Here is a 108,434-nt window from a genome sequence, read left to right on the forward strand (position 1 = left end):
TATTTGGCATTGACTTAAAGCACACTGTTGAGTTCTCAAGTTTCGGGTGCGACCCGCACATCCACCACTCCATTCAGAGCGATTTCCGCTTGGGGCAACTCGATCAACCTTACTCGCTTGCTGCCGGCCGGTCAAATCCGGGCCGCGTTCAGCTCGTGCGGTTGATGTTTGGTTTTGCCGCTGAGCGGCTCGTCCAACTTTACTTACTGGCGCTCGGCCTGTCAAATCATCTCGATGTTGACCAGGAGCCTCAGTAGCTTGAGCAAATCCCATGTGACTGGGGGTTTTGCTCGGAGGGAGCCGCTTTCGCGGTTCCCTAGGCTACTCGACTTCCCTCTCGGCTGTCAAACTGACCGCCTGGAGGCCGACCGCTGTTGAGTGCTGGTGTCCCACCGGAGTGGGCCTGCTGTACACTACCCGATCACCCGTGACCCGGCAAATCACCGTGTCGTGGGCCCGCGCTCATCTCCCAGACCTTGAGCGGGTTCTTCTGAACGCACACTCGTCCGTGGTGGTGAGTTGGTGGGTGGTGGCCTCGGGTCCGTCCTGATCCCAGTGCGGTGCACCTCGAAGCTCAAGGAACCTTACACGGCTGGCGCTGGGCGGGCAAATCGTCGAGGAGGACCCGCCTCCCGGGTACTCGACGGCACTTCCTACAGTGGGGGCATGCGAGTCACTTCGTCGCTGGCGGCCGTGGTCGCCGTGTTGCTCACCGCCTGTGGCGGTGCTTCGGGCGGGGCCAACCCCGTCACCGCCCCGGCGCCCGCCACGACCGCAACCGTCCCCGCACCCCCGACGCGTACGGCGACGCCCCTACCCCCCTCGCCCCCGACACCGACTCCGCTGCGGAGCGTCACCATCAACGTGAGCGGCGACCTCCTGTGGCACAACAGCTTGTGGCACAGCGCCGAGCTCGACGCCCGGGCAGCCGGGGACGCGGGGATGGACTTCGCGCCGCAGCTCTCCTCCGTCGCTGCCTACGTCTCGGCGGCGGACCTGGCGATCTGCCATTCCGAGGTTCCGTTCGCCCCACCGGGCGGCCCCTACCGCAACTACCCCCTGTTCGCCGTCCCCCAGGAGATCGCCCCCGCCATCAAGGCGACCGGGTGGGATCTGTGCACGACGGCCTCGAACCACGCCTTGGACGCCGGCTGGGACGGACTCGTCCGCACGATCGAGGTCCACAGGACCGCAGGCATCCTCACGGCAGGGACCCACGCGAGCGCCGAGGAGGCATCGCATCCCGTGCTCTTCACCACTGCAGCCGGCGTCAGGGTCGCGGTGATCAGCCAGACCTACGGACTCAACGGCCTCCCGAAGCCCGAGGGCAAGCCCTGGTCCGTCGACCTCCTCGACGCAGGGGCGGCCGTCGCCCAGGCGGCCGCAGCCAGGGCGGCGGGCGCCGACATCGTCGTGGTGCACATGCACGCAGGAGGGGAGTACTCCTCGGACGTGACGCCGGAGCAGGCGGCCTTCGCCGACGCCGTGACGGCGGCGGGTGAGGTCGACCTCGTCTTCGGCCAGCACGCGCACGTCGTGCAACCGATCACCCGGGTCAACGGCACGTGGGTGGTGTTCGGGGCCGGCAACCTCATCGCGGCCAGCGGCCCGGGCCAGCCGTACACCTACGACGGGCTGCTGGCCCAGTTCACGTTCACCGAGCAGGCCGACGGACGCTTCGAGGCCACTGCGGCCGAGTACGCGCCGACCATGATCACCAGGAAGTCTGGCAGCAGGCCCGCGCGGGTCCACCTCATCCCTGACGAACTCGCCAAGGGCACGCCGTTGGCCGCGGAGCTGCGCCGCTCTGCAGAGCGGACGCGCGCGGTGGTGTACGCCCTCGGCGCCGACGGCCTGTCCGAGCGCTGACGGGGCAGCGCCCGGATGGCGGCTCAGGATCCGAGCCGGGCGATGCCCACCGTCTTGCGGCCGCGCCGGACGACGGCGAACCGGCCGTGCAGCAGGCGTTCGCCGTCGAGCACCAGGTCGGGGTCCTCGACCTTCTCGTTGTTCACGTAGGCCCCGCCCTCGCCGATGGTGCGGCGCGCCTCACCCTTGGACCTCGAGACACCCGCCGCGACCATCGCATCGACGATCGTCGACCCCGGCGCCAGCTCACCGCCCCCGACCTCCGCCGCGACGCTGGAGAGCGTCTCGGGCGACAACTCCCCCAGTTCGCCCCGGCCGAAGAGCGCGGCACCTGCCGCGACCGCGGCCTGACGCTCCGCCACGCCGTGCACGATGTCCGTGACGTCGTCTGCCAGCGCGCGCTGCGCCTCACGCTTGAACGGCGCGTCGACGACGCCCTGCGCCAGGGCCTCGATCTCCTCCCTGGAGCGGAACGAGAACACCTTGAGGTAGTCGACCACCTTCGAGTCCTCCGCGTTCAGGAAGAACTGGTGGAAGGCGTACGGGCTGGTGAGTTCGGCGTCGAGCCAGACGGTGCCGGACTCGGTCTTGCCGAACTTGGTGCCGTCGGCCTTGGTCAGCAGGGGCGTGGCCATGGCATGGGCCTTGCCCTGGTCCGACCGGCGGATGAGTTCGACGCCGGCGGTGAGGTTGCCCCACTGGTCCGAGCCGCCGGTCTGCATCGTGACGCCGTGGCGCCGATACAGCTCGCGGAAGTCCATCGACTGCAGCAACACGTAGGAGAACTCGGTGTAGGAGATGCCCGACTCGAGGCGCCGGGCCACCACGTCTCGGGCCAGCATCCGGTTGACCGGGAAGTGCTTGCCGACGTCGCGGAGGAAGTCCAGCACCGACATGGTGCTGGTCCAGTCGTAGTTGTTGACCATCGTGGCCGCGTTGGGGCCCTCGAAGCTGACGTAGCGTCCCACCTGCGCACGGATCTTCTCGACCCACTCGTGCACGAGCTCCACGGAGTTCATCACGCGCTCCCCGGACTCCTTCGGGTCACCGATGAGGCCCGTGGCACCACCGACCAGCATGAACGGCTGGTGGCCGGCGTCCTGTAGGCGGCGGGCCAGCAGCGCCTGCACCAGGTTGCCGGTGTGCACGCTCTGCGCCGTGGGGTCGAAGCCGATATAGAACTTGACCGGCCCCGCGTCCAGGTGCGCCGCGAGCGCCTCCGGATCTGTCGAGTGGGCGATCAGCCCACGCCAACGCAGGTCGTCAAGTAGTGCATTCACGTGGGCCATCGTAGCGTCAGGCCCCGGGGTTGCCGAGCCTCCGGTACCGGCGACGGCGGATCGCGCGGCGGTCACGGCCGGGCATGGTCACGGCCCGGGCGACCTCGTCGTGCAGTGCGCGGCCCAGCCGGCGGCAGAACTCCTCGCGGTCGGCCGCCGGGTCGTCCGGCTCCTCGATGACGAGGTCGACGATGCCGGCAGCCACGAGGTCGGCCGCGCGCACGCCCTGCGCCCTGGCCATCTCCGCAGCATGCTCGACGTCACGATGGACGATCGCGGAGGCACCCTCCGGCGGCAACGGGGCGAGCCACGCGTGCTGCGCGGCCACCACTCGGTCTGCTGGAGTCAATGCAAGCGCGATGCCGCCCGTCCCCTGCCCCATCAGCAGGCTCACCGTGGGACTGGGCAGGGTGAGCAGTTCGCTCAGGGTGCGGGCGATCTCGGACGCCAGGCCCCGTTCCTCCGCTTCCTTCGACAGCGCGGCCCCCGGGGTGTCGATGACCGAGATCAGGGGCAGCTTGAGTTCGCGGGCGAGCCTGATGCCCCGTCGGACCTCGCGGAGCGCGGCCGGGTCCAGTGGCCGGCCCTGGTCGTGGCGGTCCTGGCCCACGATGACGCAGGGCGCGTCGTCCCACCGCGCCAGCGCCAGCACGGAGCCGGGGTGGGATTCGCCGTCGCCCGTGCCGTTGAGCATGGTGACGTCGGAGGCGGCGACCTCGAGCAGGTCCCGCAGGCCGGGCCTGTCGTCGCGGCGCGTGCGGGCCACCGACTCCCAGGCGGGGACGTCGGGCAGGTCGAACGTGCCGGGTGGGGCCGCCGGGATGGACGCGACCCGCTGGCCGACGACGGTCAGCAGCCGGTCGAACGCCCCGGCCACCTCGGAGACGTCGCACACCGCGTCGATCACCCCGCGCTCCGCGAGGTTGTCCGAGAGCTGCACCCCCGCCGGGAACGGCGCGCCGTACAGCGCCTCGTAGACCCGCGGCCCGAGGAAGCCGACGAGGGCGCCCGGTTCGGCGAGCGTCACGTGGCCGAGCGAACCCCAGGACGCGAAGACGCCGCCCATCGTCGGGTTGCGAAGGTAGACGAGGTATGGGAGGTGCTCGTCCTTGTGCGCCATGACGGCGCCGGTGATCTTGACCATCTGGAGGAACGCGACGGTGCCCTCCTGCATCCGAGTGCCGCCACCCACGGGGAGGGCGACGATGGGAAGCCGTTCCGCGGTCGCACGCTCGATCGCGCGGGTGAGGATCTCGCCGGCCGCGACTCCGATGGACCCGCCCAGGAACGCGGGGTCGCCGGCCACGAGCGCGACCCGCCGTCCGTTGATGGTCCCCTCGCAGGCGACGACCGACTCGTCCCGGCCGGTCCTGGCCCGCGCCGCCTCCAGCTCGGGGCGGTACTGCTCGACGACCGGTGGGTCAGGGACACGCTCGTGCCACGGCCGGACGGAGCCGTCGTCGAGGAGGGTGGTGATGACCTGGTCCACACTGAGACGCGCCATTGCTGCTCCTCCGACGGCGTTGGGCTCAGGTTAGTGGAGGTTCAACGGCCCCGTGGGCGTGGCAGGCTCAACCTGCGACCCCTGCGCGGACGACCGTCAGCTCACAGGAGTGGCCGGTGGCGGGGGATGCAAGTGCGTGAGGCGGACCCGACCCGCACCCAGGTAGCCGTTGCCCGGACCCGGCGAGCAACAGATCGGTACCCCGTCGCCGGACGCTCCGGCAACCCACGGCGAGCACGGGATCGGCCCGGACCCCAGACGGGGCCGGGCCTTGAGCAGGGGCTGATGGGGGCCCGACAGGGTTAGGCGGGCGTTGTCGAAGACCGGCGCAACAGCAGCAACCCAGGAAGCCCAGGGCCCTTCGACCGGGCGCTGCGCCCGGCTCAGGGACCGGTCTTCGGCATGGGCGGGGAGGGCCCCCATCAGACCCTGCGGAACCAGCCGCTTTCGACGTGGCACGGGCCGGGCCGAGGGCCAGGTGTCTGGTCAGAAGCCGGCGAGCGACGCCTGGGCGGCGCGGAGCTCCGCGAGCTGTTCGGTCACGCGCACGGGGGCGGTGCCGCCCCGGCCATCGCGGGAGGCGACAGACCCCTCGACGGTCAGCACGTCGAGCACTCCACCGTCGAGGTGCTCGGAGATCTCCGGCAGGTCCGCCGCCTCGAGGTCCTGCAGCGTGATGCCCTTCGCCTCGCAGTAGCGCACGGTCTCGCCGGCGACTTCGTGCGCCACGGCGAACGGCACGCCGCTGCGCACCAGGTGGTCTGCCACGTCGGTGGCCAGCGAGAATCCCTTCGGGGCGACTTCGGCCATGCGTTCCGGGTGGAACGTCAGCGTGCCGACCATGCCGGCGACGGCGGGGATCAGCACGTGCAACTGGTCGATGCCGTCGAAGATCGGCTCCTTGTCCTCCTGGAGGTCACGGTTGTAGGCCAGCGGCAGGCCCTTGAGCGTGGCCATGAGGCCCGTGAGGTTGCCGATGAGGCGGCCGGCCTTGCCGCGGGCCAGTTCGGCGACGTCGGGGTTCTTCTTCTGCGGCATGATCGAGCTGCCGGTGGACCACGCGTCGTCGAGCGTCGCGAAGCCGAACTCGGCGGTGCACCACAAGATGACGTCCTCGGACAGGCGCGACAGGTCCACGCCGATCTGGGCCAGCACGAACGCAGCCTCGGCGATGAGGTCGCGGGACGCGGTGCCGTCGATCGAGTTGGGCACCGACGAGGCGAAGCCCAGATCCGCCGCCACGAGCTCGGGGCTCAGCCCCAGCGAAGTGCCCGCCAGTGCGGCGGAGCCGTAGGGGCTGACCGCGAGCCGCTCGTCGAGGTCGTGGAGGCGCTGCACGTCACGCACCAGCGGCCAGGCGTGCGCCAGGAGGTGGTGGCTGAGCAGGATGGGCTGCGCCGACTGCAGGTGGGTGCGGCCGGGCATGACGGCGCCCAGGTACTTCTCCGCCTGGCTGGCCAGCGCGGTGAGCACGCCGTCGACGTCCTGCGCGATGAGGCGGATCTCCTCGCGCAGGTAGGACCGGATCAGGGTGGCGATCTGGTCGTTGCGCGAGCGTCCGGCGCGGATGCGGCCACCCAGGTCCGGCCCGACGATGTCCTTGAGGCCGCGTTCGAGCGCACCGTGGACGTCCTCGTCGCTGTCGGCCGGCAGCAACTCCCCCGCCTCGACGCGACGCGCCAACTCCGCAAGGCCCTCGTCCATGGCCGCAGCCTGGCCGTCGGTCAGGAGCCCCGCCGCCCGCAGCGCCTTCGCGTGGGCGCGGGAGCCGGCGATGTCGTGCAGCGCGAGCCGCCAGTCGAACTGGGTCGACTTGCTCAGCGCGAACATCGCGTCGGCGGGCCCACCCTCGAATCGGCCGCCCCAGAGTCGTCCCTGATCAGTGCTCACGAATCTTCCTTTGCTGGTTTGCCGGTACGGGTCATGTCTTCGATGGTCCCGACCGTTCGGTTGGCGGCCTCCGGGTCGGTGGCGATCACCAGCACGGTGTCGTCGCCGGCGATCGTACCCAACACGCCGGGGAGGCCGGCGAGGTCGAGGTAGGAGGCGAAGTACTGCGCCGCACCGGGCGGCGTCTTCACGAGGATCTGGGTGCCCGCATGGCGGATCGACTGCAGCAGTTCGGCGCACAGCCGCGCCAGCTTCTCGAGCACGGCATCCTCACCCTCCTCGGCCGCCGCCGCGTACACGAGGGCACCGCCGACGGCGCGCTGGCGCACGGCGCCCAGCTCGAGGAGGTCCTTGCTCAGCGTGGGCTGGCTCACCACGATGTCCTGCTCAGCCAGCGCGTCGATCAGCTCGCCCTGCGACGTGTAGCGCGCCTCGGCGAGCAACTGGCGCAGCGTGGCGAGCCGGCCGGCACGCGTCAACTTAGGCACGCGAGGAGGTCTCCGCGGCTTCGACCAGCGACGGGAACGCGTCGAGGAAGGGCTGCAGGTCTGCCGGCGTCGCGATCAGCGGCGGCGCGAGGCGCAGCACGTTGGGCCGCGGGGCGTTGATGACGAAGCCCGACTCCAGTGCGGCGTCGGCGATCCCAGCCGCGGCGTCGTGCGTGAGGACGACGCCCAGCAGCATGCCCCGGCCCCGCACCTCGCTGACGACGGGGTGGTCGAGCGCCCGGACGGCGTCGGCCAGCCAGGCGCCGGTGCGTCGCGCGTCGTCGAGCACGCCGCCCTCGAGTGCGTCGAGGACCGCGTTGCCGGCGGCCGCCGCCACCGGGTTGCCGCCGAACGTGGTGCCGTGCTGGCCCGGGTGCAGGAGGTCGGCCGCAGCGCCGGTGGCGACGCAGGCGCCGATCGGGAACCCGTTGCCGAGGCCCTTGGCGAAGGTGATGAGGTCGGCGACCTGGGACTCCGTCAGGTGCGCGAGGTACTCCCCGCACCGCCCGAGCCCGGTCTGCACCTCGTCGACCCACATCAGCGCGCCGTGCGCCCGCGTGACCTCGCGCACCTCGGCGAGGTATCCCTCCGGCGCCGGCACCACGCCGTTCTCGCCCTGCACCGCCTCGACGACGACGGCGGCCACCGTGTCGTCGACCGCGGAGCGGAGCGCGTCGACGTCGCCGTACGGCACGAACGTGACCTCGCCCGGCAACGGGGCGAACGGCTCGCGGTACTTGGCGTTGGCGGTGATGGCCAGCGCCCCCATGGTGCGGCCGTGGAAGGCGCCCTCCATGGCGACGATCCGCGTGCGCCCGGTGAGGCGCGTCAGCTTGAACGCGGCCTCGTTGGCCTCGGTGCCCGAGTTGGTGAAGAACACCTTGGCCGCGGGGTCGCCGACCAGGGCGGCCAACCGCTCGGCGAGCCGGACCTGCGGCTCGCTGGCGAAGAAGTTCGACACGTGGCCCAGGCGGCCCAGCTGCGCCGTGATCGCCTCGGTCACTCCGGGGTGGGCGTGGCCGAGTGCGTTGACGGCCAGCCCCGAGAGCAGGTCGAGGTACTGCTTGCCGTCGGCGTCCCACAGGTGCACGCCCTCGCCGCGCTCGAAGACACGCTTGGGGGCGCCGAAGGCGTTCATCATGACCGCGCCGTACCGCGCCTGGAGCTCTTGTTGCGTCATCAGTTGCGTCCCTCCGGGAGTGGGTTGGTGACCATGGTGCCGACGCCCTCGTCGGTGAAGATCTCGAGCAGCAGGCAGTGCGGGACGCGGCCGTCGAGCACGGTCGCGGAGGTGACCCCACCGTCGACGGCCCGCACGCAGGCCTCCATCTTCGGGATCATGCCCGCGTCGAGGCTGGGCAGCATGCCGCGCACCTCGTCTGTGGTGATCTGGGTGATGATCGAGGACTCGTCGGGGTAGTTGGCGTAGACGCCCGCGACGTTGGTGAGCATCACGAGGCGCTTGGCGCCCAGCGCGACGGCCAGCGCGGCGGCGGCGGTGTCGCCGTTGACGTTGTGGACCTGGCCGTCGGCATCGGGTGCCACGGTCGCCACGACGGGGATCCGGCCGGCGTCGATGAGGTCGTTGATGGCGGCAGGGTCCACCGCCTCGACGTCGCCCACCAGCCCCAGGTCGATCTCCTCGTCGTCGACGACCAGCCCGCGGCGCTTCGCGGTGAAGAGGCCACCGTCCTCGCCGGACATGCCGACGGCGAACGGGCCGTGCTGGTTGATCAGGTTCACCAGCTCCCGGCCCACCTGCCCGACGAGCACCATCCGGACGACGTCCATCGCCTCCGGCGTGGTGACGCGCAGGCCCCCGCGGAACTCCGAGGCGATGTCGAGCTTGTCGAGCATCGACGAGATCTGCGGGCCGCCGCCGTGCACGACGACGGGCTTCACGCCGACGCGGCGCAGGAACACGATGTCCTCGGCGAACGCACGCTTCAGGTTCTCGTCGGTCATGGCGTTGCCGCCGTACTTGATCACGACGGTCTTGCCGGCGTACTCGGCCAGCCACGGCAGGGCCTCGATGAGGGTGGCCGCCTTGGCGATGAGTTCCGGCTGCTGGTGGGTCTGGGTCCTGGTCATCATCTAGGTCGAGTACTCCGCGTTCTCCTTCACGTAGTCGTACGTGAGGTCGTTGGTGAGGATGGTGGCCGACGCGCGGCCCGCGTGCAGGTCCACGGTGACGCGCACGTGACGGCCGGAGAGGTCGACGAGCGCCCTGTCCTCTCCGATCTGCCCGCCGCGGCACACCATCACGCCGTTGAACGAGACGTCGAGGTCGTCGGCATCGAACGCGGCGTCGGTGACGCCGATGGCCGACAGCACGCGGCCCCAGTTGGGGTCACCGCCGAAGATGGCGCACTTGAACAGGTTGGACCGCGCGATCTCGCGGCCCACGGTCTCGGCGTCGCGCTCGGAGGCCGCGCCGGTCACCTCGATGGCGATCTCGTGGTGCGCGCCCTCCGCGTCGGCGATGAGCTGGCGGGCCAGGTCCTGGCAGACGTCGACGAGGGCCGCGGTGAAGGCCCCCGCCTCCGGCCGCACACCGGACGCGCCGGAGGCCATGAGCGTCACGGTGTCGTTGGTGGACATGCAGCCGTCGGAATCCGCCCGGTCGAACGTCAGCCGGGTGGCCTCGCGCAGCGCCGCGTCCAGTTCCTGGGCCGTGAGGTCGGCGTCGGTGGTGAGCACCACCAGCATGGTGGCCAGGCCGGGCGCGAGCATGCCCGCACCCTTGGCCATGCCACCGATCGACCACTCGCCGACGGTGGTGCCGGCCTGCTTGGGGACGGTGTCGGTGGTCATGATCGCGGCCGCGGCGTCCGCTCCCCCGTCGGGGCTGAGGCCCGCGCAGGCGGCGTCGACACCCGGCAGGAGCTTGTCCATGGGCAGACGGACGCCGATGAGGCCGGTGGAGCACACGGCGACGTTGTCGATGATGAGGCCGAGCCTGTCGGCGACCCGGGCAGCGGTGGCGGCGGAGTCCTTGTAGCCGGCCGCGCCGGTGCAGGCGTTGGCCCCGCCCGAGTTCAGCACGATGGCCTGCAGTTGGCCGTCGGCCACCGCCTGCCGCGACCACTTGACCGGTGCCGCGAACACGCGGTTGGTGGTGAAGACGGCGCCAGCGGCCACGGACGGGCCGGTGTTGTGCACCACGGCGACATCCGGCTTTCCGGACGGCTTCAGGCCGGCGGTGGTGCCGGCGGCGGTGAAGCCCTTGGGGAGGGTGACGCTCACGGCGCCACCCCCACCGCGCTGAGGCCGGTGGTCTCGGGCAGGCCGAGCGCCAGGTTCATGGACTGGACGGCGCCGCCGGCGGTGCCCTTGGTGAGGTTGTCGATGGCGGAGATGGCGATCAGGCGCCCGGCCGTCTCGTCGACCACGACCTGCACGGTGACGCGGTTGGACCCGACGACGGCGGCGGTCTGCGGCCACACGCCCTCGGGCAGCAGGTCGACGAAGGGCTCGCCCTCGTAGTGGGACGCGTAGGCCTCCCGTGCCGCTGCAGTGGTCACTCCCTCCGCGACGGGCGCCGAGCAGGTGGCCAGGATGCCGCGCGGCATGGGCGCCAGCAGCGGCGTGAAGCTCACGTTGACGGGGGCGTCGGTCACGCCCGAGAGGTTCTGCACGATCTCCGGGGTGTGCCGGTGCATCCCGCCGACGCCATAGGGGCTCATGTTGCCCATGGCCTCCGAACCGAGCAGGTTCGGCTTGAGCGACTTCCCGGCGCCGGAGAGGCCCGAGGCCGCCACGACGCTGATCTGGGACGCGTCGACCAGGCCTGCGGCGACGGCTGGCAGCAGCGCGAGCGTGGTGGCCGTCGGGTAGCAGCCGGGGACCGCGACGCGCTTGCTGCCGGCGATGGCAGCACGCGCCCCGGGGAGTTCGGGCAATCCGTACGGCCAGGTGCCGGCGTGGGGCGAGCCGTAGAACTTCTCCCACTGCCCGGCCTCCTTCAGCCGGAAGTCCGCACCCGCGTCCACGATCAGCACGTCGTCACCGAGCTGTTCGGCGATCGCGGCGGACGTGCCGTGCGGCAGCGCAAGGAAGACGACGTCGTGGCCGGCCAGTTCCTCGGCGGTGGTGGGCACCACGATGCGGTCGGCCAGGGGCGCGAGATGGGGCTGGTGCAGGCCCAGGCTGTCCCCCACACTGGAGTTGCCCGTGAGCGCGCCGATCGTCACGTCCGGATGTTGCAGGAGGAGCCTCAGCAGTTCCCCGCCCGCGTAGCCGGTGCACCCGGCCACCGCCACTGAATACGTCATGGCGGAAACTATTCCATACATCGAATAGATATGCGAACCGGTCTCATCCGCGCGGGAACGGTCCGGGGCGCGGTCTACGCTTGCCCGCATGGGTTTCATGCGCTCGTTCATCGCGTTCACGCTGCTGCTGGTCGCCGTGGCGCTGGGGTTCGGCGGCATGGGCGCCCACTTCCTGGACCGGTTGGCCCGCACGCCGGCACCGCTGCAGCGCATCGTCGGCCCACTCGCAGGCGACGACCGCGTCGGCACCGAACTGTCCAGCACCTTGAGCGCCGAGGCGTTGCAGGCGATGCCCGCAGACCTGCGCGAGCTGCCGCTGGTGGGCGAGCAGATCGCACAGGTGGTCACGACGGCGGTGGACGCCGCCCTGGCGGACCCCGGCGTCCAGCGGGCCTGGAACGAGTCCATCAACCGCTCGCGGGTGGCCTACGTCGCCGCGTTGGACGAGGTGCGCGACGACGAGACCCTCGAGGCGCCCACGATCTGGTTCGACCTCACGCCGTTCGTCGACCTGGGCAAGGCCAAGCTCCAGGAGGCCTCGTCGGAGGGCCTGCACCCCTACGTGCAGCAACTGCAGTTCGGGGAGGTGCGCCTGCCGCTGGGCCAGCCGTCCGAATCCGTCACGCAGTCGGTGGCCGACGGCGTGGGCGCGGCCCGGAACTGGCCGTTCCTGTACGTGGGGGCGGCGGCCCTGTCGGTGATCGCGCTGCTCATCGGCTCCCGCCACGGCCGCTGGGTGGCGCTGCTGTTGGCGGGGATCGTGGCGGCGGTGGGCCTGTGGTTCGGGCGCACCTCCGTCGAGGCCGTGTCCCTCCCGGGCGGCGACTCCCTGGCCGCCGCCATCCGCACGCGCATCGTGGAGGGTGGCACGCGGGAGTTCCTGGACTTCACGCAGCCCGCCCTGTACGTGGCATACGGGGCCATCGGGGTGGCCATCGTCGCGCTCCTGATCGCAGGGGCGACCCGGCGGGCTAGCTGAAGACCAGCGGCTTGCTGGACCACCCACCGAGCGGGCGCTCGGCGCGCACCCCCGGCTGGTCAGCGGGCAGCGCCAGGTCCTGCGTGGCGTCGAGGACCTCCTCGAGCAGGATCCGTAGTTCGAGCGTCGCCAGCGGGCGGCCCGGGCACACGTGGGGGCCGGCGCCGTACACCAGGTTCCCGCCGGCGTTGGCCTCCGGTTCATAGCGGTCCGGGTTCGGGAAGCGCGCCGGGTCCCGGTTGGCCTCCGTCCAGTCGACGACGAGGCGCTGGCCGTGCGCGACGGGGCAGCCGCCCACGTTGCCGTCCCGGGTGGCGACGCGCCGGTTGCTGACGAACGGGTCGTCGATGCGCAGGAGTTCGTCGATGGCCGCCCCGAGCGCGGCAGGGTCCGCGCGGCGCGCCCGGACGTCGGACTCGACGGCGGGGCTGGCTGCGATCTGGTGGAGCACGACACCGGCGCACAGGGCCAGCGACCCGAGGTCACCACCGGTCCAGTTGCGCAGGATCGAGATGATCTCGGGGCGGGTCAACTGGCGGCCGTCCACCTCCTGGCGGATCAGTTCGTCGGTGACGTCCCGGGCGGGGTCGCTGAAGTGCGCGGCCCGGGGGTCGACGACGCGGCCGATGATGTCGTCGAACCACTGCGCCACCTCCGTGGTGCGCTCGAGGTCCCCCGAACGGGTGGCGTTGGCGTTCTCCCCCACCCAGTCGATGAGCTCCTGCCGGAGGTCCTGGGACCAGCCGAGCCAGACCAGCATCGCGTCGACGGCGAACTGGACGCCCAGTCCCTCGACGACCTCGAACGGCTCACCCATCGGCACCTGCGCCACGGCCCGTCGTGCCACCTGGCGCACGGGCCCCTCGAGCGCGGCCATGCGCTCGTCGCTGAAGTAGGGGTCGAGCGCCCGCCTGAAGGCGGCGTGCTCCTCGCCGTCGAGGCCGTTGGGCACTTGCAGGAACCTCGACACCTTGCTGGAGAAGGTCTCGGGGTCCTGCACCACGGCGAGGGCCTCGGCGTGACCGGTGACCCGGATGGTGTCGCCGTCGGGGTAAGCACTCATGGGTTTGACACTAGCGGATTGGAAGAACCGCGCGGAGGTGGGGGTGACTCAGGCCTGCGGGATGGCGCGGCCCTCGGTGTCGACGACCTCGCGCGTGCCGAGCACCCGGTCCAACGCCACCGTGGCCTCCAGCGTGGCCGGGTCGTCGCTCTCGCGCTCGCTCTCGTCGAGCAGGACCTCGATCACGACGCGCTCGTCGTCCTCCTCGGCGACCTTCGCCTCGGCGATGGTGTCACCGGCCGAGGCGTCGACGTGCAGCGTCAGGGCCTGCGAATCCGGCTTGCCGGAATACGTGGAGGGGCTCACGGTGACCGTGTCGGTGCAGGCGGCGAGGGCACACACGAGCCCGACCACCGCGATCCAGAGCGCTGGCCGGGAACGACGTCGCTGTCCGTTCATGGCCCTTACCCTACTGCCGCGACGCCCCGGACGAACGTCGCCACCCCGACCCGGAAATGGCGCTCCGCCAGGGCCGGGTCGAAGTGTTCGACGACTCCGAGCGCGTGCATCTGCGCCCTCGTCTGCTCCTCGACGACGTGTCCCAGCACCAGGTGGAGCAGCGCGGCGACGGTGGCTTCTGGCTCGGGGTGCCCGGTGCGGGCGAGGAGGTCACGGCCCTCGGCGGTGGGGTCGACGGAGCCGAGGCCCAGCGCGTGGGAGGACGCGACGAGCTCCGCCGCGTCGCGGTGCGTCAGGAGGGCCGCGCGCAGGTCGTGGGCCCAACTGGTCAGGTGGCGCTGCGTGCCCTCGACGCGCCCCGGGCCTCCGTCGTCGGAGGTGACACGCTCTGGCAGCGTGGGCAGCGACGAGAGGATCTGGTCGGCGATGGCCGCGAGCAGCGACTGCTTGTTGGGCACGTGGTAGTAGAGCGCACCGGCCTGCACGCCGAGCGCATCGGCGACCCGGCGCATGCTGAGGTCGCCCAGCCCGTACTCGTCGAGGATGGTCAACCCCGCGTCGACGATGGCTGCCCTGCTCAGCGCCACGAGTCCCCTTTCCCGTCCGGCCCGGCCGGAGATGTCACCCGCCCACCCTACTGGGCGGCATACGCTGGGGGCATGCGTGAGTACCACAAGCCAGTGAGACGCCCCGGCGATGTCCTCGAGGCACTGCAGGGGTCGGGCGACCCCGCGGAACTCGGCGGCCTCGCCCACGACACCGCGGCTGCCCTGCTGCACAGGGTCCGCACGGCGCCGGACCCGCACATCGTCGATCGCCTGATCACGTACGCCGACGAGCACGGGATCGACGACGTGGCCGAGCTGTGGGCCGACGCCTCGCCGGAGTCGCTGCCGGGCGCGCTGTGGCGGCTCTACCTCGTGCGGCACACGGTGGCCGGCAATCCCGACGACGCGGGCCGCATCTTCAAGCGCGGCGCGGAGGTCGACGGCGTGAACCAGGCGATCGCCGGCTCGCCGCACGCGCCCACGCCCCACGAGGTGGTCGAGCTCGCAAACCAGATCCTGCGGGGCGCCTTCACCGGCGACTTCGCCGTCGCGCTGGAGCGGGCGTCGGCGTTCAGTCGCGTCATGTCCGCCGGCGCCTCTGAGCTCGCGACCCCCTCGGACGACCACCCCCGCCGTGCGGTCGGGTACGCCACCCTGGCCGAGGAGTTCACCGTGGAGGCGAAGTTGTGGCGGGCGGGTCAACTGACTTGAGCCCCGGGCTCAGTCCGTTACACTCGGTAGATGCCGGGCCGCGGTAACCCCGGGCTCCACTTTAAGCCGCTACGAGCGGCCACGCGCCGAGAGGCGTTCTGCGGTTCGGCCCTCAACTTCACACGGGAACGGGCCCCACGGCGAGCATTCGCCGCAGGGCCCGTTTCGCTGTGCCGGGTGCCGGGTCAGGCGCGCTGGATCGCGCCGAAGCGCTCCACGGCCACCTTCACCGCCGCCTGCCGGGCCTCGGCGGCCTCGGCGTCGGTCAGCGTGCGGTCACCGCGGAAGCGCAGCGCGAACGCCAGCGACTTCTTGCCCTCGCCCACCTGGTCACCGGTGTAGACGTCGAACAGCGCGATCGACTCGAGCAGGTCACCGGCGCCCTCCACGAGCGCCTCCTCCACCTCGACCGACGCCACGTCGGCGTCGACGATCAGCGCCACGTCCTCCTTGGCCATGGGGAAGGCCGAGAGCGTGGCGATCTCGCCACCCTGCACGGCGTGCCCCAGCAGCAGGTCGGCGTTGAACTCGACGGCGCAGGTGCGCTCCGGCAGGCGGAACGCCGCGATGACCTTCGGGTGCAGCTCACCGGCGTGGCCGATGACGATGCCGTTGACCGACAGCTCGGCGCATCGGCCGGGGTGCCACGGCGCCACCTCGGCGTTGCGACGGTCCAGCTCGACGCCGACCGCAGCAGCGGCCGTCTCCGCGAACGCGACGACGTGGGTCCAGTCGGCCGCGACGGCGGGGCCGTCCCAGCCGGCGGCCTTCCAGTTGCCGGTCACGACGGCGGCCATGGTCTCCGGCTGCGCGGGCAGGGCCGCGTCGAGGGCGGCGAGCTCCTCCTCGGTGGGCCGGCTGGCGACGCCCAGGCGCGGCGCGGCGGGCTCGCCGCCGTCGAAGAAGACCTTGCCCTTCTCGAACAGCGCGAGGTCCGACAGGCTGCGCGAGGTGTTGCGCGCGACCGCCGCGAACAGGCCCGGCAGCAGCGAGGTGCGCAGATGGCCGTGCGTCTCGGACAACGGGTTGGCCAGCTTCACCAGGCGACGGCGGGGGTCCTCCTCCGCAATGCCCAGCTGGTCGAGCTCCTCGCCGGAGACGAACGGCAGCGAGAGCACCTCGGTGAAGCCCAGCGCGGCGACCGCACGCATGGCGGCGCGGCGGTCGCGGATGGCCGGGTCGAGGCTGCGGGTCACGGGCGGGACGGGCAGCGTCATGCCGATCCGGTCGTAGCCGACGTGGCGACCCACCTCCTCGACGACGTCGTACGGGTCCACCAAGTCCCCCCGCCAGCTGGGGGCGGTGACGGTGAGGGAGTCTCCCAGCGCGGTGACGTCGATCGCCGCCGCCTTCAGCAGGCGCAGGGTCTCGTCCTGCTCCACGCGGGTGCCCAGCACGTCGGAGATGAGGCCGCAGCGCAGCGACACGGTGTGCGGCGCGGGAGCGGAGCCGACGACCGTCTCGGCCGTGACCTGCCCACCGCCGTGCTGCGTCAGCAGCTTCGCGGCACGCCTGGCGGCCGCGTAGGGCAGCTGGGGGTCGACGCCGCGTTCGAAGCGCTTCGACGCCTCGGACGGCAGGCCGTGGCGGCGGAACGTGCGCGACACCGAGGTGGGCTCGAAGTGCGCCGCCTCCAGGACGATCCGGGTGGTGGTCTCCGACACCTCGGTGTCCTCGCCGCCCATGACGCCGGCCATGCCGATGGGGCCGGAGTCGTCGGTGATGAGCAGGTCGTCGGCGCTCAGCGTGCGCTGCTGGCCGTCCAGGGTGGTGAGGCGCTCACCCTCCTGCGCGAGGCGCACTCGGATGGGGCCCTGCAGCTTGTCGGCGTCGTAGGCGTGCAGCGGCTGGCCGGATTCGAGCATGACGTAGTTGGTCACGTCGACGGCCAGCGAGATGGAGCGCACGCCCGAAGCGCGCAGCCGGTCGGCCATCCACTCGGGCGACGGCGCCGTGGGGTCGATGCCCTCGATGGTCAGCGCCACGAACGCGCTGCAGCGGTCTGACTCCAGCACCAGCGGGTGGCCGCCCTCGACGGGCTCCGGGAGCTGCTGGCGGTACTTGTCCTCGAACGAGACGCCGTTGGCGATCGCCGCCTCGCGCGCCAGCCCGCGCAGTGACAGGCAGTAGCTGAGGTCCGGCGTCACGTCGATGTCGAGCACCTCGTCGGCGCTCCACAGGATGTCCTGCGCCGGGGTGCCCGGCCCGGCGGTGTCCGGGGGCAGCACGATGATGCCGTCGTGGTCCTCCCCCAGCCCGAGCTCGAGCTCCGAGACGATCATGCCGTCGGAGACGTGGCCGTAGGTCTTGCGGGCGGTGATCTCGAAGTTGCCCGGCAGCACGGTGCCCGGCAGCGACACGACGACGAGGTCGCCCTCGGCGAAGTTGTGGGCGCCGCACACGATGCCGCGCGAGGCCGGGTATTCGTCGGTGGCGGGGTCGTTGTGGTCACCGACGTCGACGCGGCAGTACCGGATGGTCTTGCCGTTCTTCTGGGGTTCGTCGACGTAGCTCAGCACGCGCCCGACCACGAGCGGGCCCGTCACCGGCGAGGCCATCGACTCGATGCGCTCGACGGTCAGGCCGGTGGCGGTGAACTGCTCGGCCAGCTTGGCGGTGGTGACGTCGGAGGGCAGCGTGACGAGGTCGCGCAGCCAGGAGACGGGGGCCTTCATCGGGCACCTCCCAGGATGGATCGGCTGAATCGGATGTCACCCTCCACGAAGTCGCGGAGGTCGGGGGCGCCCGTGCGGAACATCACCGTGCGGTCGATGCCCATGCCGAACGCGAAGCCCGAGTAGACGTCGGGGTCGATGCCGCAGGCCCTGAGCACCCGCGGGTTCACGACGCCGCAGCCGCCCCACTCGATCCAGCCCTCGGAGCGACAGGTGCGGCAGGGCGCGTCCGGGTTGCCGACGGACTCGCCGTGGCACACGAAGCACTGCACGTCGACCTCGGCGGACGGCTCGGTGAATGGGAAGTAGTGCGGGCGCATGCGGGTGGCGGTGTCGCTGCCGAACATGGCCTTGGCCAAGTGGTCCAGCGTGCCGCGCAGGTCTGCCATGGAGATGCCCTTGTCCACGACGAGGCCCTCGAGCTGGTGGAAGACGGGCAGGTGGGTGGCGTCGTACTCGTCGGCGCGGAACACCTTGCCGGGCACTACGACGTACAGCGGGACCCCGCGGGTCAGCAGCGCCCGCGCCTGGACCGGCGAGGTCTGCGTGCGCAGCAGCTTGCCCGCCGACGGCGGGTCAATCCACAGCGTGTCCTGCAGGGCACGCGCGGGGTGGTCCTCGGGCACGTTGAGCGCGTCGAAGTTGTACCACTCGGCCTCGAGCTGCGGGCCGTCGGCGATCTCCCAGCCCATGTCGGCGAAGACGTCGATCATCTCGTCGATCAGGTTGGTGATGGGGTGCAGCGCACCGCGCGGGCCGGTGGTGACGGGGAGGGTCATGTCGACGCGCTCGGCCAGCAGGGCAGCCTCGAGCTCTGCTGCGGCAACCTCGTCCTGGCGGGCGCCGAGGGCCTGGTTGACCTGTGCGCGCGCCTTGCCGATCCGCTGCCCGGCCTCCTTGCGCGCCTGCGGCGGCAGCGCACCGATCTCGCGGTTGGCCAGCGCCAGGGGCGAGGTGTCGCCGGCGTGGTCGTGACGCGCCTGCTTGAGCTCGGCCGTCGTGGTGGCGGCGCCGATGGCGGCCAGCGCGTCCGCGACGAAACCGTCGATGGCCGCGGGGTCGAGCGAGGCGACCTGCTTGGGATCGAAGTTGTCGTTGGGCCCGGACATGGGTCCCTCCTTGTTCACTGTTCGTGGCTGCCCGGCGGGCCGGTCAGCCTGCTGAAGAGCGTCGTTGTGCGGAGGCCGTTGCGTAGAGGCACACCGCGGCGGCGCTGGAGAGGTTGAGGCTCTCCGCCCCGCCCCACATTGGCACGGCCACCACCTCGTCGGCCAACTCGCGGTCCTCCTCGGGCAGTCCCCACGCCTCGTTGCCCATGATCCAGGCGACGGGGCCGCTGAGTTCCCCGGCCGCGGCCTTGAGGTCGAGCGGGTCGCCGTCGCCGTCTGCCGCCAGTACCGTCATGCCCATCGCCTTGACCTTGGCCACGGCGTCGTGCAGCGGCACGCCGGTCAGGATGGGCAGGTGGAAGAGGCTGCCGACGGTGGAGCGCACCGTCTTGGGGTTGTAGATCTCGACGCTGCCGGTGGTGAGCACCACGCCGTCGGCCCCGAACGCGTCCGCGCAGCGGATGACCGTGCCGGCGTTGCCGGGGTCACGGACCTGGGCGCAGATCACCAGCAGCCTCGCGCCCGACACGTCCTGCCAGTCGAAGGACAACTGACGGCACACCGCCACGATCCCCTGCGGGGTGACGGTGTCGCTGAGCGTGCGCATCTGGTGGTCCGTGGCCCGCCACACGGGGACGTCGACGCCGTCGAGCAGGTCCGCGTGCTTGTCGGGGTCATCGACGATGACCTCCTGCACGAGGGACCCGACGGCCAGCGCCTCGCGGACGGCCTGCCTGCCCTCGGCGAGGAACAGGCCGGCGACGTCACGGCCGCGGCGCTGCGTCAAACGACGAACCGAACGCAGCACCGAGGCGGGAAGGCCAAGGGCTGCGTTCGGTCGAGATGTCACTGAGGCCGCTTTCAGGCGGCGGCAGCGGGCTGGTTGTCCTTGGCGACGGCGACCAGGGCGTTGAACGCCGCAACGTCGTTGACGGCAAGGTCGGCGAGGATCTTGCGATCCACCTCGACACCAGCGTTCTTCAGGCCGTTGATGAAACGGTTGTAGGTCATGCCCTCAGCGCGGACCGCGGCGTTGATGCGCTGGATCCAGAGAGCGCGGAACTCGCTCTTCTTGGCGCGACGATCGCGGTAGCTGTAGGTGTACGAGTGGAGCAGCTGCTCCTTGGCCTTGCGGTACAGACGCGAACGCTGGCCGCGGTAGCCCTTCGCCTGCTCGAGAACTTCGCGACGCTTCTTCAGCGCGTTCACGGAACGCTTCACGCGTGCCATGGTGACTCCTTGGGGTGTGTGGGGTGGATCAATGGATGACTGGGGGTACTTCGCCCCGGCCTGCGCTCAGCGCTGGGCCGGGCTCAGCATTCGGCTCAGCGGCCCTTGTGCTTGCCGAGCAGGCGGCGCACCGACTTGACGTCGGCCTTGGCGACGTCGGAGGTACCCTTCAGGCGACGCAGGCGCGTCGAGCCAAAGGTCTCGTTGAGGTGGCCGAGGTTGGCCTGACGACGACGGATCTTGCCCGTGCCAGTCATCTTGAACCGCTTCTTCGCACCGGAGTGCGTCTTCATCTTCGGCATGTCTCGCTCGCTTTCGTACTCGATCAGAGATCGACGTCTGGGTCCATGTTGTCTGCAGGACCACGCTTCTTCTTGTGGGGGGCGGACTGGGCCGCGGCGCGCAGCTGCGCCTCCGCTGCCCGGTCGAGTTCGGCGTTCTCCTTGCGCGCAGCCATGCGGGCCTCGCGGTCGGCGGCCAGGTCGACCTTCGCCTCGGTCTTCTTCTTGGTGGGGCCGAGCACCATGAGCATGTTGCGGCCGTCCTGCTTGGGAGAGGACTCGACGAAGCCGAACTCGGCGACGTCGTCGGCCAGGCGGCGCAGCAGGTCCATGCCCAGTTCGGGGCGGGACTGCTCACGGCCGCGGAACATGATGGTGATCTTCACCTTGTCGCCGGCCTTGAGGAAGCGGACCACGTGGCCCTTCTTGGTCTCGTAATCGTGCTGGTCGATCTTGAGACGCAGCTTCATCTCCTTGGTGGTGACGTTCTGCTGGTTCTTGCGGGCGTCGCGCACCTTCTGCGCCGCCTCGTACTTGAACTTGCCGTAGTCCATCAGCTTGGCGACCGGCGGACGCGCCTGCGGGGCCACTTCGACAAGATCCAGATCGTTCTCCGCCGCCAGACGCAGGGCGTCCTCGACGCGCACGATGCCGACCTGCTCGCCGTTGGGGCCGACGAGCCGGACTTCGGGTACTCGGATGCGATCGTTGATCCGCGGTTCAGTGCTGATGGGTCCTCCAGTTGAAGAGTTGGTGTGTTGCTGCCAACAGCAAAAGGCCCCTGCGCATGCAGAGGCCCACACACCCATCACGACGATGCAGCGACCGCTGCCCGCGGGGGTGACCCGGCCGCTTCAGCAACTCGGGTGGGAGTGGAACTCCGCTTTATCAGGGCAGCCTGAAGCTGCCAACCTGAGAGAGTATACGCAGGCGCCCCGCGATCGCCAAACGGCGTGGCTCAGTGCGCCGTGGGCGCCGGGCCCCAGTCGCCCGCATCGGCAGCGTCCCCCGCGTCGTCGGCGTACTTGACCCAGGCGAAGTCCTCGCCCTCGAACTCCACCAGGCGGAAGCCGTCGGCGAACTTCTCCAGCGCGTCGCCGGCGATGACGAACGGTACCGGGCCGACGACGTCGATGAGCAGTTGCTCCGCCCCCGCCGCGGCGACGGTGGCGCACAGCTCGTCGAGGAGGCAGGGCACCGGTCGGGCATCGGCCTGCCAGGCACGCAGCGAGTCGTAGCCGGTGAACGCCAGGAGGTAGTGGCCGGAGTCGTCCTCGAGCGTGACCGCCGCCATCTCCGCGTGGCGGTCGGGGTCCGGCTCGTCGCCGCCGTCGTCGCCGCTGGCCACGATGGGCAGCAGGAGTCGGCTGGTGCACAGCGCGACGAGCGCCCGGATGTAGCCGGTGTGGTCCTGCGCCCGGGCGATCGCCGCCCGGGTCAACGGATCCGGCGACCCGTCGTCGCCGGCGAAGCGTGAGTTCGGTTGAGCGAGCGAGCGGAGTTCGACCATGCCAGCACCATAGCGGCTCGCCCGTCTGCCGCCGTGTGACAGACTGGGCGCATGCCCATTGAGCTCATCGGCACCATCGCCGCCGCCGTCGTGATCCTCGCCATCGCCGCAGGGATCACCGCCCGCCTCGGACGGCTGCGGCCACTGCTGATCGGCCTGGGCCTGGCCGCGATCCCCGTCGGGCTCTACCTCACGGGCCTGCTGCGGCTCATCATCAACGGCATCATCAGCCTCGTCGCCTGGTTCCAGCGCACGGTGTTCACCGACGCCGTGGCGTGGGGGTTGGGCCTGTTGGTGGGTGGCGTGGTACTCATCGTCGTCGGCCTGATGCTGCCGAGGAAGCCGGCGCGTGAACGCGTAGCCCCGCAACCCGCCGCCCGCGAGGTGCCGGCCACCGGCGAACGCGGAAGGCAGTTGCCCAGCGCAGGAACGACGAGGTCGTCGACGGGTGGGCCCGCGCCGTCGTCGCCCGCAGCGGCCGCCAAGCCCGCAGCGGCACCGGCCCAGAAGGGTACCGATCCCGAGGACGCCGAGATCGAGGCGCTGCTGCGCAAGCGCGGCATCATGTGATCCCCCGGTGGCGCTGGGTGGGTCACCGGGCGCGCTTCAGTCGGCGTCGGCGGCGGTGAAGCCCGCGGACGTCGCGCCATTGGCCTTGAGCCACTTCCGCAGGTCCACGATCTTGCGCTTGCCGCCCTCGCCCTCGAGGAACTGGATGGCCAGCACCGGGCGCCGCTTGAGGGCGCCGTCCTGCTTGATGAGGAGCGAGCTCCACGCGTCGCCGGGGCGCAGCCGGACGCCGGCGATGTCGGCCACCCCGTAGCGGCGCAGGAACGGGCCGTTGCGGACGGTGACCACGCCGTCGGCGGCCCACAACCGCGAGTAGCCGATCGACAACATGATGGCGATCATCAGGAAGACGAAGAACAACAGCGTCGCGGCTTGCGGCCACGTCACCTGTGCGCGGATGTCGGCGCCGAGCGCCCACCAGCCGAACATCGAGCTGGCCAGCAGCACGATCGACAGCACCACCGCGGTCATCAGGGCGGGCGGGCTGGAGTAGGACAGCGTCGCGGGCACGGGCTCCTGGACGGGCGCCTGCTCGATGGGGTCGGTCACGGGCGCTCCCTCAGAGCCGGCAGGCGGCGAGTTCGGTCAGCAGGATGCCGCGGGCGCCGGCGTCGTGCAGGCGGTCCATCAGCATGTGCGCACCCTTGCGGGGCACCAGCACGCGCACGGCGCTCCAGCCCTCCTTCGACAGGGCCGACACCGTCGGGCCCTCGACGCCGGGGGCCAGCGCCGTGGTGGCCTCGAGGTCATCGGTGTGCACGTTGTAGTCGAGCATCATGTAGTTCTGGGCCACCAGGACCGAGTGAAGGCGGGTCTTCAGCGCCTCTGCGACGGGGGGCAGGCCACCGCCGCCGTTGCGCTGGATGAGCACGGCCTCGGACTCGCAGATCGGGTCGCCGAACATCTCGAGCCCTGCGCGACGCAGGGTGGTGCCGGTGTCGACGACGTCTGCCACGACGTCTGCCACGCCGAGCCGGATGGCGGACTCGACGGCACCGTCGAGGCCGACGAGCTCAGCCTCGATGCCCTTCTCGTCGAGGTAGGACTGCAGCAGCCCGGTGTAGGACGACGCGATGCGCTTGCCGCGCAGGTCCTCCAGCGTCAGCGACGAGCCATTGACCGCCGCGAAGCGGAACCGCGAACCGCCGAAGCCGAGCGCCATCACCTCGGTGGCGTCGGCTGCCGAGTCGAGCAGCATGTCGCGGCCGGTGATGCCGATGTCGAGGTGGCCGCGGCCGATGTAGATGGCGATGTCGCGGGGCCGCAGGTAGTAGAACTCGACGCCGTGGTCGGTGTCGATCAGCGTGAGGTCCTTGGTGTCGGTGCGCTGGCGGTAGCCGGCGGCGCGCAGCATCTGGGACGCGGCATCTGCCAGGGCGCCCTTGTTGGGCACGGCGATGCGCAGGAGTCGTTCTGTGGTCATGGCGGTCTCGTCCCTCAGAGGTAGCGGTAGATGTCGTCGAGGTCCAGGTCGAGCGCGATCATCATCACCTGCAGGTGATAGAGCAGCTGGCTGATCTCCTCGGCGCTGCGTTCCTTCGACTCGTACTCGGCGGCCATCCACACCTCAGCGGCCTCCTCGACGACCTTCTTGCCGATGGCGTGCACCCCCTGGTCGAGGCGCTCCACCGTGCTCGACCCCTCGGGCCGGGTGCGCGCGGTCTCGGTCAGCTGCTCGAAGAGTTGTTCGAAGGACTTCACGTTTCCTGACCTTATCGCCTAGAGCTTGATGCCCAGCAGCGCGTCAACCGCTGCGGACACCTGGGAGATGGCGTCGGTGTCGTCGCCGCCGACGTTGAGGCTGGCGCTCGCCCAGGTGTCGACGGCGGCGAGTGCGGACGGGGCGTCGAGGTTGGTGCGCAGTGCGGTGCGGATCGCGGCGATGGTCTCGGCCGCCGGGAGCGCGGCGCCGTCGTTGGCCACGCTGCGCCACAGCGCGAGGCGCTCGGTGGCGCGGTCGAGCTGGTCCGGCGTCCATTCCCAGTTGTCCCGGTAGTGGTGGTCGAGCAGCGCCAACCGGATGGCCATGGGGTCCGCGCCGGCCTTGCGGAGGCGGCTGACGAGTTCCAGGTTGCCCTTCGACTTGCTCATCTTCTCGCCGTGCAGCGCCACGAGGCCCGAGTGCACGAACGCATCGGCCAGCGGTTCACGGCTGGCGACGATGGCCTGCGCCGCGCACATCTCGTGGTGCGGGAACACCAGGTCTGCCCCGCCGCCCTGCACGTCGAAGTTGGCGCCGAGGTAGCGCAGCGAGATCGCGGTGCACTCGATGTGCCAGCCGGGCCTGCCCGCGCCGAGCGGCGAGGACCAGCTGGGCTCGCCCTCGCGGGAGTAGCGCCACAGGAGGCTGTCGAGCGGGTGGCGCTTGCCCGGGCGGTCGGGGTCACCGCCGTTCTCGCGGAAGCGCTCGATCATCTCGGCCTCGTCGAGGTGGCTGACGCCGCCGAAGCCGGGCGCGGCGGCCGTGTTGAAGTACCAGTCGGGGTGCGCGTCGTCGCCGACCTGGTAGATGAGGCCGCTGCCCAGCAGGTCCTCGATCAGCTCCGTGACGCAGCTGATGGATTCGACGGCGCCGATGTAGTTGTTCGGGGGCAGCACGCGCAGGTCCTGCATGTCGCTGCGGAACAGCTCGGTCTGGTCCTCGGCGAGTTCCTCCCACTCGACGCCGGTCTCGGCGGCGCGCTCGAGCAGCGGGTCGTCGACGTCGGTGACGTTCTGCGTGTAGTCGACGGTGAGGCCGAGGTCGCGCCAGACACGGTTGATCAGGTCGAACGTGAGGTAGGTGTTCGCGTGCCCGAGGTGGGTGGCGTCGTAGGGCGTGATGCCGCACACGTACATCCGCGCCGTCTCCACGTCTGCGGCAACGGCCACCTGCCTGCGTGAGGCGGTGTCGAACAGGGTGAGCTGTTGCGGCACGTCACCGTTCGACGGCGGCACGGCTGGTACGTCAACGGTTTCCCACGCATACATGGGTCACAACTTACCGCCTAAATCGGAGGCCACGGGATGCTGGGCCACCGCTCGGATGGTCGTGGCATCGTGCCGGCGGCGAGAATCGCCTCGGCGCGGTCCCGCAGCGCAGCCCACTCGTCGTCGTCGAGCCCGGGCGCGAGCGGGGCGTCGATCGCCGCGGCGCGGGAGACCACGGCGACTTCGTCGTCGCTGAGGGGGTCACCGGCCCAGCCCCACAGCACGGTGCGCAGCTTGTCCTCGGCGTGGAGGCTGACGCCGTGGTCGACCCCGGCGAGCACGTCACCGTGGGCCAGGACGTGGCTGGCCTTGCGGTCCGAGTTGTTGAGCAGCGCGTCGAACAGGGCCAGCGACCGCAGCTGCGGGTCGTCGCGGTGCGCGAGGACCACGGGCTTGTCGTCGCCGGAGAGGCCGGTGAGGATCGGCAGCCAGCCCTCGTCGACCCTGGACGGGTCGAGGAGGTCGATCAGCGGGGTGGGTTCGCCGTCGATCCACCGCTGCGCAGAGCCCTCGCCGAGCGGGCCCTCGCACCACACCGTCAGGGGCACGACGCCGAAGCCGAGTTCCTGCGAGAGCGCGTACGCGGCAACCTCGCGCCGGCCCAGGGTGGCCGTCGGGAAGTCCCACAGCGGCGACTCCCCCGCCACGGGCTTGTAGACCCAGTGCGCCTCGTCGGCGTCCATGGCGAGGAAGGTGGCGTTGGAGGCGTCCACGAGTCGCCCCACCAGTTGGAGGGCGCCCTTCGGGCCGTTCATCCGAACAGGGGGCCGCGGTAGCCGTTCGCGCGGGGGCAGATGTGCCCGGCGGGGTCGAGCGGCTGGCTGCACGCGGGGCACGCCGGCCTGCCGGACGCGACGACGAGCTCCGCCCTCGTCGAGAACTCACGCGCCATGACGGGCGTCATGCGGATCTGGACCAGCGAGTTCTCGTCGTCGTCGTCCGGTTCGCCGGAGAACAGCTCGAGGAGGAGCCTGTTGCGCTCGTGGTCCCAGGCCAGCCCGATGGCCGCAGCACGGAACGTGACCTCGACGGGGGCGTCGAGCGGGCCCATGTCGGCGGGGTGCTGCCGCGGGGGCACCTCGTGGCCCAACTCGGCCAGCTGGTCGAGCACGTCGGCCACCCGCACCCCGAGGAGGAGCGCCTGCTCCTTCTCCAGCGCGACGGCGGCGAGCCGGTTGCCCTGTGCCACCTGGATGAGGAACAGCCGCTCACCGGGCGCGCCGATGGTGCCGACGATGCAGCGATCCGGGTTGTCGAATGCGAGCATCATGGCCTCACCCTACGCCCGCGACGTCGCCGCCGCCGATGGTCGGGGCGCTGTGGCCACCCAGCAGCGACACGAGGTCACCGCCGGTGTTGACGCACACCACCAGCGGCCTCTCCCCCGCGTAGTCGACCACGCTGATGCCGGCCGGGTGGACGTGGAGCCGTTGGAACTGGTCGAGGTGCATGCCGAACGCGTGGGCGAGGATCGCCTTGATGGGGTCGCCGTGCGAGAACACCACCACCACCTCGTCGTCGCCGTGGCGTTCGGCGAGCCCGCTGATGGCTGCCGTGGTGCGCTGGAACATCGCCTGCATCGACTCGCCGCCGGGGAACGCTACGACGGAGGGGCGGGCCTGCACGTCGGCCCAGACCTCCTGGGAGCTGAGGTCGTCGAGCTTGACGCCGGTCCATTCGCCGTAGTCGCACTCGCTGACGCCGTCGAGGATCTCGGCGTCCGGGAAACCGGCCAGCGTCGCGGTCTCGATGCAGCGCTCGACGGGCGAGGTGTAGGCGGCGGCGACGCGCACGCCGCGCAGCGTCTCGCCCAGCGCCTCCGCCTGGGCGCGGCCGATGTCGTCGAGCGCAACGCCCGGTGCGCGGCCGGCGAGGACGCCGGCTGCGTTCGCCGTCGAACGACCATGCCTGATGAGCACCACCTTGGTCATGGGGCCCAAGCCTAATAACCCGCGGCCAGCCACGGCGGTACAGTGGCCGGGGTTTCGCTCCGGGAGGAACATACATGGACTGGTTGCAGGCGATCGTGCTGGGCGTCGTGCAGGGACTCACCGAGTTCCTGCCCATCTCGTCGAGCGCGCACGTGTCGATCGTCGGGCAGCTGTTCTTCGACGGCCGTGACCCGGGGGCCGCGTTCACCGCCGTGACGCAGCTCGGCACCGAGACCGCCGTGCTCGTGTACTTCCGCAAGGACATCGCCCGCATCATCGCCAGGTGGTTCGGCTCGCTGCGCGGCACCGTCGAGCGGACGGACCCGGATGCCCGCATGGGCTGGTTGGTGATCATCGGCTCCATCCCCATCGTCGTGCTGGGGCTGCTGTTCCAGGACGCCATCGACTCCACGCTGCGCAACCTGTGGATCACCGTGGCCATGCTGGCCGGGGTCGCGATCGTGCTGGCGGTCGCCGACAGGTTCGGCGAGCGCAACACGAAGGACCTGCGGCAGCTGAGCTGGCGCGACGGCATCCTGTTCGGCCTCTTCCAGGCCGCGGCGCTGATCCCCGGCGTGTCGCGCTCCGGCGCCACCATCTCCGGCGGCCTGTTCCTGGGCTACGACCGCCCCGCGGCCACCCGGTACGCGTTCCTCCTGGCGATCCCCGCCGTGTTCGGCTCCGGCCTCTACAAGCTCAAGGACATCGGTGGCGACGCCACCGCCGCGTGGGGCCCGACCATCGTGGCGACGGTGCTGGCGTTCTTCATCGGCTATGCCGTGATCGCCTGGCTGTTGCGCTACGTCTCGACGCACAACTTCACGCTCTTCGTCGTCTACCGCCTCGTCATCGCCGCCATCGTCGCCGTGCTGTTGCTCACCGGCGTCCTGGCGGCCGCATAGGCTGGAGCCCTCATGCAGCTTCGTCCACTCGGTGCCACCGGCCTCCACGTCTCCCGCCTCGGGCTGGGCACCATGGCGTGGGGTCGAGACGTCGAGTGGCCCATGGCGCGGGCGCTCCTGCACGACTTCGTCGACGGCGGGGGCAACCTCGTCGACACCGCGCCGGCGTACGGCGCCGGCGTGGCCGAGAAGATGATCGGCAAGGCGCTGCACGCCGGGCTGCCCCGCGAGTCACTCGTCATCGCCACCAAGGCCGGCTTCGTCGTGCGCGACGGGCGCCGCGTGATCGACACCTCGCGTGGCGCGCTCCTCAACGACCTGGAGCAGTCGCTGCGACGCCTGGGAACCGACCACGTCGACCTCTGGCAGGTCCACGCCTGGGGTGACGCCCCGCTCGACGAGACCCTGTCGGCGCTCGACACCGCCGTCACCCGCGGCATGGCGCACTACGTCGGCGTCTCCAACTTCGTGGGCTGGCAGACCGCCACCGCCGCCACCTGGCAGGAGGCCGACCGCGCACGCGTGACGCTGTCGAGCGTGCAGGTCGAGTACTCGCTGCTGGCGCGACGCGCCGAGGTGGAGGTGGTCCCGGCCGCCGCGCACCACGGGCTCGGGGTGTTGGCCTGGTCCGGCCTCGGGCGTGGCGTGCTGACCGGCAAGTACGCGGGCGGTCGGATCCCGCGTGACTCCCGCGGCGCCTCCGACCACTTCAGCTGGTTCGTCGAGCCCTACCTGCAGCCGCGCTCCTCGGCGATCGTCGACGCGGTGACGCACGCCGCGCAGGGGCTGGGGTTGACGGCGGCGCAGGTGGCGCTGCTGTGGACGCGCGACGCGCCCCAGGTGGCGTCCGCGCTGATCGGACCGCGGACCACGGAACAGTTGGCCGAGCTGATGGACATCGAGAGCAAGACGCTGGTCCCACCCATCGTCGCGGCCCTCGACGACATCTCGGGCGGTCCGAACGGGCTACGGCCGCCTGGCCCAGGTCGCTAGCCCAGCTCGAAGGTGATGTGGTGGACGCCCTCGCCGTCGATCTCGAGGTGCAGCGTGCCCGTGACGTCCTCCAACTGGTCTGAGCCGGACCCCGGCACGATCTCGTAGCGCAGGTCCTGGCCTCCCCCGCGCATGCTGCCGAACTGCTGGAACGCGACGGTGCCCCTGCGGCCGTCCAGTGTGCCCTCGAAGACCTCCATGGCGACGTAACCGGCGGTCCCGCTGGCGGGGTCCCCCGCCGACACCATGACGCCCTTGCTGACGCCCTGGGCAGCCCCCTGCCAGACCTTCGCGAAGTCGAACCTGCTGGTCGTGGGCAGCACACCGTCAACGGGCGTGATCTCGATCTCGAAGGTTGCTTCCACGGCCATGTGATCCACTCCTCGGAAGGTGCGCGCCCGCCTGTCGGGGCGTTCGTGACTCCCACCCTAGCGCCGATTTGCATGACCCCCCTCAGTACCTGCTAGAGTTCCTTGTCGCTCCCCGGAAGGGGAACACCACCTGTCCGGGTGGCGGAATTGGTAGACGCGCTAGCTTGAGGTGCTAGTGCCCGTTTTAGGGCGTGGAGGTTCAAGTCCTCTCTCGGACACGACCGGACCCAGTCACATCGCATCCCTGCGGTTGGCTGGGTCTCTTCGTCTTCTGCCCCCGGAAGCGGCGGGGTGCCCTGATCCGTTCTTGACCTTTCTTGATTGGTTCTTGACCTGCATGTCCCTACCGTGGGTTCCGCGGGCCGCCTCGTCCGCAGGAACGGAGACACCCATGACACGCCCCCGAGCATTCGCTTCCGCCCTCGGCGCCCTCCTCCTCACCGCCTCGCTCGTCGGCTGCGCCACGACTGACGCGGAGCCCTCCACCGCGCCCCCAGCCGCGACCACCGACACCGCAGGTGGCGAGGTGTCCGAGACGCACAACGACGCGGACACCTCGTTCGCCCAGATGATGATCATCCATCACGAAGGCGCCATCGAGATGGCTGAACTCGCCGTCGACAAGGCCGAAGCCCCAGAGGTGGTGGCGCTGGCGGAGCGCATCGCCGCGGCACAGGGCCCCGAGATCGACGAGATGACCCAGTGGTTGGGCGCGTGGGGTGAGGACGTTGCGGCCTCGGACCACAGCGGCATGTCACACGGCGGCATGGACATGGACGGCATGAGCCAGGAGGAGATGATGGAGTGGCTCTCCGGCCTGTCCGGCGATGAGTTCGACACCGCGTTCCTCGAAGGGATGATCGCCCATCATGAAGGTGCGGTGGAGATGGCCGAGGCCGAACTGGACGAGGGGCAGAACGCAGAGGCGCTCGCGCTCGCGGAGAAGATCATCGCCGACCAGGAGGCCGAGATCGCCGAGATGAAGGAGATGCTCGGCAACTGACGTTTGCCGAATGGTGCATAGAGTTGGTCCATGACTGTTCCCGTGACGTTGGCCGTCCTCGGTGCCTCCGGCGACCTTGCCCATCGACTTCTCCTGCCGGGCCTCGGCACCCTGCTCAGCACCAACCCCGAGTACGACGTCACACTGGTGGGCTGTGCCACGGACCCGCTGTCGCACGACGAGTGGGTGGCGCGGGTCCGCGAGGCGCTGGGTGGCCAGTGCCACAAGTCCAGCATCGAGCGGGTCATCGCCACCACCCGCTACGAGCAACTCGACCTCACCAACCCGGTGGCGCTTCGCGGGCTGCTCAAGAGCCTCGGCGACTCCCCCGTGCTCTACCTGGCGCTCCCCCCGAGGGTCTCCATGGCGGTCTGCAAGGCCCTCACCACCCTCGAGATCCCCCCCGGGCTCCGGATCGCGTTGGAGAAGCCGTTCGGCTCCGACCTGGCCACGGCCCGCGAACTCAACGAGGTACTGGCCGGCCTGGTGCCGGAGAACCAGCTGTTCCGCATCGACCACTACCTCGGCAAGTCCGTGGTGATCAACCTGCTGGGCTTGCGGTTCACCAACCGCATCTTCGAGCACGCCTGGAACAACCAGAACATCGAGCGGGTCGACATCACCGTCGACGAGGTGCTCGCCCTCGAAGGCCGCGCGCGCTACTACGACGGGGCGGGCGCGATGCGCGACATGATCCAGAGTCACCTGCTGCTCGTGCTGGCGCTGTTCGCCATGGAGGAACCGCCGTCGCTGAACGAACGCGACGTCCGCGACCTCATCGCGCTGATGCTGCGCCACACGCACCTGTGGGACGGCAACCCGGTCACCTCGTCGCGGCGCGCCCGGTACGCCGCCGGCACGGTGGCCGGCGAGTCGGTGCCCAACTACGTGGACGAACCGGGCGTCGACCCGGACCGCAACACCGAAACGCTCGCCGAGGTCACCGTCCGCATCAACACAGACCGCTGGGCAGGCGTACCCTTCCGGCTCCGCAGCGGGAAGGCGCTGGGCGACGCCCGCAACGGCATCACCGTGGTGTTCCGGCCTGTGGACCACGTCCCCGAAGGCTTCACGAGCGCGCCGCCCAACGTGCTCAGCATCGGCATGAAGCCCGCCAACATCAGGCTCGGGTTGTCGACCAACGCTGAATCCAACCGCTTCGAACTGAACCAGTCGGTGCTGTCCACCGACCTGGCCGAGAGCCCACTCAAGCCCTATGGCGAAATCCTCGACTCGATCTTCCGCGGCGACCCGCTGCTGACGGTGCGCGGCGACGTGGCCGAGGAATGCTGGCGGATCGTCGAGCCCGTGCTCGACGCCTGGCACCAGGGCTTGGTGCCCATGGATGAGTACCGCGCCGGCGGCGCGGGCCCCGCCCGTTGGAACCTCTGACCAAGGGGTCCGGAGCGGCATCCCCCGCAAGAGCTGGCTGCGGATCGACATCCATCGATGCGCGCGTAAGCTGGGACGATGTCCATCCCCGTTGAATGCGCAGCTGCTCCGACCTCGATGATGTCGGCAGACCGCGCCACGCGCCTCGCGGAGATCTTCAAGGCACTGTCGGACCCGACGCGTGTGCGGCTACTGGCCCACATCGCGGATTCCCCCGAGGGCACGGCGTGCGCGTGCCACATCCCCGACACCCTCGGGATTTCCCAGCCCACGCTTTCGCACCACCTGAAGAGACTGACCGCCGCCGGGCTCGTGACGCGTGAACAGCGTGGCCGCTGGGCGCACTACACCGCCGCCAGCGACGTCCTCGAAGTGGCCCGCGAGTTCCTCGGGACCACGACGGAGGAGGCGGCCCGCTGCTGCTGACGGGCCGCCACGACTTCACCGCGTGAGGCTGAGCCCTGCCAGTTCGACACCGACCGGCGGGACCTCCTGCATGGCCAGTTGCGCCAGCCTGGAGGCGCTCCGTGCCACCTGGGCAACCGGCCCTGCCTCATTGGCGGCCCGCTGGATCAGCAGCGGCGACGACGTGCCGGTCAGCGACAACGACTGGTTCACCACCCAGGCCCACGGCGCGATGTCGGCCCTGGCCAGGTCGTCGACGAGCGCTTGCGCTTCCATCACCGGCGTCGTCTCAGGGGTCGTGACGATGACGACCCTGGTGTATCCGGGGTCCTGCAGCCGCATCAATGGAGTGGTGAACTTGGCGCTGCCCAGGCCGCGCGCCACCTCGCGGTGATACGAACCGGTGGCATCCATCAGGAGCAGCGTGTGCCCGGTGGGGGCGGTGTCCATCACGACGAATCGCTTGTCAGCCTGGGCGATCGCCTTGGAGAAGGCCTGGAACACGGCGATCTCCTCCGTGCAGGGCGACTTGAGGTCCTCCTCCAGCGCGGCGCGCCCCGCGCCGTCGAGGTTGCGCCCCTTGGTGGCCATGACCCGGTCGCGGTAGTCCTGCGTCGCCCGGTCCGGGTCGATGCTCGTGACCTCGATCCCCGCGGCGTCTCCCCCGAGAGTGCGATCGAGATGCGCGGCCGGATCCGTGGTGGTCAGGAGCACGTCCTTGCCCCGCTCTGCCAGTGCGACGGCCAGCGCCGCCGCGACGGTGGTCTTGCCCACGCCGCCCTTCCCCATGCACATCACCAGGCCCTTGTCGCCCAGGGCCAGTTCGTCGACCAGGGCAGCGAGACCGCTCGTCGCGCCACGCGCGGTCGGTGCCGCCACCGCGACGGGCGGGTCCACCGGTCCGAACATCCTGCGCAAGGCGTCCGCACCCACCATGTTGGTGGCCCGGAGCGGAAGCGTGTCGAGGGTGAGCCGCTGCAGCGCCAGCGGGAGCTGGGCCACCGCGTGGGCCTCGCGCGCCCGGATCGCGTCTGCGAGCGGGTCATGAGTCTCCTCGTCCGGCAGCAGCCCGTTCACCACGAGGTGCGTGGCACTGACGCCGACGGTGGCCAGTTCGAGCAGCGCGCGTTCCGCCTCCTCGATGCTGGACGGATCGGCGCGTGCCACCAGGATGATTCTGGTGCGCTCCGGGCTGGCCAGTGCCTCGACGGCGGCGGCATAGGTTCCGCGGGCCTTGTCCAGGCCGGACATCGGGCCGAGGCAGGAGGCATCGCCCAGGCCCTCGTCGAGGAAACCGGTCCACTCGCCGGGGAGTTCCAGTAGCCGGATGGTGTGCCCGGTGGGCGCCGTGTCGAAGATGACGTGGTCGTAGGCAGCGGTTCGGGTGGGCTCGGCGAGCAGTTCGGTGAACTCGTTGAAGGAGGCCACCTCCGTGGTGCAGGAACCCGATAGTTGCTCCGTGGCTGCGGCGAGATCCTCCGGCTTCAGGAAGTCACGCACGGGTGCGAGGGTCCGCTCGCGGTATCGATCGGCGGCCTCCTGCGGATCGATCTCGATGGCATCGAGGCCGGGCACGCTGGGGATGGACACGACGCGGTGACCGATCTCCACCCCGAACACCTGGCCGACGTTGGACGCCGGATCGGTGGAGCTCAGGAGTGTCCGCTTGCCCCGATCCGCGAGCAGGGTCGCCAGCGCGCAGGCGACGCTGGTCTTGCCCACCCCTCCCTTGCCGGTGAGGAAGACGTTGCGGGGCAGATCGGCCGTGAACCTCATCAGCAGCACCCGCTCCCGCCGCAGCAACCCCCGGCGCTGGAACCCGCCGAGGTGAGGCCCAGGTCGCGACGTTCCTCGACACCGGCGAAACGGGCCAACTCGCTGCGGTCCGGGTAGCGACCAGTAAGGACGGTGGTGCCCTCGACCACCACGAGCGGCAGCCCGTCGATGCCCGCCACACGCATGAACTCGCGGGCCGTCGCATTGGCGGCGAACGCGGCGGGGTCGGAGGCAAGGTTCGCGCGGCTCACTGCACCCCCGCGCTCCTTCAGCCAGGCCACATCCGCGGCGAAGTCCACCAGTTCCTGGTCGACGTCGGTGCCGCAGACACCGGTGTTGCAGCACAGGGGCGGTTCGAAGACCTTGATCATGTTCATCGCGAGACTCCCTTGTATCGATATGTGTCGATATGATTTTGTGAGCATACAACGCTCCCCGCAGCCACCCACCACGGCCCCGAAGAAAGTGAAGCGATGCCCAGCACCAAGCCCCACCTCCTGTTCGTCTGCGTCAAGAACGGCGGCAAGTCCCAGATGGCCGCTGCCCTCGCCCGCCAGTTCGGTGGCGACGCGATGACGGTCACCTCAGCCGGCACCAAGCCCGGATCCAGCCTCAACCAAGCCTCGATCGAGGCCCTCGCTGAAGTCGGGGCAACGATGGAGGGCGAAAGCCCCAAGCAACTCACCGACGAGATGCTGAGGGCCGCCACCCACGTCGTGCTCGTCGGCACCGAGGCCCGGGTGGAGCCCGTGGAGGGCATGACCGCCACCATCGAGGTGTGGGACACAGATGAACCGAGCCTGCGCGGCATCGAGGGCGAGGAACGCATGCGCTTGCTCCGCGAGGACATCTTCACCCGCGTGGCGGAGCTCGTCCTCGAAGTGACAGGCCAGAGCCGGGCCGACCTGGAGCGCTATCGCGGGATCGTCGGGGATCTGGCGCACCAGTACGAGGGGGTCTTCGCCTACGACGAGGTGCGGGCCGTCGTGCGGGAGGCGCATGCCGAACTCGCCCCCACGACCAAGGCCCCCCAGTTCCTCCCGCTCTTCGTGCAGCGCTTCGCACAGGAGAAGCTGCGGGCAGGCGCCAAGGCCAAGGGACAGCCGAGCGACGGCAAGCCCGAACTGCTCTTCGTCTGCGTCCAGAACGCCGGCCGCTCACAGATGGCAGCCGCCATGGCCAAGCACTTCTCCAACGGCCGGGTCAACGTCCGCTCCGGTGGCTCCAGGCCGGCAGGGCAGATCAACGCCCACGCCGAGGCCGTGCTCGCCGAGCGCGGCATGGACGCGAACTACCTCTTCTCCAAGCCACTGACCAACGACGCCGTCGAGGCCTCCGACGTCGTCATCACCATGGGGTGCGGCGACGAGTGCCCCTTCTACCCGGGCAAGCGGTACGAGGACTGGCAGGTCGAGGACCCGAAGGACCGCTCCATGGACGATGTCCGGCGAATCGCCGACGACCTCGAGGCCCGGGTGAAGGCGCTGCTGGACGACCTGGGCGTGCTCGAACGCCAGTGACCGCCACGCGCCAGCGGGTTTGACCCCAAGGAGGCGACCCCCTAGGTTCATATCGATCTTCATCGATACGTAAAGGGTGGACCATGGTCCTGGCTGCTGCCATCTTCGTCGCGACTCTCGTGCTGGTCATCTGGCAGCCGCGAGGGCTGGGCATCGGCTGGAGCGCCCTGGGAGGAGCAGCGGTTGCGCTGGCCACCGGGGTGGTCCACGTCGCCGACGTGCCCACCGTCTGGGGCATCGTCTGGAACGCCACCCTGACCTTCGTCGCGGTCATCGTCATCTGTTCCATCCTGGACGAAGCGGGGTTCTTCGAATGGTCCGCGCTCCACCTGTCCAGGTGGGCCAGAGGCCGCGGCGACGTGCTGTTCACCTTCATCGTCGTGCTGGGCGCGGGCATCGCAGCGCTGTTCGCCAACGACGGCGCCGCGCTGACCCTCACCCCGATCGTCTTCCAGTTGATCGTCGCCCTGGGGTTCAGCCCCCGGGTGGCCTTCGGACTCGTCATCGCCACTGGCTTCATCGCCGACACCACCAGCCTGCCGCTGGTGGTGTCGAACCTCGTCAACATCGTGATCGCCGACTACTTCGGCATCGGCTTCGCGCGCTACGCACTCGTCATGGTGCCCGTGGCGCTCGTGTCGCTCGGCGCCAGCCTCGTCGTCCTGCGGTTGTTCTTCCGCACGTCGATTCCCGGCCCCTACGACGTGTCGGCACTACGCCGGCCCGGAGAAGCCATCCGCGACCGCCCCACCTTCGTCGTAGGAATCGTGGTGCTCGCGGTACTGCTCGTCGGATACTTCGTCGCCGAGGCCGTCGGGGTGCCTGTGGCCGCGGTGGCCGCAATCTGCGCCGTCGCCATGTCGATGATCGCGGCACGTCAACCCCGTGCGCTGTTCGGTCTCGTCCTCCCGGTGGCCACTTCCGGGGCCGGCCCCGTCGAGAATGCCGAGGAGCCGGTCAGCGTCGGAGCATGGCAGCGCGCCTCCGGGCTCACCGACGGTCCCGACGGCCACCCCTCACCAGCCGCGCTCCCCGGCCGCTCCGCCACTGCGGCGCGCCCCATCATCGACGTGTGGGCGGTCGTCAGGTCGGCTCCGTGGCAGATCGTGCTGTTCAGCCTGGGGATGTACCTCGTGGTCTACGGTCTGCGCAACGCCGGCCTCACCGACCTTCTCGGTCGCGCCCTGGCAGCGGTGGCAGCGGAGGGCCACACCATGGCCGCCGTCGGCACCGGCCTCCTGGTGGCGGTGATGTCGTCCGTCATGAACAACATGCCCACCACATTGATCGCAGCGCTGGGCATCGACGCGTCCGGCGTGACGGGAGTGACACGGGAACTGATGGCCTACGCCGCGGTCATCGGTGCCGATCTCGGGCCCAAGATCACCCCCATCGGCAGCCTCGCCACCCTGCTGTGGCTGTCGGTGCTCGACAAGAAGGGCATGCACATCGGCTGGGGCACCTATTTCAAGGTGGGCATCGTGCTCACCCTGCCCGTGCTGGCGGTCACCCTGCTGGCGCTGGCGGGCTGGCTGGCGGTGCTCAGCCCGTGAGGGCCGAGCCGGGGCCGGTGCCTAGAGCACCAGCGGCTTCGCTACCCTTGGGGTTCACCCGCACGAGGACACAGGAGTCAGACCATGGGCATTCTCGACAAGCTGTTCGGACGATCCGCCGCCGACGACGATGCCCCGGTGAAGCACTCGGCCTTCGACCCCCACTCCGTCAGGCCGCAGCTCGACGACCTCATCGGCGCGCTGGGTGAACTCGCGGACGCGATGGAGACCGACGACGCGCCGATCTCCAACCCGGGCTGGCGCGGCCGCCTTCGCGACCTGCGCAACGCGCGCGGCGAGCTGAGGCTCCTGTCGCGCAAGGAGTCGTTCACCAAGGATGACCTCTACGAGGTGCTGACCACCGTGCGCCCCCTCTACCGGGGTGAGCCGCCGAAGGACTTCGCGCACCTCGCGCACCTGAACGAGCGCGTGGTGGCCGGCATCGAGGCCGTGCACCAGGCGGCCAACTGACGCGGGACCATCGGCGCCGCATCGTAGCGGCCCCCGAATCGCGCGATCATCCGCCCCACCCTGATGGGGTCAGGGGTGCTGCCTAAGGTTGGGTCATGGCGACATTCGCGGACACCGCTGCAATCAATCTCCGCCTCGGCCTGCTTGGCCTTCCCCTCGTCGAGGGCAAGGACTCCGAGGAGGCCCTGAACCTGGTCCGGCCCGTGCTGGCCCGACAGAGGGAGGCCAACCGGAGGCTCGCCCACCGGCTCCCTGCGGTCGACACCCGGATCCAGAACTTCCTCGACGCATACCTCGAGGACGTTGACGCCGAGCCCAAGCTCCCGCGTCAGACCCTCGTGCTCGACCAGGCGGGACTGGCACGCGAGATGAGCCTCCCCGTCGACGGCGACACCTTCGCCTCCGGGCAGCTCACCAGCTACCGCCTGGTCAACGGCATCCTCCACAACCCGGCCAACGACCGCCGCACCACCAAGGGCGTATTCCACATCGCCGAGGGCGGGCTCCCGATCCAGGACGACAAGATCGCGGTGCCGCGCATCACGTTCGGCAAGCTGCTCGAGCAGGCGTTCAACCCGCCGGCCGACGCGATGGTGCTGCCCTACACCTCCGCGCAGCCGGAGCAGCCCAAGTGCTGGGTGTCGTTGCTGATGCGCCCCATCGTGGTGCCCGCCGTGCCCGGATACATCCAGCAGAAGTCGATGGAGACGAGGTTCTTCGCGCCGGCCACCCTGATGGCCAACCTCGACTTCGTGGAGGGCATCTTCGGCAACGGCGGCGACCCGTACATCCCGGAGAACGACGCCAGCCTCAACCCGGAGACCTGGACCGGCCACACCGGTGCCGTCATCCTCGCGCCCCACCTCACCAAGCTGAGGAAGAAGGACCTGGGCCTGCCCCACTGGGACGACGCGACCGAGCGCCAGCGCCGCGACGGCATGTGCTGGAAGGACGAGGACGAGCTCTACAACGGCGGCTCCGCGTTCAAGGCCTGCGCGCGCGACGAACGCGGCGTGATCGTCACGGTCATCGCCGACAACTACTTCGGTTACTGCAAGAAGGAGGTCAAGGCGCAGATCAGCTACGCCGCCAACCTCCTGGGCCTCGTGGAGGAGGAGCACGCCGGCGGCGCCATCGCGTTTCCCCGCTACAACCTGGGCCAGACGTTCACCGACACCTACTCCCCGGAGAAGTACCGCATCGCAGACGTGATCGCCCGCGACCCCGAACGCTTCCAGGTGCAGCCGGAGGGCCACGCCCTCGACGTCGTCCACCCCCACGTGGTGCTCGTGCCGGAACACGCCAGCTATTCGCTGCGCGACTCGACCGTGAGCTGGACCATCGACGGCGAGACCCGCACCATCCCGCTGCGCGCTGACGTGCAGTACGTGGGCCCCGACGGCTACCTCGTCGAGCTCGGCCACATCGCCGCCGACGGTGACCAGTGGACGCTGCTGGGCACCTCGCCCGTGGCGACCAACTGCCACAAGCCCGCCACCGTCTCGGGCGGCGGCAAGTCGGAGATCTCCAAGTCGATCACCGACGCGTTCGTGTTCGGCAACGCCTACGTCAACGACTTCGTCGAGGACATGGCCGCCGTCGCCGAGATCGTGGAGCGCGACTTCTCGACGCGCTTCGCCGACCCCGCCACGGCCCCCGACCACCGGCCGCTGCTCTCCGACGCCCGCAGCGTGGGCTCCGTCATCAAGCTGCTGACCCCCAGCCGCGAGTTCACCGACGAGTACAACGCCTGGCTCGCCACGATCCCGCACCACATCAAGGAACTGGTGTTCGTGGTCAAGCGCTTCTACCGCCCCGAATGGGGCGGCGACTGGGCCTCGCACTTCTCGGTGGGCCGCATCAACGGCCGCGCCGGCCACGCCCTCCGCCTCGACGGCCACAAGATCACCGTCAACATGCTGCGGGTGGGCTTCGCGCCGGACGGCTCGTGGCGACTGTTCGGCCTGCGCCACGACTTCCACCCCTCCGCGAAGGTGCAGACCGAGGACGACATCAGCGCCTCCATCGTCGTGCCGGGCGAGGCGGCGGGGCGGGCGGACGGCCTGTCGCGCAAGTTCACCACCAACTGCGAGCAGCTCCTCTTCCAGCGTCCCGACGACGCGATCCATCGCGGCTATGACAAGCAGGCAGAGGCCGACATCTCCGGCGGGGCCTTCATCAGCAACTTCGAACCCCTCACGCGCGACGACGCCCGGGCCCTGGTGGACAACGCCATCGAGTTCTCGAAGTTCAGCAAGCCCATGCAGAAGCTCATCCGCCGCGTCGCCAAGGGCGAGCAGAAGGCCGGCTTCTTCGTCTCGTCCGCGCACCCGCGGATCATCAACGGTGCCCGCTCGAAGAACCCGCGCTACCTGCAGATCCGGCCCGACATCTCGCACCCGAGGGCCACGGCGACGGCCGAGATGGTCTCGCGGCTGCACCGCTCGCTCCCGATGGACGCGCCCCTCAAGCTCCCCGTCGACGTCGTCGCGGCCGGCCGCCGCAACAACGCCGCCGAGGAGGGGGTGCCGCCGCTGTGCTCCTACGCGCCGCTCCACTACATGGAACTGCCGGAGCTGTTCATGGAGTTCATCTCGTCGATGACCGGCAAGTCGCCGTCGACCACCGGCGCAGGCTCCGAGGGCGCCATGACGAAGGGCCCGTTCAATGCACTGCCCTCGGTGATCGACCTCAACGCCGCCTTCCTCTCCTTCGCGCTGACCGGCTACGACGGATGGCTGTCCAGCGCGGGGGTCATCGGCCCGAACGTGCGCGTCGACCACGACATCTCGCTGCTGGTGCCGGAGGTGTTCTGCCGCATGACGCCCGAGGAGCGTGACGCGAAGAACCTCATCGCCGAGGGCGCGCTCGAGCGGGTCGAGGACTTCGAACACGACGGCGAGACCCTCGAGGCGTCCCGCCTGGGCTACCGCATGACGGCGCGGTTCCAGTCGAAGTACTTCGGGCGGATCTTCATGCACCCGCACGTGGTGTTCTCCGAGCCGATGCTGAAGCCTGAACTGCAGGACATCGACGCCTACGCCGAGTCGGTGCGCACCATCGTCACGACGCACCAGCGGGTGGCCCAGTCCTACCTCGACGACGGCACCATCGCGCTGGCGGTCCCGCCCATCCGGGCGCTGCTCGAGATCATGGCCACCGGCCGCTCGAACGACGGGCACGGCCTGCACGACGATGCGTTCCGTGCCATGTTCGAGCGCGACAACGTGCTGGCCTCGGACTGGTACCACGAGCGGCTGCGTTCGAAGACCGACGCCGATGCCAAGCTGGCCGAGATGGCCACCGGCGCGATGCAGCGGTTCATCGCCGAGGAGGTCAACGCCAACGCGGCCGATCGCCTCTGCATCGGCGAGAAGATCTCCGCCATGCAGGCGAAACTGAAGAAGGCCTCCGGTGCGGAGGCGGCCGAGGCGCTGCGTGGCACCCTGGGCCGTCAGGTCACCTGGCGCCTCTGAGGCCTCAGGCCACGAGGCCCTCGACGAGCTCGTGCGTGAGCTCGTCGAGGGTCTCCAGCACCGTGGTCCTGGCCAGCAGTTCAGCGGCCGGCGGGTGGAAGTGCGGTGGCACCGCCACGACGGCCATGCCGGCCGCGAGGGCCGACTTGATGCCGTTGGTGGCATCCTCCACGGCGACGCACTGCGCAGGGTCGACGCCGAGCAGCTCGCAGGCCCTCAGGTAGCCGTCGGGGGCGGGCTTGCCGCGCTCCACCTCCTCCGTGGAGACGCTCACGGTCACCACGTCGGCCAGCCCCATGACCTCGATCCCGGTGTCGATCAGCAGCCGCGGCGACGAACTGGCGATGGCGATCGGGTACCGCTCCCCCATCCGGCGCACGGCCTCGACTGCGCCCGGGAGCACGTGGATGCCACGACGGTAGGCCCCCGCCATGCCTTCGATCGTGCGGCGGGCCGCCTCCTGCGGTTCGTAGGGCAGCCCCACCACCTCGACCAGGTGGCGCGCCCACTCCATCGTGGACATGCCCATCATGGCCTGCGTCGACCCGTCCGGCCACGCCAGGCCCGCGTCGGCGGCGAGGCCTCGGCGCACCACGTCCCAGATCTCCTCGGTGTCGGTGAGCGTGCCGTCCATGTCGAACACGATGGCTTGGGGGCCCATGGGTCTCTCCTCGGGGTCGGTTGCCCCGCCAGCCTAGTGCTGGGGTAGCATGGGCCTTCGTCAGACGGCTGAATCCGGTGCGAACCCGGAACTGTCGCGCAACCGTGATCCCGCTGAGCCGGGGAGTCGGACCTCCGCCTGACGATCCGGTCACCCTCCGTCGCGACCAGCGGAACCGCCTGAGCGACGGACCTGTACAGAAGAGGTCCTGCAGATGCTCCGACGCACCGCGCTCACGCGCCTTGCCGTCCCCACCGCCGCCGTCATGACGATCGGCCTGGCCATCCCGGCGCTGCACGCCGCCGCCGCCCCCAGCCCCGCCGAGGAGTGCGTCCAGGCCGGCAACGTCTGGATCCACGTCGAGTACGACGAGACCGTCACCGGCGCCTGCGCCACCGAGTTCGCCAGCGCCCAGGAGGCGCTGCACACCACCGGCCTCACCGAGGACGACGGCTGGGTCACCACCATCGACGGCCGACTCTCGGTCGACAAGGAGTGGTGGTCGGTGTACTTCCTCTCCCCCAACGAGGACGGCACGTACCCCGCGGCATGGGAGTTCGCGCAGGTCGGCGTTGCCGAACTGGAGCTGTTCCCCGGAGAGGTGCTGGCCATGAAGCTGCAGGCCGACTACGAGGTGGACGCCGTGGCCCCCGCTGTCAACCCCGTCGACGGCGTGGTGCTCGGTGAGCCCGAACCCAGCGTCTCCCCCAGCCCCTCGCCGAGCGTGTCGCCGTCGCCCTCCGCGTCCCCCAGCCCTGTGGTGACCGCTGAGCCGTCGGTCTCGTCCACCCCGACGGCCGAGGTGACCGTCTCAGTCTCCGCCACCGCGGCCCCGGCCCGCCCCGGCCTGCCCAAGACCGGCAACTGATGTCCGCGCGTCCCGCCGCCCTGCTCGCCGCCGTGTTCCTGGCCCTCGCCGGGGCATGGGTCGGTTCCCCGTCCGCGTCCGCAGCCGTCACCGACGGGCACTGCACGACCGACACGGGGGTGACCCTCGTGGTGGACTACCAGGAGCTGGGCGGCGGACGCGTCATCAAGTGCGTCGAGGACGTCCCTGAGGGCACCAGCGGCCTGCGCCTCCTGCGGCTGGCAGGCATGACCTCCGAGGGCACGATCCACGACGGCCCCGGGTTCGTGTGCCGCATCAACGGCCGCCCCGGGCTCAACGAGCCGATCCCGGTCGACGGCAGCCCCGACTACCGCGAACGCTGCGTCGACACCCCACCGAAGACGGCATTCTGGAGCTACTGGCACGCTCCCAACGGCGGTCGCTGGTCCTTCTCGCAGCTGGGCGCGGGCAACCGCGAGGTCATCATCGGAGGGTACGAGGGCTGGTCCTTCTCGCTGAACAACACGGAGAACTCCAACCCTGCGCCCGGGGTTGCCCCGTCGCACCCCGTCGTCACGCCGGAACCGACACCCAGCGCCCCGGCCGCACCGCCCACCCCCAGTACCGCCGCGCCCGCGCCGTCCACGAGCGCCGCAGCCAAGCCCTCCGCCTCGGCGCCCACCACGCCCCGGACGACGACGGCGGCCCCGGCCGCCAGCAGCGCCCCGTCCTCCCGCACCACGTCTGCTGCTCCGAGCGCGTCGGCCAAGGACCGCGCCACCCGTGCCACGGCGAAACCGTCGCGCAGCCTCAGCCCTTCGTCGAGCCCCACGCCATCGTCGGCCCCCGAGAGCGCCCTCCCATCCCCGTCGCCCAGCGCGTCCCCCAGCCCCTCGACCGCGCAGGCCGCGTCCCCGACGCCGACGCCCGGCCAGGCCCCCGGTGAGTCCTCCGCGCCGGATGGTGCGCCCGCGGTGACCGCAACCATCGCCGACGACGGCGGCGTGCCCATCGGCACCATCGGCGGCGCCGGCGCGGTGGGCGCCCTCGGCCTGGGCGGCGCCATCATGTGGTGGCGACGCCGCGGCCTGTGATCAAGCGCTACTTCCTGCCCCGCCAACTGCACCCCTTCGCCTGGTGGGGGTGGGCCTTGGCGCTGGCGGTGGCCGCCTCGTCGACGACCAACCCCCTCCTGCTGGCCGGCATGATCGCGGTCGCGTGCCTGGTGACGCTGGCCCGGCGCGCGAACTCCCCGTGGGCGAAGGCGTTCAAGCTGTACCTCTTCCTCGGCCTGTTCATCGTGGTGCTGAGGGTGGGCTTCCGGATCATCTTCGGCGGCGGCGACGGCCCCACCATCCTGTTCACCCTCCCAGAGGTCCCGCTGCCCGTATGGGTACGGGGCATCCGGCTCCTCGGCCCCGTCTCGCTCGAGGCAGTGCTGACCGGCCTCTACGACGGCCTCCGGCTGGCCACGATCATCATCTGCGTGGGCGCCGCCAACGCCCTGGCCAACCCCAAGAAGCTGCTGGCCAGCCTGCCCGGCGCCCTGTACGAGTTGGGCACCGTGATGGTGGTGGCGGTCTCGGCGTTGCCGCAGCTGGGCGACTCGCTCCAACGCGTCAGCCGCGCCAGGAAGCTGCGCAGCGCGCCGCATGCCCGCACCCGCCGGCAGCGACTGGGCGTGGTGGAGACGATCATCGTGCCCGTGCTCTCCGACGCCCTGGAACGTTCGCTCGCGCTGGCCGCGTCGATGGACGTGCGGGGTTACGGACGCGCCGGCAGCGCGTCGGCCCGCGACCGCGCCGCCACCCTGGGCTTCGGCGTCGCGTCGATGGCCCTGCTGGCCGTGTGGTCCTATCGCCACCTCGCGGCCGCGCCGGACCTTTTCATCTGGCGCGTCCCCGTATTGTCCACGCTCCTGCTGATCGCCGGCGTGGCCGCCGCGGTCGCCGCCCTGCGCGTCTCGGGCCGCACCGTGCGCCGCACCCAGTACCGCCCCATCCGGTGGCGGTTGGCGGAGACCATCACCGTGGGCACCGGCATCGCGGCCGCGGCACTCGTACAGTGGATCGCCACCACCGGCGACGCCACGGCGCTGTTCCCCGCGGTCTACCCGTTCCGTTGGCCGGAGCTGACGGGCCCGCTGCTGGCGGTGCTGGTCATCGCCGCGTTGCCCGCGTTCGTCACACCGGCGCCCAGTGCGCCAGCCCAGAGGAGGGCCGAGGCATGATCCGCTTCGAGGACATCACCTTCCGCTACGCCAGCAGCGACACGCTGCGCCTCACGTCGGTCAGCTTCGAGATCGAGGAGGGCGAACTCTGCCTCGTGGTGGGGCCCACCGGCAGCGGCAAGTCCACCCTCCTGGGCTGCATCAACAACCTCGTGCCCCGCTTCACCGGCGGCGTGCGCACCGGGCGCGTGTTCATCGACGGCGTGGACACCACCCTGCTGCAGCCGCGCGAGCTGGCCACCACCATCGGCTACGTGGGCCAGGACCCCCTCGCCGGGTTCGTCACCGACACCGTGGAGGAGGAACTGGCCTACTCCATGGAGCAGCTCGGCTTCGCCCCCGCGGAGATGCGACGACGGGTCGAGGAGACGCTGGACCTCCTGGGCATCGCGGAACTGCGCGCCCGAGACCTGCGCACGCTGTCCGGCGGGCAGCAGCAGCGCGTCGCCATCGGCAGCGTCCTGGCCAGCTCGCCGAAGGTCCTGGTGCTGGACGAGCCGACGTCGGCACTCGACCCCATCGCAGCGGAAGAGGTGCTCGCGCTGGTCAGCCGACTGGTGCGCGACTTGGGGACCACCGTCGTCATCGCGGAGCACCGGATGGAACGGGTGATCGAGTTCGCCGACTCCGTGCTGCTCGTCGGCGACGACGTGCTGCACGGCGACACCCGCAGCCTCCTCGCGTCGTCGCCCATCAAGCCGCCGCTGGTGGAGCTCGGCCTGCGCATGGGCTGGCAGCCGCTGCCCCTGACCATCCGCGAGGGACGACGGCTGGCGGCACCCCAGCGCCGGGCCTGGGCCGGTGCCACCCCGGCGCTCCGGGCGCCCGAGCCGCCGTCGGAACCTTCGCTGAGCGCGCGCGACGTGATCGTGCGCTACGGGGCGAAGGTCGCCGTCGGGGGCGTGGACCTGACGCTGCACAGGGGCGAGGTCGTCGCCCTGATGGGCCGCAACGGCTGCGGCAAGTCCAGCCTGATGTGGGCCATGCACGGCGCGGGGCGGCGCGACGGCGGCACCGTCACGGTGCACGACGCCGGAAACCCCGCCGAGGCGGGCGTCGCGCTGGTGCCGCAGACACCGTCGGACCTGCTGTACCTCACCTCCGTGGCAGCCGAGTGCGCGCAGAGCGACCGCGCGTCTGGGCTGCCCGAGGGGAGCACGTTGGCGCTGCTGCGCCGACTGGTGCCGGGCATCGAGCCGGAGGCGCACCCGCGCGACCTGTCGGAGGGCCAGAAGCTCGCCGTCGTGCTCGCCGTGGAACTGGCCGGCAACCCACCCGTCGTGCTGCTGGACGAACCCACCCGCGGCCTCGACTACGCGGCGAAGCAGGCGCTCTCCGAGATCGTGGCCGGCATGGCGGCAGAGGGCAGGTCGGTCCTCATCGCCACGCACGACGTGGAGATGGTGGCGCAGACGTGCGAACGCGTCATCGTGATGGCGGAGGGTGAGCTCGTCTCCGACGGGCCGGTGCGCGAGATCCTGTCCAGCTCAGCGCTGCTGGCGACCCAGGTGGCCAAGGTCGCCAACCCCACCCCCGTCCTGACTGTCGAGGAGTTCATCGATGCGGCCCGCTGACGCCATGGTGGACATCCCCGCGCCGGTGGTCGGGGTGGCGATCGGCTGGCGCAGTTGGCTGGTGATGGCAATCTCGACGGTGCTCGGCCTGTTCGCCATCGGCTGGCCGCTGCTGATCCCGGCCGTCGGCGTGGCCCCCGAGCACGCCGACGACGCGCCGTTCGTGTTCGCCGCCATCCTGCCGGTCATCCTGCTGCTCGTGATCGCCCAGCTCATGGAGGGCGGCCTCGACGCACGTTCGCTGGCGGTGCTCGGCGTCCTGTCGGCGATCAACGCGGCCATCCGCCCCGCGCTCGGGGCGGGCACCGCAGGCGTGGAGTCCGTGTTCTTCCTGCTGATCCTCGCGGGCAGGGCCTTCGGACCGGGGTTCGGGTACCTGCTGGGCTTCACCTCGTTGTTCGCCTCCGCGCTCCTGACCGCGGGGGTCGGGCCGTGGCTGCCGTTCCAGATGTTGTGCGCCGCATGGGTGGGGCTCACCGCCGGCCTCCTGCCGAAGCGGGTGAAGGGGCGCTGGGAGATCGCGATGCTCATCGCGCTGGGCATCGTGTCGGCCTACCTGTACGGCGCGCTGATGAACATGTGGTTCTGGCCATTCATCACCGACATCAACGTCGACGGCACCGGAAGCAGCCTCGACTACGTCCCCGGCGCCCCCGTCCTGGACAACCTCGCCCGGTTCGGCTGGTTCACCCTGCTCACGTCGACGGCGGGCTGGGACACCGGGCGCGCCATCACGACGACCCTGGCGCTGCTGGTCGTGGGCCGGCCGGTGCTGACCGTGCTGCGGCGCGCCTCCGGAATGGCGAGGGTCCACCCCGGATGATAGGGTCGGGCCTGTCGAGCGGAGAACGCCGGTGCAAATCCGGGACTGACGCGCAACCGTGACCCTCCGGGGAAGTCGGACCGAAGCTCGACGCAACTGGATCATCCTGCACACCGTGTGCGGGTCTGACGCGAAAGGATCCACCTGTGCGTAGCCGCACGCGCCTGTTGGCGCTCCCCCTCCTCGCCGCCCTCACCCTGGGCCTCGGCTCCCCCGCCCACGCAGACGATGCCGCCGACGCGACCGCTGCCATGACCTGGGCTGCGGCGCAGTCCAACCCCGACGGTTCCCTGTCGTCCTACGAGGACTACCCCGACGTCGGCCTCACCCTCGACGCCACCCTCGGTGGCCTCGCCGCGGGCCTGCCCACGGCCACGATCGACCGCTGGCTCTCCGCGGTCGAGAACGCCTCGGCGCCGACGTTCGCCGAGCGGGTCGTCGGCGACGCCGAACTCGGCACCAGCAATGTCCACGGGATGATCGGCAAGGCCCTGGTGGCGCTCGACGCCGCCGGGAGGTCCACCACCGGCTTCGCCGGCATCAACCCCCAGCAGCTCGCCCGCGACTCGTTCGCCGGTGGGGTGCAGCCCGGCCACGCCGCCGGCACCAACGCGTTCGGCCAGGCCTACGTCATGATCGGCTTGGCCCGCACCGGGACGCTCCCTGCCGACACCGTGACCTTCCTCGCCGGGCAGCAGTGCGCCACGGGGGCCTGGCCCATGTTCTTCGACGCCGACCCGGCCAAGCACTGCGATGCAGCAGGCAAGGCCTCCGACCCCGACGGCACGGCGATGATCGTGATGGCGCTGCGCGCCGCGCAGGCCGAGGGCATCGCCGCGGCGAAGCCGCCCCTTGACAAGGCGGTGGCCTGGCTGAAGGCCCAGCAGCTCGAGGACGGCTCCTTCACCGGCGCCATTCCGTTCACCCCCGCCCCGAACACCAACACCTCGGGCCTCGTGGCCGCGGCGCTGTCGGGTCTCGAACCCGCCGTCGTCGCGCGCACCGCGGCGTGGGTCAAGACGCTCCAGCTCACGGGCGAGCCCAACGGCGGCGCCATCGCCTACGACAAGGTGGCGTTCGACCGCGCGGCGGAGGGCAACATCTCCGCGGTGGCCAAGGGCCAGTGGGTGCGCTCCACCGCGCAGGCCGTCTACGCCCTCGCCCCCGTCGACTTCTACCGGCTCGGCGTCGAGGAAGTGCCCACCCCCACCCCCAGCCCCGAGCCGACGCCTTCGCAGCAGCCGTCTCCCGCGCCGGTCGCCAAGTTCGTGCGCACCGCGCCCTACACCCTGGCAGGCAAGCACACCGTCAACGGACGCAACTGGAACACCAGCTGCGAGCCCTACTCACGCACCGAGCGCTGCCGCACCGACATCTGGGCCACAGTGGTCAAGGTCGAGGACGGCCGGTTCGTCCGCGAGAACGGCTGGGTGTTCAACAACCTCACGTACCTGCCGTACATGACGGAGGCGGCGTGGCAGGGCAACCCGCTGGCCGCGCACGACATGGACGGTTTCACGTCGGGCGAGCGCCAGTGGCGCACCGAGTGCCACACCGCGCAGACCGGCCGCGGCGCCTGCCGCTCCTACACCCTGACGACGGTGTACTCGGCCACGGCGAAGCCCGCCGGGGGGTACGCGTTCAGCCAGTCAAACGCCTGGGTGTTCAACAACATCGTGATGTTCGGCGGCCCCGAGAAGCGCTGACGCACTTGGGGCATCCCTGACACCACGCCCCACCCCTGTGCGGGATTCCTCGGCGTCCATGCCGAGGAATCCCGCACCCCGACCATGCGCTGGGACCAAGCTCAGCCCTCCCGCTGCCGGCCGGGCAGCGAGAAGAGGCCGCTGGCCTCCTCCAACCACCCGGATTCCACCAGCTCGGCGGCGTGCGCAAGCGCGTCCATCATCGATTGCCCCGTGCGCGCCGACAGTTGGGCGGCGCTCAGCTGTTCCCTCGCGCCGACGGCCTCCCTGATCTCCATGAGGGGCAGCGGCAATTGGTCGATGGGACGGTCCTTGCCCCTCCCGCTGGGCTCCCCGACGGTGCCCAGCGGTGACAGCACGGCCAGCACGTCGTCTGCGGACGTGGCCAGGATGGCCTCGCCGTCGCGGATCAGCTTGTGCGGCGTGGCGGACAGGGATGACGTGATGGGGCCGGGGATTGCCAGCACGTGCCGCCCCAGCGCGTTGGCCCACGACGCGGTGTTCTTCGCGCCCGATCTGGCTGCGGCCTCCACCACCACCACTGCGTCGGCGAGCGCCGCGATGATCCGGTTGCGGGCCAGGAACGCGTACCGCGTGGGCCGGTAGCCCGGAGGCAGCTCGGACACCAGGGCCCCTGCCTCCACGATGCGCTGCGCCAGCCGGGCGTTCGCCACGGGATACGGCTCGTCGACGCCGCTGGCCACCACCGCGACGGTGGTGCCGCGGACGCCCAGCACGCCCAGGTGGGCGGCAGCGTCCACGCCGTAGGCGAGCCCGCTGATGACGGGCCGGTCCTGCATCCCCAGGTCGGCGGCGAAGGTGACCGCGGCATGTTCGCCGTAGGTGGTACACGCCCTGGACCCGACGATGGCGACCCCACCGCCCAACTCCGTCAGCGGACGCCCCTTGACCCACAGGCCGATGGGCTCGCCCGTCTGGGCCGTCACCTCGACGCCGGACAGGCCCGCCAGACTGGCGGGCCATTCCTCATCACCCGGCATGAGGAACCGCGAACCGCAACCCTGGGTGGCGCGCTCCAGTTGCGCCACGTCGACCGCGACGGCCCGCCGGCCCCAGCTGGTCTCGGGCTGGGCCAGGAAGCCCCGCCACAGCTCGACCGCCCCGAACTCACCCAGCGCCTTGACCACGTTCGGCTGACCCAACGGGGTCAGCGCACACAGCGCCATCCTCGCCTGCCGCTCCGTCACCATCAGGCGGCCCTGTCCTGGTCGCCCTGCCGCATCTGGAGCGCCACCCGCAGTTCCCTGTCGGAGATGCGGTCCGCGCCGCCCAGGTCCGTCAGGGTCCAGGCCAGCTTCAGCACCTTGTCCACCCCGCGGGCGCTGATGGCACCGCGCTGCAATGCGGCGTTGAGCAGCCCGAGGTCGTCCGGCAGCGGCAGCCGCTTGCGCAGGTAGGGCCCCGCAACCTCGCCGTTGGTGGTCCACGGGGTACCGCGCAGCCGGTACCGCTGCCGGGCACGCGCCTCGAGCACCCGGTCGAGCACCACCGCACTGGGCTCGGGGGCCGCCACGTCCTCGGCCAGCAGCACCCTGTTGACCGCGGCCATGTGGTGCTTGATGTCGATCCGGTCCAGAATGGGCCCGCTCAGCCGCTCCTGGTACCGCCGGACCTTCACCGAGTCGCACGTGCAGTCCATCCCGGCCACCCCGTACTTGCCACAGGGACACGGGTTCGCCGCCAGCACCAGCTGGAAGCGGGCCGGGAAGCGCGTCGACATCCGCGCCCGGCTCACGTTGATCCACCCGTTCTCCAGCGGCGTGCGCAACGCGTCGAGCTTGGTGCCGAAGTCGGGGCACTCGTCGAGGAACAGCACCCCGCGGTGGGCCAGCGAGATGGCACCCGGCTTCAGTTCCCCGGACCCACCGCCCACCAGCGCCACCTGAGTGGTGGAGTGGTGCGGATCCGCGAACGGAGGCCGGGTGATCAGGCCGCTGAGTTCGTGCCCGGCAAGGGAGTGCAGGGCCGAGACCTCGACGGATTCGTCCGGGTCCAGCTCCGGGAGGATCGACGGCAGGCGGGAGGCGAGCATGGTCTTGCCCACGCCGGGCGCCCCCGAGAGGAACAGGTGGTGCCTGCCGGCGGCGGCGACCTCGAGGGCGAACTTGCCGTCCTCGTGGCCGGCCACGTCCGCCAGGTCGGGGATGAAGGCCGAGGAGCGCTCGGGCACGGGATCCGACGGCGGCGCGGCCTCCGTCGGGTTGGCCACCGTGAGCCCGTTGACCAGCCGCACCACCTCGTCTAGCCGGCCCGCCCCCTCGACGGTGATCCCCGGCACCAGGGCCGCCTCCTCCTGCTGGCCGTAGGGTACGATCGCCCGCTCGAAGCCGGCCTTGACCGCCGCGAGCATGGCGGGCAGGATCCCCCGGACCCGCCGCACCCGGCCGTCGAGGGCCAGCTCGCCGATCAGCACCGTGCGGCCGACACCGGTGTGGCTGATGTAGCCCTGCGTGGCCAGGGCCGCCACCGCGATGGCCAGGTCGTAGTGGGTGCCGGCCTTCGGCAGGCCGGCCGGCGACAGGTTGATCGTCACCAGCTGTTCCGGCCACTTGTACTCGCAGGCCCGGACGGCGGCCTTCACCCGCTCCTTGGCCTCGTTGAGCGCCTTGTCTGGCAGCCCGACGATCTGGGTCCTGGGCAGCCCGCCGCCCTCGGCCGCCTCCACCTCGACCGGATGCCCGTCGATGCCCTGCAGCGCCACGGACCACGACGACAGGCTCACCGCTCCTCGATCCCGCGCGCGTGCACCAGCTGGGACCCGCCGCCCCTGGGCCAGAGGATGCCGATGGCGTCCACCCTGAGCCGGGGCAGGCCCAGCTTGGACTGGCGGGCGTAGATGGCCGCCAACTGCCTGAGCCGCCTGGCCTTCGCGTACGTGATGGTCTCCAGCGGCGAGCCGAAGCCGACCCCGCCGCGGGTCTTGACCTCGACGACGACGAGGGCCTGCGCGTCCGGATCGATCGCAATGATGTCGGCCTCGCCCTCCTTGCAGCGCCAGTTGCGCTCAAGGATCTGCCACCCCAGCTCCAACAGGTGGTCAGTTGCTCGTTGTTCTCCCAGACGCCCGAATGTCTGCTTGTGGTTCATGGGTCATCACCTCGGGACCCATTGATGGTCAGCGGAGGTGGCGATCCACCGTTATCCACAGGAACCGGGACGGCGGCTCCGGGACGGTTCAGTCCTCGTTCTCCGGCACCTGGAGGTCCGAGTGGGCGATCTCCTCGATCGACACGTCGCGGAACGTCAAGACCTTCGCCGACTTCACGAACCGGGCGGGCCGGTACATGTCCCAGACCCACGCGTCGCCCATGGACACCTCGTAGTACACGTCGCCGCCCTCGGTGCGCACCTTCAGATCCACCGCGTTGCACAGGTAGAAGCGACGCTCGGTCTCCACCGCATACGTGAAGATCGACACGACGTCCTTGTACTCGCGGTAGAGGTCAAGCTCCAGCCTGCTCTCGTACTGTTCAAGATCCTCGGTACTCATGGTTGTTCAACTCTAGCCTGATTCGGCCAGCGCGACATGCGCCGGGCTGGCGCTCAGCCGCACGTTCTCGAAGCACCAGCGGTGGATGGGTGAGGGCCCGTGCTCGCGGAGGGCGCTCTGGTGCAGCTTCGTGTTGTAGCCCTTGTGGATGGCAAATCCGTAGTGGGGGTACGTCACGTCGTACTCGGTCATGATGCGGTCTCGGGTGACCTTGGCCACGATCGACGCCGCGGAGACGCAGGCGGCCACCTTGTCGCCCTTCCACATGGCCAGCCCCGGCGCGCCCAGGCCGTCGACGGGGAACCCGTCGGTCAGCACGAACCCGGCCCGCACGTCCAGCCGCCCCACCGCGCGCCGCAACCCGTGGAGGTCCGCCTGGTGCATGCCCAGTTCGTCGCACTCGGCTGGCCCCACCAGGGACCAGGCGACCGCGACGGCGCGCTTGAGGATCTCGTCGTACAGGCGCTCGCGCGCGTTGGCGGTGAGGGCCTTGGAGTCGTCGAGCCCCTTGATCGGCTTGTCGGGATTGAGGATGACGGCGGCGGCGACGAGCGGCCCGGCCGACGCGCCACGTCCGGCCTCGTCCGCGCCGGCGACGGGGCCCAGCCCCGCCCGTACCAACGCCCTCTCGTACCCGTAGGCGCCCCTGCCCGGCCGGATCATCAGCAGCCCGGCTCCACCCGGATGAGGTCCGGCTTCTCGGGCGCCGGCTGCGCCGGATCCGGGACCGTCTCGAACGTGTCTGGCACGTGGAAGGTGGACAGCCGCTGCAGCGGTGCCACGATGGCCACCGACGACCCGACGACCCTGCTCACCGGCACGAACGCGCGCTCCCCCGGGGTCTGCGACACGTCAGCCAGGCGGCAACGCGAGTCGTTGGAGGCGTTGCGGTGATCGCCCATCACGAAGATGTGGTCCTTCGGCACGATGATGTCGAACGGGACCGTGAACGGGGCCACCTGCACGCCGTTGGAGGCATACAGGTAGGCCGTCTCGTCGAGTTTCTGGCCGTTGACCTCGAGGAAGCCGTCCTCGGTGGTGCGGACGTGGTCTCCCGGCATGCCGATGACGCGCTTGATGAGGTGCTCGGTGCCGGAGTTCGGCAACACGCCGATGAACTCCAGCGCGTTCTTCACCGGATTGTCGCTGGGCGGGCTGGGCGGCAGCCAATTGCCCGGGTCCTCGAAGACGACCACGTCGCCCCGCTGGAAGCCCCCGAACTTCGCCACCAGCACCCGGTCGTCGACCTGCAGCGTGTTCTCCATGGAACCGGAGGGGATCACGAACATCTGCCCGACGAAGGTGCGCAGCAGCGTGGCGATGACGACGGCGCCCACGATGATGAGCGCACCCTCACTGAGCCAGCTGAGGACGCGGCGCCCGAAGCTGCGCGGCTGGACGCGCTCGTCGTCGTCCTCCGGTGCCTGCGGTGCCCCCATGGAGAGTGGGTCTGTCGGCTCAGTGGTGGGTGCCACGTATCAATCCTCCGGGGTCGGGCGGGAACGCTCCCCTGAGCATACCGCCGTGCCAGACGGCCCAGAACGCAGAACCGCCGGGCACGGGCCCGGCGGTTCGACGTGGCTCTCAGGAGCAGGCGGTCATCGCTTCTCGCGGATCTTGGCAGCCTTGCCGCGCAGGTTGCGCAGGTAGTAGAGCTTGGCGCGACGGACGTCACCGCGGCGCTCGACCTCGATCTTCTCGATGATGGGAGAGTGCAGCGGGAACGTACGCTCCACGCCGACGCCGAAGCTCACCTTGCGGACCGTGAAGGCCTCCTGCACGCCGCCGGCGTTGCGGGCGATGACGACGCCGGCGAACACCTGGATGCGGGAGCGGGTACCTTCGACGACTCGCACGTGCACCTTGACGGAGTCACCGGCGCGGAAGGCCGGGACGTCGTCGCGCAGCGAAGCCTTGTTGATCTCCTGGATCAGCGGGTTGGTCATGATTTTCAACCTTTCCGTCAGTGCCACAGGTCACCGCGGTGTTCTTCTGGCCCGGCACCGACCAGACGATCCCCCCGTGGCAGGAGCTGGCGGCGTTGGGGTTGCCCGGGTGTGGGCAACGGCTACTCATTGTGCCACATCGGGGGCGGTGCCCCGTAATTCCGCTGCCCCCGAAATCGCCCACCAAAAGCGAGTCCGCCCAGCCGGGAAGAAGTCCCTTGGCTGGGCGGACCACCCGGGCTCCGCCCAGCGGGGTTCAACGAGGCTGAGCCCCGTGTGCTACTTGCCGTCGCCCTTGAACATCGCCTTGATCAGGTCGCCGTTCAGGCGCGAGATGGACTCGAGCGGGATGCCCTTCGGGCAGACCGCCGCGCACTCACCGATGTTGGTGCAGTTGCCGAAGCCCTCTTCGTCGTGCTGGGCCACCATCGACTTCACGCGGCGGTACCGCTCGGGCTGGCCCTGCGGCAGCATCGCCAGGTGCGTGATCTTCGCCGCGGTGAACAGCATGGCGGAGCTGTTCGGGCAGGCCGCGACGCAGGCGCCGCAGCCGATGCAGGTGGCGTTGTCGAAGGCGAGGTCAGCTTCTCGCTTCGGCGCCGGGGTCGCGTGGGCGTCCGGGGCCGAACCGGTGTTCGACGAGATGAAGCCGCCAGCGGCGATGATGCGGTCGAACGACGAGCGGTCCACGGCGAGGTCCTTGATCACCGGGAACGCGCCGGCCCGCCAGGGCTCGACGTCGATCGTGGCGCCGTCCTCGAAGGACCGCATGTGCAGCTGGCAGGTGGTGGTGCGGAATTCGCTGCCGCCGTGCGCGATGCCGTTGATGACGACGCCGCACATGCCACAGATGCCCTCGCGGCAGTCGTGGTCGAAGGCCACCGGCTCCTCGTTGCGCTCCGTGAGCTTCTCGTTGAGAAGGTCAAGCATCTCCAGGAACGACATGTCCTCGGACACGCCGTCGAGGTCGTACTCGACCATCTTGCCGGCCGCCTGCGGGCCGGCCTGGCGCCAGATACGTAGCTTGAGCTTCACTTGTAACTCCGTTGCTTCAGTTCGATTGCCTTGTAGACGAGGGGCTCGCGGTGCAGCACGGGCTTGCCGCCCTCGCCGCCCCACTCCCAGGCGCCGACGTAGAGGAACTCGTCGTCGTGGCGCAGCGCCTCGCCGTCCTCCGTCTGCGACTCGGCGCGGAAGTGTCCGCCACACGATTCGCGACGGTGCAGCGCGTCGATGCACATCAGTTCGCCGAGTTCCATGAAGTCGGCCACGCGGCCGGCGCGCTCGAGGGCCTGGTTGAAGTCCTCGTTGACGCCCGTGACGCGGACGTTGGTCCAGAACTCCTCACGCAGCGCACGGATGAGGCCGATGGCCTTCTTGAGGCCCTCCTCGGTGCGCTCCATGCCGCAGTACTCCCACATGATGTGGCCCAGTTCCTTGTGGAACGAGTCCACCGACCGGGTGCCCTGGATGCTGAGCAGCTTCTCGACGCGTCCGCGGGCCGAGCCGACGGCCTCGACGACGGCCGGGTGGTCCAGGCCGATCTTCTCGAAGGGGGCGTCAGCCAGGTAGTCGTTGATGGTGTTGGGCAGCACGAAGTAGCCGTCGGCCAGGCCCTGCATGAGCGCCGAGGCGCCCAGGCGGTTCGCGCCGTGGTCGGAGAAGTTCGCCTCGCCGGTGACGTAGAGGCCGGTGATCGACGACTGCAGGTCGTAATCCACCCACAGGCCACCCATGGTGTAGTGCACCGCCGGGTAGATGCGCATGGGCGTCTCGTACGGGTTCTCGCCCGTGATCTGCGCGTACATGTCGAACAGGTTGCCGTACTTGGTCTCGACCGCCTTCTGGCCCATGCGGTTGATCGCATCGGAGAAGTCGAGGTAGACGCCGCGGCGCATCTGCCGCTCGTTGCCCTCGGAGTCGCGCTCAGTGACGGCCGGGCCGACGCCGCGGCCCTCGTCGCACATGTTCTTCGCCTGACGCGACGCGATGTCACGCGGCACCAGGTTGCCGAACGCCGGGTAGATGCGCTCCAGGTAGTAGTCGCGATCCTCCTCCGGGATCTCGCGCGGGTCCTTGGCGCAGTCTTCCGCCCGCTTCGGCACCCAGATGCGGCCGTCGTTGCGCAACGACTCCGACATGAGCGTCAGCTTGGACTGCGTCTCGCCGTGCACCGGGATGCACGTGGGGTGGATCTGCGTGTAGCAAGGATTGCCGAAGTAGGCGCCCTTGCGGTGCGCTCGCCACGTCGCCGTGACGTTGCAGCCCATGGCGTTGGTGGACAGGAAGAACACGTTGCCGTAGCCACCGGTGCCGAGCACCACGGCGTCTGCCGTCCAGGCCTCGATCTTGCCGTTGATCATGTTGCGCGTGACGATGCCACGGGCGCGGCCGTCGACGACGATCAGCTCGATCATCTCGTGGCGGGCGTACATCTTCACCGTGCCGGCCGCGATCTGGCGCTCCAGCTGCTGGTAGACGCCGATCAGCAACTGCTGGCCCGTCTGGCCGCGGGCGTAGAAGGTGCGCTGCACCTGCACGCCGCCGAACGAACGGGTGTCGAGCAGGCCGCCGTACTCGCGGGCGAAGGGCACGCCCTGGGCGACGCACTGGTCGATGATGTTGGCGGAGACCTCCGCCAGCCGGTACACGTTGGTCTCACGGGCACGGTAGTCGCCGCCCTTGACCGTGTCGTAGAACAGGCGGTGCGTCGAGTCGTTGTCGTTGCGGTAGTTCTTGGCCGCGTTGATACCGCCCTGGGCGGCGATCGAGTGGGCACGACGGGGGCTGTCCTGGTAGCAGAAGTTCAGCACGTTGTAGCCGGCCTCGCCGAGCGTGGCGGCTGCGGCGCCGCCGGCGAGGCCGGTGCCGACGATGATGACGCTGAGCTTGCGACGGTTGGCCGGGTTGACGAGGCGTGCCTGGAACTGGCGCGTCTTCCAGACTTGGTCGATGTCGACGCCCTGGGGCGCCTTGGTGTCGGCGATGTCGTCGCCGACGGTCCAGAAGTCCGTCGCCGCAGCGGTGGTTGCAGGGATCTCGGTGGTGGTCATGCGATGACTCCAATCAGAACGGCGACCGGCATGACCATGAAGCCGACGAACAGGACGGCGGCGACGATCACGGCCAGCACGTTGAGCACCTGGCGCGACCTGGCGCTCAGGTTGGCCCCCAGGGTTGCGAAGGCGCTCCAGAAACCGTGGCGCACGTGCATCACGATCAGCACCATGCAGATCGCGTAGATGAGGACCATCCACCACATGCTGAAGCTGGCCAGCACCATCTCATGCGGGTGCTCGATCTCGCCGCCCGCGCCGAGCGAGCCGGGCACGATGGTGAACTGGAGCAGGTGGAAGATCAGGAAGGCCGCGATGATGACGCCGCCCCAGCGCATGGTGCGCGCGGAGTAGGTCTGGACCTTCTTCTTCGAGTTCTCGTACTTGGATCCGCGCTGCGCCAGCGTCTTCGCCGACAGCGACGCGGCGGACCAGATGTGCAGCACGACCGACAGGAGCAGCACGAACCGGAACACCCAGATGAACGTGCCCGCAGGCATGATCGGGTAGAGGATGCCGCCGTCGGGGGTCTTGCCCTTGAGCCATTCCGCGTAGTAGTCGAAGGCGTGGAAGTTGTCCGCCGTATAGAACATCTTCAGGTTGCCGTACATGTGCATGAGGAGGAAGGCGATCATGATGAGACCGGTCACCGCCATGATGACCTTCTTCACGACCGTGCTTCGCCTCGCACGTTGATGAATGGTGAGATTTGTTGCCACGGCGACACTCTAGCCAACGAGAATCCCGCTGTGGGGCAAGGGGGCAGGTTAGCCGACAGCGCGTCTCGACGCGTTATTTATGCGCGTTTCCGCTCGCGAAATTCGCGTCGGGGGCCCGTGGTCACTCGTCCGCGAGCAGGTCTGGCCGACGGTCCCGGGTGCGTTGCGTCGCCTGGTCGAGCCGCCACTTCGCGATGTTGGCGTGGTGGCCGCTGAACAGGATCTCGGGCACCTCACGGCCCCGCCACTGCGGCGGCTTGGTGTAGTTGGGGTACTCGAGCAACCGGTGCTCCGGCGAATGGGATTCCTCGACGAGCGACTCGGGGTTGCCGACGACGCCGGGCAGCAGCCGCACGACGGCCTCGGTGATCGCGAGCGCGGCCACCTCTCCCCCGTTGAGCACGTAGTCGCCGAGGCTGATCTCGACGAGTTCGTAGTGCTCGGCGCAGTGGTCGATGACGCGCTGGTCGATGCCCTCGTAGCGCCCGCAGGCGAACACCAGCCGCTCCTTGCCCGCCAGCTCGTAGGCCAGTGCCTGGTCGAACCGCCGCCCGGCGGGCGTGGTCACGATCACCGTCATCGGCCGCGGGTCCGCCTCCTCGAGCGCGTCCAGCGCCTCTCCCCACGGCTCGGGCTTCATCACCATCCCGGCCCCGCCCCCGTAGGGCGTGTCGTCGACGGTGCGGTGCCGGTCGTGGGTCCAGTCGCGCAGGTCGTGGACGGCCACGTCGATGATGCCGCCGTCGATGGCCTTGCCCACCAGCGAGAGCTGCAGCGGAGCGAAGTAGTCGGGGAAGATCGTGACGACGTCGAGCCTCATTCGACGTCCTCGAGCAGCCCGTCGACATCTGCCAGCTGCAGGAAGCCGCCGGCCACGTCGACGGTGGGCACCAGCGCGCTGACGAACGGGACCAGGCGTTCCTCGCCGTCGACGTCGAGCTGGAGCACGTCCTGCGCGGGGAGGTGCAGCACCTCGCTGACGGTGCCGCGTTCGGCGCCGGTGTGGTCGCGCACCACCAGCCCCACGAGGTGCCGGTCGAAGTACTCGTCCTTCTCGCTGGGCAGTTCGGCCTCGGGCACGTGGTCGTAGAGCAGCTCGCCGGTGAGCTGCTCCACGGCCGTGCGGTCCGGCGCCTCGGCGAACGACACGATCAGCTTGCCGCGGTTCCACCGCACCGACGCCAGCGTCGCGGGGCGACGCTTGTCCCCCATTCGCAGCGTGCCGCCGGGCGCGAAGCGGCGGCCCGGCTCGTCGGTGCGCACGTCGACGAACACCTCCCCCCGGATGCCGTGGGCGCGGCCGATCCGGCCGACGATCACTTCGATGTCGCTCATGTGCTTCCCCTCATGGATGGGCGATGCCCCGGGACTGGTGAGTCCCGGGGCATCGATCGGCTTGGGCTGATGTCAGCGGCGGCGGGGCCGGTCCACGTCGACGAAGTCGACCCGGACGCTCTCCTTGCCCGCCAGCGCAGCGACGACGGTGCGCAGCGCCTGGGCGGTGCGGCCCTGGCGGCCGATCACCTTGCCCACGTCGTCGGGGTGCACACGCACCTCGAGCAGACGGCCGCGACGCAGGTCCTTGTCCCTGACGGTCACGTCGTCGGGATTCGACACGATTCCCGCAACGAGGTGCTCCAGGGCCTCAGCAAGCATGCTCACGCCTCTTCGGCAGGAGCCTCGGCATCGTCGGCCGGGGCTTCCTCGGCGGCCTCTTCGGCCGGGGCCTCGGCGGCAGCAGCCTCGTCAGCAGCCTTCTTGGCGGCATCCTCTTCGGCCTTCTTCTTGGCCTTCGAGATGGCCGGCGCGGTGGCGCCGGAATCCTCGGCGAGGGCGGCGGCGAACGCGGCGTCGCGGTCACGCGGCTCAGGCTGCGGCAGGACGCCGGACGGCGAGTCCTCGCCGGTGAACTTCTGCCAGTCGCCAGTGCGCTTCAGGATGGCGACGACGGCCTCCGTGGGCTGGGCGCCGACGCCGAGCCAGTACTGTGCGCGCTCGGAGTCGACGCGGATGAGGCTGGGCTCGTTCTTCGGGTGGTACAGGCCGATCTCCTCGATGGCCTGACCGTCGCGCTTGGCGCGCTCGTCGATCACGATGATGCGGTAGTGGGGCGAGCGAATCTTGCCGAGACGCTTCAGACGAATCTTGGTAGCCACGTGTGTGGTGTCTCCTGTTGTGTGTGCCTCAGGGAGGCTGTGTCGAAAGGTGTCGAGCGACGTGTGGGGCACGTTGCGCGGGAACCATGGGGTCCTGCCGGGCGCGTGAGAGGGCACGCCTGGACGAGGTGCATCCGACATTCTGCCAGAAATCGGCCTCCTCGCCCAAACATGCCGCCCCTCGACCCGCTCAGTAGCCCGAGAACTCCTCGGTGCGGATGTTGTCCTCGTCTGCGCCGGCCTCCATGAGCAGGGTGCGCATGGCCTTGACCATGCCGGCCGGCCCGGAGAGGTAGAAGATGGGCGCCTCGAGGTCGGGCACGTGCCTGCGCAGCATCGCCTCGTCGATGCGGCCGGTCTCCCCCGGCCAGTCCTGCGGCGGGTTGGACAGCGTCTGCACGTAGGTGAAGTTCGGGTTCACCGAGGCGAAGTGCTCGAAGTCGGCGACGAACGGTGCAGCCTCCGCCCGGTCGTTGGCGTGGATGAGGGTCAGCCGGTGCCCCGTCTTGTCGTGCGTGGCCTGCGAGATCATGCTGCGCACGGGTGTGACGCCAATCCCGCCGATGAGGAACACGGCCGGGGTGGTCTCCCTCCTGTGCAGGGTGTAATCGCCCCAGGGGCCGTCGAAGTTCACCTCCGAACCGATGGGCATGCTGCGCAGGACGCGCTTGAAGGCGCTGTCGCGCAGCCGTGTCGCGACGACGAGGTCACCCTCGTGCGGTGCATGCACCAGGGAGAAGGCCCGGGTGTTGCCCTCGTCGTCGGACTCCGGCGGATCGACGAGGATGAAGTCGCCGGCTTGGCCGGCCCGGAATTCGAATCCCTCAGGCTTCTCGAAGTGGAAGGCCATGGTGCCTTCCGCCACGAGCTCCCTGCTGACCAGTCTCAACTTCTCGACCATGAACGAGCCTCCGATCTTTGGCCCATGCTATTGCCGCAATCCCCTGGTGAACAGGGCGAAAGGGTGAGCGGAAGGGCGAGACCGCCAGGGGCGGCGCGAGCGCCTGCCCCTGACGGTCTCCCGAGCCTCCGGTGCCACCGGGTTCATCACCGCAGCGACGGGTCCCCGAACAGCACCATGTTGTTGAACACCCAGCGGTTGGCCTGGCTGAACGTGTACCCACCGTCGGCCTTCGCCGTGGCCGAGTACACCGTCGTCCACGTGTACGAACGGCACGCGCCACGACCCGTGGCAGCCGTGTCACACTCCGTCCTCCACTGACGCCCAGCGGAGCTGAACACACCATCGGTGGTCGCACCCAGGTCACCCAACGGATTGCCCGTCCACGCCTGACGCGTCATGTACGGCAGGTACGTCAGGTTGTTGAACGACCACCCGGACTTCCGCATGAACCGACCATCCTCGATCACCACGACGGTGGCCCAGATCTCGGTTCGGCACCGCACCGTCTGCGAGTAGTCCTCACACTGCGTGAACCACTGCCGACCATTCACGTCGTGAGTGCCGGGCAGGGTGTAGGGCGCGGTGCGCTCGTACTTCGGCTTCGCCGGGGTCGTCGTCGGCTTGGCCGACGGCCGAACCGACGGCGATCTGGTCGGCTTGGGCGAGGTTGACGGCGACGGCGACGCCGAAGGCGAGGTCGACGGCGAAGGCGACACCGACGGCGACGGCGACGGCGACGGCGAGGGCTTGCTCGTCACGGTCAGGGTGAACGTCCGGATCGTGGCATTGCCCGACGCGTCGGTCACCGTCACGCTCACCGACGAGGTGCCCACCGTCGTCACGGTGCCCGTGATCAGGCCCGTGGCGCTGATCGACAGCTCGTCGTTGCCGGACACCGCGTACGTCAGGCCCTGACGATCCGTGGCCGAGACCTGGATCGACAGCGTGGTGCCCTCCTCGACGGACCGGTCGGTGATGGTGGCCAGCACCGGCTTGGTGGTGTCGGACACCGCGATGGTGAAGGTCTCGGTGTCGGTGCCGACCGCATTGGTCGCCGTGACCGTCACCGTCGCCGGGGAGGCCGTCACCGTGGTGGGCGTGCCCGAGATCCGGTTGGTCGCGGCACTGTACGTCACCCCCTCCGGCAGGCCCGTCACCGCGTAGGTGATGGGAGCGGTGCCGGTTGCGGCCGGGGTCACCGGTGTGATCGACGCGCCGAGCTCCACCGCCTGGTCGCCGATCGCAGCCAGGATCGGGGCCTCGGCGGCCGGCTTCACCGTCAGCGTGAACTGGCGCGTGGCGACGTTGTCCGACGCATCGGTCACCGTCACCGTCACAGTGGAGGTGCCTACCGTCGTCGCCGTGCCAGTGATCAGGCCGGCAGCGCTGATCGACAGGTTGTCGTTGCCCGACAGCGAGTAGGTCAGCGATTGGGCGTCCGTCGCCGCGACCTGCACCGAGACTGCCGAGCCGGCCACCACGGTCAGGTCGGCGATCGCCGCCACCACCGGGTCGGTGGTGTCCTGCACGGTGAGCGTGAAGGTGTCGCTGGCCGCTTGGTCATCGGCATCGGTCACAGTCACGGTGACAATGGTCGCGCCGACTGCGTTTGGCAGACCGGTGATCAGGCCGGTGCTGCTGATCGACAACGCAGGGTGACCAGAGACCGCATAGGCGATCTCCGCCCCGGTCGCGGTGGCCTGCACCGAGACTGCCGAGCCCAGTTCCACCGTCACGTCGTCGACGGCGACCGTGGGGGGCTCGAGGGTGCCGGTGACCTGGATCCGGACGGTGGCCGTGGTGGTGCCGTCCGTGGCGCTGAGGTTCGCAGCACCCGCCGCCTGATCGGCGGACACGGTGAGGACGGCAGCGATCGTGCCATCCGCCGCAGCCGTGACGACCTGCGTCGCGGTGCCCAGGGTCACCGTCACCGAACTGCCTGCAGCGAAACCTGCACCCGAGATGGCCAGCGAGCCGCCCGGGTCGATCGTCGTCGGTGTGACCACGAGCTTCGCGCCCAGCGCCACGTCCTCGAGCACCTCGGGCGTCTGCGCCTTGAGCCCCGCGACCGTGAGCTCCGCGGCGTGCGCCCAGGGCTGGCTGGTCCCGTTCGGGCTCTTCACGGCCGACAACGACCTCAACTTCAGGTAGCGGGTGATGACCGGCTGGTCGAAGACCACCGTCTTGGCGGTCCCGTCGGTCACGGCCCAGGTGCCCTCAGCCACCTTGGTGTAGGCCGCATCGGTGGGCTCTGCGAAGCTGGTCTGCCGCAGCTCGGCCTCGGTGCGTGTGCCGAAGGACCCCGTGCCTGTGTAGATCTCGTAGCCCGCGATCTGCCCGTTGCAGATGGGTGGGGCGACCGAGCCGCCGCACTCCGACGTATTGCGCGGCAGGTAGGTGAACGAGGCCACCTCCTGCTCGCTGCCCAAGTCGATCACGACGTGGTGCGGATGCATGGGATTCGTGCCGCTCCACTGCGTGTGCCAGAACGTAGCCGCATTCCCGTCCACAGCGGCGGTCACATAGCCGTTGGGTGAGGCCAGGCCACCTTCCTGGGGCTCCGCCGAGTCCCAGGCCACCGCGCCGGCGATCGTGCGGACCGACGGGTCGGTCAACGCGACGGTGAAGCCCACCGTCGAACTCTTGCCATCGAGAGCGGTGACCGTGGCGGAGATGGTGCCCGACGTTCCGGCCTGGGGCGCGCGCAGGGTCACGGTCGCGCTCCCCTCCCCGGGCGAGAGCCACTGCTGCGACGGGGATACCTGCCAGCCCTCCGGCACGTCGACGCTCAGCACGCTGAATTCGAGGATGTCGGTGGTGGTGAAGGTGATCTCCGCGTCCGTGGACCAATGCATCGACGCAGGTGGATTCTCCACTGCCAACTTCGGTGCGACGCCCACGCTCAGCGTGAACGTCGCGGTGGACTGGTTGCCGGCGGGGTCGGACGCCGTCACGCTGACCTCGAAGAGGCCCTGCTCGGTCGGGGTACCGATGATGGCCCCGGAGGTCTCCATCGTCGCACCGGCCGGGAGACCGGTCGCGGTGAACGTGATCGGCGCGTTGCGGTCCTCGGCGCTGATAGTGATGTCCACGGCGCTGCCGAACTCGATGAAGGTGTCGCCCACCGGCGCGATCGCCGGTCCGGTCACGTCCGTGGACAGTGCATGCACGGCCAGTCCCGAGGCGTTGCCATAGGACCCGGTGCTATCAGGGCGCGTGAAGGACTCGATGATGGCCAGACGGGCGATCTTGCCCGCCACCGGCTGGTCCAGCGTCACCGACTTCGTGGCGAAGGTGGCCGGCCAGGCGCCGGAGGCCACCGTGGTGAACGTCGAGCCGTCGGTGGAGACCTGCCACTCGTACTTCGTGACGGTGCCGTTGCCCACTTGGGTCGCCCCGGCGATCTGGCGTGGCGTGTAGTCGAAGCGCTGCATCTCGACGACCTCGGGGGAGGTGACCTGGATCCAGTGCGGCGGGGATGCGGGGCTCGGGTTGTAGGCCGTGTGCCAGAAGGTGGCCGGATCCTCGTCCAGGACGGTGGCGGCGCGGCCGTTGACCGGACCCTCCCCGCTGGTTTCCTGGCTCGAGGCCTGGGCGGTCCACCCGCTCGGCGTGAGCTTGGTGGTCACCACCACGTTGAGGGTGAACTCGGTGGTCGTGACGCCCTCGCGCCCGTCATCGACCGTCACGGTGACGGGGTAGACGCCCTCGGCCGGGGAAGAACCTGAGATCAAGCCCGTGGCGGGGTCGATGGTGACGCCGACGGGCAGGCCCGCGGCGCTGTAGGTCAGCGCGTCACCGTCCTCGGCGTGGACAGCGATGTTCACCGCGGCGTTCCGCTCCACGAAGGTGGTGGGGATCTCTGTGACCAGCGGCGGCACGTTCTCCTCTGTGACGGTGAGCGGTGCCCATCCGATGATGGAGCCGGTGGTGCTGCGGAGTTCGACGGTGTACGCATCTGGCGTCACGCTGAGGGGCACCAGGACACGCGCCGCGATCTGCCCGTCGGCGGGCTTCATCCAGCCCACGTTGGTGCGGGCACCGGCGTCGTCGGTGATCGTGACGAAGCTCCAGCCGCCCGGTGCGTCGGGCACCGTGAGGTGGCCGCCGGCAGGGACCGTGAGCGAATTGCCGTTGAGCAGGTGGTTGAAGGTGGTCGCCGTGATGTCGGGCAGGTTCGTGGGCGCGGCAGTGGGTGCACCGTCGCCAGGCGGCGGCGCGAACACGTTGATGTCGGCCGCCGTGGTGAAACCGGCGTAGCCTCCTGTGGGCGCGTAGAGCCTCAGGTAGCGGGCGGTCACCGGCTCGGTGAAGTTCACCGTCTTGGTGGTGTTGGTCATGTCCCAGGTGCCCGAGTTGATAGTGGTGAAGTTCACACCGTCGTTGGACGTCTGCCACTGGTACGCGCCGAGAGTGCCGTTGCCATTGGTCTGGGTACGGGGGACGTAGTCAACCCGGTTGAAGGTGGTGGCCTCGCCCATGTCGATGGTCAGCCAGTGGGGCGCAGCAGTCTTGCTGGGGTTGTACTGGGTGTGCCACATCGTGGCGCGGTTGTTGTCCAGCACGTTGCTGGCGCGGCCATTCTCGCCGTTGACCTCCTGGCTGTTGGCGGTGGCCACCCAGATGGTGGCGTCCAGGCGGCCATCCGACGGCGGCGGGGTCGCCGTCGACGCGGTGATCGCTGCGTTGGAAGCCTTGGCCTCGAACAGCAGTGTCTGGAACGGCTGCAGCTCGAACGTATAGGGGCGGAAGACGTCGGCGGTGAACGGGGCGGCGTCGCCGTCGCGCTCAGTGAACGTGTAGCGGGTGGCCTGGCCAGCAGGCAACTCGAAGGCGGTCGCGGGGTTGACCGTGAACGTCTTGGCCGAGGCCGTGGGGTTGCGGAGCATGAGGACGCCCTCGCCGTTGTTCTTCGGCCACCAGGAGGCGGAACCGTAGACGCCGGCCATGGGGTCGGCGCCGATCATGCGCGCGGAGGTGAACAGCTGCTCGTTTTCGCGGGCCCACTTGGCGTAGTCGGCCAGGGTGTCCCACCACTCCACGGCCCCGGCCTTCTTGGCGTCGGAGCCCGTCGTCGGATCCACCTCGGTCGAACGCACGTAGAGCTCCTGCAGGCCGAGGCCCATCGCGAAGTAGGTCTTGATGGCGCGCTTGGCGTCGGCCAGGACCTCGGGCTTGCTGAGGTCGGTGTCGAAGTCGAAGTGCTGCGTGTTGGGGCGCGGCGAGAAGATCAGGCCGTGGTTCATCAGGCTCGTCTCGGGGAAGAGCCGGTTGCGCTTGGTGAAGTTGCGGTACTGCTCCTTGTCGCGGTACGTCATGTACTTGTCGGTGGACGAACCGGGCGTGTTGCTCCAGTCGTTGGAGCCCTGCAGGATGGCGTCGCCGCCGTCGCGCCAGATGGAGTCGACGTACCACAGCCAGTAGGGCGAGCCCCAGGTACCGACGGTGGCGTTGACGAAGACCTCCTGATCGTGGGCGCGCATGTCGTCGAGGAGCTCGAACATGGCCTCGTAGTCGGCGAGGTAGTTCAGGTTGACGCCGGTCTGGTAAAGGCCGCCGCCGATGCCGTCGAACTTGAAGCCCTGCACGCCGTTGTTGTCCATCATGTCGAACACGACGTCGCGGAAGTGCTGCCCGTAGCGTGCGCCCGCCAAGGAGAAGCCGGCGGCGTTGCGTTCCATCTGCTCGCCGGCGGGCTTGGAGGCGTTCAGGTCCCTTCGGCGCGAGGCGGAGGGGTCGTAGCCGCCGAACGGCGACATCCACACCGACATTGACGCGTCATAGCTGTCGGCGATGGCCTTCTGGGGCGCGAAACCCGTGGGGTACTGCGTGGGGTCGAACGACCACACCTTGAGGTTGGTCTCATCGGCGACCGCGGGGTCACGCAGGTAGTCCCACCCGTCGTCGACCCAGAAGGAGTCCAGCTTGGCGCCACGGGTCGTCAGCTCGCGGCCGAAGAGCTCCATGGACTTCTTCAGGTTCTCGCCGTTGACCATCAGCGGGTACTGCACGGTGCCGGCGTTGGGCTTGAGGTCGTACCAGGACTGGTAGTGCAGGTAGGTGCGGCGCTCGTGCGCCCGCTCGCGCTCCACGTAGTACTGCGCGGACCTGCGGAGCTGGCCGGGGTTGCTGACGCCGTAGACAACGGTGCCCTCGATCGTGGAGTTCGCCGTGGCGGAGTACGTGCGGCGCGATGGCACCACCTGACGCACGACGTCGTCGGCGCCGATGCTGGTCTTGGCCATGGGGTGCTCCACCGAGGTGAAGAACGTCTCGCGGGTGTTGATCCCCGAGGCGACGGGAGACCCGTCCACCGGCGAGGTGGTGCGCGCGTTCGGCAGCGTGACCTCGAGCAGGCCGATGTTGAGCGGGGCGGTGCCCGACGGCCCGACGGAGCCGGCGGTGATGTCCGCCTTGAGGTGCTGGCGCACGTAGTTGGCGTCCTGGCGCAGTTCCGCCGTCCAGGTGACGTTGGCGGCGAATCCGTTGGCGTGCGTGGCGGTGTAGGTCACCGTGACCTGCTTGCCCGGCAGCGTCTGCGCGATGCGACTCGAGGCCGCATCGGGCGCGAGGTCTGACACCACCGGTGCGCCGGTGCGGGTCCAGGTCAGGGCGCCGAGGTCCGTGGTGGCGTTGGCCGAATGCAACAGGCGGCCCTGGTCGATGGCTTGGTTGGCCCCCGTCGCCTTGTTGAGGAAGGTGGTGACGTCGGGCACGCCGGTGACGTCGAAGACGACCTTGAGGGCACCGTTCTCCAGCGTCACCACGTCCCCGGCCGCGGTGACGTTCGCGACGCCGGGGATGGGGCCGATGAACGCCACGCCTGAAGTCTCGGCGTAGGTGGGGAGCGGGGCGAGGGTCGCCGGGATGGGCTCCGGCGCGGCCTGGGCCGTAGGGGCTGCGTAGCCGCCGCTGGCCAGGAGCGCCAGGGACGCCAGCACGCTGGTGACGCGAGCGAGTGTGGGGTACGAGTTCACTGAGGTTCCTTCTCGCAGGGGATCATCGTTGACCCTGCGCCGAACATTAGGACTGTTAGCGCTATCACGGAAGGAGATGATGAACGCGAGTGAGCGGTTCTCCGGAGGGGGCACCTATGATCGGCCACGTGGAGATCAGCGCCGACGCATTCGAGGACCTCGTCGAGGAGGCGCTCGAGATGCTGCCAGACCACCTCACAGAGCACCTGGACAACCTCGTCTTCGTCATCGAGGACGAGCCGGAGGACGGGTCGGACACGCTGGGGTGGTACGAGGGCACGTCGCTGACCGACCGGGGCGAGACTTACGGCTTCGGGCAACTGCCCGACCGCATCGTGCTGTTCCAAGGCCCGCTCAGCCGACTCTGCGAGACGGAGGACGAGTTGTACGAGGAGATCTGGATCACGCTCGTGCACGAGCTGGGCCACTACCACGGGATCGAGGAGGACTCCCTCCACGACCTCGGCTGGGGGTAGTGGCCGGTCAGCCGCAGACGGCCGACAATTGGCCGGCGAACGCCAACGGCTGCGCCGCGCCGCAGAACGCCCGGCTGACGGCCGGCACCACGCCCGCCCCCTGCTCGACGGCGGGCGCCTGCCCGAAGGCACGCTCGGCGCCCAGCAGCGACTCCCACGCCGAAGGCATGCGCACCGTCTCGACGCGGGTGTCGTCGGGGTCGAGTCCGGCGGCCCCGGCGGCATGCCGGAAGAACTCGTCGCGGCCCATGACGTCGTCGATGAGCCCGTGCTCCATGGCCGTGGCGGGGTCGAACATGAACGCCCCGAGCTCGTCGACGATCTTCGCGGCGGGGATGTCGCGGTGCTCCGAGACGTGCGACACGAAGGCGTCGTACTCGACGTCGAGGCCGGCCAGGTAGTGCGCCCGCTCCTCCTCGCTCATCGGGCGGAACGGGTTGCCGAAGTCCTTCCCTGTGCCCGCGCTCAGGTACTCCTGCGTGATGCCGCCAGTGGTGGTGACACCGGATTCGAGGAGGCTGCCCGTGGTGCCGACGACATCGTTGAACTGTGTGAACGGGCCGAAGATGACGCCGATGGAGCCGATCATCGTGCCGTGGTCGGAGACGATCTCGTCGGCCGTCGCGGTGGCGTAGACGCCACCCGAGGCCGACATGGACGTGACGTGCACCAGGACCTTCTGGCCGGTGCGCTCCTGATACCGCTCCACCGCGTCGCTGATGGCCTTGGACCCGCCGATGCTCCCGCCCGGCGTGTTGACCAGCAGCACCACGGCCGAGGCGTCATCGGTGGTCAGTTCGTCGATCTGGGCGGCCACCTCGTTGCCGTAGGTGCCGGCGGAGAACACGGCGCCGTCGGACGCGTCGGACATGATGGGGCCGCTGACGGGAATGGCCCTGATCCTGCCTTCGCCCTGGCCCCACAGCGTCGTCAGGGAGGTGGTGGCGGAGCCGGCCGCCGTCGGGGTGAGGGCTGCCAGCCCCACCACCATCGCGATGGTGGTCACCACCGACGTCGCCAGCAGCATGGCGCCGAGCCCCAACCCGATGCCCATGCCGTTGCCGAAGCCGCGGGCGAACCCTCCGCCCGGCGCGGGAGGTGGCGGCGCCATCCGGGGCTGCGGCTGGGGCCGCTGGCTTGGTCGCGACGGCGAGGCAGGGGTCTGGATGTCGGCCCCGCGGTCCTGCGGTGCCGGCGGGGGGAAGTTCTGGCGGTTGTCGTTCACTGCGTGCTGCCTCCTGGTCGAGCCACAGCCACCCTAGTCGAGTGCGGGTCGGGTAGATTCGGGGCCAGTCGTGAAGTGACATGGGAGCCGGATGGGGGAAGAGCACATGAGGACAGTCATCCGTTGGGGTGCGGCGCTGATGGCCGCGCTCGTCGTCCTGGCCGGCCCGGAGACCGTTGCGTGGGCCGACTACCCGACGCCGAAGCCCACCACGCGCAGCGGCCAGCGCATCGTCGACATCGTCGACGGCTGGAACCAGATCTTCCCCGGCTCCGTCGACGCCTGGGAGCTCAACGGCACCGCAGCGCACGTGGCCTACCTGGACGGTTCGGTGCTGACGTGGCCGAGCATGCAGGAGGACCTCCGCACGAAGATGCGCAACGTCGGGGCGTCGAGCGTGAGCTTCGCCCCCGTCCGCATCGCCTACACCGCCGTCGAGGGCGCCATCGACGCGCTGGAGTCGCGCTACGCTGCCCAGTTCGCCTCGGGCGCGCTGGCCGCGATCTACCCCACCCCAGGCGTGACGCAGCGTTCGATCCAGGTGGCCGGCGAGAGCGCCGGCGTCGCGCTCCTGCAGTCACAACTGGGCACCTCGTACCAGGGCATCCCGGTCGTGTACCGCGTGGGCGCCCAGCCCGCGCCGGCAGGGCTCGACGTCTACGTCACCCCCGGCATGCACCTGCTCAACGGCCGCGAGTGGCGCACCCGCTGCGAGCCCTATTCGCAGACCGAGCGTTGCCGCACGGAGATCAAGGCCACCACCATCACGCTCCGCGACGGCACCTACACGCAGAGCACCGGCTGGGTGTTCAACAACCTCACCTACGCCGCGTCGCCGCGGTCCCTGTGGCGCACCAACCCCCTGGGTTACACCACGCAGTGGTCGGCGGCCGATTCGCGCCAGTGGCGAACGGAGTGCGACACCGCCCTCACCGGCCGCAACGCCTGCCGCTCGTTCGTGATGTCGACGTTCATCGCGTTGGAGGACGGCCGGTTCGTGCAGCGCACGGACTGGCAGTTCAACAACATGGTGCGCTTCAGCTGACGACCTCGCCGCGCAGCACCAGCGCCAGTGGGCGGCGGATGGTCTCGGCGCTCACCCTGGGGTCGGCGTCGAGCACGATGAGGTCTGCGCTGGCGCCGACGTCCAGCGCGTCGGCACCCAGCCACTCGCGGGCCCCCCAGCTGGCCGCCGCCACGGCGAACCCTCGGCCGCCAACCCCTGCCAGCGCATCGATCTCGTCACGGATGCGGCCGTGCTCGACGACCGTGCCGGCGTCGGTCCCCGCGTAGACCGGCACGCCGGCCTCGATGGCCTTGCCGATGGTCTGCCTGCGACGGGCGAACAGGTCGTGCATGTGCGCGTGGTAGGTGGGGAACTTCTCCCTGGCGGGCTCGGCGTACATCGGGAAGTTCTCGAGGTTGATCATCGTCGGCACCAGGGCCGTGCCGCGCCGGGCCATCTCCTCGATGCCCTCGTCGCTGAGCCCGGTGCCGTGCTCGATGCAGTCGATGCCGGCGGCCACCAGTTCGTGGACGGCCTGTTCGCCGAAGCAGTGCGCCGTCACCCGGGCGCCCTCCTCGTGCGCGGCCTCGATCGCCAGCGCGGCGACGTCTGCCGGCCACAGCGGCGCGAGGTCGCCGACGCCGCGGTCGATCCAGTCCCCCACCAGCTTGATCCAGCCCTCGCCGGAGCGGGCCTCGTGCCGCACCTGGGCGACGAGCTGCTCGGGCTCCACCTCGGCACCGAGGTGGCGGATGTAGCGCTTCGGCCGGGCGATGTGGCGGCCGGAGCGGATCAGCCGAGGCAGGTCGGGCTCCCCATGCACCCATCGGGTGTCGGACGGCGACCCGGCGTCGCGCACCAGCATCGTGCCGGCCCGCAGGTCAGCCGTCGCCTGTTCCCGGGTGGTCTCGGCGCTCACCGCGCCCTCGACCCCGAGCCCGAGGTGGCAGTGCGCATCCACGTAGCCCGGGACGACGAACGCGTTGCGCGCGATGGTGACGGCGTCGCGCACGGGCTCGTCGGTGAGCACCCCGTCGACGATCCAGAGGTCCCGGGGCTCCTCCTCCGGCAGGAACGTGCCGTGGACGTGCAGCGGCTGCGCCATGGTCAGAACTTCGGCTTGTTCTCGTCGAACATCTTCTGCAGCTCCGGTGGCAGCTGGAAGTCGTCCATGCTCTGGGGCACCTGCGGGGCCTTCGGCTGCGCGGCCGGGCGGTTGGCGCCCGCGGGGCGTGCGGTGCCCCGGCGGCCCTTCTTGCCCTTCTGGTTCTGCTTGGGCTGCTGCTTGCGGGCACCCGGCATGCCGGGCATCCCGCCGGGCATGCCCGGCATCCCGCCCATGCCGGGGAACCGGCCGCCGGCCATCGACTCCATCATCTTGCGGGCCTCGACGAACCGGTTGACGAGCTTGTTGACGTCGGAGACCTCCACGCCCGCACCGCGGGCGATGCGGGCGCGGCGTGACCCGTTGAGGATCGCCACGTCGTCGCGCTCCTTCGGGGTCATCGAGAAGATGATGGCCTCGATGCGGTCGATCTCCCGCTCGTCGATCTCGTTGATGGCCTGCTTGAACTGGCCGGCGCCCGGCAGCATGCCGAGGATCTTCGACATCGGGCCCATCTTGCGCAGCTGCTGCATCTGGGAGAGGAAGTCCTGCAGGCCGAACTGGTTCCTGCTCATCAGCTTCTCGGCCGCGGCGCGCGACTGCTCGGCGTCGAACGTCTTCTCGGCCTGCTCGATGAGGGTCAGCACGTCACCCATGCCGAGGATGCGCGAGGCCATCCGGTCTGGGTGGAACATGTCGAAGTCTGCGAGGGCCTCGCCGTTGGAGGCGAACATGATCGGCTTGCCGAGCACGCGGGCGATGGACAGGGCGGCACCACCGCGCGCGTCGCCGTCGAGCTTGGTGAGCACGACGCCGTCGACGCCGACGCCCTCGTCGAACGCCTTGGCGGTGTTGACGGCGTCCTGGCCGATCATGGCGTCGACCACGAACAGCGTCTCGTGGGGGGTGACCGCGGCCTTGATGTCGGCGGCCTGCTGCATGAGCTCCGCGTCGACGCCCAGCCGGCCGGCGGTGTCGACGATCACCACGTCGTACAGCTTGGCCTCGGCGTGGGCGATGGAACCGCGCGCGACCTCGATGGGATCGCCGACGCCGTTGCCCGGCTCCGGCGCGTAGACGTGGACGCCGGCGCGCTCACCGACGATCTGGAGCTGCTGCACCGCGTTGGGGCGCTGCAGGTCCGCCGCCACGAGCAGGGGGGTGTGCTTCTCCGACTTCAGCCACCGCGCCAGCTTGCCGGCAAGGGTGGTCTTGCCCGCGCCCTGGAGGCCGGCCAGCATGATGACCGTCGGCGGCTTCTTCGCGAACCGGATGGGCCGGGCCTCGCCGCCCAGGATGGCGACGAGCTCCTCGTTGACGATCTTGATGACCTGCTGCGAGGGGTTCAGCGCCTTGGACAGCTCCGCTTCGAGCGCGCGCGTCTTGACCGCGGTGACGAACTCCTTGACGACGCCGAGGTTGACGTCGGCCTCCAGCAGCGCGATGCGGATCTCGCGCATCGTGGCGTCGATGTCGGCCTCGGTGAGGCGGCCCTTGGAGCGCAGCCCCTTGAACACCGATGCGAGCCGGTCCTGCAGAGTGTCAAACACTGGGTCAATCCTTCATGGTCGGAGGCAACTGCATCAGGATACCCAACGGCGCTGGATCCGGGTCCCGCCGCTCCCCGGGCCGGCTGCCCGGGAGCGTGCGGGCAGCTCAGTTCGTCGGAGGGCCCCACGCCCGCCGCCTGTGGATAACCTTCCGGGCCTGTCGGGGGTGGGGGGCAGGATGGGTGCCATGAGCGACGAAGCACTCAGCATCCTGCGTCAACTGACCGGCCGCCCCGAGGCGCAGTTCCATCCGGGGCAGCGCGAAGCCATCGAAGCCCTCACCGAGCACGGCCGCCGCGCGCTGGTGGTCCAGCGCACGGGCTGGGGCAAGTCCGCCGTCTACTTCATCGCAGCCCTCATGCGGCGCCGCGCCGGTCACGGCCCGGCCCTGATCATCTCGCCCCTGCTCGCGCTCATGCGTGACCAGGAGTCCGCCGCCGAGCGGGCCGGGGTGCGCGCCGTGGCCATCAACTCGGCCAACGTCACCGAGTGGTCGCAGATCGAGCAGCGGCTGGCAGAGGATTCCGTGGACGTGCTGTTCGTGTCGCCGGAACGCCTCGTCAACCCCCGCTTCCGGGCCGAACAGCTCCCCCGGCTGATGGAGCGGGCCGGCCTGCTGGTCATCGACGAGGCGCACTGCATCAGCGACTGGGGCCACGACTTCCGTCCCGACTACCGGCGGCTGCGCACCCTCATCGAGGACCTGCCCGACGGCGTGCCCGTCCTGGCCACCACCGCCACCGCCAACCAGCGCGTCGTCGATGACGTGGCCGAGCAGATGGCGGCGGGTGGGCACGAGGTGTTCACCCTCCGCGGCGCGCTGGCGCGCGAGTCGCTGCGGCTGGGGGTGCTCAGCCTGGGCACCTCCTGGCGCCGGCTCGCCTGGCTCACGCAGCACCTTCCGGACCTGCCGGGAAGCGGCATCGTCTACTGCCTCACCGTGGCGGCGGCCGAGGACACGGCCGCCGCCCTGCGGGCCGCCGGCCATGAAGTGCTGCCCTACACCGGGCGCACCGACGCTGCGGAGCGCATGGCCGCGGAGGAGGCCCTCAAGAACAACGAGGTGAAGGCGCTGATCGCCACCTCGGCGCTGGGGATGGGCTTCGACAAGCCGGACCTGGGCTTCGTGGTCCACCTCGGGGCGCCGTCGTCGCCCGTGGCCTACTACCAGCAGGTGGGTCGCGCAGGGCGTGCCACGGACCACGCCGACGTGTTGCTCCTGCCCGGGGCGGAGGACCAGGAGATCTGGCACTACTTCGCCACCAACGCGATGCCCACCCAGGCCAAGGCAGGCGCCATCCTCGACGCCCTGCAGGGCGAGGGCCGGCCGCTCTCGACACCGGCCATCGAGGCCCGCGTCGACATCCGCCGCTCCCAGCTGGAGTTGTTGCTCAAGGTGCTGGCCGTCGACGGCGCCGTGCAGGCGGTGCAGGGCGGCTGGGAGGCCACGGGGCAGCCATGGGTCTACGACCAGCAGCGCTACGACCGCATCGCGGCAGCCCGCGTGGCCGAGCAGAAGGCCATGCTGGAGTACCAGCGCCTCCCGGAGGGCGCGTGCCGGATGGAATTCCTCACGGCGGAGCTCGACGACCCCTCCTCCTCGCCATGCGGCCGGTGCGACACCTGCGCGGGGGTCTGGTACCCCACGGACGTCGACCTCCAGGCGGAGGCGCAGGCCCGCTCGACGCTCGACCAGGTGGGCGTGGCCATCGCAGCCCGCGGCCAGTGGCCCAGCGGCCTCGAACAGCTGGCCGTGACCAACGGGGACGGGGCGGCGCCGAAGGGCCGCCTGTCGCCGGCCGAGGGCCTCGCGGAGGGGCGCGCGGTCGCCCGGCTGACTGACCTGGGCTACGGCAACGCGCTGCGGGAACTGTTCGCGCCGGGGCAGGACGGCCGTCCGGTCGACGCCGAGGTCCCGGCGGAACTGGCCGGCGCCTGCCTCCGGGTGCTGAAGGAGTGGAACTGGGCGCAGCGTCCCGTGGCAGTCGCGTGGCTGCCCTCGGTGTCCCGGCCCCGCTTGGTGGAATCCCTGGCCCTGGGGATCGCGCGCGCCGGCCGGTTGCAGCCACTGGGCCCCCTGGACCTCAACCCCGACGCCGGCCCCCTCGACAGGTCGACCAACAGCGCGTTCCGTGTGCGCGACCTCTGGCATCGGTTCCGCGTGCCCACGCAGATGGCGCAGGCGCTGCCGCAACTGGAGGGGCCGGTCCTCCTCGTGGACGACCTCGCGGATTCCCGCTGGACCCTCACCGTGGCCGGGCGCCTGCTCCGGCGCGCGGGTGCCCCCGAGGTGCTGCCGTTCGCGCTTGCCACCGTCGGCTGATACCACCGCGCGGGCCACGCGTTAACGGGGCCTGCCCTTCACAGGCGGGTGCTGCCCCAGTAGCCTTCCAGAGACAGGTCCAGCCTTTAAGTCAGGACAAAGGAGGCCGAAGTGCTGATCGGCATTCCCAACGAGGCTCCGGAGGCGCGAGTCGCCGCCACGCCGAGCACGGTCGCGCAGTTGCTGCGCCTGGGCCACCGCGTGGCGGTGCAGTCGGGCGCGGGCGCCCGTGCGTCGATCCCCGACGGCGCCTTCACCGAGGCGGGGGCCGACGTGGTGACCGCGGCCGAGGTGTGGCAGAGCGACGTCATCGCCATGGTCGGGGCCCCCACCCCGGAGCAGACCGCGCTGCTGCGGCAGGGCCAGACCGTCGTCGGCTTCCTGCACCCACGCACCGACCTCGGCCTGACGGAGGCGCTGGCCGCCCGCGGGGTCACCGCGCTCAGCATGGACATGGTGCCGCGCATCTCGCGCGCCCAGTCGCTCGACGCGTTGTCGTCCATGGCCAACATCGCCGGCTACCGTGCCGCGATCGAGGCCGGTCACGCCTTCGGCCGGATGTTCGGCGGGCAGGTCACCGCGGCGGGCAAGGTGCCGCCCGCCAAGGTCTTCGTGATCGGGACGGGCGTGGCGGGGCTCGCCGCCGTCGGCGCCGCACGCAACCTCGGCGCCGAGACCTTCGCCACGGACGTGCGCCCCGAGACGGCGGAGCAGGTCGAGTCCATGGGTGCCCGCTTCCTGCACATCGCCACCGCCAAGGAGGTCTCCGCCGACGGCTATGCGAGGGAGTCCACCGGCGACGACGCCGCCAAGGCGGCCCTGCTGTACGCGGAGCAGGCCCGGACGGTCGACATCATCATCACCACCGCCGCCATCCCCGGCCGCCCCTCCCCCAAGCTGATCACCGCCGACATGGTGGCCAGCATGCGGCCGGGCAGCGTGATCGTGGACCTCGCTGCCGCGGGTGGCGGCAACTGCGAGGTGACCCGCCCCGGCGAGACGTACACCACCGACGGCGGCGTGACCATCATCGGTTGGACGGACCTCGCGTCGCGGCTGCCCGGTCAGGCGTCGCAGCTCTACGGCACGAACCTGGTCAACCTGTTCAAGCTCCTCACGCCCGGGGCCGACGGCGAACTCACGCTCGACTTCGACGACGAGGTGCACCGCCAGATGACGGTGACGCGCGACGGCGAGATCACCTTCCCGCCGCCTCCCATCCAGGTCTCGGCAGCACCCGCAGTGGCGGCCCCCGCCGCCGTCCCGGCGCCGCTCCCCCGGGTCACGCCGCCAGACCAGTGGGCCCGGTTCAGGAGGCTGATGCTCGTGGCCGCCGCGTGGCTCTTGCTGGCGCTCGTCCTGCCGGGTGGCTTCCTCGCCCACATCCTCGTCTTCGGCCTGGCGTGCGTGGTGGGCTACTACGTGGTCTGGGGCGTCCAGCCGGCCCTGTACACCCCGCTGATGAGCGTGTCCAACGCCATCTCCGGCACCACCATCGTCGGCGCCATCACGCAACTCACCAGCCCACTGCTGCACGTGCAGCTGCTCGCCTTCGTCGCCATCGTGCTGGCCGGCATCAACTGCGTCGGCGGCTTCGCCATCACCCAGCGGATGCTGGGACTCTTCTCCCGGTCCGACGCACCCGCCAAGGAGGCCTGACGTGCTCGACGCCTTCGTCTTCGGCTGCTACATCGCCGCCGCCCTGCTGTTCATCCTCAGCATCGTGGGGCTCGCCAAGCAGACCACCGCACGCGCCGGCAACGCCTACGGCATCGTCGGCATGACGCTGGCCGTGGTGGCCACCGTGACGCAGACCTTCGCCTCCCAGTGGAACCTCCTCGGCTTCGCCCTCCTGGTGGTCGCGCTGGTGATCGCGTTCGCCGTCGGCCTGCTGTACTCGGCACGGGTGGCCATGACCGGGCTGCCCGGCCTCGTGGCACTGTTCAACGCGTTCGGCGGGCAGGCCTCGGCCTTCGTCGGCATCAACTCCGCGCTGGGCGTGGAGGGTTACCCGCTGCTCTCCGAGCAGATCGTGCACGGCGTCGAGGTGTGGGCGGCCGTCTTCGTGGGCTCCCTGACGTTCTCCGGCTCGATCGTGGCCTGGGGCAAGCTCAACGGGAAGATCACGTCCAAGCCCACCTCGGTGCCCGCCAAGAACCTCGTGGTCGGGTTGCTCGTGCTGGGCCTCCTCGGGTCCCTGGCTTGGCACCTCGTGTCCCCCAACCTGTGGGCGCTGGTCATCGCCCACCTGCTGGGCTACGCGTTCGGCGTGATCATGGTGCTGGCCATCGGCGGCGCGGACATGCCTGTGGTGGTCAGCTTCCTCAACTCGTTCTCCGGGTGGGCCGGCGCGCTGTCGGGCTTCGCCGTGGGCTCAGACCTCCTCATCGTGGCGGGCACCATCGTGGGCCTGTCCGGGATCATCCTCTCGGTCGTCATGGCCCGCGGCATGAACCGCTCCATCGCCAACGTCCTGCTGGGTGGCTTCGGCACCGGCGACTCCACCGGGGCCGCCGTCGCCATCCTGGACGCGGAGGGCAACCCCAAGCAGGCCATGATCACCACGGTCGACGAGGTGGCCGCCCGGCTGGCGGACGCCCGCCGCGTCGTGATCGCCCCCGGCTACGGAATGGCGGTGGCGCAGGCCCAGCACCCCGTCGCTGAACTGGCCAAGCGGCTGATCGGCAACGGCGCCCAGGTGCGCTTCGCCATCCACCCCGTCGCCGGCCGCCTCCCCGGACACATGAACGTGCTGCTGGCGGAGGCCCACGTCCCCTACGACATCGTGATGGAGATGGACGAGATCAACGACGACTTCCGCGACACGGACGTGGTGCTGGTCATCGGCGCCAACGACACGGTCAACCCGGCCGCGCTGGAGCCGGGCACGCCCATCAGCGGCATGCCCGTGCTGCGGGTGTGGGAGGCGGAGCGGGTGGTCGTCTTCAAGCGCTCGATGGGCGCCGGCTACTCCGGGGTGGAGAACCCGCTGTTCTTCGAGGACAACACCGACATGCTGCTGGGTGATGCAAAGGCGAGCGCCGACGCGCTGGTGGCAGCGGTCGGCGCTCTCGTCTAGGTCAGGGCCCGGGGCGGTTACTCCCCGAGGATGCCGTGGACGAAGCCCTCGGGGTCGAAGGGCGCGAGGTCGTCGACGCCCTCGCCCAGGCCCACCAGCTTCACCGGGACGCCCAGTTCGCGCTGCACCTGGATCACGATGCCGCCCTTGGCGGACCCGTCGAGCTTGGTCAGCACGATGCCGGTGACGTCGACCACCTCGGCGAAGATGCGGGCCTGGGTCATGCCGTTCTGCCCCGTGGTGGCGTCCAGCACGAGCAGCACCTCGCTGACGGGGGCCTTCTTCTCGATGACCCGCTTGACCTTGCCGAGTTCGTCCATGAGGCCGGTCTTGGTGTGCAGCCGGCCCGCGGTGTCGACGATCACGACGTCGACACCGTCGCGCGCGCCCTTGTCCACGGCGTCGAACGCGACCGAGGCGGGGTCCGCGCCCTCGTCGGAGCGGACGGTCTCGACACCGACGCGCTCGCCCCAGGTGGCGAGCTGTTCTGCTGCCGCGGCGCGGAAGGTGTCGGCGGCGCCGAGTACGACCGACTTCCCCTCGGCGACCAGCACGCGTGCCAGCTTGCCCACCGTGGTGGTCTTGCCGGTTCCGTTGACGCCGACGACGAGGACGACGGCGGGGTCGCCGTCGTTCGCCGGGGTGAGGTTGAGGGAGCGGTCGAGCGTCGGGTCCACCAGCTTCAGCAGTTCGGTGCGCAGCACGTCCTTGGCCCGGGCGGGGTCGGCCACGCCGTCGATGGCCAGCTCCTTGCGGAGGGCCTCCGTCAGTTCCGTCGTGGGGCCGACGCCGAGGTCGGAGGTGATCAGGGTGGTCTCGAAGTCCTCCCAGACCTCCTCGTCGATCCTGTCGGCACTCAGCAGGTCGCCCAGCGCACGCGCGAGCGCGTTGTTGCTGGTGGAGAGCCGGCGACGCAGCCGCGCCCACCGGGAGCCGGGCGCCTCGGGCGTCTCGACCGTGGGCTCGACGACGACGGGCTCGGGCTCGACGACGGGCTCCGCGGGGGGCTCCGTCGGCACCACCGCCTCGGGCGCGACGACGGGCCCTTCGATGTCGGTGGGCTCGATCTCCGGCTTGGCCTCAGCCTCCAGCTGCCGCTGGCGACGGCCCTCTACCGTGATGATGATGCCCGCGATGATGATCGCGACGCCGATGACGGCGATGATTACCCAGAAAAACCAATCCACGCGGTCATCCTAGCCGGGGGCCCTTCCCCACGGACGTGCGCCTCCGCCACCGGTGCGGATCAGCCGGCCTCCTCGGCCAACCGCTGCGACACCACCGTGGAGATGCCGTCGCCGCGCATGGTGACGCCGTAGAGCGAGTCCGCGATCTCCATGGTGCGCTTCTGGTGCGTGATGACGATGAGCTGCGACGAGGCCCGCAGCTCCTCGTAGATGCCCAGGAGGCGGCCGAGGTTGGCGTCGTCGAGCGCCGCCTCCACCTCGTCGAGGATGTAGAACGGGCTGGGCCGCGCGATGAACAGCGAGACGAGGAAGGCGACCGCCACGAGGGACCGCTCACCGCCCGAGAGCAGCGACAGTCGCTTGACCTGCTTGCCGGCAGGACGGGCCTCGACGTCGACGCCGGTGGTCAGCCAGTTGCCCGGGTCCGTGAGGACGAGCTTGCCCTCACCACCGGGGAAGAGCCGCGCGAAGACCTTGTCGAAGCTGGCCTCCACGTCGCGGTAGGCCGCCTCGAAGACCTCCTGCACCCGCTTGTCCACCTCGGCGACGATGTCGATGAGGTCCGCCCGGGTCTGGCGCAGGTCCTCGAGCTGCTCGGCGAGGAACTGATGGCGCGCGGTCATCGCGTCGAACTCCTCGAGCGCCAGCGGGTTGACCCTGCCGAGGACGGCGAGGTTGCGCTCCGCGGCGCGGAGGCGGGCGGTCTGCTGGTCGCGGTCGAAGCGCACGGGCTCCGGCTGCTCGTCGTCCTCGGTGAGGGCCGTGCCGTCCGGCCGGGTGATGACGGGCACCAACTGGTCCGGGCCGTACTCCGCGACCAGCTGCGCCGGCTCGAGGCCGAGCTCACTGAGCGAGCGGTCCTCCAGCTGCTCGATCCGCATCCGGTGCTCGATGCGCACCATCTCGTCGCGGTGGGCGCCGCGCACGATCTCGTCGAGCCGTTGGGATGCGGCCTTGGAGGCGTGCCTGGCCTGGGTGGTGCCGGACTCCGCCTCGCGCCGGGCCTGGTCTGCCGCGTCGCGCTGCGCCGAGGCCCGCTGGCGGGTGGCCTCCACGCGCTCGGCCAGGACGAGGGCCGCCTCGTGCACGACACGGGCGATCTCGCCCTCGCGGCGCAACTGCTCCGCGCGCTGTCTGGCCTTCGCGCGTGACTGCCGCTCGTGCTGCGCGGCACGCAGCAGCGACTCCGCCCGCCCGGCGATGGCCTTGATCTGTTCCTCCACGGAGCGCAGCGCGAGCCTGGCGTCCATCTCGGCCTGGCGTGCGCGGCGGGCGTCGGCCGCCTTCTCGTCGCGCTCTGCCGGGTCTGGCTCCGCCACGTCCTCCTCGGCGGATGCGGCCTCGAGCCGCTGGGTCAGCTCGGCGAGCTGTTCCTCGTCGCGGGCGCGCGCCGCGCGGGCGGTCTCGATCGCCTCGGCGAGACGCTCGGCCTCCTTCGTGGCGGCTGCCTGTGACTGTCGGAAGGAGCCCAGCTGGTCGGCGACGGCGGCGAGTTGGGCGTCGGAGTCGTGCAGGGCCGACAGCGCGTCGGCCTCTGCCCGCCTGGCTGCCGCGAGCTGGGCGTCGAGCTCCTCAGCGGCGAACCGGAGCCGGTCGGATTCGTGCCCGGCTGCGGCCAGGGCGTCCTCCGCCTCGGTCAGTTGCGCCTGCACCTCGAGCAGCGACGGCGCGGCCGCCGTGCCGCCCTCCACGAGCCAGGAGGAGAACAGGTCGCCGCCCCTGGTGACGACGGTGAGGTCCGCGTGGGCAGCAGCGATCGCGGCGGCCTCCTCCGGCGTGTCGACTGCGACGGTGTGGCCGAGGACGGTGTGGAGGGCTTCGGTGAGAGGCTCTGGGGCCTCGACGAGGGCCAAGAGGGGGGTCAGCCCATCGGACGTCGACGCGGCTGCGGTCTCCGTGGGCCCGGAGGCGGCCGCGGAGGCGACGATCAGCGGGGCTCGACCGAGGTCGTGGTCCGCCATGTGCCGTGCGGCGGCGAGGGCGCCGTCGAGCCCCTGCACGACGACTGCCTCGGCCAGGCCGCGCAGCGCGGCCGACGCCGCGGCCTCCCAGCCGGGTGCCACGGTGAGGAGGTCGCTGAGCCTGCCCACGACGTCGGTGCGGCCGGCCTCCAACAGGTCCGCGGACCCGTCCTTGCGCTGGGTGAGGAGGCGCAGGGCCTCGGCGCGGGCCGTGAGGGCGGCCCGCCGCTTGGCGACGTCGGCCTCCTGCGCCTTGATGCCCGCGGCCTTCTCCTCCAGGGCCTCCAACGCGTCCGCGGCGCGCTCGTAGTCGGCGTCCAGGTCCGACTCCGAGGCGCCCAGCCCGGCCAGCGACGATTCGGTCTGGTGGTACCTGGCCGCCGCGTCCTCGGCGCGGGCGAGCGCCTCCGCCCGTCGCGCGTCCAGGCGGGCGATCTCCTCGTCGGAGGCCTCCAGGCGCGACTTGATGGAGTTGACCCGGCCGGTGAGCCGCGCCAGGCCCTCGCGGCGGTCGGCGATGGCGCGCAGCGCGGAGCTGTACGCCTGCTCGGCAGCGGCATGTTCCTGCTCGGCCCCGTTGCGACGCAGCGTGGCGTCCGTCAGCGCGGCGTTGGCGGCCTCGGCCTCGCGGCGCAGGCCCTGCTCCTTGACGCGCACGTCGGCCGCCTCCGCCTCCAGCGCCTCCGGGTCACGCCCGCCGACGTCCAGCGTCGGCTGGTTCTCCCCCGCCCGCATGCGCTCCGCGGAGATCGAGACGGTGGTGGTCACCCGCTCCCGCAGCCCGGCCAGGGCGTACCACTGCTCCTGCGCGGCATCGAAGTCACCCGCAGCCGCCCGAAGCCGCCGTTCGGCCGCCTCCTCGGCCGCCTGCGCATCGGCCACCGCCCGCTCGGCGCGGGCCTTCGCCTCCTCGGCGGCCGCCTCGTCTGCCAGCTCTGCCTTCAGCCTGGCCTGCGCGGTGGAGAGGTCGTCCGCCAGGAGGCGGGCCTTGGCGTCGCGCAGCTCGGCCTGGATGACGGCGGCCTTGCGCGCGGCCTGCGCCTGCCGGCCCAGCGGCTTGAGCTGGCGCTGCAGTTCGCCCACCAGGTCCTGCAGCCGCTCGAGGTTGGCGTTGGTTGATTCGAGCTTCCGCAGCGCCTTCTCCTTGCGCTTGCGGTGCTTCAGCACGCCCGCGGCCTCCTCGATGAAGCCGCGCCGCGACTCCGGGGTGGCCTGCAGGATCGCGTCGAGTTGGCCCTGGCCGACGATGACGTGCATCTCCCGGCCGATGCCCGAGTCGCTGAGGAGTTCCTGTACGTCGAGCAGGCGGGCGGGTGTGCCGTTGATGGCGTACTCGGACCCGCCGGAGCGGAACATGGTTCGGGTGATCGTCACCTCGGCGTACTCGATGGGCAGCGCGCCGTCGGTGTTGTCGATCGTCAGCTCGACCTCTGCGCGGCCCAGCGGCGCCCGCTTCGCGGTGCCGGCGAAGATGACGTCCTCCATCTTCCCGCCGCGCAGCGTCTTGGCCCCCTGCTCGCCCATCACCCAGCTGAGCGCGTCGACGACGTTCGACTTGCCGGACCCGTTGGGCCCGACGACGCAGGTGATGCCCGGTTCGAAGACCAGCGTCGTCGCCGACGCGAAGGACTTGAACCCGCGCAGGGTCAGCTTCTTGAGGTACATGTCAGACGGTGTGCCTCTCCTCGACGCGGTCCTCGGCGACCGTCAGCTTCGCGTGGCGCACCGCGCGGAAGGTCCAGAGCTTGTTGACCACGAAGTTGATCGGCATGGTGATGAGGATCGCGATGAGCTGGGACCAGTACTCGCGCGACTGGAGCCCACGCTGCTCGTGGAAGTACGGGTCTGGCAGGTAGAGGGGGCTGGTGGGGTTGGTCATCAGGATCTTGAGCACCAGGCCCACGGCTGCGGCGACCGAGCCGACGGCGAGGAAGGGCCAGAACTCGGCCCACCAGCGGGCGTGCTTGGTGCTCTTGAACGTCCACCAGCGGTTCAACTGGAAGTTGTAGAGGTTGGCCACGAGGAACGCCACGATCCACACCACCGCGGTGAAGCGGATGTTGAAGTCACTGCCCGGGATGGACCACACCACGTCCTGGGCGTTCGCGGAGCCACCGTTGAGCCGGTTCATCACGACGGCGACGACCATGTTGACGAGCACGCCTGAGCCGCCGACGATGCCGAACTTGAGGAACTGCCCGGCCGACCTGCGGTACCGGGCCTTCTGCTGGTCGTTCACGGACGTCCTTTCGGGGCGGGTTGGCAGCCCGGGCAGAGGTATGAGCTGCGGTTCATGAAGACCCGACGCACGATGGGGCGGCCGCACCGGTTGCACGGCTCGCCCTCCCGACCATAGGCGTTCAGCGACCTGGAGAAGTACCCGGACTCACCATTGACGTTCACATAGAGGCTGTCGAACGACGTGCCGCCCTGGTCGAGCGCCTCCGCCATCACCTCGCCGGCGGCGCGGATGAGCCCGACCGCCTTGCGGGGCCCCAGCTCGCCGGTGGGCGTGTCGAAGTGGATGCGGGAACGCCAGAGGGCCTCGTCGGCGTAGATGTTGCCCACGCCGCTGATCAGCGACTGGTCCAGGAGTGCCCGCTTCACCGTCGTGCGCTTGGCGCGCATCCGGGCGGCGACGGCCCGGGCGTCGAAGGCGGGGTCGAACGGGTCGAGCGCGATGTGGGGGACGGGGCACGACGCCAGGCCCGGCCGCAGGTCGAGCCCGCCGAACATCCTCTGGTCGACGAAGCGCAGCTCGGTGCCGTCGTCGAGGCCGAACACGATGCGGGTGTTGCGCACCAGTTCGTCGCCCGGCGCGTTGAAGCGGAACTGGCCGCTCATGCCGAGGTGGGCCACGAGGGCGTCGTCACCCAACACGGCCCAGAGGTACTTGCCGCGGCGGCGCACGCCGTCGATGCGGCGGCCGGCGAGGTCCGCGCGGAATCCGTCGGGGCCCACGGGGTGGTAGCGGACGGGCCGCGGGTGCAGGACGGAGACGTCGGTGATGGTGAGCCCGGTGGCGTGCCGGTCCAGCCCGAGGCGCACGACCTCGACCTCGGGGAGCTCAGGCACCGGTCAGCTCCGCCACGGCCAGTCGGGCGGCGATCTGCTCCGCGCGCTTCTTGCTGGGGGCGGTCCCCTCCCCCATGGGCCGCTCCTGGACGTGCACCACAGCCGTGAAGGTGCGCTGGTGGTCCGGCCCCGTGCCGGTCACCGCGTAGCGCGGCAGGCCCCAGCCGTTGGCGGCCGTGAGTTCCTGCAGGACGGTCTTGTAGTCGGCGTAGTCGCCTGACTCTGCGGAGGCGGCGATCAGCGGGTCGAAGTTGTGGTGGATGAACCGCGCCGAGGCTTCCGGGCCCTGGGAGAGGTGGATGGCGCCGATGACGGCCTCCATCGTGTCTGCCAGGATCGACGTCTTGTCGTAGCCCTTGGTGGCGATCTCGCCCTTGCCGAGGCGCAGGTGCGTGCCGATCCCGAGCGAACGGGCCAGGTCCGCCAGGGGCACCGAGCTCACGACGGAGGCGCGCAGCTTCGCCAGGTGGCCCTCGGCCAGCTCCGGGTAGCTGCGCACGATGTGCTCCGTCACCACGATCTGCAGCACGGCGTCACCGAGGAACTCCAGCCGCTCGTTGGACGCCAACGAGTTCTCGTAGGCGTAGCTGCGGTGGGTGAAGGACAACTCAAAGAGCTGGGCGTCCACCTCGACGCCCAGCTCCTTCAGCTGGTTCTCAAGCCTGCTCATCCCCGGGCTCGCGGGGAGAGCCGGCTCAGGCCTCGACGACCTGGCGGCGCGAGCCGCGCGGGCCGTACTGGCCGCAGCTCGGGCACGCGGTGTGCTGCAGGTGGGGCTCACGGCAGGCGGGGTTGGCGCACACAACCGTGGGCACAACGCTCGCCTTCCACTGCGCACGGCGCGAACGGGTGTTGCTACGCGACATCTTCCGCTTCGGAACTGCCATGATCTTCTCCTAGATTTCAAGCAAGGTCAGTTGGTGGTCTCGCCGAGCAGTCCAGAGAGACCCTCCCAACGGGGATCGATCTTATCCCCGTGGCTGTGAGCCGGATCGTGGTTGCGGTTGAAGCCGCACTCGGGGCAGAGCCCGAGACAATCCTCGCTGCACAGTGGCGTGAACGGCAACTCGAGCACCACAGCGTCGCGCAGGGTCTCGTCCAGGTCGATCGTCTCGTCGACCACGACGCTCTCGTCCTCATCGACCTCGCGGCCGGGATAGAAGAAGAGTTCCTGCACATCGAAGGACGCTTCGTCCTCGATGTCATCCAGGCATCGGGCACACTGGCCGTGCAGCTGCACGGTTGCCGTCCCCGTCACCAGGATGCCTTCGACCACCGCTTCGAGCTTGAGGTCAAGCTCGATGTCGGAGCCCTGTGGCACTCCGATCACTTCGATGCCAAGGTCGGCGGGCGCCGGGACCGTCTCGTGGATCACCTTCGTGGAGCCCGCACTCCGACCAAGCTCGTGCACCTCGAGAACGAGGGGCGAGCGACGATCGCGGTGGTGCTGTACGGGTGACACGTCGGAATCCCTTCGCCTAACCGTCCATGACCTCGTCATGACCGACTGCCAACTCTACCGAAGTTCCAGACGCGCACCAAATCACAGGGCGCGCTTGCGGGCCAGTGCCGCGGCGACGTTGGCTGGCACGTACTTCGACACGTCGCCGCCCAGGTTGTGCACCTGCCGGATGATGGTCGACGACAGCGTGACGTGTTCCCTGGCGGCGGGCAGCAGGACGGTGTCGATGTCGCCCATGTCGTGGTTCATGTGGGCCTGCTGCAGCTCGAAGTCGAAGTCGGCACCGAAGCGGATGCCCTTCACCACCGCCCCGATGCCCCGCTCGCGGCAGAAGTCGACGAGCAGCCCGTCCATCGCCTCGACGGTCACGCCCGTCAGGCCCTCGGCGGCCTCCTCGACGAGGGCGACCCGCTCGTCGAACGAGAACAGGTACTTCTTGGTCGAGTTGTTGCCGATGGCCACGACCACCTGGCCGAAGAGTGCGTGCGCGCGCCTGATGATGTCGAGGTGACCCACCGTGATGGGGTCGAACGAGCCGGGGCACAGGACCTTCATTCGGGTGAGCCTAGCGCACGGGTCACTCGACCGAGCCGTAGTACAGCACCGTCTCCCCGTAGCGCTTCTCCCAGGTCTCGGTGAAGGCCGGGGGCCACTGCGGCGCGCGGTCGCGCTTCGAGCGTTCCACGACGACGAGCCCGCGCTCGGCCACGACCCCATCCGCCAGCCCCGCCAACAGCCGCTCGACCTCCTCCGTGGTGACGCCGTAGGGCGGGTCCATGACCACGAGGTCGAACGAGCGGGTGGCCCCGTCGACGTAGGTCTGCGCCTTGGCCGCGCGCACGTCGGCCGACACCCCGATGCTGCGGGCGTTGGCGGTGATCAGCGCGGCCGTCGCCCTGTCGGACTCCACGAGCACGACGGGGTGCGCGCCCCGGCTGGCGGCCTCGAGGCCGATGGCCCCCGAGCCCGCGAACAGGTCGAGCACCGAGTAGCCGTGCAGGTGCTCGGCGGCGTCGTGGTCTGCGGTGTCGAACCAGTTCACCAGCGACGAGAAGAGCCCTTCGCGGGTGCGGTCCGTCGTGGGGCGGGTGGTGTCGCCCTTGGGGGTGTCGAGGCGGCGGCCCTTGGCCCTACCGGCGATGATGCGGCTCACGTCTTCTCCATCCAGTCGGCTGCGGCGACCTCCTCAGCCTTGGCCATGAGGTCTGCCAGCAGCGGGTCGGTCCCGGCACGCGGGTCCGCAAGGACCTGCTCGGCCAGGGTCTTGGCGCGCCGGATCACGTCCGCGTCGTCGAGCGCCCGCAGCAGCTTGAGGGAGCCGGCCCCTGACTGGGCCGCGCCCAGCACGTCGCCCTCACGACGCAGCTGCAGGTCGAGCTCTGCCAGCTCGAACCCGTCGGTGGTCTTCGTCATCGCGGTCAGCCGCGTGTGCGCGTCGAGGTTGTCCCCCACCGCCGCCAGCAGGAGGCACAGCCCCGCGTGCCCGCCGCGCCCGATGCGGCCGCGGAGCTGGTGCAGCTGCGACAGGCCGTACCGGTCGGCGTCCATGATGACCATGACGGTGGCGTTGGGCACGTCGACGCCCACCTCGACCACCGTGGTGGCCACCAGCACGTCGAGCTGGCCGGCTGCGAAGGCCTCCATCGCCGCGTCGCGGTCCTGCACGTGCTGCTTGCCGTGCACCACGCCGACGCGCAGGCCCTGCAGCGGCCCGGTGGCCAGCTGGGGCGCGAGGTCCTCGACGGCGGTGAGGCCCTCCCCGTCCTTCGCGGTGATCGCCGGGCACACGACGAACGCCTGCCGCCCGGCAGCGACCTCCTCGCGGATCCGCTCCCAGGCCCTGGCCACCCAGCCGGGGTTGCGCTGGGTGTCGACGAACACCGTCTGCACCTCCGCGCGGCCGACGGGGCGTTCCCGCAGCTCACTGGTCTCGAGGTCACCGAAGACGGTCATGGCGATCGAGCGCGGGATGGGCGTGGCCGTCATCACGAGCGTGTGCGGCCTGGCGGCGGCCTTGGCCGACAGCGCCGCGCGCTGTTCGACGCCGAACCGGTGCTGCTCGTCGACGACGACCAGGCCCAGGTCGAAGAACTCCACGGGGTCTGACAGCAGCGCGTGCGTGCCCACGACGATGCCGGCCTCCCCGGTCACGATCGCGTTGAGCGCCTCGCGCTTGGCCGCCGTGGAACGGGAGCCGGTGAGCAGCACCACGTCCGTGGCCTCGGGGTGTGAGCCCAACGAACGGCCCTGCCCCAGGTCACCCATGAAGCGCGTGATGGTGTGGAAGTGCTGCTTGGCCAGCACCTCGGTGGGGGCCAGCAGGACGGCCTGGCCGCCGGCATCCACCACCGCCAGCATCGCGCGCAGCGCCACGAGCGTCTTGCCGGAGCCCACCTCGCCCTGCAGGAGCCGGTTCATGGGCGCGGCGCGGGCCAGCTCGTCGAAGACCTGTTCGCCGATCGACACCTGCCCCGACGTGAGCGCGAACGGCAACCGCTCGTCGAAGGCGTCCAGCAGCCCGCCCACGCGACGGGGGCGCGGCGTGGCGTGCTCCCCCGCGTACTGGCGGCGCCGCTGGGCCATCGCCAGCTGGATGCCGAAGGCCTCGTCGAACTTGAGGCGGGCCTTGCCCACCTCGGCCTGCTGCCGGTCCGTCGGCTGGTGCACGGCGGTGAGCGCCGCCTGGAACGGCAGGACCCCGGCCTCCTGCACCACCCACTCCGGCAACGTGTCGCCCGCGACGGCGGGCAGCGCCATCTGGATGGCCTCGGCGATGACCCAGGTGGGCAGCTTGCCGTGCGCCGGGTAGAGGCCCACCAGCGTGGATCGCTGCACCGCGCGGCTCATGGCCGCCCTGGTCTGCTGCTTCTCGTTCTTCGGGTTGCGCACGGCGGCGCCGTCGAGCATCACGAACTGCGGATGGGTCAGCTGCAACTGGTCGCGGAACATGCCGACCTTGCCGATGAAGATGCCGCGGCGCTCCCCCGACAGCAGTTCGCTGACCCACCAGTCGGCCATGGCCTGCGCCCTGCCCTGTGAGCGGGCGTCCTTGGCGCGCGGCATGAAGAACGTCACGTCGACGTCGGTGAAGCCGTCGGTGATCACGGCGTTGACCCGGAGTTGGCCGTGGGACCCTGCCTGCGAGGCGCCCTTGACCCGGGCCACGAGCGCGGCGTCCTCGCCGATCCGCAGCCCGGAGAAGTCCGACATCTCCGAGCCCGCCAGGTACCTGCGCGGCACGTGCCGCAACAGGTCGTCGACGGTGTGGATGTCGAGCTTGGCGAACTCCTTGGCCGTGGGCCCACCGACGACGTCCGCGAGGCGCCGGTGCAGTTCACGGTAGATGGTGGTTCGCCACATGCGCACAACCCTACCGACCGCGCCCGACACTAGATTGGACCACCATGTACCGCCTGATCTTCTGGCCGGTCCTGATGCCGTCGTTCCTGTTCGCCGTCGGCAGCGGGGCCATGCTCCCCGTGATGGTGCTGGCGCTGCTGCAGCTCGGGGCGTCCGAGGCCCTCGCCAGCGCCACCATGGCGCTGTTCGGCGCGGCCGCGCTGGTGGTGACGGTGCCGGTGGGTGCGCTCATCGACCGGGTGGGCGACAAGCGGGCGATGACGCTGGCCACGGCGTCCTCCGCCGTGCTGTTCGGGCTCACGGTGGTGGCGCTGGCCAACCCGTCGTCGTACTCCCTGCCGCTGTTCGTCGGGGCGCTGGTGCTCCAGACGCCGGCGTCGGTGGCCTGGAACCTGGCCCGCCAGGCCATCCTGGCGGAATCTGTGCCGACGGCGCAGCGCGGGCTGGCCATGACCGCGCTGGGCGGCACGATGCGGGCCGGCAACCTGGTGGGGCCGCTGTGCGGGGCGCTGCTGCTGCTGTGGCTGCCGCTGTGGTCGGTCTTCGTGTTCGGGGCGGCGATGGCCGTCGTGGCCACCGGGATGCTCTACGTCAAGCGCCTCAACCGCGCCTTCGACGCGCATGTGCAGCAGAGCATCGCCGCCCACGCGGAGGACCAGGACACGGTGGGCGTGCGCTGGGCCGCGGTGACGCTGGCCGGCCTCGCCATGACGGCGCTGACCATCGCCCGCATCGGGCAGCCGATCCTGATCGCGCTGTGGGGCGTGCACCTGGGGTGGAGCGAGGCGCAGATCTCCTTCACCGTGGCGCTGGGCTCCGGCATCGAACTGCTGCTGATGTTGCCCGGTGGCCATCTCAAGGACGCCATGGGGCGGGCGTTCACCCTCGTGGCCTGCCTGCTGGTCTACGGCTCCGGGTTCGCGCTCGCGCCGCTGTGGCCCACGTCCGCCGGGTTCGTGGCCGCGGTGGTGGTGATGAGCATCGGCAACGGGCTGGGGGCCGGCATCAACATGACCATCGGGGCGGACCTGTCCCCCGTACGCGGGCGGGCGAAGTTCCTCAGCATCTGGGCCATGTTCAGCCAGGGCGGCGCGCTGGGTGGCCCGCTGCTGATCTCCGGCCTGCTGGCGGCGGCGTCGCTGCCGACGGCGATGTTCGCCGTCGCCGGGATCGCCGGGGCCGGCGCCGTGTGGATGGGAGGGTGGGCCCGCTTCGTCGGGCTGCCCGGCCGGGCACGCTGACACAGCAAAACCGGCGGCCCGCTCAGCGGACCGCCGGTTTCAGCTGTCTCAGTTCAGCGCGAGACCTTGCCAGCCTTCAGGCACGAGGTGCACACGTTGACGCGCATCGCGGTACCGTCGACGGTAGCGCGGACACGCTGGATGTTCGGGTTCCAGCGACGGTTGGTCTTCTTCTTCGACCAGGGCTTGTTGTGACCGAAGCCGGGTCCCTTGGCGCAAACTTCACACTTGGCAGCCACTGGAATCTCCTTGTTGGTTCGTTTGGGGGTTCACCTCCGAAAAGGCAACCGCACAATGTTAACCCGTCGCGAACGGATTCGCCAAACCGGCCGAGGGCCTCAATCCCCCCGTCGGCTGGCCATCGCGTTGACCTCGTACGACGTGTTGGTGGCCTCGAAGAAGTTCACCAGTTGCAGGGTGTCGTTGGCGGTGGCCATCCACTTCGCGGGGTTGGCCACGTGGTACTCGGGCTCGAAGCCCAACTCCTCCAGTCGCCGGTCCGTGAGGTAGCGGACGTAGTCGTTGACCACCTCCGCGTTGAGGCCGAGGATGCCGCGGGGCAGCAGGTCGCGGTTGTAGGCGACCTCCATGTCCACGGCAGACAGGATCATCTGCCTGATCTCGGCCGCGAACTCGTCGGTGGCGACCTCCGGGTTCTCCTCGAGCACGGTGAGGATGAGGTTGATGCCGAACTTCAGGTGCAGCGACTCGTCGCGCACGATCCAGTCGATCAGCGAGCCGAAGTTGCGCAGCAGGTTGCGCTGCCGGAATGACAGCGCAACCATGAACCCCGAGTAGAACCAGATGCCCTCGAGGATCACGTTGTAGGCCACCAGGTTGCGCACGAAGTCCCGCTTGCCCGCCACCGTCGAGATGTCCAGGCCCTGCTCGGTCATGCGCCTGATGTAGCGCACCTCGAACTCCTCCTTGGCCGCCATCGACGCGACGTCCACGTGCGCCCCGTAGGCCGCCTCGCGGTCGACGGGGAACGTCTCGAGCACGTACTCGAACGCCATGCAGTGGTTGGCCTCCTCCCACATCTGCTTGGCCAGGTACAGGTGTGCCTCAGCGGCGTTGACGTAGGGGTACACGCCGAACGCGAGTGCCTTGTTGACCAGCAGTTCGTTGGGGTTGAAGTAGCTCATGAGGTAGGTGAGCGCGTGCCGTTCGTCGTCGCTCATCCGGTGGAAGTCCGCCAGGTCCTCGCCCAGCTGGATCTCGTTGGGGAACCACGTGTTGGCCACGGCCTGGTCGTACAGGTCCATCGCCCACGGGTACGTGACGGGTTTCAGCAGGAGCCCGTCCTGGATGCCGGTGCCGAGAATGCCCATGTCTGTCTCCTTCGTCCTCTTGTTCGTCACTGGCAGGAATCGCACTGCAGGCGTTCCTGGGGGTCGACGGGGCAGGCTGCACCGTCGACGACCTCGATGGCCTGCGGCTGGAGCGCCACGACGGCGGGCCGGGCGGCTCCGAAGCCTCGGCGCGCCCCTCCCCCGGCGCCGGTGAGCTCGGCGGCCTTGTTGACCTTGACAGTGCTCTGCTCCGCGGTGTGGCGCGGCATCATGTGCAGGTAGTAGGTGGTCTTGACGCCCATCCGCCACGCCAGCTGGTACAGGTCCTCCATCGTCGAGACGTCCCGGTCGGCGAGGTAGATGTTGCGGCTGATCGCCTGGTCGATCCACTTCTGGGCCCGGGCCGCCACGTGCAGGTAGGCGGCGGGGTCCACCTGGAAGCTGGTGCGGTAGGTCTCCTTCAGGCGCGCCGGCACTGCGGGCAGCACGCTGAGGTCGCCCTGGCTGCGCAGGAGGTCGTCGCGCACCTCCTCCCAGAGGCCGAGCGCCTTGAGGTCGGCCACCAGGTTGCGGTTGACCTCCAGGAACTTGCCCGACGACGTCGCCCGGCTGAACAGCTGCGAGAACTGCGGGTCGATGCCTGGCGTGGTACCGGCCACGAGGCCGATCGAGGCCGTCGGGGCGATCGCCAGCAGCGTCGCGTTGCGGATGCCGCCACGCACCTTTGCCCGCAGGAGATCCCAGTCGAGCCGCGCCGTGCGGTCGACGTCGACCCGTACGCCGCGGTCGCGTTCGAGGGCCTCGAGCGAGTCCAGCGGCACCCAGCCCTGCGACCAGCGGGAGCCGGCGAAGTTGGGGTACGGCCCACGCTCGCGCGAGAGGTCGCAGGAGGTGTCGATCGCGTGCCAGCTGATGAACTCCATCACCTCGTCGACCAGGTCGTAGGCAGCTGGGGAGTCGTACGCGTGGCCCAGCCTCTCGAGCACGTCGGTCAGGCCCATCACGCCCAGCCCGACGGCGCGGTTCTCGCGGTTGGCGCGCTCGGCCTCGCCCACCGACGAGATCGTGATGTCGACCAGGTTGTCGAGCTGCCGCACGGCGGTGCGGACGGTGGCCGCCAGCTGGTCCCACTGGAAGGAGCCGCCGTCGAGGTGCCGGGCGAGGTTGACCGAGGCGAGGTTGCACACCGCGACGTTGTCCTCGTCCTGCGGCAGGCAGATCTCGGTGCACAGGTTGGACAGGTGGATGGTGCCGGTGTTGTTGTTGAGCGCGCGCGTGTTGATCGTGTCCTTCCAGGTCAGCCACGGGTGCGACGTGGTCTGGAGCGTCACGAGGATCTGGCGGTACTGCTCGCGGGCGCGGACCTTGCGGAAGCGCACCAGCTCGCCGCTCTCCGCCAGCGCGACGTACTCGGCGTAGCGGGCGGAGAACGCCGCCCCGTAGAGCTCCACCAAGTCGGGGGTGTCGAGGGGGTCGAACAGGTACCAGTCGGCGTCGTCGGCCACCCGCTTCATGAACTCGTCGCTGATCCACACGGCGGTGTTGGCGGTGCGCACGCGCCGGTACGGGTCTCCGGAGTTCTGCTTGAGGTCGAGGAACTGGCCGAAGTCGAGGTGCCAGTTCTCCATGTAGAAGCACAGCGCGCCGAACTTCTTGCCGCCGCGCGAGACGGCGCGCAGCGTGGAGTCGATGGTGTGCATGAACGGGATCGGGCCGGTCGAGGTGGTCTGGTTGGACCGGATCGGCGAGCCCTCGCAGCGCAGCTTCGACACCGACAGACCGATGCCGCCGGTGCCCTTGGTGAGCCACATCACGTCGCGCACGGACTTGCCGATGTGCTCGATCTGGTCCTCCAGCTGCATGACGAAGCAGTTCGACAGCTGCGCGTAGCTCGTGCCCGCGTTGGCCAGCGTGGAGCCGGCGGCGAGGTAGCGCAGCTGGCTCATGGCGTCGTACAGCTCCAGCGCCACCGACGTGGGGTCGGCCTCGTTGAGGCTGAGCCCCATCGCGACGCGCATCCAGAAGAACTGCGGCACCTCGAGGGGCAGGCGGCCTGCGGCGGTCAGGAGGTAGCGGTTGCGCATGGTGGTCACGCCGATGTGGCGCAGCAGGTCGTCGCGCTCGGGTCGCAGCGCCCGGGCGAGCACCTCCAGGTCGAACGACGTCGCCAGCCGCGCATCGAGGAGCCCGGCGGCGACTGCGTGGGTGATCGTGGGGCCGAAGTGCGCCACGTGCAGCTGCCGGATGGTCTCGGGGGCGCCGTCGCCGAACAGGTCGTGGGTGTCGCCGAAGACCGCCTTGTAGATGCGCTTGACGAGCAGGCGGGCGGCGATGGTGTCGTAGGCCGGGTCGTCCTTGACGTTGGCGAGCGCCACCTGGATGACGGCCTCGTCGAGTTCCTCGGTGGTGATCTGGTCGAAGAGGGTGATCTCGACCTCGGACTGGAGCTGGACGGCGCGGGTGAGGTCGTCGTCGAGACCCCGGGCGGCGTCGACGATCGACGCGGCCACCTCCCCGCCGTCGTACGGGACAAGGGAGCCGTCGCGTTTGCGGACACGGATGGACATGGGTGTTTCCTCGCACTCGGTGTGGAGTTCGAGAGGAGGCGGAGCGTCCTGCGCTGGCGGGGCCGTTTCCACGCGGCTCTCGAACCGGACCCCGCGGATGCGGGGCCACGCAGGCAGGTCTTCGGACTCGTGAGCCACCTACTGGCCGTCGCTTCCCGGGGATCACCCAGTGCCGATGACGGCGTTCGTTCTCACTCACCGCTGCGGGACAGTTCCGGATTCACACCGGATTCCCTCTTAGCCGCTGCCCTCGCGGGCGGCGGAACCATGCGATGTCGCCACCATATCTGGTGAATCACATCGATGTAAACACCACATGTAGGAATGCAGAAGGGGCGGGCGACCAGGTCGCCCGCCCCTCCCGGGTGGATCAGCGTCCGCGTCCGCCGCGTCGGCGGCCGTTGCCGCCCTTGCGCTCGCCACCGTCGGCGGGGGCCTGCGAGTCCACGGGCTCCTCGAAGCGGTGGTAACCGGAGCCGTTGCAGTGCTCGCAGGGCTCGGTGAAGGCCTCCTGGAGGCCGGTGCCGATGCGCTTGCGGGTCAGCTGGACCAGGCCGAGGCTGGTGACCTCGGAGACCTGGTGGCGGGTCCGGTCGCGGCTCAGGCACTCGACGAGCCTGCGCAGCAGCAGGTCGCGGTTGCTGGGCAGGACCATGTCGATGAAGTCGATCACGATGATGCCGCCCAGGTCCCGCAGCCGCAGCTGGCGCACGATCTCCTCGGCCGCCTCCAGGTTGTTGCTGGTGACGGTGGCCTCGAGGTTGCCGCCGGCGCCGGTGAAGCGGCCGGTGTTGACGTCGATGACGGTCATGGCCTCCGTGCGGTCGATCACGAGCGAGCCGCCCGACGGCAGGAACACCTTGCGATCGAGCGCCTTGGCGATCTGCTCGTCGATCTTGAAGCGCGCGAAGACGTCCTTGCCGTCCTCGCCCACCTCGAAGCGCTCGACGCGCTCCGCCAGGTGTGGCGCCACGTGCGAGACGTAGGCGGAGATGGCCTCGAACGAGTCCTCCTGACCGCCGTCGCCCTGGACGATCAGCTGGCCGAAGTCCTCGGTGAACAGGTCGCGCACGATGCGCAGCGTCAGGTCGGGCTCGGAGTAGAGGGCCTGCGGCGCCCCACCCTTCGTCGACTTCTTCTCGATGACCTCCCACTGGGCCTTGAGGCGGTTGACGTCGCGGACGAGCTCCTCCTCCGGGATGCCCTCCGCGGCGGTGCGCACGATCACGGACTCGTTGTCCGAGATGAGGCCGCTCAGGATGCCGCGCAGGCGGTTGCGCTCCGTGTCGGGCAGCTTGCGCGAGATGCCGGAGAGGTGGCCGCCCGGCGAGTAGACGATGTAGCGGCCGGGCAGCGAGATGTGGCCGGTGAGGCGGGCACCCTTGGCGCCGACGGGGTCCTTGGTGACCTGCACCAGAACCGACTGGCCGGACTTGAGCACGTTTTCGACCTTGCGGTTCTCACCCGTGACCTCGAAGGCGTCCCAGTCCACCTCGCCGGCGTACAGCACGGCGTTGCGTCCGCGGCCGATGTCGATGAAGGCCGCCTCCATGCTCGGCAGCACGTTCTGCACCTTGCCGAGGTAGATGTTGCCGATCAACGACGCGGCCGAGGCCTTGTCGACGTAGTGCTCGACGAGGATGTCGTCCTCGACGACGGCGAGCTGCGTGTACTCCTCCGACTGGCGGATCACGAGCTTGCGGTCCACGGACTCGCGGCGGGCCAGGAACTCGGCCTCGCTGAGGATGGGGGCGCGACGGCGGCCCGCGGCGCGGGACTCCTTGCGGCGCTGGCGCTTGGCCTCCATGCGGGTGGAGCCCTCGATGCCGGTCACCTCGTCGTCGTGGCTGCCCTCACCCGAGGAGTCGCCGTTGCGGCGACGGCGACGCCTGCGGCGGCGGATGGTGCTGCCGTCGCCGTCGGCGTCGTCGGAGGAATCGGCGGAGTCGCCGTTGTCGTCCGTGTCGGTGTCAGAGGAGTCGGCCTGGTCCTCATCGGAATCCTCGGCGGAATCGTCCTCGTCACTCTCGGCGTCGCCTCGACCGCCACGGCGGCGACGGCGGCCACCACGGCGACGGCGGCGGCGGGCAGGGCGGTCGTCCTCGGCCGAGTCCTCGTCGTCGGCGTCCTCTTCCGCGGCGTCCGCAGCGGTGTCGGACTCCTCGGCCTCCTGGGCGTCGGATCCCGCTTCGGTGGACTCCTCGTCTTCCTCGCCCTCCTCGTCGATCACGGTGGCCGTGCCTGCGACGCCGGCCGCGATGGCACCGGCCAACGCGGCGAGCTGGGCCTCACGGGCCTCTGCCGTCATGAACGGGTCGCTGAGCACGGCCTTGCGCGCCTCGGCGACTTCCTCGGCCGCGCGCAGGGCGGCGGCGATGGGATCCTCGTCGGGGTTGGCGGCGGTGCTGCGCGGCTCGGGTGCGGCGGCCGGGCGGCCCGCACGGCGGCGGCGCGCGCGGGGCGCGGCCTCCCTCGGCTCCTCAGACGCTGCGTCGACCTGCTCCGACTCGGGCTCCGCCGGCGCCGCAGCGGCGGCAGCAGGCTCGATGGCGCGGGCCTCGGGGCGGCCCCCGATGGCCGCGGGCTCGCGGGGGGCCTCCGCCTCCGGCGCCGCGGCCTTGCGCGTGGCGCGACGGCGGCGGACGGGCTGCACCTGCTCGGCCGGCGCCTCAGCGGCCGCAGGCTCCTGGCTGGCGGGCTCCGCGACCGGCTCCGGGGTTGCGTCGGCGGCGACCTCCGGGGCCTTCTCAGCGGCGGCCGCCTTGCGGGTGGCGCGGCGACGGACCGGCTTCTGCTCCGCGGCGGGGGCCTCCGGCTGGACCGCCTCGGGCTGGGCGACCTCCGCCTGGGGTGCCTGGGCTACCGGCTCCGGCGACTCGGCCGGGGCGTCGGAGCTCGTGGGCTCGACGTCCACCTTGCGACGACGGGTGGTGGTGGTGCGGGTGGCGGGCTTGGTCGAGGCGCGGCGACGCTTGGGCGTCAGGTCCTCGGCGACGGGCTCTGCCGCTGCGGGCTCAGTGGCCTGCGGGGCGCTGGGTTCAGCAACTGGCTCCGGCGCGACGGGGGCGGAGGGTTCAGGGGCGGCGGCCGGGGCCTCGACCTGCGCTGCCGGGGCCTTGGGGGCTCCGGCGGGGCGGGAGGCGGCGCGACGGCGGCGCTGCACGGGGGCGGGGGTGGTGTCGCTTTCGGGCGTCACCTGTTCATTGTTCTCTGATGTGAGCATGCGGCTCCTTACGCGCACTGGGCGCGGACCGGGCACAGCGGGCTGTGCCTCAAGACTGTGGTCCTCTGATGCCAGCGAGCAGTCGCGGCAGGGATTGTGCCGCGGTGCAGTCTCGCTGCCCCAGGGTGGCACCGGGCGGCGCCATGACCTTGGGCCATTGTTCCACACATCGCCAACAACCCACGCATGCCACGCTGGGATTCCGCCGGGAACCGCCCCGGAACGGTGCGTCAGGCGGGGCGCAGCGGGTCGCCGGTGCCGCCGTCGACCAGCGGCCCCTGGGACAGCCGGTTCAGCAGCATCTCCTGGGGGATGGACTCGTCGATCGTGCGCAGCGCGGCCACCACGTCGTCGGGCCGCACCAGAGGGGTCTCGATGAGCGAGCGCAACAGCAGCGTGCGGTCGTCGAGCACGTCGAGCGAGACGATGGCCGCCCGCACGTCGAACGCGCGCATCCCGCGCTTGGTCATCCGTTCGACGGTGAGGTGCTCGCGGCCCAGCAGTTCGGCCACGGCTGCCTGCAGGACGCCGGGCGCGGCGTCGAGGCGGATCTCCCAGTCCGAGACCTGCAACAGTTCGCCGAGTGATTCCTTGACCGCCTCCGCCGCGTCGAGCATCTCGAAGCCCTGCGGCAGCACCTCGTTGAGCGCAGCCACGACCTTGACGGGGTCGCACACCTCGGTCAGGCCCAGCTCCACGTACTCCGCCTCCGAGGATGCAGAGGTCGGCGAAGGGCTGGCGTAGGAGATCCGGGGGTGCGGAGTGAAGCCCGACGAATACGCCATGGGGATGTCGGCCCGCCGCAACGCACGCTCCAGCGCCCGGCCGAAATCCCGGTGCGAGGTGAAGCGCGCGGGGCCGCGCTTGGCGTAGCGCAGCCGCAGCTTCTGCTCCGGCGGCGGCTGCTGAACTGGCGGCTGACGGGTGCTCATGGGGCGTAGTGTATGCCGCATGATCGACTGGCTGACCACTCCAACCCACCGCGCCTGGTTGCAGCGTGAGGCGGAGCGTCTGCTCGCCTTCGGCGCCGCGGCACCGGTGGCCGGCCAGGGCGCGGCGTACCTCGACGCAGACGGCAACCCCGACCCTGGACGCCCCGTCGAGACCTACGTCACGTGCCGGATGGTGCACGTCTACGCGCTCGGCCACCTGATGGGCATCCCGGGCTCCCGGCCGCTGGCCCAACTCGCCATGAGCGGGCTGACCGGCGCGCTGCGCGACGACCAGCACGGCGGGTGGTTCCACGACTCGACCCGCGCCGGCGCGAAGCAGGCCTATGACCATGCCTTCGTCGTGCTGGCCGGCTCGTCGGCCACGGTGGCCGGGCTGGCCGGTGGGCGTGAACTGCTCGACGAGGCGCTCGCCGTGCTCGACGAGCGGTTCTGGGACGAGGGCCACGGCATGGTCGCCGACGCCGCGCAGCCCGACTGGTCCGTCACGGACCCCTACCGGGGCATCAATGCGAACATGCACACGGTCGAGGCCATGCTGGCCGCGGCCGACGCCACGTGGGACCAGCGGTGGTTGGAGCGGGCCGAGCGGATCGCCACCTTCGCCCGCGAGCAGGCAGCCGCCCACGACTGGCGCCTGCCCGAGCACTACGACAAGGCCTGGCGCCCGCAGCTCGAGTACAACGCCGATCAGCCCGAGGACCCCTTCCGTCCCTACGGCGCGACCATCGGCCACGGCCTCGAGTGGGCCCGCCTGTTCCTGCACCTCGAGGCCGCCACCGGCGTCACCGACTCCCGCTGGGCCGACGCCGCACAGCAGCTCTACGACCGCGCCATCGCCGACGGCTGGGCGCGCGACGGGCACGACGGGTTCGTCTACACCACCGGCTGGGACGGCACCCCCGTGACCACCGACCGCCTGCACTGGGTGGCTGCCGAGGCCATCGGCGCGGCCGCTGCGCTCTACCACCGCACCGGCGACAAGCGCTACGCCACCGACTACGCCCACTGGTGGGACCACGTCGCCCGGCACTTCGTCGACAGCGGGCGCGGCTCCTGGCACCACCAGCTCGACGCGGGCCTCGCCGTCGCCGACTCGGTCTGGCCCGGCAAGCCGGACCTCTACCACGCGGTCCAGGCGACCCTCATCCCCCGGCTCCCGCTCGCTCCCTCCCTGGCCATGGCACTGGCCCAGAGGCAGCTGGTTTGAGCGCGCTTCGTCGCTGGTGGCCCCTCGTCGCGCTGCTGGCCCTGGCGTTCAACCTGCGCCCCGTCGCCGTCGCGGTCGGCCCCGTCCTCACGGAGATCAGCGCGGACATCGGCCTCACAGGCCTGTCCGCCGGCATGCTCACCTCACTGCCGACGTTGTGCTTCGCGGTGTTCGGGGCCATGGCGCCGTGGATCGCCCGGCGCGTGGGCGCGCACCGGTCGATCCTCGTCTCGCTGGTGATGCTGATCATCGGCCAGGCGGGGCGGCTGTTGGTGGACGACCCGCCGTCGTTCCTGCTGTTGTCGATGCTGGCGTTGGCCGGCATGGCGCAGGCCAACGTGCTCCTGCCCTCGCTGGTGCGGCGCCACTACCCCAACCACGTGGGCATGGCCACTGCGCTGTACTCGCTGGTGCTGACGATCGGCGTCACGCTGGCAGGCAGCGCCACGGTCCCGATGGCGCACGCGTTGGGCGGATGGCGCGCCGCCCTGGCCGCCGGCGTCGTCATCGCCGTGGCCTCCCTCGTGTGCTGGCTGCCGCTGGCGCTCGGCGCCGGCAGGCCCAGGCCCGGCGGTGAGCGCGACATCACGCTGGCAGCCGTGGCCCGCACCCGGCTGGGCTGGGCGCTGGGCATCATGTTCGGCGTCCAGTCGGCCCAGGCGTACTCCGTCTTCGGCTGGCTCCCCACGATCTTCCGCAGCGCCGGCATGGACCAGACGACGGCGGGCTACATGCTCGGCATCGCAACCGGCGTCGGCATCATCCCCGCATTCCTGATCCCCGCCTACGCGGCCCGCACGCGCAACCCCAGCGTCCTGTTCCTCTGCCTGATGGCATGCCTGGGGGTCGGCTACGTCGGCCTGCTGAACGCGCCGATGGCGGCACCGGCGTTCTGGTCGGTCATGATGGCGCTGGGCACGTCGTCGTTCCCGCTCGTGCTGGCGCTGTTCGGCACCCGGGCCCGCACCCCCGCCGCCACCGCGGCCCTGAGCGGTTTCGCCCAGTCGGTGGGCTACACCATCGCGACGATCGGGCCGCTGAGCTTCGGCGTGCTCTACAACCTCTTCGACTCGTGGACCCCACCCATCCTGCTGCAACTGGGGTTGGCGATCCCCATGACGATCGCCGGCCTCTACGCCTGTCAGCCCCGGATCATCGAGGACCAACTGCCCGAGCACCGCTAACCCCCAAGGGGGTGGCGGAAACCCCGCGCAAGCGCTCCAATGAAGGGACGGGTGCGCGACGAGGAGCTCACATGATCGGTTGGTACGTGCACCACCACGGGTTGGGCCACGCCACGCGCAGCACCCAGATCGCCCGCCACCTGCGCGGCGAGGTGGTCGGTTTCGGTTCCGTCCCCGTGCCGGAGGGCTGGCCCGGGGCCTGGGTCCAGCTCCCGCCTGACCTCACCGACGAACCCGCCGATCCCACTGCCGGCGGGGTGCTGCACTGGGCCCCGCTGGACCACCCCGGCCACCGCGAGCGACTCTCCCTGATCGGCGAGCACCTCCGCCGCGACATCTCCGTCATGGTCGTGGACGCCTCCTGCGAAGTGGCCCTCCTGTCGCGGCTGCTCGGCGTCCGCACCGTCGTGATGGCCATGCGGGGCGACCGCCGCGACCGCCCGCACGAGGCCGCCTACGACGGGGCCTCCCTGCTGATCGCGCCGTGGCCCGGCACGACGCCGGAACCGACGTGGCCGGAGCGGTGGCACCGCAAGACCCGCTACGTCGGGGGCATCTCACGCTTCGACGACCGGACCGCTCCCCCGCTCACGTCGAGCCGACGGCGGGTGCTGGTGGCGTGGGGCACCGGCGGCACCGGCGTCACGGCCGCCGACCTCGACGCCGCGGAGGCCGCCACGCCCGGCTGGGAGTGGCGGATCCGCAGCCCGGGGCACAGCGGCTCACCCGACGTCTGGGCAGACCTGGCGTGGGCCGACGTGGTGGTCACGCACGCGAGCCAGAATGCAGTGGGCGGAGGTGGCGGCGGCAGGGCGCCCGGCGGTGGTGGTGGCGCAGCCCCGGCCGTTCGACGAGCAACTCGCCACCGTCGAGGCCCTGCGCAGGCTGCGGTGCTGCGTCGCGCTGCCCGAATGGCCCGCCGCCGGGCAGTGGCCCTCGCTGCTGGCCGAGGCCGCGCAGCTGTGCGGCTGGAGTCGCTGGACCACCGGGCAGGGCGCCCGCGACGCCGCAGCGGCGATCGACGCGCTCGCGGAGGAGGCCCTGTAGCGCGGGCCGCGTCCGGATTCAGCCCTTCCGGTAGAGCTTCTTGCTCTGGTAGACGGGTTCGCACGTGACGTGCACGCCGAGGTTGCGGAAGATCGACTCGTCGACCGACCCCAGGATGACGGAGGTGTGCACGTCGCAGTCGCGCAGCTGCTGCAGTTCGTCGAGTGCCCGGCGGCAGTTCTCGTCGAAACGGGCGCCGACCGACAGCGCGATCAGCACCTCGTCCGTGTGGAGACGGGGGTTGGCGCTGCCCAGGTGGCGGGTCTTCAGTGTCTGGATGGGCTCGATGGTCTCCGGGTCAAGCAGGCGCACCTCGTCGGGGATTCCGGCCAGCACCTTGAGCGCGTTGAGCAGCATGGCGGAGCTGGCGCCCAGCAGCGCGGAGGTCTTGCCGGTGACGATGCGGCCGTCCGGCAGCTGCATCGCGGCGGCGGGGCCCTTGGTGCGCTTCTCGAGGTCCAGCGCCGGCAGGACGACGGGCCGGTCCTCGCGCGTGATGCCGAGCGTCGACATGATCAGCGCGATGCGGTCCGACTGGTGCGGCTCGGCCTCCTCACGGCGTTCGGCCACGAGCGCCTTGAAGTAGCGGCGCAGCACCTCCTGCTTCGACGCCTCGCGGCACACCTCGTCGTCGGCGATGCACACGCCGGCCATGTTCACGCCCATGTCGGTGGGCGACTGGTACGGGCTCTCCCCCGTCAGCTGCTCGAAGAGCAGCTTCAGCACCGGGAACGACTCCACGTCGCGGTTGTAGTTGACCACCTGCTCGCCGTAGGCGGCGAGGTGGAACGGGTCGATCATGTTGACGTCGTCCAGGTCCGCCGTCGCCGCCTCATAGGCCATGTTCACGGGGTGGTCGAGCGGCAGGTTCCAGATGGGGAACGTCTCGTACTTGGCGTAGCCGGAGGGGATGCCGCGCTTGTGGTCGTGGTAGAGCTGCGACAGGCAGGTGGCCATCTTGCCGCTGCCCGGGCCGGGCGCGGTGACCACGACGACGTCGCGGCTGGTCTCGACGTACTCGTTGCGGCCGTAGCCGTTCTCGCTGACGATCAGCGGGACGTCGTTGGGGTAGCCCTTGATCGGGTAGTGGCGGTACACCTTGAGGCCGAGCCGCTCCAGCTTGCGCTTGAAGTTGCGGGCCTGGCGGTGGTCGTCGGCCATCTGCGTGATGACCACGGAGCCGACGTAGAGGCCGTAGGAGCGGAACTCGTCGATGAGGCGCAGCACGTCGGCCTCGTAGGTGATGCCGACGTCGGCGCGCACCTTGTTGCGGATGAGGTCGTGCGAGGAGATGACCATCACGATCTCGACCTCGTCGGCGATGGTGTTGAGCATCTCGATCTTGTTGTCCGGCGTGAATCCGGGGAGCACGCGCGCCGCGTGGTGGTCGTCGAACAGCTTGCCGCCGAACTCGAGGTACAGCTTCCCGCCGAAGCGCTTGCGCCTCTGGTCGATGTGCTCCGACTGCAGGTCGAGGTACTTCTGACGGTCGAATCCGGTCTTGCGCATGCTGTCAGCCACGGACCCCCAGCCTACACGCCGCGCCGCCGGTAGGCTCTACCCCATGGCGCTCCACGTTCACGACCACGGCGATCCCGCGGCACCGCCGCTCGTACTCATCCACGGCCTCACCGACGACGGCACCTGCTGGCCCGACGCCGTCGCGCGTTGGGAGCGGGACCACCACGTCCTCGCCGTCGACCAGCGTGGGCACGGCCGCTCCCCCGGCTTCTCCGAGGAGCAGTTCCGGCGGGTGCCGGAGGTCATGCGCGACGACGTGGCGGCCGTGCTGCGCCAGCTCGGGCGGCCCGCCATCCTCGTGGGGCACTCACTCGGCGGTCTGGTCGCCGCCCGCGTTGCGCAGGGCTACCCAGAACTGGTGCGCGCGATCGTGCTCGAGGACCCTGCCAAGCCCGCCCCGCACTGGGACGGCGCCAACACCGAGTTCTCAAGGCAGCAGCTCGCCTTCGTCGAGGCCGTCACGCAGGACCCCGACGGCGAGGTCACCCGGATGCTGCAGGAGACGCCGTGGACCGACACCGAGCTCGAGCCGTGGGCGGAGTCCAAGGCCCGCGTCGACCGTGAATACCTACGGCGGGGCCTCTACCTCGGCGACACCGCGTGGGAGGAGATGTTCTCCGCGTTGACGGTGCCGACGCTCATCGTCGTTCCCGTGGACGGTGAGATGGCCCCGGACCCGGCCCGGATCGACAACGACCTGGTCGAGGTGGTCGAGATCCCGGGCGCCGGGCACTGCATCCGCCGCGACCGGCCCGATGAGTTCCACGCCGTGGTTGACGCGTTCCTGGACCGGCACCGCTGATCCGCCGAGGCCGCCGCCCCCGCGGAGTGCCGGGCCCCGGCGTCAGGCCAGGCTGGGCTTGACGACGGTGAGCGGCAGCAGCACCTTGCCCGTGGGGCCGATCTGGATCTCGGTGTCCAGCTGCGGGCACACGCCGCAGTCGAAGCACGGCGTCCAGCGGCAGTCCTCCACCTCGCGTTCGTCGAGGGCGTCCTGCCAGTCCTCCCAGAGCCAGTCGCGGTCCAGGCCGGCGTCCAGGTGGTCCCAGGGCAGCACCTCCTCGTAGCTGCGCTCGCGCTGCGTGTACCAGTCGAGGTCAATGCCGAACGTGGCCAGTTCCTCGTTGGCCGAGGTGACCCAGCGCTCGTAGGAGAAGTGCTCGTTCCAGCCGTCGAACTTGCCGCCCTCGCGCCACACGCGCTCGATGATCCGGCCGACCCGGCGATCGCCGCGCGACAGCAGCCCCTCGACCACTCCGGGCTCGCCCTCGTGGTACCGCAGGCCGATGGCGCGGCCGTAGTTGCGGTCCTGCTTGATGGTCTCCTTGAGCAGCATGAGGCGGTGGTTGATGGTCTCCGAGCTGGCCTGCCCGGCCCACTGGAACGGCGTGTGTGCCTTCGGCACGAAGCCGCCGATCGACACCGTGCAGCGGATGTCCTTGGTGCCCGATGCCTGCCGGCCCGTCTCGATGACCCGACGGGCGAGGTCTGCGATGGCCAGGACGTCCTGGTCGGTCTCCGTGGGCAGCCCGCACATGAAATAGAGCTTCACCTGGCGCCACCCGGAGGAGAACGCCGCGGCCACGGTGTTGATGAGGTCGTCCTCGCTCACCATCTTGTTGATGACCTTGCGCATGCGCTCGGAGCCGCCCTCGGGCGCGAACGTCAGGCCGGAACGACGGCCGTTGCGTGACAGCTCGTTGGCGAGGTCGATGTTGAACGCGTCCACGCGCGTCGACGGCAGGGACAGCGACACGTTGCTGCCCTCGTAGCGGTCCGCCAACTGCTTGGTGACCTCGGCGATCTCCGAGTGGTCCGCCGACGACAGCGACAGCAGGCCGATCTCCTCCAGGCCCGTGGCCTTGAGGCCGCCCTCGACCATCGCGCCGATCGTCTCGATGTTGCGCTCACGCACCGGGCGCGTGATCATGCCGGCCTGGCAGAACCGGCAGCCACGGGTGCAGCCCCGGAAGATCTCGACCGAGTAGCGCTCGTGCACGGTCTCGGCCATCGGCACGATGGGCTTCTTGGGGTAGGGCCACGCGTCGAGGTCCATCAGGGTGTGCTTGCGGACCTGGAACGGCACCTCCGGCCGGTTGGGCGCGACGCGCTGGATGCGGCCGTCGTCGAGGTAGTCGACATCGTAGAACTTCGGCACGTAGAACGCGCCTGTCATCGCCAGCCGGAGCAGCAGGCCGTCGCGGCCGCCCTCGCGGCCCTCCGCCTTCCACTCGCGCACGATGTCGGAGATGTGCAGCGAGGCCTCCTCGCCGTCGCCCAACACCGCTACGTCGATGAAGTCGGCGATGGGTTCGGGGTTGAACGCCGCGTGGCCACCGGCCACGACGAGCGGCTCGCCCTCGCCGCGGTCGGCGGCGTGCAGTGTCATGCCCGACAGGTCGATGAGGTTGAGCAGGTTGGTGTAGCCCAGTTCCGTCGAGAACGACACGCCCAGCAGGTCGAACATGCCGACGGGGCGGTGCGCGTCGAGCGTGAACTGCGGGATGCCGTTGCTGCGGAGCACCGCCTCCATGTCCGGCCAGACGGAGTAGGTGCGTTCGGCCAAGATCCAGTCGCGCTCGTTGAGGATCTCGTAGAGGATCGCGACGCCCTGGTTGGGCTGACCCACCTCGTAGGCGTCCGGGTAGGACAGGCACCAGCGCACGTCGACGGCGTCCCATTCCTTCACGACGGAGTTGTGTTCCCCGCCGACGTACTGGATGGGCTTGCTGACGCGCGCCAGCAGCGGCTCGAGGCGGTCGAACACCGAGTGCGAGGGCAGGGTGGGCATCGTAGTCATGGCACCGCCGAGTTTATATGCGGGGTCGGGTTTGGCCTAGCCTTCGCGACCCGGGCCCTGCCGCTGCACGTCACCCCGGCGGGCCAGGACGCCGATCACCGCCACCACGAGCACCGCCGCCACCAGCTGCCCCAGCACGATCGGCCCGCCGGTGCCCACCGAGCGGTCGAAGATCGAACTGACGCCCTGGAACGGCACGAGGGAGAAGCCGATCATGTTGTTGACGATGTGGAATGCCGCCGCGGCCTCGAGCCCGCCCGTCCGCCACGTCAGCCAGGTCAGCAGCGCCCCCAGCGTGAAGTAGAAGAGGTTGAGCCAGGGGTCTGAGGCGCCGTGCAGCAGCATGAACACGGCGGAGTTCAGCAGCGTCCCCACTGCGAGGGCGACGACGGGCCTGCGGAACCAGGACGACACCGTGCGCAGCAGCACGCCGCGCAGCATGTACTCCTCCGCGGCCGCCTGGAACGGCGTCACGAGCATCAGCCCGACGAGCAGCCACCACGTGTAGGGGCGGATCTGCAGGTCGAGGTCTGCGGTGCCGGTGACGGCCAGCTCGATGCCCACGTTCAGGCCGAGGATGACCAGCGCGACGGCGGCGCAGGTCCAGAACCAGCGCCACCGGAACCGACCCACCACCGAGTGGAGGAAGCCCGGGCGCTGCCGCACGAAGTGGCCCATCAACAGCGAGAACGGGAGCAGGAGCCCGATCGCGACGCTGTTGGCCAGCACCAGCCCCGGGGTGACCTGCGCGTTCTCCAGCATCCCCAGAAGTTCGTCGGGGTCGACGGCGCCCGTGGCCACTTCGATCATCAACGCGGCCACCGTCGCGATGAGGGAGGCGGCGAGGAAGGCCACCGCCACTAGAAGCACCGCGACGACGGGCCTCCAGGGCGCGATGCCGGGGGCACGCCAGAACTGGTGGTACTCGACGGGTTCCACGGGCATCGTCGGCGGTGCGGGAGGCGGCCCCCACTGAACAGGGGGCTGTGGCGGCCCCCACTGGGAGGGCGGTTCCGGCTGCGACGGCGGCCCCCACTGCGGCGGCGGCGCCCACTGGGGACCGGGCTGTGGGGTCGCGGGTGGAGGCTGTGTCACGCCCCCACCCTAGACGGAGCGGGTGATCCATTGTCGGTGAGTTGCTGGTGGAGGGTCTGGTCTGCCCCGGGTGGTCCGGAGTCGGATTACTTCTCGCCGCAGCTCACGCCAGGTTTGAAGCCGTGCCAGATTCAATCGGCCCGGGATGCCCCAGCAGCCCCTTGTCACCCCATTGCATGGCCCAGTAAGTGGCTCTTCCCAATTGAGGGTGTAGGGGTGGCGCGGCGTGGCGGCTGGCTATAGGGGTCGAGGCCTCCCGA

The 108,434-nt window shown here is 70.3% G+C and carries 96 protein-coding genes, 1 tRNA gene and 1 riboswitch; of the genes, 31 read left to right on the forward strand and 66 right to left on the reverse strand.

All coding sequences use genetic code 11. The annotated features are described in order from the left end of the window. Nucleotides 1-257 (forward strand): hypothetical protein (locus ABEA30_RS03375; RefSeq protein WP_345578993.1); only part of this gene is annotated, 257 nt, incomplete at its 5' end. A gap of 409 nt (nt 258-666) precedes the next feature. Continuing rightward, nucleotides 667-1,869, forward strand: a complete 1,203-nt coding sequence (locus tag ABEA30_RS03380; protein WP_345578995.1) for a CapA family protein — start codon at nt 667-669, stop codon at nt 1,867-1,869. A gap of 23 nt (nt 1,870-1,892) precedes the next feature. Here ABEA30_RS03380 and tyrS read toward each other — a convergent pair whose 3' ends face one another. The 8 genes from tyrS to argC form a co-directional block, all read right to left on the reverse strand. Continuing rightward, the gene (gene tyrS / locus ABEA30_RS03385; protein ID WP_345578998.1) at nt 1,893-3,149 is read right to left on the reverse strand and encodes a tyrosine--tRNA ligase; all 1,257 of its coding nucleotides are present in this window, start codon (nt 3,147-3,149) and stop codon (nt 1,893-1,895) included. Nucleotides 3,150-3,165: 16 nt separating this feature from the next. After that, nucleotides 3,166-4,653, reverse strand: coding sequence for a carboxyl transferase domain-containing protein (locus ABEA30_RS03390; protein WP_345579001.1), 1,488 nt, complete (start codon nt 4,651-4,653; stop codon nt 3,166-3,168). 486 nt (nt 4,654-5,139) lie between these two features. Then, on the reverse strand, nt 5,140-6,483 hold the full coding sequence (gene argH, locus ABEA30_RS03395) for an argininosuccinate lyase (RefSeq protein ID WP_386086351.1): 1,344 nt from the start codon (nt 6,481-6,483) through the stop codon (nt 5,140-5,142). 56 nt (nt 6,484-6,539) lie between these two features. Beyond that, a complete protein-coding gene (locus ABEA30_RS03400) occupies nt 6,540-7,031 on the reverse strand; it encodes an arginine repressor (protein WP_345579006.1) in 492 nt (163 codons plus the stop codon). After that, nucleotides 7,024-8,211 carry an acetylornithine transaminase gene (locus ABEA30_RS03405; protein WP_345579008.1) on the reverse strand — a complete coding sequence of 396 codons (1,188 nt, stop codon included), beginning with the start codon at nt 8,209-8,211 and terminating at the stop codon, nt 7,024-7,026. The genes ABEA30_RS03400 and ABEA30_RS03405 overlap by 8 nt, the downstream gene beginning before the upstream one ends. Beyond that, on the reverse strand, nt 8,211-9,122 hold the full coding sequence (gene argB, locus ABEA30_RS03410) for an acetylglutamate kinase (protein WP_345579220.1): 912 nt from the start codon (nt 9,120-9,122) through the stop codon (nt 8,211-8,213). The genes ABEA30_RS03405 and argB overlap by 1 nt, the downstream gene beginning before the upstream one ends. Before the next feature lie 3 nt (nt 9,123-9,125). Next, a complete protein-coding gene (argJ, locus tag ABEA30_RS03415) occupies nt 9,126-10,277 on the reverse strand; it encodes a bifunctional glutamate N-acetyltransferase/amino-acid acetyltransferase ArgJ (protein ID WP_345579011.1) in 1,152 nt (383 codons plus the stop codon). Then, nucleotides 10,274-11,305: an N-acetyl-gamma-glutamyl-phosphate reductase gene (gene argC / locus ABEA30_RS03420; protein ID WP_345579014.1), complete on the reverse strand. Its 1,032-nt coding sequence runs from the start codon at nt 11,303-11,305 to the stop codon at nt 10,274-10,276. The genes argJ and argC overlap by 4 nt, the downstream gene beginning before the upstream one ends. A gap of 88 nt (nt 11,306-11,393) precedes the next feature. Between argC and ABEA30_RS03425 the strand changes: the two genes are divergently transcribed. Then, on the forward strand, nt 11,394-12,284 hold the full coding sequence (locus tag ABEA30_RS03425; protein ID WP_345579017.1) for a hypothetical protein: 891 nt from the start codon (nt 11,394-11,396) through the stop codon (nt 12,282-12,284). Here ABEA30_RS03425 and ABEA30_RS03430 read toward each other — a convergent pair. From ABEA30_RS03430 to ABEA30_RS03440, 3 genes are read right to left on the reverse strand one after another with little or no spacing between them, the layout of a single operon-like run. Then, the gene (locus ABEA30_RS03430) at nt 12,277-13,347 is read right to left on the reverse strand and encodes a cytochrome P450 (protein ID WP_345579020.1); all 1,071 of its coding nucleotides are present in this window, start codon (nt 13,345-13,347) and stop codon (nt 12,277-12,279) included. The two genes, ABEA30_RS03425 and ABEA30_RS03430, sit on opposite strands and share 8 nt — an antisense overlap. A gap of 48 nt (nt 13,348-13,395) precedes the next feature. Next, nucleotides 13,396-13,746, reverse strand: coding sequence for a hypothetical protein (locus tag ABEA30_RS03435; protein WP_345579023.1), 351 nt, complete (start codon nt 13,744-13,746; stop codon nt 13,396-13,398). Between the two features lie 5 nt (nt 13,747-13,751). Further along, on the reverse strand, nt 13,752-14,333 hold the full coding sequence (locus tag ABEA30_RS03440) for a TetR family transcriptional regulator (RefSeq protein WP_345579025.1): 582 nt from the start codon (nt 14,331-14,333) through the stop codon (nt 13,752-13,754). A 72-nt stretch (nt 14,334-14,405) separates the two neighbouring features. Here ABEA30_RS03440 and ABEA30_RS03445 point away from each other — a divergent pair, with 72 nt between their 5' ends. Next, on the forward strand, nt 14,406-15,005 hold the full coding sequence (locus ABEA30_RS03445; protein ID WP_345579026.1) for a hypothetical protein: 600 nt from the start codon (nt 14,406-14,408) through the stop codon (nt 15,003-15,005). A 185-nt stretch (nt 15,006-15,190) separates the two neighbouring features. Here ABEA30_RS03445 and pheT read toward each other — a convergent pair whose 3' ends face one another. From pheT to ABEA30_RS03480, 7 genes are all read right to left on the reverse strand, one after another. After that, complete coding sequence (gene pheT / locus ABEA30_RS03450; protein ID WP_345579027.1) at nt 15,191-17,680, reverse strand: phenylalanine--tRNA ligase subunit beta; 2,490 nt, start codon at nt 17,678-17,680, stop codon at nt 15,191-15,193. Continuing rightward, a complete protein-coding gene (pheS, locus tag ABEA30_RS03455) occupies nt 17,677-18,789 on the reverse strand; it encodes a phenylalanine--tRNA ligase subunit alpha (RefSeq protein WP_345579029.1) in 1,113 nt (370 codons plus the stop codon). The genes pheT and pheS overlap by 4 nt, the downstream gene beginning before the upstream one ends. Before the next feature lie 43 nt (nt 18,790-18,832). Continuing rightward, on the reverse strand, nt 18,833-19,639 hold the full coding sequence (locus ABEA30_RS03460) for a TrmH family RNA methyltransferase (RefSeq protein WP_345579031.1): 807 nt from the start codon (nt 19,637-19,639) through the stop codon (nt 18,833-18,835). 11 nt (nt 19,640-19,650) lie between these two features. Further along, nucleotides 19,651-20,019, reverse strand: coding sequence for a 50S ribosomal protein L20 (gene rplT / locus ABEA30_RS03465; RefSeq protein WP_345579033.1), 369 nt, complete (start codon nt 20,017-20,019; stop codon nt 19,651-19,653). 95 nt (nt 20,020-20,114) lie between these two features. Then, nucleotides 20,115-20,321 (reverse strand): 50S ribosomal protein L35, encoded by a 207-nt coding sequence (gene rpmI, locus ABEA30_RS03470; protein ID WP_345579036.1) that lies wholly within the window; start codon nt 20,319-20,321, stop codon nt 20,115-20,117. Between the two features lie 23 nt (nt 20,322-20,344). Next, the gene (infC, locus tag ABEA30_RS03475; RefSeq protein ID WP_345579039.1) at nt 20,345-21,109 is read right to left on the reverse strand and encodes a translation initiation factor IF-3; all 765 of its coding nucleotides are present in this window, start codon (nt 21,107-21,109) and stop codon (nt 20,345-20,347) included. Nucleotides 21,110-21,258: 149 nt separating this feature from the next. Next, nucleotides 21,259-21,810: an SseB family protein gene (locus ABEA30_RS03480; protein WP_345579042.1), complete on the reverse strand. Its 552-nt coding sequence runs from the start codon at nt 21,808-21,810 to the stop codon at nt 21,259-21,261. 51 nt (nt 21,811-21,861) lie between these two features. On the opposite strand from ABEA30_RS03480, the gene ABEA30_RS03485 reads away from it, so the two are divergent. Beyond that, a complete protein-coding gene (locus ABEA30_RS03485) occupies nt 21,862-22,380 on the forward strand; it encodes a hypothetical protein (protein ID WP_345579045.1) in 519 nt (172 codons plus the stop codon). A gap of 36 nt (nt 22,381-22,416) precedes the next feature. On the opposite strand, the gene ABEA30_RS03490 is transcribed toward ABEA30_RS03485, so the two are convergent. From ABEA30_RS03490 to ABEA30_RS03520, 7 genes are read right to left on the reverse strand one after another with little or no spacing between them, the layout of a single operon-like run. Then, nucleotides 22,417-22,929, reverse strand: coding sequence for a hypothetical protein (locus tag ABEA30_RS03490; RefSeq protein ID WP_345579048.1), 513 nt, complete (start codon nt 22,927-22,929; stop codon nt 22,417-22,419). Nucleotides 22,930-22,939: 10 nt separating this feature from the next. Further along, complete coding sequence (hisG, locus tag ABEA30_RS03495; RefSeq protein ID WP_345579051.1) at nt 22,940-23,803, reverse strand: ATP phosphoribosyltransferase; 864 nt, start codon at nt 23,801-23,803, stop codon at nt 22,940-22,942. 14 nt (nt 23,804-23,817) lie between these two features. Continuing rightward, complete coding sequence (locus tag ABEA30_RS03500) at nt 23,818-24,081, reverse strand: phosphoribosyl-ATP diphosphatase (RefSeq protein ID WP_345579054.1); 264 nt, start codon at nt 24,079-24,081, stop codon at nt 23,818-23,820. An 18-nt stretch (nt 24,082-24,099) separates the two neighbouring features. Next, a complete protein-coding gene (gene mshC, locus ABEA30_RS03505; RefSeq protein ID WP_345579057.1) occupies nt 24,100-25,350 on the reverse strand; it encodes a cysteine--1-D-myo-inosityl 2-amino-2-deoxy-alpha-D-glucopyranoside ligase in 1,251 nt (416 codons plus the stop codon). 17 nt (nt 25,351-25,367) lie between these two features. Further along, the gene (locus ABEA30_RS03510) at nt 25,368-26,105 is read right to left on the reverse strand and encodes an SCO1664 family protein (protein ID WP_345579060.1); all 738 of its coding nucleotides are present in this window, start codon (nt 26,103-26,105) and stop codon (nt 25,368-25,370) included. Continuing rightward, a complete protein-coding gene (locus tag ABEA30_RS03515) occupies nt 26,102-26,620 on the reverse strand; it encodes a DUF3090 domain-containing protein (RefSeq protein ID WP_345579062.1) in 519 nt (172 codons plus the stop codon). The genes ABEA30_RS03510 and ABEA30_RS03515 overlap by 4 nt, the downstream gene beginning before the upstream one ends. 4 nt (nt 26,621-26,624) lie before the next feature. Continuing rightward, a complete protein-coding gene (locus ABEA30_RS03520) occupies nt 26,625-27,281 on the reverse strand; it encodes an MSMEG_4193 family putative phosphomutase (RefSeq protein ID WP_345579065.1) in 657 nt (218 codons plus the stop codon). A 74-nt stretch (nt 27,282-27,355) separates the two neighbouring features. On the opposite strand from ABEA30_RS03520, the gene ABEA30_RS03525 reads away from it, so the two are divergent. Then, entirely contained in the window at nt 27,356-28,183 is an 828-nt protein-coding gene (locus tag ABEA30_RS03525; protein ID WP_345579067.1) for an undecaprenyl-diphosphate phosphatase, read from the forward strand. 12 nt (nt 28,184-28,195) lie between these two features. Next, nucleotides 28,196-29,176, forward strand: coding sequence for an aldo/keto reductase (locus ABEA30_RS03530; RefSeq protein WP_345579069.1), 981 nt, complete (start codon nt 28,196-28,198; stop codon nt 29,174-29,176). Here the strand turns inward: ABEA30_RS03530 and ABEA30_RS03535 are convergent. Next, a complete protein-coding gene (locus tag ABEA30_RS03535) occupies nt 29,173-29,547 on the reverse strand; it encodes a DUF3224 domain-containing protein (protein WP_345579073.1) in 375 nt (124 codons plus the stop codon). The two genes, ABEA30_RS03530 and ABEA30_RS03535, sit on opposite strands and share 4 nt — an antisense overlap. Before the next feature lie 132 nt (nt 29,548-29,679). Between ABEA30_RS03535 and ABEA30_RS03540 the strand changes: the two genes are divergently transcribed. The 4 genes from ABEA30_RS03540 (at nt 29,680) to ABEA30_RS03555 (ending at nt 32,368) form a co-directional block, all read left to right on the forward strand. Then, nucleotides 29,680-29,765: transfer RNA gene (locus tag ABEA30_RS03540), tRNA-Leu, on the forward strand. Between the two features lie 173 nt (nt 29,766-29,938). Continuing rightward, nucleotides 29,939-30,550, forward strand: coding sequence for a DUF305 domain-containing protein (locus ABEA30_RS03545; protein WP_345579076.1), 612 nt, complete (start codon nt 29,939-29,941; stop codon nt 30,548-30,550). Between the two features lie 30 nt (nt 30,551-30,580). Beyond that, entirely contained in the window at nt 30,581-31,942 is a 1,362-nt protein-coding gene (locus tag ABEA30_RS03550; RefSeq protein ID WP_345579079.1) for a glucose-6-phosphate dehydrogenase, read from the forward strand. 78 nt (nt 31,943-32,020) lie between these two features. After that, the gene (locus ABEA30_RS03555) at nt 32,021-32,368 is read left to right on the forward strand and encodes an ArsR/SmtB family transcription factor (RefSeq protein ID WP_345579082.1); all 348 of its coding nucleotides are present in this window, start codon (nt 32,021-32,023) and stop codon (nt 32,366-32,368) included. Nucleotides 32,369-32,383: 15 nt separating this feature from the next. Here the strand turns inward: ABEA30_RS03555 and arsA are convergent, their stop codons facing one another. Beyond that, entirely contained in the window at nt 32,384-34,123 is a 1,740-nt protein-coding gene (arsA, locus tag ABEA30_RS03560) for an arsenical pump-driving ATPase (RefSeq protein ID WP_345579085.1), read from the reverse strand. Beyond that, complete coding sequence (gene arsD, locus ABEA30_RS03565; RefSeq protein WP_345579088.1) at nt 34,123-34,500, reverse strand: arsenite efflux transporter metallochaperone ArsD; 378 nt, start codon at nt 34,498-34,500, stop codon at nt 34,123-34,125. The genes arsA and arsD overlap by 1 nt, the downstream gene beginning before the upstream one ends. A 96-nt stretch (nt 34,501-34,596) precedes the next feature. Here arsD and ABEA30_RS03570 point away from each other — a divergent pair, with 96 nt between their 5' ends. From ABEA30_RS03570 to ABEA30_RS03585, 4 genes are all read left to right on the forward strand, one after another. Next, the gene (locus ABEA30_RS03570) at nt 34,597-35,643 is read left to right on the forward strand and encodes an arsenate-mycothiol transferase ArsC (protein WP_345579091.1); all 1,047 of its coding nucleotides are present in this window, start codon (nt 34,597-34,599) and stop codon (nt 35,641-35,643) included. A gap of 83 nt (nt 35,644-35,726) precedes the next feature. Continuing rightward, a complete protein-coding gene (locus tag ABEA30_RS03575; RefSeq protein WP_345579094.1) occupies nt 35,727-37,196 on the forward strand; it encodes an arsenic transporter in 1,470 nt (489 codons plus the stop codon). Between the two features lie 84 nt (nt 37,197-37,280). Beyond that, entirely contained in the window at nt 37,281-37,667 is a 387-nt protein-coding gene (locus tag ABEA30_RS03580) for a hypothetical protein (protein WP_345579097.1), read from the forward strand. A 95-nt stretch (nt 37,668-37,762) separates the two neighbouring features. Beyond that, nucleotides 37,763-41,143: a hypothetical protein gene (locus ABEA30_RS03585; RefSeq protein WP_345579100.1), complete on the forward strand. Its 3,381-nt coding sequence runs from the start codon at nt 37,763-37,765 to the stop codon at nt 41,141-41,143. 4 nt (nt 41,144-41,147) lie between these two features. Here ABEA30_RS03585 and ABEA30_RS03590 read toward each other — a convergent pair whose 3' ends face one another. Next, nucleotides 41,148-41,804 carry an HAD family hydrolase gene (locus ABEA30_RS03590; protein WP_345579102.1) on the reverse strand — a complete coding sequence of 219 codons (657 nt, stop codon included), beginning with the start codon at nt 41,802-41,804 and terminating at the stop codon, nt 41,148-41,150. 214 nt (nt 41,805-42,018) lie between these two features. Here ABEA30_RS03590 and ABEA30_RS03595 point away from each other — a divergent pair, with 214 nt between their 5' ends. The 6 genes from ABEA30_RS03595 (at nt 42,019) to ABEA30_RS03620 (ending at nt 48,966) form a co-directional block, all read left to right on the forward strand. Further along, on the forward strand, nt 42,019-42,672 hold the full coding sequence (locus ABEA30_RS03595; RefSeq protein WP_345579105.1) for a hypothetical protein: 654 nt from the start codon (nt 42,019-42,021) through the stop codon (nt 42,670-42,672). Then, nucleotides 42,672-43,727, forward strand: a complete 1,056-nt coding sequence (locus tag ABEA30_RS03600) for a hypothetical protein (RefSeq protein WP_345579108.1) — start codon at nt 42,672-42,674, stop codon at nt 43,725-43,727. The genes ABEA30_RS03595 and ABEA30_RS03600 overlap by 1 nt, the downstream gene beginning before the upstream one ends. Continuing rightward, nucleotides 43,724-44,863, forward strand: a complete 1,140-nt coding sequence (locus ABEA30_RS03605) for an energy-coupling factor transporter transmembrane component T (RefSeq protein ID WP_345579111.1) — start codon at nt 43,724-43,726, stop codon at nt 44,861-44,863. Before ABEA30_RS03600 ends, ABEA30_RS03605 begins: the two co-directional genes overlap by 4 nt. Then, complete coding sequence (locus ABEA30_RS03610) at nt 44,860-46,437, forward strand: ABC transporter ATP-binding protein (protein ID WP_345579114.1); 1,578 nt, start codon at nt 44,860-44,862, stop codon at nt 46,435-46,437. Before ABEA30_RS03605 ends, ABEA30_RS03610 begins: the two co-directional genes overlap by 4 nt. Next, nucleotides 46,424-47,260, forward strand: coding sequence for an ECF transporter S component (locus ABEA30_RS03615; protein WP_345579117.1), 837 nt, complete (start codon nt 46,424-46,426; stop codon nt 47,258-47,260). The genes ABEA30_RS03610 and ABEA30_RS03615 overlap by 14 nt, the downstream gene beginning before the upstream one ends. Before the next feature lie 146 nt (nt 47,261-47,406). Further along, on the forward strand, nt 47,407-48,966 hold the full coding sequence (locus ABEA30_RS03620; protein ID WP_345579120.1) for a prenyltransferase/squalene oxidase repeat-containing protein: 1,560 nt from the start codon (nt 47,407-47,409) through the stop codon (nt 48,964-48,966). 101 nt (nt 48,967-49,067) lie between these two features. Here ABEA30_RS03620 and dprA read toward each other — a convergent pair whose 3' ends face one another. The 16 genes from dprA to ABEA30_RS03700 all read right to left on the reverse strand — a co-directional run bounded on the left by dprA (nt 49,068) and on the right by ABEA30_RS03700 (nt 68,235). Then, complete coding sequence (dprA, locus tag ABEA30_RS03625) at nt 49,068-50,177, reverse strand: DNA-processing protein DprA (protein WP_345579123.1); 1,110 nt, start codon at nt 50,175-50,177, stop codon at nt 49,068-49,070. Continuing rightward, on the reverse strand, nt 50,177-51,709 hold the full coding sequence (locus tag ABEA30_RS03630) for a YifB family Mg chelatase-like AAA ATPase (RefSeq protein ID WP_345579126.1): 1,533 nt from the start codon (nt 51,707-51,709) through the stop codon (nt 50,177-50,179). Before ABEA30_RS03630 ends, dprA begins: the two co-directional genes overlap by 1 nt. Then, a complete protein-coding gene (locus ABEA30_RS03635; protein ID WP_345579128.1) occupies nt 51,706-52,074 on the reverse strand; it encodes a YraN family protein in 369 nt (122 codons plus the stop codon). The genes ABEA30_RS03630 and ABEA30_RS03635 overlap by 4 nt, the downstream gene beginning before the upstream one ends. 88 nt (nt 52,075-52,162) lie before the next feature. After that, entirely contained in the window at nt 52,163-52,477 is a 315-nt protein-coding gene (locus ABEA30_RS03640; RefSeq protein WP_345579130.1) for a DUF2469 domain-containing protein, read from the reverse strand. Nucleotides 52,478-52,489: 12 nt separating this feature from the next. Continuing rightward, nucleotides 52,490-53,140 carry a ribonuclease HII gene (locus ABEA30_RS03645; protein ID WP_345579132.1) on the reverse strand — a complete coding sequence of 217 codons (651 nt, stop codon included), beginning with the start codon at nt 53,138-53,140 and terminating at the stop codon, nt 52,490-52,492. Continuing rightward, nucleotides 53,140-53,952, reverse strand: coding sequence for a signal peptidase I (lepB, locus tag ABEA30_RS03650; protein ID WP_345579133.1), 813 nt, complete (start codon nt 53,950-53,952; stop codon nt 53,140-53,142). The genes ABEA30_RS03645 and lepB overlap by 1 nt, the downstream gene beginning before the upstream one ends. A 123-nt stretch (nt 53,953-54,075) precedes the next feature. Continuing rightward, nucleotides 54,076-54,423, reverse strand: a complete 348-nt coding sequence (rplS, locus tag ABEA30_RS03655) for a 50S ribosomal protein L19 (RefSeq protein WP_345579135.1) — start codon at nt 54,421-54,423, stop codon at nt 54,076-54,078. Between the two features lie 279 nt (nt 54,424-54,702). Continuing rightward, nucleotides 54,703-55,458, reverse strand: a complete 756-nt coding sequence (locus ABEA30_RS03660) for a succinate dehydrogenase/fumarate reductase iron-sulfur subunit (RefSeq protein WP_345579137.1) — start codon at nt 55,456-55,458, stop codon at nt 54,703-54,705. Continuing rightward, nucleotides 55,455-57,476: a fumarate reductase/succinate dehydrogenase flavoprotein subunit gene (locus tag ABEA30_RS03665; protein ID WP_345579139.1), complete on the reverse strand. Its 2,022-nt coding sequence runs from the start codon at nt 57,474-57,476 to the stop codon at nt 55,455-55,457. The genes ABEA30_RS03660 and ABEA30_RS03665 overlap by 4 nt, the downstream gene beginning before the upstream one ends. Further along, nucleotides 57,473-58,135, reverse strand: a complete 663-nt coding sequence (locus tag ABEA30_RS03670) for a succinate dehydrogenase cytochrome b subunit (RefSeq protein WP_345579223.1) — start codon at nt 58,133-58,135, stop codon at nt 57,473-57,475. Before ABEA30_RS03670 ends, ABEA30_RS03665 begins: the two co-directional genes overlap by 4 nt. A 184-nt stretch (nt 58,136-58,319) precedes the next feature. Then, nucleotides 58,320-59,018: a tRNA (guanosine(37)-N1)-methyltransferase TrmD gene (trmD, locus tag ABEA30_RS03675; RefSeq protein WP_345579141.1), complete on the reverse strand. Its 699-nt coding sequence runs from the start codon at nt 59,016-59,018 to the stop codon at nt 58,320-58,322. Beyond that, nucleotides 59,015-59,533, reverse strand: coding sequence for a ribosome maturation factor RimM (gene rimM / locus ABEA30_RS03680; RefSeq protein ID WP_345579143.1), 519 nt, complete (start codon nt 59,531-59,533; stop codon nt 59,015-59,017). The genes trmD and rimM overlap by 4 nt, the downstream gene beginning before the upstream one ends. Nucleotides 59,534-59,605: 72 nt before the next feature. Beyond that, nucleotides 59,606-59,854 (reverse strand): RNA-binding protein, encoded by a 249-nt coding sequence (locus tag ABEA30_RS03685; protein ID WP_345579145.1) that lies wholly within the window; start codon nt 59,852-59,854, stop codon nt 59,606-59,608. A gap of 2 nt (nt 59,855-59,856) precedes the next feature. Next, a complete protein-coding gene (gene rpsP / locus ABEA30_RS03690) occupies nt 59,857-60,354 on the reverse strand; it encodes a 30S ribosomal protein S16 (protein ID WP_345579147.1) in 498 nt (165 codons plus the stop codon). Between the two features lie 190 nt (nt 60,355-60,544). Next, a complete protein-coding gene (locus ABEA30_RS03695) occupies nt 60,545-61,255 on the reverse strand; it encodes a ferredoxin--NADP reductase (protein WP_345579149.1) in 711 nt (236 codons plus the stop codon). Between the two features lie 146 nt (nt 61,256-61,401). Then, nucleotides 61,402-68,235 carry a discoidin domain-containing protein gene (locus ABEA30_RS03700; protein ID WP_345579151.1) on the reverse strand — a complete coding sequence of 2,278 codons (6,834 nt, stop codon included), beginning with the start codon at nt 68,233-68,235 and terminating at the stop codon, nt 61,402-61,404. A gap of 116 nt (nt 68,236-68,351) precedes the next feature. On the opposite strand from ABEA30_RS03700, the gene ABEA30_RS03705 reads away from it, so the two are divergent. Then, nucleotides 68,352-68,711 (forward strand): metallopeptidase family protein, encoded by a 360-nt coding sequence (locus ABEA30_RS03705; RefSeq protein WP_345579153.1) that lies wholly within the window; start codon nt 68,352-68,354, stop codon nt 68,709-68,711. Between the two features lie 7 nt (nt 68,712-68,718). Here the strand turns inward: ABEA30_RS03705 and ABEA30_RS03710 are convergent, their stop codons facing one another. Further along, the gene (locus ABEA30_RS03710) at nt 68,719-69,936 is read right to left on the reverse strand and encodes a S49 family peptidase (protein ID WP_345579155.1); all 1,218 of its coding nucleotides are present in this window, start codon (nt 69,934-69,936) and stop codon (nt 68,719-68,721) included. 106 nt (nt 69,937-70,042) lie between these two features. Here ABEA30_RS03710 and ABEA30_RS03715 point away from each other — a divergent pair, with 106 nt between their 5' ends. Beyond that, nucleotides 70,043-70,981 carry a hypothetical protein gene (locus ABEA30_RS03715; RefSeq protein WP_345579157.1) on the forward strand — a complete coding sequence of 313 codons (939 nt, stop codon included), beginning with the start codon at nt 70,043-70,045 and terminating at the stop codon, nt 70,979-70,981. Here the strand turns inward: ABEA30_RS03715 and ABEA30_RS03720 are convergent. Both ABEA30_RS03720 and ffh read right to left on the reverse strand, forming a co-directional pair. After that, complete coding sequence (locus ABEA30_RS03720; protein WP_345579159.1) at nt 70,974-72,047, reverse strand: amidohydrolase family protein; 1,074 nt, start codon at nt 72,045-72,047, stop codon at nt 70,974-70,976. The two genes, ABEA30_RS03715 and ABEA30_RS03720, sit on opposite strands and share 8 nt — an antisense overlap. A gap of 2 nt (nt 72,048-72,049) precedes the next feature. Further along, nucleotides 72,050-73,597: a signal recognition particle protein gene (ffh, locus tag ABEA30_RS03725; RefSeq protein ID WP_345579161.1), complete on the reverse strand. Its 1,548-nt coding sequence runs from the start codon at nt 73,595-73,597 to the stop codon at nt 72,050-72,052. Between the two features lie 178 nt (nt 73,598-73,775). On the opposite strand from ffh, the gene ABEA30_RS03730 reads away from it, so the two are divergent. The 3 genes from ABEA30_RS03730 (at nt 73,776) to ABEA30_RS03740 (ending at nt 78,999) form a co-directional block, all read left to right on the forward strand. Next, complete coding sequence (locus ABEA30_RS03730) at nt 73,776-75,920, forward strand: RecQ family ATP-dependent DNA helicase (RefSeq protein WP_345579163.1); 2,145 nt, start codon at nt 73,776-73,778, stop codon at nt 75,918-75,920. A gap of 111 nt (nt 75,921-76,031) precedes the next feature. Continuing rightward, the gene (locus ABEA30_RS03735; RefSeq protein WP_345579165.1) at nt 76,032-77,579 is read left to right on the forward strand and encodes a Re/Si-specific NAD(P)(+) transhydrogenase subunit alpha; all 1,548 of its coding nucleotides are present in this window, start codon (nt 76,032-76,034) and stop codon (nt 77,577-77,579) included. Between the two features lies 1 nt (nt 77,580). Next, nucleotides 77,581-78,999 carry an NAD(P)(+) transhydrogenase (Re/Si-specific) subunit beta gene (locus ABEA30_RS03740; protein WP_345579167.1) on the forward strand — a complete coding sequence of 473 codons (1,419 nt, stop codon included), beginning with the start codon at nt 77,581-77,583 and terminating at the stop codon, nt 78,997-78,999. Between the two features lie 17 nt (nt 79,000-79,016). Here the strand turns inward: ABEA30_RS03740 and ftsY are convergent, their stop codons facing one another. The 10 genes from ftsY to ABEA30_RS03790 all read right to left on the reverse strand — a co-directional run bounded on the left by ftsY (nt 79,017) and on the right by ABEA30_RS03790 (nt 90,044). Continuing rightward, nucleotides 79,017-80,186: a signal recognition particle-docking protein FtsY gene (ftsY, locus tag ABEA30_RS03745; protein WP_386086232.1), complete on the reverse strand. Its 1,170-nt coding sequence runs from the start codon at nt 80,184-80,186 to the stop codon at nt 79,017-79,019. Nucleotides 80,187-80,245: 59 nt separating this feature from the next. Beyond that, nucleotides 80,246-83,812, reverse strand: a complete 3,567-nt coding sequence (gene smc, locus ABEA30_RS03750) for a chromosome segregation protein SMC (RefSeq protein WP_345579169.1) — start codon at nt 83,810-83,812, stop codon at nt 80,246-80,248. 1 nt (nt 83,813) lies between these two features. Further along, nucleotides 83,814-84,386, reverse strand: coding sequence for a GtrA family protein (locus ABEA30_RS03755; RefSeq protein WP_345579171.1), 573 nt, complete (start codon nt 84,384-84,386; stop codon nt 83,814-83,816). Beyond that, the gene (mutM, locus tag ABEA30_RS03760; RefSeq protein WP_345579173.1) at nt 84,383-85,222 is read right to left on the reverse strand and encodes a bifunctional DNA-formamidopyrimidine glycosylase/DNA-(apurinic or apyrimidinic site) lyase; all 840 of its coding nucleotides are present in this window, start codon (nt 85,220-85,222) and stop codon (nt 84,383-84,385) included. The genes ABEA30_RS03755 and mutM overlap by 4 nt, the downstream gene beginning before the upstream one ends. Further along, nucleotides 85,215-85,892 carry a ribonuclease III gene (rnc, locus tag ABEA30_RS03765; RefSeq protein WP_345579175.1) on the reverse strand — a complete coding sequence of 226 codons (678 nt, stop codon included), beginning with the start codon at nt 85,890-85,892 and terminating at the stop codon, nt 85,215-85,217. Before rnc ends, mutM begins: the two co-directional genes overlap by 8 nt. Nucleotides 85,893-85,917: 25 nt before the next feature. Then, nucleotides 85,918-86,109, reverse strand: a complete 192-nt coding sequence (gene rpmF / locus ABEA30_RS03770; protein ID WP_345579177.1) for a 50S ribosomal protein L32 — start codon at nt 86,107-86,109, stop codon at nt 85,918-85,920. Between the two features lie 26 nt (nt 86,110-86,135). Beyond that, a complete protein-coding gene (locus tag ABEA30_RS03775; RefSeq protein ID WP_386085457.1) occupies nt 86,136-86,684 on the reverse strand; it encodes a YceD family protein in 549 nt (182 codons plus the stop codon). A gap of 81 nt (nt 86,685-86,765) precedes the next feature. Further along, complete coding sequence (gene coaD / locus ABEA30_RS03780) at nt 86,766-87,239, reverse strand: pantetheine-phosphate adenylyltransferase (RefSeq protein WP_345579179.1); 474 nt, start codon at nt 87,237-87,239, stop codon at nt 86,766-86,768. 22 nt (nt 87,240-87,261) lie between these two features. After that, the gene (rsmD, locus tag ABEA30_RS03785) at nt 87,262-87,837 is read right to left on the reverse strand and encodes a 16S rRNA (guanine(966)-N(2))-methyltransferase RsmD (protein WP_345579181.1); all 576 of its coding nucleotides are present in this window, start codon (nt 87,835-87,837) and stop codon (nt 87,262-87,264) included. Then, entirely contained in the window at nt 87,834-90,044 is a 2,211-nt protein-coding gene (locus ABEA30_RS03790) for an ATP-dependent DNA helicase RecG (RefSeq protein ID WP_345579184.1), read from the reverse strand. The genes rsmD and ABEA30_RS03790 overlap by 4 nt, the downstream gene beginning before the upstream one ends. A gap of 44 nt (nt 90,045-90,088) precedes the next feature. On the opposite strand from ABEA30_RS03790, the gene ABEA30_RS03795 reads away from it, so the two are divergent. After that, nucleotides 90,089-91,285, forward strand: a complete 1,197-nt coding sequence (locus tag ABEA30_RS03795) for an MFS transporter (RefSeq protein ID WP_345579187.1) — start codon at nt 90,089-90,091, stop codon at nt 91,283-91,285. A gap of 53 nt (nt 91,286-91,338) precedes the next feature. Here the strand turns inward: ABEA30_RS03795 and rpmB are convergent, their stop codons facing one another. The 5 genes from rpmB to ABEA30_RS03820 form a co-directional block, all read right to left on the reverse strand. Beyond that, entirely contained in the window at nt 91,339-91,524 is a 186-nt protein-coding gene (gene rpmB / locus ABEA30_RS03800) for a 50S ribosomal protein L28 (protein ID WP_345579190.1), read from the reverse strand. A 99-nt stretch (nt 91,525-91,623) separates the two neighbouring features. After that, nucleotides 91,624-92,616, reverse strand: coding sequence for a ribonucleotide-diphosphate reductase subunit beta (locus ABEA30_RS03805; RefSeq protein WP_345579193.1), 993 nt, complete (start codon nt 92,614-92,616; stop codon nt 91,624-91,626). A 26-nt stretch (nt 92,617-92,642) separates the two neighbouring features. Beyond that, entirely contained in the window at nt 92,643-95,144 is a 2,502-nt protein-coding gene (locus ABEA30_RS03810) for a ribonucleoside-diphosphate reductase subunit alpha (RefSeq protein ID WP_345579196.1), read from the reverse strand. Between the two features lie 95 nt (nt 95,145-95,239). Then, nucleotides 95,240-95,430: riboswitch (cobalamin riboswitch) on the reverse strand. Between the two features lie 84 nt (nt 95,431-95,514). Next, nucleotides 95,515-98,367, reverse strand: a complete 2,853-nt coding sequence (locus tag ABEA30_RS03815) for an Rne/Rng family ribonuclease (RefSeq protein ID WP_345579199.1) — start codon at nt 98,365-98,367, stop codon at nt 95,515-95,517. A 230-nt stretch (nt 98,368-98,597) separates the two neighbouring features. Beyond that, nucleotides 98,598-99,299: a TIGR03936 family radical SAM-associated protein gene (locus tag ABEA30_RS03820; RefSeq protein ID WP_345579202.1), complete on the reverse strand. Its 702-nt coding sequence runs from the start codon at nt 99,297-99,299 to the stop codon at nt 98,598-98,600. Nucleotides 99,300-99,318: 19 nt separating this feature from the next. Between ABEA30_RS03820 and ABEA30_RS03825 the strand changes: the two genes are divergently transcribed. From ABEA30_RS03825 to ABEA30_RS03835, 3 genes are all read left to right on the forward strand, one after another. Then, a complete protein-coding gene (locus tag ABEA30_RS03825; RefSeq protein WP_345579205.1) occupies nt 99,319-100,527 on the forward strand; it encodes an AGE family epimerase/isomerase in 1,209 nt (402 codons plus the stop codon). Then, nucleotides 100,524-101,711, forward strand: coding sequence for an MFS transporter (locus ABEA30_RS03830; RefSeq protein WP_345579208.1), 1,188 nt, complete (start codon nt 100,524-100,526; stop codon nt 101,709-101,711). The genes ABEA30_RS03825 and ABEA30_RS03830 overlap by 4 nt, the downstream gene beginning before the upstream one ends. 71 nt (nt 101,712-101,782) lie before the next feature. Next, nucleotides 101,783-102,826 (forward strand): hypothetical protein, encoded by a 1,044-nt coding sequence (locus ABEA30_RS03835; RefSeq protein WP_345579211.1) that lies wholly within the window; start codon nt 101,783-101,785, stop codon nt 102,824-102,826. On the opposite strand, the gene ABEA30_RS03840 is transcribed toward ABEA30_RS03835, so the two are convergent. Beyond that, entirely contained in the window at nt 102,777-104,279 is a 1,503-nt protein-coding gene (locus ABEA30_RS03840) for a DUF1846 domain-containing protein (protein WP_386086236.1), read from the reverse strand. The genes ABEA30_RS03835 and ABEA30_RS03840 overlap by 50 nt on opposite strands. A gap of 43 nt (nt 104,280-104,322) precedes the next feature. On the opposite strand from ABEA30_RS03840, the gene ABEA30_RS03845 reads away from it, so the two are divergent. After that, complete coding sequence (locus tag ABEA30_RS03845; RefSeq protein WP_345579214.1) at nt 104,323-105,081, forward strand: alpha/beta fold hydrolase; 759 nt, start codon at nt 104,323-104,325, stop codon at nt 105,079-105,081. A gap of 42 nt (nt 105,082-105,123) precedes the next feature. On the opposite strand, the gene ABEA30_RS03850 is transcribed toward ABEA30_RS03845, so the two are convergent. Further along, the gene (locus tag ABEA30_RS03850; RefSeq protein ID WP_386086238.1) at nt 105,124-107,061 is read right to left on the reverse strand and encodes a TIGR03960 family B12-binding radical SAM protein; all 1,938 of its coding nucleotides are present in this window, start codon (nt 107,059-107,061) and stop codon (nt 105,124-105,126) included. Between the two features lie 54 nt (nt 107,062-107,115). Next, on the reverse strand, nt 107,116-108,018 hold the full coding sequence (locus ABEA30_RS03855) for a CPBP family intramembrane glutamic endopeptidase (RefSeq protein WP_345579217.1): 903 nt from the start codon (nt 108,016-108,018) through the stop codon (nt 107,116-107,118). Nucleotides 108,019-108,434 lie beyond the last annotated feature (416 nt).

This window comes from Tessaracoccus lubricantis (assembly GCF_039544535.1).
Taxonomy (GTDB): domain Bacteria; phylum Actinomycetota; class Actinomycetes; order Propionibacteriales; family Propionibacteriaceae; genus Arachnia; species Arachnia lubricantis.

Excerpts from the sequence above, each read along its gene's own strand:
- ABEA30_RS03380 (WP_345578995.1), top strand. The coding sequence starts at position 667 with ATGCGAGTCACTTCGTCGCTGGCGGCCGTGGTCGCCGTGTTGCTCACC.
- ABEA30_RS03390 (WP_345579001.1), bottom strand. The coding sequence starts at position 4,653 with ATGGCGCGTCTCAGTGTGGACCAGGTCATCACCACCCTCCTCGACGAC.
- argH (WP_386086351.1), bottom strand. The coding sequence starts at position 6,483 with ATGTTCGCGCTGAGCAAGTCGACCCAGTTCGACTGGCGGCTCGCGCTG.
- ABEA30_RS03405 (WP_345579008.1), bottom strand. The coding sequence starts at position 8,211 with ATGACGCAACAAGAGCTCCAGGCGCGGTACGGCGCGGTCATGATGAAC.
- argB (WP_345579220.1), bottom strand. The coding sequence starts at position 9,122 with ATGACCAGGACCCAGACCCACCAGCAGCCGGAACTCATCGCCAAGGCG.
- argC (WP_345579014.1), bottom strand. The coding sequence starts at position 11,305 with ATGACGTATTCAGTGGCGGTGGCCGGGTGCACCGGCTACGCGGGCGGG.
- ABEA30_RS03425 (WP_345579017.1), top strand. The coding sequence starts at position 11,394 with ATGGGTTTCATGCGCTCGTTCATCGCGTTCACGCTGCTGCTGGTCGCC.
- ABEA30_RS03430 (WP_345579020.1), bottom strand. The coding sequence starts at position 13,347 with ATGAGTGCTTACCCCGACGGCGACACCATCCGGGTCACCGGTCACGCC.
- ABEA30_RS03435 (WP_345579023.1), bottom strand. The coding sequence starts at position 13,746 with ATGAACGGACAGCGACGTCGTTCCCGGCCAGCGCTCTGGATCGCGGTG.
- ABEA30_RS03445 (WP_345579026.1), top strand. The coding sequence starts at position 14,406 with ATGCGTGAGTACCACAAGCCAGTGAGACGCCCCGGCGATGTCCTCGAG.
- pheT (WP_345579027.1), bottom strand. The coding sequence starts at position 17,680 with ATGAAGGCCCCCGTCTCCTGGCTGCGCGACCTCGTCACGCTGCCCTCC.
- pheS (WP_345579029.1), bottom strand. The coding sequence starts at position 18,789 with ATGTCCGGGCCCAACGACAACTTCGATCCCAAGCAGGTCGCCTCGCTC.
- rplT (WP_345579033.1), bottom strand. The coding sequence starts at position 20,019 with ATGGCACGCGTGAAGCGTTCCGTGAACGCGCTGAAGAAGCGTCGCGAA.
- rpmI (WP_345579036.1), bottom strand. The coding sequence starts at position 20,321 with ATGCCGAAGATGAAGACGCACTCCGGTGCGAAGAAGCGGTTCAAGATG.
- infC (WP_345579039.1), bottom strand. The coding sequence starts at position 21,109 with ATGGGTGTGTGGGCCTCTGCATGCGCAGGGGCCTTTTGCTGTTGGCAG.
- ABEA30_RS03480 (WP_345579042.1), bottom strand. The coding sequence starts at position 21,810 with ATGGTCGAACTCCGCTCGCTCGCTCAACCGAACTCACGCTTCGCCGGC.
- ABEA30_RS03485 (WP_345579045.1), top strand. The coding sequence starts at position 21,862 with ATGCCCATTGAGCTCATCGGCACCATCGCCGCCGCCGTCGTGATCCTC.
- hisG (WP_345579051.1), bottom strand. The coding sequence starts at position 23,803 with ATGACCACAGAACGACTCCTGCGCATCGCCGTGCCCAACAAGGGCGCC.
- mshC (WP_345579057.1), bottom strand. The coding sequence starts at position 25,350 with ATGTATGCGTGGGAAACCGTTGACGTACCAGCCGTGCCGCCGTCGAAC.
- ABEA30_RS03510 (WP_345579060.1), bottom strand. The coding sequence starts at position 26,105 with ATGAACGGCCCGAAGGGCGCCCTCCAACTGGTGGGGCGACTCGTGGAC.
- ABEA30_RS03515 (WP_345579062.1), bottom strand. The coding sequence starts at position 26,620 with ATGATGCTCGCATTCGACAACCCGGATCGCTGCATCGTCGGCACCATC.
- ABEA30_RS03520 (WP_345579065.1), bottom strand. The coding sequence starts at position 27,281 with ATGACCAAGGTGGTGCTCATCAGGCATGGTCGTTCGACGGCGAACGCA.
- ABEA30_RS03525 (WP_345579067.1), top strand. The coding sequence starts at position 27,356 with ATGGACTGGTTGCAGGCGATCGTGCTGGGCGTCGTGCAGGGACTCACC.
- ABEA30_RS03530 (WP_345579069.1), top strand. The coding sequence starts at position 28,196 with ATGCAGCTTCGTCCACTCGGTGCCACCGGCCTCCACGTCTCCCGCCTC.
- ABEA30_RS03535 (WP_345579073.1), bottom strand. The coding sequence starts at position 29,547 with ATGGCCGTGGAAGCAACCTTCGAGATCGAGATCACGCCCGTTGACGGT.
- ABEA30_RS03545 (WP_345579076.1), top strand. The coding sequence starts at position 29,939 with ATGACACGCCCCCGAGCATTCGCTTCCGCCCTCGGCGCCCTCCTCCTC.
- ABEA30_RS03550 (WP_345579079.1), top strand. The coding sequence starts at position 30,581 with ATGACTGTTCCCGTGACGTTGGCCGTCCTCGGTGCCTCCGGCGACCTT.
- ABEA30_RS03555 (WP_345579082.1), top strand. The coding sequence starts at position 32,021 with ATGTCCATCCCCGTTGAATGCGCAGCTGCTCCGACCTCGATGATGTCG.
- arsA (WP_345579085.1), bottom strand. The coding sequence starts at position 34,123 with ATGAGGTTCACGGCCGATCTGCCCCGCAACGTCTTCCTCACCGGCAAG.
- arsD (WP_345579088.1), bottom strand. The coding sequence starts at position 34,500 with ATGAACATGATCAAGGTCTTCGAACCGCCCCTGTGCTGCAACACCGGT.
- ABEA30_RS03570 (WP_345579091.1), top strand. The coding sequence starts at position 34,597 with ATGCCCAGCACCAAGCCCCACCTCCTGTTCGTCTGCGTCAAGAACGGC.
- ABEA30_RS03575 (WP_345579094.1), top strand. The coding sequence starts at position 35,727 with ATGGTCCTGGCTGCTGCCATCTTCGTCGCGACTCTCGTGCTGGTCATC.
- ABEA30_RS03580 (WP_345579097.1), top strand. The coding sequence starts at position 37,281 with ATGGGCATTCTCGACAAGCTGTTCGGACGATCCGCCGCCGACGACGAT.
- ABEA30_RS03585 (WP_345579100.1), top strand. The coding sequence starts at position 37,763 with ATGGCGACATTCGCGGACACCGCTGCAATCAATCTCCGCCTCGGCCTG.
- ABEA30_RS03590 (WP_345579102.1), bottom strand. The coding sequence starts at position 41,804 with ATGGGCCCCCAAGCCATCGTGTTCGACATGGACGGCACGCTCACCGAC.
- ABEA30_RS03595 (WP_345579105.1), top strand. The coding sequence starts at position 42,019 with ATGCTCCGACGCACCGCGCTCACGCGCCTTGCCGTCCCCACCGCCGCC.
- ABEA30_RS03600 (WP_345579108.1), top strand. The coding sequence starts at position 42,672 with ATGTCCGCGCGTCCCGCCGCCCTGCTCGCCGCCGTGTTCCTGGCCCTC.
- ABEA30_RS03610 (WP_345579114.1), top strand. The coding sequence starts at position 44,860 with ATGATCCGCTTCGAGGACATCACCTTCCGCTACGCCAGCAGCGACACG.
- ABEA30_RS03615 (WP_345579117.1), top strand. The coding sequence starts at position 46,424 with ATGCGGCCCGCTGACGCCATGGTGGACATCCCCGCGCCGGTGGTCGGG.
- dprA (WP_345579123.1), bottom strand. The coding sequence starts at position 50,177 with ATGGTGACGGAGCGGCAGGCGAGGATGGCGCTGTGTGCGCTGACCCCG.
- ABEA30_RS03635 (WP_345579128.1), bottom strand. The coding sequence starts at position 52,074 with ATGAACCACAAGCAGACATTCGGGCGTCTGGGAGAACAACGAGCAACT.
- ABEA30_RS03640 (WP_345579130.1), bottom strand. The coding sequence starts at position 52,477 with ATGAGTACCGAGGATCTTGAACAGTACGAGAGCAGGCTGGAGCTTGAC.
- ABEA30_RS03645 (WP_345579132.1), bottom strand. The coding sequence starts at position 53,140 with ATGATCCGGCCGGGCAGGGGCGCCTACGGGTACGAGAGGGCGTTGGTA.
- rplS (WP_345579135.1), bottom strand. The coding sequence starts at position 54,423 with ATGACCAACCCGCTGATCCAGGAGATCAACAAGGCTTCGCTGCGCGAC.
- ABEA30_RS03665 (WP_345579139.1), bottom strand. The coding sequence starts at position 57,476 with ATGACCACCACCGAGATCCCTGCAACCACCGCTGCGGCGACGGACTTC.
- ABEA30_RS03670 (WP_345579223.1), bottom strand. The coding sequence starts at position 58,135 with ATGGCGGTGACCGGTCTCATCATGATCGCCTTCCTCCTCATGCACATG.
- trmD (WP_345579141.1), bottom strand. The coding sequence starts at position 59,018 with ATGAGGCTCGACGTCGTCACGATCTTCCCCGACTACTTCGCTCCGCTG.
- rimM (WP_345579143.1), bottom strand. The coding sequence starts at position 59,533 with ATGAGCGACATCGAAGTGATCGTCGGCCGGATCGGCCGCGCCCACGGC.
- ABEA30_RS03685 (WP_345579145.1), bottom strand. The coding sequence starts at position 59,854 with ATGCTTGCTGAGGCCCTGGAGCACCTCGTTGCGGGAATCGTGTCGAAT.
- ABEA30_RS03695 (WP_345579149.1), bottom strand. The coding sequence starts at position 61,255 with ATGGTCGAGAAGTTGAGACTGGTCAGCAGGGAGCTCGTGGCGGAAGGC.
- ABEA30_RS03705 (WP_345579153.1), top strand. The coding sequence starts at position 68,352 with ATGATCGGCCACGTGGAGATCAGCGCCGACGCATTCGAGGACCTCGTC.
- ABEA30_RS03715 (WP_345579157.1), top strand. The coding sequence starts at position 70,043 with ATGAGGACAGTCATCCGTTGGGGTGCGGCGCTGATGGCCGCGCTCGTC.
- ABEA30_RS03720 (WP_345579159.1), bottom strand. The coding sequence starts at position 72,047 with ATGGCGCAGCCGCTGCACGTCCACGGCACGTTCCTGCCGGAGGAGGAG.
- ABEA30_RS03730 (WP_345579163.1), top strand. The coding sequence starts at position 73,776 with ATGGGTGCCATGAGCGACGAAGCACTCAGCATCCTGCGTCAACTGACC.
- smc (WP_345579169.1), bottom strand. The coding sequence starts at position 83,812 with ATGTACCTCAAGAAGCTGACCCTGCGCGGGTTCAAGTCCTTCGCGTCG.
- rnc (WP_345579175.1), bottom strand. The coding sequence starts at position 85,892 with ATGAGCAGGCTTGAGAACCAGCTGAAGGAGCTGGGCGTCGAGGTGGAC.
- rpmF (WP_345579177.1), bottom strand. The coding sequence starts at position 86,109 with ATGGCAGTTCCGAAGCGGAAGATGTCGCGTAGCAACACCCGTTCGCGC.
- coaD (WP_345579179.1), bottom strand. The coding sequence starts at position 87,239 with ATGAAGGTCCTGTGCCCCGGCTCGTTCGACCCCATCACGGTGGGTCAC.
- ABEA30_RS03790 (WP_345579184.1), bottom strand. The coding sequence starts at position 90,044 with ATGTGGCGAACCACCATCTACCGTGAACTGCACCGGCGCCTCGCGGAC.
- ABEA30_RS03795 (WP_345579187.1), top strand. The coding sequence starts at position 90,089 with ATGTACCGCCTGATCTTCTGGCCGGTCCTGATGCCGTCGTTCCTGTTC.
- ABEA30_RS03805 (WP_345579193.1), bottom strand. The coding sequence starts at position 92,616 with ATGGGCATTCTCGGCACCGGCATCCAGGACGGGCTCCTGCTGAAACCC.
- ABEA30_RS03810 (WP_345579196.1), bottom strand. The coding sequence starts at position 95,144 with ATGTCCATCCGTGTCCGCAAACGCGACGGCTCCCTTGTCCCGTACGAC.
- ABEA30_RS03815 (WP_345579199.1), bottom strand. The coding sequence starts at position 98,367 with ATGCTCACATCAGAGAACAATGAACAGGTGACGCCCGAAAGCGACACC.
- ABEA30_RS03820 (WP_345579202.1), bottom strand. The coding sequence starts at position 99,299 with ATGAGCACCCGTCAGCCGCCAGTTCAGCAGCCGCCGCCGGAGCAGAAG.
- ABEA30_RS03825 (WP_345579205.1), top strand. The coding sequence starts at position 99,319 with ATGATCGACTGGCTGACCACTCCAACCCACCGCGCCTGGTTGCAGCGT.
- ABEA30_RS03835 (WP_345579211.1), top strand. The coding sequence starts at position 101,783 with ATGATCGGTTGGTACGTGCACCACCACGGGTTGGGCCACGCCACGCGC.
- ABEA30_RS03845 (WP_345579214.1), top strand. The coding sequence starts at position 104,323 with ATGGCGCTCCACGTTCACGACCACGGCGATCCCGCGGCACCGCCGCTC.